We start from the raw sequence: 86,368 nt of genomic DNA, 5'->3' as shown, positions 1-86,368 counted from the left end.
GCCCTCCACGACGACCGGCCCATCCCCAAGACCGCCACCGACAACTCCGTCGCCGCACGCACCGACTCACCAGTCTCCGCCGACACATAGGCCGTTCGTCCGGATCAGGCCGGTCCAGGGAGCGGGTATCGGCACCCGCAAGCCCGGCCTGATCCGAACGAGAGGCCCCAGGGCCTCTCGACCCGTGCCGTCACGGCAGGTCGGTGCGGCCCAGCCAGGCCGGCTTCACCGGCACCCCGTCCGCGTACCGGTCCACGGTCGGACCCGCGGGTGCCGGAGCAGTGTCCTCGGACGGCGCGGCGGGCGCAGGCGCGGCGTCCTCAGGTGTGGGCAACGGCGTCGGCTGCGGCTCGGGCCGCGGCGCGGCGCTGTCCTTCACCAGCTCCGCGACCGTGAACCGGGAACTGAAGGACTGCCAGGCACCGTCGACGACGAGCAGGAACCCGTCGGCGGTTCGGAAGACCCGGCTGCGCTTCGGACTGCGGGGATGCTCCGGCGTGTAGCGCCCGATCCACTCCCCCAGCTCCGCCAGGGCCTCTTCACGTGAGCCCTCCACCTGCGCGAGCACGGACGCCTCCATGTGTTTGCGCTCTCCCGTCCCCACGGTCATCTCGACGATCAGCCCCCAAGTGGCCATGCGCCGCCCCCTTTCCGCTCGTTCGGCTCACCCTCAGCGTAGGCGGCTGCCCACCTGGGCGATCAGCAGTGGCGGGCCGGAACACCCGCTCGTAGCTTCGCCATATGACCAAGCGACAGATTGCGTACCTCGCATGCACCGCGGCCCTCGTCGCGTCGGGAGTGGGGGCCGCCGCCCCGTCGTCCGACTGCCGATCGGTGCACCGGGTGAAACCGGGCGAGTCGATCCAGAAAGCCGTGAACACGGCAAAGCCGGGAGACGTCATCGTCCTCTCCCCCGGCACCTACCGCGAGAGCGTCACCATCAGCGTGTCCGGAGTGACGCTGCGGGGCGCGGGCGCCCGGTCCACCGTCATCGTCCCTGACGCGGCGTCGGCCCGCGGCGCATGCGCCAAGGCCGGCAACGGCATCTGCGTGACCGGGACCAAGAACAAGCCCGTCGAACACGTCACCGTGCGCTCGCTGACCCTTCGTGGTTTCACCAAGAACGGTCTGTGGGCGACGGGTACCGACCGTCTCCGTATCGAGGGAGTGACCTCCGAGAAGAACGGCCAGTGGGGCATCGGCCAGGAACGGTCCGTGCGCGGGGTGATCCGCCACGACACCGTCGAGGGCAACGGCGACGCCGGCCTCTTCCTGGGCAACACGGTCTACGCCGAGGAAGGGGCTCTGGACACCGACAGGACGGTGGTCAGCCACAACCGGATGATCGGCAACCGGATCGGCGTCACCGTGCGGCGGCTGCGGAACCTGGCGGTCGCGCACAACGAGGCGGCCGGCAACTGCGCCGCGATGATGCTCGTGGGTGACGAGAACAAACCACGCCCCGGCGCACTGACGGTGGTGAACAACTACGTGCACGACAACAGCAAGTACTGCCCGAAGACCGCGCGCCTGCCCTACATCCAGGGGTCGGGCATCGTCCTCACCGGCGTCGAGGACTCGCTGCTGGCGAACAACAGCATCGTGAACAACGTGGGCAAGGCCCCGATGTCGGGCGGCATCGTGCTCGCCAAGAACTTCAAGGGTGCCCTCAACCAGCGCAACGAGATCCGCGACAACCTCGTGATGGGCAACACGACCGACCTGGTCACCCAGGACAAGGGCAAGGGCAACAAGTACCGCGACAACAGGTGCGCGGTGTCCGTGCCCGCCGGAAGGTGCTGAGGGCCCATGCCATGTCCGCACACATCACGCGAACAGAAGCGAGGCAGCAGATGACGACCGTCGATCAGGCTCCCCAGTCACCCATGCGCCTGCGGGAGCTGGTTTTCGGGGCCGCGTGCGCCGCCGCGGTACGCGCGGCGGCCCGCCTGGGCGTGGCCGACGCCCTGGGCGACACACCCATGAGCGTGGAGGACCTGGCGGCCGAGGTGAAGACCCAGCCGCAGACACTGCGCAGACTGCTGCGCGCGCTGTCCAGCCAGGGTGTCTTCACGGAGCGCCCGGACGGCACGTTCGCGCACACGGAGATGTCCCGGCTCCTGCGCGAGGACGACCCGCACAGTCTGCGCTACATCGCGCTGTGGTGCACCGAGCCGTGGACCTGGAACGTCTGGCCGAAGCTCGACGAGGCGGTGCGCCACGGCCGCAACGTCTTCGAGGACGTGTACGAGAGCGAGTTCTTCACCTATCTCAACGAGGAGGCTCCCGAGTCGGCGCACGTGTTCAACCGCGCCATGACGACGTCCAGCGAGCAGTCCGCGCGCGACGTCGCCGACCTCCTCGACCTGGAGGGTGTGGCCTCGGTCGCGGACATCGGCGGCGGTCACGGGCAGGTCATCGCCAGCCTGCTGGAGAAGCACCCCGGCATGCACGGCACGCTGCTCGACCTGCCGGGGGTCGTCGAGAACGCCGATGCTCGGCTGCGCGACGGCGGCGCGCTGTCCTCACGGGTGCGCATCGTCGCCGGTGACTGCCGCGAGGACATCCCGGTCCAGGCGGACGTCTACATCATCAAGAACATCCTGGAGTGGGACGACGACAGCACCCGCAGGGCGCTGGCCAACGTCCTCAAGGCGGCGCGGCCCGGTGCCCGCGTCATCGTCATCGAGAACCTCGTCGACGACACCCCGTCGATGAAGTTCACGACGTCCATGGATCTGCTGCTGCTCCTCAACGTCGGCGGCGCCAAGCACACCCGGCTGAGCATGGTCGAGCGGCTGACCGACGCGGGTCTCGTTCTCGGCGAGGTCCGTCCCGTCAACGCGTACCTGCACGCCTTCGAGTGCACTGTGCCCGCCTGACCCGCACACCGTCTTCGTCTTCGGACACAACCCGAGGCCGCCGGCTCCGCGTCTGACGCGGGACCGGCGGCCTCGGGTTGTGTCGTGCCCTCGCTCAGGAGGGGTTGTCCCGGTCCCAGTGGTAGAAGCGGTGCGCCATCGCGTCCTTCGGGCTGCGCCATGTCTGCGGGTCGTACGCGCTGACGTACGCCGACAGCTGGTCGCTGATGTTGCGGAACTCGGGGTGCCCGGCCACCTGTGCGATGGCGGGCGCCGGGTCCTCGTCGGACTCGATGAGATGCAGGTACACGTCGCCGAACTGGAACAGGCTTCGGCTCTTGACTCCGATCAGACGCGGGAGCTCACCTCGGTCGGAGGCGGCGAACACGTCGGAGATCGCCGGTGCCGAACCGGGCGCCATGCGGGCGACGATCAGGGCGTGATGCATCGGGTTTCCTTCCTGGACGGGCGGTCGGCTGTCAGCGGGCCACGCCGGCCTTCTGGCGGTCACGGGCGACGCGCTCGATCCGGTCGCGGATGAGGCCCATCTGCGTGACGGAGTTGCGGTTGATGTTGTCCGTCATCCAGGCGTCGTCGACCGGGGCCTCGGGCTTCATGGCGAAGTCCTGCACCCAGTCCATACGGGTGCCTTCCGGCGTCTCCGTGTAGTCCCACCGGATGTCCATGTGCGCGAAGGGACCGGTCTCGACGCGGCGGGCACGCACGGTCCGCTTGGCACGGTCCACGGTCCGCTCCGAGACCCAGCTCCAGACCTTCCCGTTGTCGTCCGGGTGCATGGTCAGGCGGAAGGTCGTCGTGTCGCCCTCACGGGAGAGCACTTCGAGCGACGCGTACTCGCTGAAGAGCTGCGGCCAGTTCTCGATGTCGTTGGTGATGTCCCAGACGAGGTCGAGGGGGGCGTCGATGGTGACACTGTTCTCTGTGTGTGCTGACATGTCAGGCTCCAGCCTTGAGGGCGCTGTTGACGAGGTCGAGGAACTCACGGGGCGTCTTGCAGCGCTCCGAGTCCTGGGGGAGCGACTGGCCGTAGCGGTTCTCGAGCTCGCCCACGATGCCGAGCAGGCCGAGGGAGTCGAGGCCGACGGCGTCGAACGGGAAGTCCGGCGACTGCTTGAGTTGCTGGGGGTCCACGGTGACTCCGGCCGCCTTCTTCATGAGACCGGCCAGATCGTCGAAGGTCAGTTCTGCGGTGATCATGCGAGTGTTCTCCTTCCCGCCCGGTCCTACCGGGCGGAGTCGCCGCCGCGGCGCACTACCAGCGCCGCGTTGGAGCCCATGAGTCCCCTGCTGAGGACCAGGGCCGTGCGTAGCTCGGCGGGGCGAGCGCGAGACATCACCAGGTCGAGGTCGTGGCAGATGTCGAACACGTTGGGGGTGGGGGGTACGAGGCCGCTCTCCATCGCGAACACGGCGGAGACGACGTCCAGGACGGGCGCCGCGCAGTAGGCCCGGCCCGTACCGGTCTTGGGTGCGGTGACGGGCACGCGGCTGCCGTGCGCGCCCAGGGCGTCGGCGATGGCCAGCGCCTCGGCGCGGTCCGCCTCCGGAACGCCCATGGCGTCGGCGAAGACGACGTCGATCTCCTCCGGGGCGCAGCCCGCCTCGTCGAGGGCACCCTTGATCGCGCGGGCGAGCCCCTCCCTGGACTCCTCCCAGCGGGAGGCACCGGTGAAGGTGGCCGAGTGGCCGGCCACCACGGCCCGGATGTCCGTGCCCCGTTCGCGAGCGCGATGCTCGTCCTCGACGACGAGCATCGCGCCGCCCTCGGCGGGCGCGAACCCGCGGGCTTTCCTGGTGAAGGGCAGGTAGGCCCGGTCGGGCTCCTCGGCGGTGCTGAGCTCGGGATAGCCGAGCTGGCACACCATCGAGTACGGGGCGAGGGGTGCCTCGGCGGATCCGACGACCATGGCGCCGGTTCCGCGCCGTACGGTGCGGGCCGCGTGCGCGATGGCGTCCAGACCGCCCGCCTCGTCGCTCGCGACCACTCCGCACGGCCCCTTGAAGCCGCTCCAGATGGAGATCTGTCCGGTGCTGGCCGCGTAGAACCAGGCGATGGACTGGTAGGGGCCCACGAATTTGGATCCCTGACCCCACAGCTTCTGGAGCTCTCGCTGTCCGAACTCACCGCCGCCGGAACCGGCCGCGGTGACCACGCCGATGGAGTACGGCTCGGCGGGGTCGCCGCGGCTGAGCCCGGCTTCGTCGAGAGCCAGCGCCGCGGCGGCCATACCGAGGTGGGTGAACCGGTCCGTCTGGACGAGGAACCGCTCCTCGATGAGGTCCGCGGGATCGAAGCCGCGGACCTCACCGCCGACGCGGAGCGGCATGTCCTCGCATCCTTCGCGCGTGATCCGGTCCAGGGCGCCGAGGCCCTCGCGGACGGACTTCCAGTACGCGTCGGCGTGCAGTCCGTTGGGCGCGATCACACCGATCCCGGTGATGGCCGCGCCGCGGGCGCGTTCACTGCTCATCGTGTCCTCCCACCTGGTTCGGTCAGGAGCACCGCGGACTGGAATCCGCCGAATCCACTGCCGACGGAGAGCACGTTCCGCAGCTTTCGCGGGCGTGCGGTACGCGGTACGTAGTCCAGGTCGCACTCGGGGTCGGGGGTCTCGTAGTTCGCCGTGGGCGGCACCACCTGGTGCTTCATGGCAAGGACACAGGCGACCACCTCGATCGCGCCGATCGCCCCCAGGGAGTGCCCCACCATGGATTTGATGGAGCTCATGGGTGTGTCGTAGGCGTGAGCTCCCAGGGACACCTTGACCGCGGCCGTCTCGTGACGGTCGTTCTGTCTGGTGCCCGAACCGTGGGCGTTGACGTAGTCGATCAGCGTGGGGTCGAGCCGGGCCTGGCCGAGCGCGTTGTCGATCGCCCGGGCCATCTCCAGGCCTTCGCTGGTCAGACCGGTCATGTGGTAGGCGTTGCCGTAGGTGGCGTAGCCGCTGAGCTCGCAGTAGATGTGCGCTCCGCGCGCTCGGGCGTGCTCGTAGTCCTCCAGGACGAGCACCGCGGCGCCCTCGCCCATCACGAAGCCGTTGCGGTCGGCGTCGAAGGGGCGGGAGGCGTGCTCGGGGTCGTCGTTGTTGGGCGACGTCGCCTTGATGGCGTCGAAGCACGCCATCGTGATCGGGGAGATCGGCGAGTCCGACGCCCCGGCGATGCAGATGTCGGCGCGGCCTTCCTCGATGGTGTGGAAGGCGTAGCCGACCGCGTCGAGTCCGGAGGTGCAGCCGGTGGACACCGTCTGCACCGGGCCCTGGGCACCGAACTGCTCGGCGACGACCGAGGCGAGTGTGCTCGGCGAGAACGCCATGTGCAGTTTCGGCTCGGCCGCGCGGTGGTCCACGTCCCACCGCTTGCCGCCCTCGCTGACCAGCACGTAGTCCCGCTCCAGGCGGGTGGTGCCGCCGATGGCGCTGCCGAGGGACACCCCGATGCGCCAGGGGTCCTCGACCCCGGTGTCGAGTCCGGAGTCCTTGACGGCTTCGTCGGCGGCTATGACCGCGAACTGGATGTACCGGTCGGCGTGTTCCACCAGTTCCGGGTCGAGGCCGTGCGCGACCGGGTCCAGGTCGCACTCGGCAGCGATGCGTGAGCGCAGGCCCACCGGGTCGAAGAGCGAGATGCCGCGGGTCGCGGTACGGCCGTTGGCGAGAAGGTCCCAGAACGCTCTCGCCCCGATACCACCCGGGGCGACTACACCGACTCCGGTGACAGCCACCCGCCGGGTCACGTTATGGCCCCACTACGCTCGGACGGCTGTCCGTGTCCTGACGCGGTCAGGTCCGGGCCACCGGTGATGAACCCCGGTCCGGCTTCGGCGCCCTCGGTCACCTCCGTGTCGACGTGGCCGAGGCTGGGGCGCGGGGCGAGCGGGCCGAGGTGGAAGACCATACGGGCCTCCACGTCGCCGACGTTGCGGAAGCGATGCCGCATGTTGATCGGGATCAACAGGCCCTGGTCCGGGCGGAGTTCATGCGTCTCGCCGTCCAGGTCCACCTCCAGGGCGCCGTTGACGACGTAGACGAACTCCTCCGAGTACGGGTGGTAGTGCTCGCCGATGCGCTCGCCGGGCTGGACGAGGGCCAGGCCCATGAAGCCGCTGGTGGAGCCGACCGTCGCCGGCGTGAGCATGGCCCGCAGGTCACCTCCTCGGCGACGGTTGGGTTCGGTCTCGCTCAAGTCCACGATGCGTGGATTCTTGGTCATGGTTGATACCTCCGGGTGCGGCGGTGGGGTCCGGGGCAGCGCCCACGGACACCCCCGCGGTTGTCCGTCAGGAACCCGCCGAGCTGCGGTCGGTGATGGGCATCATGTCGGCGTGCGACAGGAGCCGGTTGATGTTGCGCTCCGTCTCCAGGGAGCCCTCGACACCGATCGCCGCACCGTCGAGGAGCTGCTCGAGCTCCGCGCTCTTCTTCGCGCCCTTGAGGCCGAGGGAGGCGACGGGGTCGCTGTCGAGCTCACCCGTGATGTCGATGAGACGCACCACGGTGTCGTCGCGCTGGAAGACGGTACTGCCGTACACCGGGTTGGCCGGGTCGTCCGCCCCGGCCGCGTCCTGCTCGGCCAGGAACCGGGCCAGGTCCATCCCGCGGCCCTTCTTGGCCGGGTAGTACAGGGCGTGACGCCGCAGGTCACGCGGCACCGGGATGTCGGACACCACATGGTGGACGGCCGGCAGCGCGGCCCGGGTGAAGAACACGCGCGCCGAATCCTCGTCGGTCAGGTCCCGGTGCTGCTCGAGGTAGGGGTTGATGGCTTCCTCGACCGCCCGTACCTCGGGCTGACGCGCGACATGGCGCAGCGCGGCGAGGAGGTCGCCCTCCACCTCCACGGCCCGCACGACGCGGTTGCCGTGCATGAAGAGCGAGGTACGGCGCAGGCGGGTGGTGTCGTCGACCTGGGCCTGGGGTGACTGGTACCCGGCCAGGATCTCCGCGACCTTCGACTCGGAGCCCGGCTTGACGGTGAAGGTGAGGGCGTGGCGCGCCGCGCCGTCGCCCACCCGGGCCGCCACCGCGTTCGCCTCCGCCGGGGCCGGCGTGACCGGCTCGGCGGGGTTGGTCTCCCGGAGGATGCTGTAGCGCATCGACCGGGTGTCCTTGACGCAGTTGTGCATCGGCCTGACGGTTTCGACGTGCTCCTCGCTGTTCACCCACGCGAGGAAGGGCGGGGCGCTCTCCCACTCACTGGTGATGAGCCACTGCGAGGGGTTCTCGATCGACTGGCAGAGCTGGTCACTGAGGTGACCCGGCACGGACGCGACCTGATTGCGCATGTGCTCGTAAGCGTCCAGGAACTGCTGCTGGGCTCCCTCGTACAGATCGAGCAGGAGGATCACCCGCAACCTGGAGCCGTCGAAAGCCGACTGCGATATGCGTCCTGAGATGGGGGTCATACGGCGCACCTCTCCTCTTCCTCACAGATGATCAGGAAACGACCACCGCGTCCGAAATGCCGGGGTCGCCATGAGCCGATCGTCGATGCGGCCCTCGGGGGGCGCGATCCACACGCGCCGAAAGGGTGACCGAGGCACCCGTCCGGGCGCTCCAGGGGGCGAAGCGACGTGGGGAGGCATGGACTGAGTTCCCCACCCCCGACTCACCCGCGGCTGCGGCTGGAGGCAATCAATGACCCGATCGGAAGAGACCGCCGAGGGCGTTCAGCACGTGCCGGTCCTCGTAGTCGGCGGCTCCCTGGTGGGCCTGTCGACCTCGCTGTTCCTGGGCCGTCTCGGCGTCCCGCACATGCTCGTCGAGCGCCACTCGGGCACGTCGATCCATCCCCGCGGGCGCGGCAACAACGTGCGCACGATGGAGTTGTTCCGGGTGGCCGGAATCCAACAGCGCATCGAGGACGCCGCGTCGGTCCTGGCCGACAACCACGGCATCCTGCAGACGCCGACCCTGGTGGGAGACGCCGGCGAGTGGCTGTTCAAGGAGATCGACCCCGGTGGCGGACTCGCCCGCTTCAGCCCCGGCGCATGGTGCCTGTGCAGCCAGAACGACCTGGAACCCGTACTCCTGGAGAGCGCGCGGGAGCTGGGCGGGGACCTGCGCTTCCACACCGAACTGATGTCGTTCGAGCAGGACGCCGAGGGGGTGACCGCACACCTCAAGAGCCGCGACACGGGGGAGCACACCACCGTCCGGGCGGACTATCTCGTCGCGGCGGACGGCCCGCGCAGCCCCGTCCGCGAGCGGCTCACCATCGGGCAGAGCGGCCCGGGCGACCTGTTCCACAACGTGAGCATCACGTTCACCTCGCGTGGCCTCGCGAACGCCGTCGGCGACCGGCGCTTCATCGTCTGCTACCTCACGAACCCGGAGGCCGACGGTGCCCTGCTGCCGGTCGACAACCGTGAGCACTGGGTGTTCCACGCTCCCTGGCACCCCGAGAACGGCGAGACGCTCGAGGAGTTCACCGACGAGCGCTGCACGGAACACATCCGGCGGGCCACCGGAGTCCCTGACCTCGATGTGCAGATCACCGGCAGGGCCGCCTGGCATGCCGCCGAGCGGGTCGCCGAACGGTACTCGGACGGCCGGGTGTTCCTGGCCGGCGACTCGGCCCACGAGATGTCTCCCACCGGGGCGTTCGGCTCCAACACCGGTATCCAGGACGCGCACAACCTCGCCTGGAAGCTGGCCGCCGTCCTCGGCGGCTGGGCCGGTCCCGGTCTGCTGGAGTCCTACGACCTGGAGCGCCGGCCGGTCGCGGAGGCGACGAGCGCCCGCGCCTCGACGCGATCGGTCGAGCACAGCCACCCGGGATACACCCCCAACCCGGAAGCCGGCGGACCAGGCGGACCGGGCGGACCGGGAGCAGGCGGCCCCGGCGGCAAGAAGGGCGGAATCCTCAACGTGGCGCTGGGCTACCGCTATCCGCGCGGCGCGGTCCTCGGCGCCGACCCGGCGACGCCGGTCGTACCCCAGGGACTGCGGCTGACCGGCGAGCCCGGGAGCCGCGCGCCCCACATGTGGCTGAACCGCGCCGGCGCCCGGGTCTCCACCCTCGACCTGTACGAGCGGTCGCTGGTGCTCCTGAGTTCGGGCGACGGCGACGACTCCTGGCACACCGCGGGCACGGCCATCGCGCAACGGATGGCCGTGCCGCTCGACTCGTACCGCATCGGCAGCGGGCCCGACGCGGAGATGTCCCCCGTAGGCGACGTGGACTGGGCGGAGACCCACGGCGTCGCCCCGGGGGGTGCGGTCCTCGTCCGCCCCGACGGGTTCGTCGCGTGGCGGTCCGAAGAGCCGTCGGCGGATCCCGCGAAGGAACTGCGGGACACCCTGCGGGAAGTCCTGGACCGGGACTGACAACTCCCCTCGGCCTCAGACGAGATGGGCGAAGACCACCAGGTTGTCGGTGTAGTCCTTCTTGGCGCGGTCGTACACCCCGGTGCAGGTGATCAGCCGGACCTGCGCCTGGGGTGTGTCCCCGTACACACGCTCGTTGGGGAAGTCGTCCTTCGCGAACGTCTCGGCGCTGTCGACCACGAAGGAGGCCGTGCGCGAGTCGTCCCTCTGGACCGTGAAGGTGTCACCCTTCTTCAGGGCCCTGAGACCGACGAACACCGCCGCGGACGTCTTCGTGTCGACATGCCCGGCGATGATCGCGGTACCGGTCTCCCCCGGGGACGCGCCGGCCGCCATCCAGCCGACCAGGTTGGTGTCGCCGGCGGGCGGGGGCTGCAGCTGGCCCGTGGGGCCGATGGCGAGGTCGGTGAAGGGGGCGTTCACGCCGATCTTCGGGATGATCAGCCGCGTGGGCCTGGCCCGCGGCAGATGCTTTCCGATGGGCGACGGGGCCGCTGCGGGCGGCTCGAGCGGCGCCGTCGGCGCGGGCAGGTCCGGCGGCGCGGGCGGGTCCGTCGGCGCGGGGGGCACGGCGTCCGAGGACGGCGCGTACGCCACCGCGGGCTGCGGCGCGCCGGAGGAGTCGGAAGTGTCTGACGTCGTGTCGTTGCCACCGAACAGGCTCACCGCCAGGACGACGATTCCGACGGACCAAACGATCCAGGCGCCGATGCGGGATCGGCGCCCGGGCGACACGGACTCGGTCTGATTGGGGGAAGGCAACCGGGCTGCCATCTGGCACCACCTCACGGGAACGAGCAGATCGGGAACAGCACAAGAGGAAGATCGGGATCAGCAAAAGAGTCCGTTAACACCGCAAGCGCGGTCCGGGACCGCGCCGCGAGGTCGGGAGCTTCAAAGGGGACGTACGAAAAAAGCAAGGCAGCCGGGCCGCCGCGACGTGTGAACGCGGCGGCCCCGGCTGCTATGACGGGCACCGGTCAGGACGCGTCGGACGCGCGCTTACGGCGCATCGCGAACGCGCCGGCCGCGGCGACCGCGACGATCGCCACACCGCCTGCCGTGACTCCCGGCGTGTTGCCGGCGAGCCCGCCACCACCGGTGTGCATGCCGCCGCGCGGCTTGCCCTTGCCGGAGTCGGAGCCCCACGAGTCGCCCTTGCCGGAGCCGGAGCCCCACGAGTCGCCCTTGCCGGAGTCGGAGCCCCACGAGTCGCCCTTGCCGGAGCCCTCGTCGTCCTTCTTGTAGCTCTCCGGGTCGTACTTCTCCTTGTCCTTGGTCCAGTCGTCGTCGTTCACCAGGGAGAGGGCGCCACCACCGGTGTGGATGCCGCCACGCGGCTTGCCGTGGTCGTCGCCACGCCCCTTGCCGTAGCCGCCGTCTTCCTTGCCGTAGCCACCGTCTTCCTTGCCGTAGCCACCGTGGTCGCCCTTGCCCGAGCCGTGCTCGTCCTTGCCGTAGCCACCGTGGTCGTCCTTGCCGGAGCCGTGCTCGTCCTTGCCGGAACCGTGCTCGCCCGAGTCACCCTTCTTGTTCTCGTCCTTGCTCCAGTCGTCACCCTTCACCGCGGTGAGGGCGCCACCACCGGTGTGAATGCCACCACGCGGCTTGCCGTGGTCGTCGCCACGCCCCTTGCCGTAGCCGCCGTCTTCCTTGCCATAGCCACCGTGGTCGTCCTTGCGGGAGCCGTGGTCGTCCTTGCGGGAGCCGTGGTCTTCCTTGCCGGAGCCGCGCTCGTTCTTGCCGGAACCGTGCTCGTCACTGTGGTTGCTGTCTTTGTCGTGCTCCGCGCTGTAGGAAGAGCCGTCGTTGTCCCAGTCGCCTGCGGCGGCGGCGAACGCACCAGGAGCAGCGATGGCGAGTGCGGCCGTAGCCGTCGCGGTAGCGAGAAGCATGCGGGCAGTACGCATCGTCGAAGTCCTTCCGCCACGGCCGAGCCACTGACGATTTGTCAGCTCGAATTACTCGGCCCCGACCTGATCACCGTCAGCCAAACGCAGCCCGCACACCACTCGAACCGCCCGCCCGACTCATAGCCGCGCCGTCACCCGATCGGCGTCGAATGGATCGACCAGCGGGGCAAGCAACAGACCCTGACCAGGCATTTCGCCACAGTGGTTCGCCACCTTCGGGCCCGTGGACCGCTTCGGGTTCAACCCGATCGGCCCCGACACGATTGCGCGCACCCGACCCGTCCGAACCAGCGGTCCGGCGCACCCCGATGACTGACGCCCAGTCCGATCCGGCCGTCGCTCATAGCTGACGAGGCGTCCGATCCGCACCCGCTCCGATTGCTGACGAGGGGTCCGATGCACCGGTCGTCCCTGACGGCGGGTCCGGTCCGCACGCCCTCGCCACTGACGATCAGTCTGATCCGCCTGGCCCAATGACCGAGGAGGCTCGTGGGCTTCGCGCTGGCGCGACACGCCGAAGCGCTCGGAACTTGACGCTGCTCACCGCCTCCTCATGGTGGCTCCCCGCATAGCACCGCCCGAAACTATGGTGCCCCACCACATGTGCCGTTGACCTGCGTCTTTCTACCTTGTGCCGACACGTACCCGTCCCCGCCCAACGCCTGGAAGTGGTCCACATGGCCTCCGCAGCAACCGCTCCCCCACCGCCCGCGAGCCTCCGGCGGATCGTCGCCGCGAGCCTCATCGGCACCACGATCGAGTGGTACGACTTCTTCCTCTACGGCTCCGCCGCAGCACTGGTCTTCAACAAGCTCTTCTTCCCCAACACCGAGCCGCTCGTCGGGACGCTCCTCTCGTTCCTGACCTACGCTGTCGGGTTCGCCGCGCGGCCGATCGGCGCGCTCGTCTTCGGGCACTTCGGCGACAAGCTGGGCCGTAAGAAGCTGCTGGTCCTGAGCCTGCTCATGATGGGCGGGGCAACGTTCGCGATCGGCCTCCTGCCGACATACGGCACGGTCGGCTTGGCCGCTCCGGTGCTGCTCACCGTCCTGCGCCTCGTCCAGGGCTTCGCGCTGGGCGGCGAGTGGGGCGGCGCCGTGCTCCTCGTCTCCGAGCACGGGGACGCGGAGCGGCGCGGCTTCTGGGCCTCCTGGCCGCAGACCGGAGCTCCCGCGGGACAGCTGCTCGCCACCGGCGTGCTCTCCTTGCTGACCGCGCTCATCTCCGACTCCGCCTTCACCTCGTGGGGCTGGCGCATCCCGTTCCTGCTGTCCGGAGTCCTCGTCATGGTCGGACTGTGGATACGTCTCTCTGTCGACGAGTCACCTGTCTTCAAGGAAGCGCTGGCCCGCGCCGAGGCACGCAAGGCCGCACAGGGCGACGCGAGCGAGAAGACGCCGCTCGTCGCCGTGCTGCGCCACCACTGGCGCGACGTCCTCGTCGCCATCGGCGCCCGCATGGCCGAGAACATCAGCTACTACGTCATCACCGCCTTCATCCTCGTGTACGCCACCACGTCGGCCGGCGTCTCCAAGCAGACCGCGCTGAACGCCGTACTCATCGCCTCCGCCGTACACTTCGCGGTCATCCCGGCCTGGGGCGCGCTCTCCGACCGGGTCGGGCGCCGGCCCGTCTATCTGCTCGGGGCCGCGGGCGTGGGCCTGTGGATGTTCCCGTTCTTCTCGCTCATCGACACCGGGGGCTTCGGGAACCTGATCCTCGCCGTGACCGTGGGCCTCGTCCTGCACGGGGCGATGTACGCACCGCAGGCGGCCTTCTTCTCCGAGATGTTCGCGACACGGATGCGCTACTCCGGCGCCTCCATCGGCGCGCAGTTCGCCTCGGTCGCCGCCGGAGCGCCCGCACCGCTCATCGCCACGGCGCTCCTCGTGGACTACGACAGCTCCACCCCGATCGCCCTGTACGTGATCGCCGCCGCCGTCGTGACACTCATCGCCGTGGGCGTCGCCAAGGAGACCAGGCACCGCGACCTGTCCCACATCGCGGAGGACGGCGCGGCCGACGAGAAGTCGGCCGGGGCCCGAACGGCGGACGCCCGCACCGTCTGAGCCGGCCACCGCTCCCCCGGCCCCCGTACGCACCCCGCGTACGGGGGCCCTGCCGTCGCACGACACACTGAGCAGCGGCGCCCGCGACCTGTCCGTCAGCCCGATATCGCCCCGGCCAACCGATGCAGCCGCAGCGCGAGTTGGATCTCCAGGGCACGCGCGGGCGACTGCCAGTCCGGGCCGAGCAGGCGCCCTATGCGTTCCAGGCGTTGCGCCACCGTGTTCACGTGCACGTGCAGCGCGTCCTTGGTGCGGGCCGGACTCATGCCCGAGGCGAAGTACGCGTCGAGCGTGCGCACGAGGTCGGTCCCTCTGCGCCGGTCGTACGTCACGACCTCCCCCATGGTGCGTTCGACGAACCCGGAGATGTCGCGGCTCTCCGCGAGGAGCAGCCCGAGGAAGCCGAAGTCCTCCGCGGCCGCGCCCTCCCCCGCTCTGCCGAGCAGGCGCAGGGCGTCCAGGCAGCGCTGCCCCTCCGCGTAGGCCGCGGCGACGGTGTCGGTGCGATCGGCCAGGTCCTCCACAGGCGCCGACGCGCCGACCGTCACCTGCTCGTGCACCGCGGAGGACAGGTGCCTGGCCGTACGGCGGGCGAGGTCGGAGGCCCGGTCCGCGGCGCTCAGGGGAAGCAGCAGGACCGTTCCCCCGTCGCGCGCGGCGGCGAGCCCGTGCCGAGTGGCGGCGAGGTGGGACGCGGCGGACCACAGACGACGTCGTGCGGCGGCTTCATGTTCGGCGTCGGCGCCCGGGGTCTCCAGGCGCGCGGCCAGGACCACATGCGTGGCGTCCAGGTCGGCGTGCAGCCGCGCGGCGCGCTCCCGCAGCAGTCGCGGGTCCCGGTCCCGCGCGTCGAGCAGATCGTCCAACAGCTCGCCCCGTACGCGCTGTTCGGCCTCGGATGCGGAGCGCCGGGCGAGCAGCAGGAGCGAGGTGACCATGGCGGCGCGCTCCAGGGTGCGCTGGTCGACGGGGTCGAGCCCCGGGTGACCGCGCAGCACGAGCGCGCCGAGGAGTTCGCCGCCCGCCGCGACGGCGGCGACCCAGTCGTCCCCGTCGCGCACGGCGTGCCCGTCGGCGCGCGAGGCGTCGAGGGGTTTGTCGGGGGCGGTGACCGCGTCGGCGAACTCCACCGTCCCGTCGAGGACCTGGGACACGGCGGCCGCCACGTCGTGGACGCCGCCGCCTCGCAGGACGAGTTCCGCCAGGCGGTCGTGGACGTCGGACGCGCGCTCGATGACATCGCCACGGTCCCGGATGATCTCGTTGGCGCGCTCCAGCTCGCCGAGCGCCTCCCGGGTCTCGGAGAGCAGGTTCGCGGTGTCGATGGCGGCCGCGGCGAGCGCCGCGAACGAGCCGAGCAGCGCGATCTGCTCCCGCTCGAAGACCCGAGCGCGCCGGTCCGCGGCGAACAGCACGCCGATGACATGGGGGCCGAGCATCAGAGGCACACCCAGGATCGCGACGAGACCCTCGTCATGGACACCGGTGTCGATGGTGCGCGTGTGCTTGAAGCGGACGTCCTGGGCGTAGTCCGCGGTGACGTAGGGCCGGGCGGTCTGGGCGACGAGTCCACCGAGGCCCTCGCCCATGCCGAGCCTGAGCTGCTGGAAGCGCGCGGCGACGGAGCCCTCGGTGACGCGCATGTAGGTGTCGCCCCTGACCGGGTCGTTCAGCGTCAGATAGGCGACGTCCGTGCCGAGGAGGGATCGGGCGCGCTGCACGATGGCCTGGAGGACGGCGCTCAGGTCGCGCAGGCCCGCGAGATCGTGCGCGGTCTCGAAGAGCGCGGACAGCTCCGCCTCGCGGCGGCGCCTGCCTTCGAGGTCGGCGCGGACGCGCAGGGCGAGCCCCTTGGCGTGTTCGAGGGCGTCGATCCGCCCCGGTGGCTCGCCCTCGGCGCGGGCGACCAGCACGGGCTGTTCGTAGGCGTCTGCGGACGCGCCCCGTGCGAGGAGCTCGAGGAACGGCGCCTCGGCACTCGACGCGGGGCGTTCAGAGCCTGCGGGGCCTGATGGGGACTGTGCTGGATCGTGCGACATGCTCAACAGGATTACCCGTCGTACGGCCGGCCCCGCCAGCCCTGTGGACAACTCAATCGATCAGACAACCGCCGCCACCCGTGAGGATGATCAGTGTGCGGTCCAACCGCCGTCCAGGACGAGCGACGTACCGGTGATGAAGGAGGCCCCCGGGCTGCACAGATACGCGACCGCGTCGGCGACCTCGTCGGGTTCGATGAGTCGCTTGAGCGCGCTGTCCTGGAGCATGACCTCGGCAAGGACCCGCTCCTCGGGGATGCCGTGGGCGGCGGCCTGGTCGGCGATCTGCTTCTCGACCAGCGGTGTGCGGACGTAGGCGGGGTTCACACAGTTCGATGTGACGCCGTGCGGAGCGCCTTCGAGCGCGGCGGTCTTGGAGAGCCCTTCGAGGCCGTGCTTGGCGGCGACGTACGCGGACTTGAACGCGGACGCGCGCAGGCCGTGGACCGAGGAGAGGTTCACGATGCGCCCCCAGCCCTGCTCGTACATGTGCGGCAGGGCGCCGCGGATCAGGCGGAAGGGTGCCTCGAGCATCACCGTCAGGACGGTGTGGAAGACGTCGGGCGGGAACTCCTCGATGGGGCGCACCAGTTGGATGCCCGCGTTGTTGACGAGGATGTCGGCCCCGGCGGCGCACTCCTCGGCCGCGTCCAGGTCGGTGAGGTCGAGGACCCGCGGCTCGATGCCGCCGGGGGTGGCACCGGCCTGCTCGGCCAGCGCGTCGAGGCCCTCCCGGTCCCGGTCGACCGCTCTCACCTTGGCCCCGGCCGCGGCGAGCCGCAGCGCGCAGGCGCGGCCGATGCCGCCTGCGGCGCCGGTGACGAGTGCGATGCGGCCGCCGAGATCGAGCGGCGCGGTGAGGGGAGCGTGAGGCGCGGTCATGCTCCGCACCCTAGGCAGGGCTCGCGCCCCGCCCGATGTGGTCGACACCCATACTTCAGCGCTCGGACATGGTCTCGAACCATGTCGGCCCGTCTGCGGCCGCCTGCTTGATCCGGAGCAGGCAGAAGTCGCCCAGCGGCGGCAGCGAGTCCAGCTCGAACCAGCCCACCTCGAGGGACTCGTCGTCGTTGACCCGGGCCTCGCCGCCCGTGGCCCGGCAGCGGAAGGAGATGTCGGTGAACTGGCACCGGTCGCCGTTCGGATACGTCACCGGCTTGAGGGTCTTGACCAGGACGACCCGTTCGGGCGAGCACTCGACGCCCGTCTCCTCGTACACCTCGCGTACGGCGGCCTCGGCGGGCTGCTCGCCAGGCTCCGGGATTCCGGCGAGGACGGCCCACATTCCGGTGTCGGCGCGGCGCCCGAGAAGAACCCTGCCGTCGTCGTCGAAGACGACGGCGCTGACGCCGGGCAGCACGAGGAGCTGGTGGCCGACGTCGGCCCGGATCTTGCGGATGAACTCTGGGGTAGCCATGCTGCGACCCTATCCGGCGGCGGATCCGCTCCGGCGGGAGCGCACCACGGCCCAGCCGAGACCGCCCACGCCGATGGCCACGAGCAGCAGCTCCGGCCATCCGCCCAGGCGGGTGGCCAGGGTCAGCGAGGTCCGCTTGGGCACGTCGGCGACCAGGGTGTCGGCGACGAACATGCCGGTGCGCTGGGCGACGGATCCGTCGGGCCTGATGATCGCGCTGACGCCGCTGGTCACGGGCACCATGACGGCGCGGCCGTGCTCCACGGCGCGCACCCGGTCCATGGCGAGCTGCTGGTAGGTCATCTGGCTGCGGTCGAAGGTGGCGTTGTTGCTGGGCACGGAGAGGATCTGCGCGCCCGCCTCCACCTGGTCGCGCACGACGGAGTCGAAGGCGGCCTCGTAGCAGGTCACCGGGCCGATCCTGGTGCCCGCCATGTCGAAGACGACCGGCTTCTTGCCGGCCACGAAGTTGCCCGCGCGGTCGACGTCCTTGCTGAAGATGCGGAAGAAGCTCCGGTAGGGCATGAACTCGCCGAACGGCTGGAGCTGCCGCTTGTCGTAGACGGCGCCGGGGCCCGTCTTCGGGTCCCAGAGGATCTGCCGGTTGCGGGGCGTGCCGTCCTTGGCGGTGACGACGGCACCGACGGAGATGGGCGCGCCGACGGCTTTGGCCGCCTTGTCGATCTCGGCGTACGCGTCGGCGTTGACGTAGGGGTCGATGTCGGAGGAGTTCTCCGGCCACAGCACGAGGTCGGGTTTCTTGATCCGGCCCGCCTCGATCTTCGTGGCGAGCTTCATCGTCTCCCGTACGTGGTAGTCGAGCACGGCCCGGCGCTGGGAGTTGAAGTCGAGGCCCATGCGCGGCACGTTGCCCTGGATGACGGCCACGCGCGCGGTGCCGTCCTGTGCCGCGGTGGAGACGAGGGGCGCCGCGGCGGCTCCCGCGATGACGGGCGCGAGAGTGAACGCGGCGGCGACGGCCAGACCCCGGTCACGCACACCGCGTACGTCCTTGAGACGCAGCGCGAGAGCGGCGAGGCCGAACCCGCACAGGACGACCGCGAAGCCCAGGAGCGGGGTGCCGCCCAGTGAGGCGAGGGGCAGGAACAGGCCACTGGGCTGACCGAACGCGACCTTGCCCCAGGGGAAGCCTCCGAACGGGAAACGGGCCCGCAGCGCCTCGTCCGCGATCCACACGCCCGCGGCCCACAGGGGCCACAGCGGCAGCCGTGAGACATAGGCGATGCCGAGTCCGGTCAGGGCCATGACGAGTGATTCGGCGAGGGCGAGGGCCAGCCACGGAAGCGGCCCGACGTCGACGCCCGTCCATGACAGGAGCGGCAGGAGGAAGCCGAGGCTCATGAGGAAGCCGAGGCCGAAGCCCGCGCGCATCCGCCGTCCGTGGACGGACGCTCCGAAGAGCGCGAGGGCCAGGGGCGCGAGCCACCACAGCTCACGTGGAGGGAAGCCGGCGTACAGCAGTACTCCGGAGAGCACCGCGGCGGCGGCCGGAGCGATCCGGCGGGGCAGGCCGGCCCAGCGCCCGGCGGGCGCCGACTGCGGATCGAGCTGTTCCGGCTCGTCTACGGAGGTTGCGGTGGCGGTCACTCGGGGAGTGTACGGCGGGTCACCTGCCGGGGAACACGGCGGTCCGCGGGGGTCACGCGGGCCGCGCGGACCACCCGTGCAGCATCGTTCCTGCGCAACCCGTGCACAAACCGGCGCATCAGCCGTTACGGTGTGCCCCTGGCCCCCGGGGACGGCCGTATCCGGCCATGACGCTCGGGGCCCGTCACAGTCGGGGGGCGACGGGGTGGTGGGGACCACGGGGATGTCGTCGACGGCCGGTCCGTCGACGGAGTACGAGCGGCGCAATGTCGCCGACGCGGCAGGGGTCTTCGCGCTGGGGGCGTGCGCCGTCTGGGCGCTGATCACCGCGACCGCCCGCGCGGGCAGGCCCGAGGGCGTGCTCCTGGCGGTGCTCGCCGTGGCGGCGGGCTATGCGTGCGGCCGGATCTCCGGCGCGCTGCTGCCCATGGCGGCGCCCTGCGCGGCGGCCGTCGCGGGACTCGGGCTCGCGCTCGCGTCCCCGCACGCGGTGCCCGCGCCCGACACCGGCTCTCCGCTCGGCCGCACCGGTGCGACGGCCGCGCTCCTGGCGCTGTCCACCGGGGCGGCGTGCTGTGCGGCCTGGGCGGCGCGACGCCCGCCCGTGCGGGCGGCCCTGTTCCTGCTGGCGGGCGGCACGGTCGCGGCTGCTGCCGCCGGTGGGTCGATCGCGGGTGTCGCCGCGTGCACGGGGGTGCTGCTGTGCTCTCTCGCCTCGGTGACGATGCGGCACCACAGGGGTCTCGGCCTCGCCGGTCTCGGCGTGATGACGGGGCTGGTGACCGGACTCTCCCTGGCGCTGCTGAAGGGTGTGCTGCCCTCGGGGCTCTCCGCTTTCCTGGAGGGGCAGCTCTCGCAGCACCGGATTCTTCTGTGGCAGGACGCGTTGCGGCAGGCCGAGTCCGATCCGGGCCTCGGTGTGGGTCCCGGCCGCTTCGGGGAGCTCAGCCCCACGGTCGGCGAGACGCTGCTGCCCGACGGCAAGCCGCACTCGGCCCCGCTCCAGCAGGCCGCCGAGCAGGGACTCGTGGGCGTCTGCCTGCTGGCCGCGGTGTTCTGCTGGCTCCTGTACGTCCTGTGGAGGTCGGCGCGCTCCACGCAGGCGGTCCTGACGGCGGGCGCGGCGCTGGCCGCTCTCGCCGGCCTGGCGACGCTCGGCAACGCCCTGAGCTTCACCACCGTCACCGCGGGCGCGGGCCTGCTCGCGGGGGTGGCGACGGCGAGACCCTGGGGCGACGAGCCCTCGGACAGCACCACGGCCGCCCCGGTACGTGTCCGGGGCGGCCGTGTGTAGGTGCGCGGGTGCCGTCAGGCGGCGGGGCCGACAGACGTCGGTTTGAGCCGGGCGTGGATGGCGCGCACCGCGGACTCGGCGTTGTCCACGGTCACCGTGAACTTCCTGCCGTCGCCCAGGATCAGCACGACTCCCTCGCCGCGTCGGACGATGACGGCCGTGCCCTGCTCGGGACGCCACCGATACCCCCAGCCGCCCCACTGGCGGGGCGTGACGCGGGGTTCGAACTCGGCTCCCACGACATGGGCGAGCAGGATGCGGCGGCGTGGCACTCCCATGTGGCCACACCGCACTTCCAGGCAGTGTTCGTCGACCTTCACGGCCACATGGACGAAGGCAAGGGTCCCGAAGAGGATCAGTAGACCCGCGGCGATGCAGCCGACGACCGACATCACCAGCGCGGCGATACCGGAAGTCCACTGGGAAGCCACGGCGAGCTCGATGCCGAGCGCCACACACGCGGCGCCGCCCAGCGCTGCCAGCCACTGCACGCGATTGCGTGCACGGCCTGTCCAGACCTCGGGCGCGACGGACGCGCGCCGCTCACTGCCGGAGTGGTCCCTCATGAAACTGAGACTACTCATGTTCCGCAGTGAAGGCACTGTGCAGCGGAGAGTGATTGCCCCCGGCCCCGGGACGCCTGGGCCGTGCCCGGAACCCGGGCGCCGCCGTCACTGTGCGTGGCTGACGGCGGCCTGGAGCAGCCGGCCCTCCGCGTACGCGAGTGCGGCGGGCGGCAGCGCGGAGGTGCGGCCGCTGAGGATGACGGTGAGGGTGCCCTGCGCACCGCTCTCGGCGTCGGGACCGGCGACGATCCTGCGCAGCGCCTGCGCGGCGACGGCCCCGGCGCTGCCGTGCAGGACGAGCGGTGGCATGCCGGGCTGCTGGACGGCGGCGCGGATGCGTTCCGCCACGAGTTCGTAATGGGTGCAGCCCAGGACCACGGCCCTTACATCGGTCGGGGTGAGCGCGGCGGCGGCCGCGATCGTCCTGTCGATGGCGTCCTCGTCCGCGTGCTGCACGGCGTCGGCGAGGCCCGGGCAGGGCACCTCGGTGACCTCGACCCCGTCCGCGAAGTCCCGGATCAGTCCCCGCTGATAGGGGCTTCCGGTGGTGGCGGGAGTGGCCCAGATGGCGACAGGTCCGGCGCCGGCGGCGGCGGGCTTGATCGCGGGGACCGTGCCGATGACGGGGATGCCGGGTTCGAGGCGGGCCCGCAGGGCCGGGAGGGCGTGGACGGAGGCGGTGTTGCACGCCACGATCAGCGCCTCGGGACGGTGCTCCGCGGCGGCCTCGGCGACGGCCAGGGCCCTCTCGGTGACGTCTCGCACGCTGCGCGGCCCCCAGGGCATCCCGTCGGGGTCGGAGGACAGGACGAGGTCGGCGTCGGGCCGCAGGCGCCGTACCGCGGCAGCGGCCGCGATGAGTCCGATTCCCGAGTCCATCAGCGCGATCTTCACCCGGAAACCATAGACGATCGCCCTCACACCAAGGGTGTGGTGGGGCAGACTGCGGCGGATGGACGCCGTTGTGTGGGTCACCGCAGCATCACTGGCCGCGTGGGTGTGGCTGCTGGTCGGACAGGGCTTCTTCTGGCGCACGGATCTGCGGCTGCCCCCGCGCACGGCCCCTTCAGAGTGGCCTTCGGTGTGTGTGGTCGTCCCCGCGCGGGACGAGGCGGCCGTGCTTGCGGAGAGCCTGCCCTCGCTCCTCGCGCAGGACTATCCGGGGCGCGCCGAGATCTTCCTGATCGACGACGGCAGCACGGACGGCACGGGAGCTCTGGCCGGCGAGCTGGCCCTGCGCCACGGCGGGCTGCCCCTCACGGTCGACTCGCCGGGCGAGCCGCCGGCGGGCTGGACCGGCAAGCTGTGGGCGGTGCGGCACGGTATCGGCCTGGCACGCGCGCGTGACCCCGAGTTCCTGCTGCTCACCGACGCCGACATCGCGCATGCGCCCGACAGCCTCCGGGAGCTGGTGGCCGCGGCCCGCACCGGCGGGTTCGACCTCGTCTCGCTGATGGCGCGGTTGCGCGTGGAGAGCGTGTGGGAGCGGCTCGTCGTCCCGGCCTTCGTGTACTTCTTCGCCCAGCTGTACCCGTTCCGCCGGATCGCGCGGAAGGGCTCGCGCACGGCGGCCGCAGCCGGCGGCTGCGTGCTGCTGCGCGCCGAAGCTGCCGACCGCGCGGCGATCCCCGACGCGATCCGGCACGCCGTCATCGACGACGTCGCGCTCGCCCGGGCGGTGAAGGGCTCCGGGGGGCACATCTGGCTGGGCCTCGCCGACCGCGTCGACAGTGTGCGCCCCTACCCGCGGCTCGGCGACCTGTGGCGCATGGTGGCGCGCAGCGCCTACGCCCAGCTGCGGCACAACCCGCTGCTCCTCGCCGGGACCGTGGCCGGACTCGCCCTCGTCTACCTGGCGCCGCCGGTCGCGCTCGTCACCGGACTCGCCACGGGCCATGGGCTCACCGCGCTGCTCGGCGGGCTCGCCTGGCTGTCGATGACGGCGACGTACGTCCCGATGCTGCGGCACTACGCGCAACCACTGTGGCTCGCGCCGCTGTTGCCGGGTACCGCGTTCCTTTATCTCCTCATGACGGTCGACTCCGCCGTGCAGCACTACAGAGGGCGGGGTGCGGCCTGGAAGGGACGTACGTATTCCAGGCCGGACCCCGCACCAGAGCGGCAGTAGCCGACCGGGGCGGCTACTTTCTGCCGGGCGTCCAGTTCATGCCCCACGCGTAGGCGTGGTCGATGGTGCGCTGCGGGCTCACTCCGCGCTCGGGCACGAGGTAGCGGGCCTCGCGCTGCACGGTCAGGTCGCTGCCCGTGTTGGTGATCAGTGCGAGCGCGCACACCGTCGACGGAACGGTGCACTCGTCCAGGGAGAAGTCGACGGCCGCGCCGAACTGGGGCTGGAGCGTGACGGTCGCGTGCAGGTCGGCGAAACTGCGGGCGCCTTCGTAGATGGTGACGAAGATGAGGACGCGCCGCAGCTCGCTCTGGTGGTCGAGGTTGATCGTCAGGTTCTCGCCGCTGGAGACGGCACCGGTGCGGTCGTCGCCGTCGAGGTGGATGTACGGCGGGCGGTCGAGGGCCCCGAAGGCGTTGCCCAGCGCCTGGACGACACCTTTGCGGCCGTCGGCGAGTTCGTAGAGGGCGCACAGGTCCAGGTCGAGGTCCGCGTGCTGCGCGACGGCGCGGCCCAGCTTGCTGCCCCACCCCTTGAACTGCTTGCGCACCTCCCAGTTGAGGTTCACGCGCATCGAGCCCGACGTACCTCCCTGCTTGGCCAGGGAGACGGAAGGAGCCGCCTTGGTGAGCGTCACCTTGGTCAGGCGGACGGGCTGCTGCGGGGGTGCGGCCGGGGGCGGCGGCGCGGTGACGGGGGCCGCGACCGGCGGAGCGGGGGCGGGCGTGACCGCGGGCGTGGGTGCGGGTGTCGGCGCGGGTGTCTGGGGTTCGTCGACCGTGATCCCGTAGTCGCGGGCGAGGCCCGCCAGACCGGTGTCGTACCCCTGGCCGACCGCGCGGAACTTCCAGGCGCCCTGGCGCCGGTAGAGCTCGCCGAGGACGAAGGCGGTCTCCACGCTCGCGTCGGCGCTGTCGTAGCGCGCGATCTCGGCGCCGTCCGCCGCGTCGAGGACTCTGATGTACAGCCCGGGGACCTGCCCGAACGAGCCGCCGTCCGCCGACGCGGCGAGCACCACGTTCTCGATCGCGGGCTCCACGCGGGCGAGGTCGACCGAGATCGTGTCGGTCACCCGGCCGTCCGCGCTCCGCTTGCCCTCGTGGCGTGCGGCCCCCGAGGCGTGCGCCGGCTGGTTGTAAAAGACGAAGTCCGCGTCCGACCGGACCTTTCCGGCGACGAGCAACAGCGCGGAGGCGTCCGCGTCGGGCACCCCCACTCCTGAACGCCACCCCAATTCGATCCGCACGGCCGACGCCGGCACGACGACATTCGAACCTTTAGACATTGGCATGTCCGCCCCCAACAGAGATCTCCGGCTTCCTGGTCAACCTATTCCCCGCGGCGAAAGCGGCGCAGGCGCACACGTTCGATGATCACTGGCCAACCGCCGGTAACCCACCGAGAACTCGCCTTTACACGATCCGAACGCTGAAGGACGACCGATTTTGCCAAGTTCGCTCGCATTGGGGATCTCAAGTCACTGGCGGCACGCAAAACAACCCTCTTATCGGTCTCCCCAACCAGCACATCGTGGGCTTAACTTATGTGCCATGACCTCCCCCCGCTCCACCTATGGCGGCGGTTACTACTCCGCGCCGTCCTTCCCGGACACTCCGATCTACGACTCCCTCGTCGCAGAGCGGGGCACGCCCCAGATCGCCCCGATCCGGGTTCCTGCCATGTACGACACGGGCAGTCATCTGCCCGCGCTCCCGTCCGCGCTTCCCGCGCTGCCGGCCGCGCCCTCCGCACCCATGCCCCAGTACGGATATCCGCAGCAGGCGCCTCTCCAGCAGGCGCCGACGCCGTACATCCCGCAGCAGGCGTCCGGGCCCCGCGGCTACGCGGGCATGCAGCAGCCGCAACAGCAGCAGCGTCCGGCGCCCGGCACCGGCTACGAGGCCATGCGCCCCGCGGCGCCCCGCCCCGCAGCGCCCTACGAGGATCCGTACAACCGTCAGCAGTACCGCGGTTATTGATCTCCCGGACATGGGGCTGTCCGTACCTGCTGGCAGGATGGCCCCATGCCGAAAGCCTCGCTTCGTTCGATCCACATACACCCACTGAAGTCGGTTCGGGGGCACGCGCCGCGCGAGGCGGCCGTGGAGCCGTGGGGTCTCGCAGGAGACCGCCGGTGGGTGCTCATCGACGCCTCGGGCAAGGTCGTCACCCAGCGTCAGCACCCGCGGCTCGCGCTCACTTCGGCCGAGACCCCGGACGGCGGCGGCCTGCGCATGTCGGCCCCCGGCCGCGCGCCCTTGACCGTGCCGGTGCCCCGGCCCGCCGGGACGACCACGGTGAACATCTTCGGGGACAAGGTCGAAGCCGTGCTCGCCGACGACGCGGCGCACGTCTGGTGGAGCGCGCATCTGGAGGCCGACGTGCGGCTCCTCCACCTCGACGACCCGGCGACGCGACGCCCCATCGACCCCGAGTACGCGAAGCCCGGCGAGACGGTGAGCTTCGCCGACGGGTATCCGCTGCTGCTCACCACCCTCTCCTCCCTGGACGCCCTCAACTCCCTCATCGCGCAGGGTGATCACGCGGACGAGGGCCCGCTGCCCATGAACCGCTTCCGGCCGAACGTCGTCGTGGACGGCACCGCGCCCTGGGCGGAGGACGACTGGTCACGCATCGCGATCGGCTCCGTCACGTTCCGTATCACCAAGAAGAGCGGTCGCTGCGTGGTGACCACCACGAACCAGTCGACTTCGGAGCGTGGCAAGGAGCCGCTGCGGACGCTCGCCCGTCACCGCCGCTTCGGTGACCAGCTGTGTTTCGGGACGAACCTGGTCCCGGAGACGACCGGGACGGTCCGGGTCGGTGACGCGGTCACGATCCTCGCCTGACGCCCGGCCGCGCGGGGAACCCCGCGCCGGATCACGGTCGTTGGAGCACAATGGAAAGGCGGGGACAGGCGGAGAGCTTCGTCGAGTGGGGTGATTTCGCTCTCTCTTCGTCCTACCTGCGCGTGAGCCGTGCCGTTCACGGTTAAGACGGACGCGGAAGGGGGTGCTGGCTGTGCGGGCAATCGCCGGACTGTGGCGGTGGCGGCACAATCCGCTGCGCCGTGCGACCGACCTCGCCGAGGCCTGGGTCGCGCTGGTGGCGGTGCTGCTCATCGTCGTCGTCGCACCGATCATCGGCGTCGCGACGGGATCCCTGGCACAGGGCGCCTTGATGCAGTCGGTCCAGGAACAGCACAAGAACCGCCGGGAAGTTCCCGCCACGGTCATACGGAAGCTGGCCCAGCCGCCGCTGGACTCCGACCCCGAGACGTCCACGGCGAGAGACGCCCACAGCAGGGTCGTCGCCGACTGGAAGGCACCCGACGGCGCCCACCGCACGGGCCGCGTCCTGTCGAGCCTCAAGGCCCCGCATCCGGGCGACCGGTTCACCCTGTGGGTCGACGGCACGGGTCAGGTCGTGGGCCGCCCGCTGGACAACGCGACAGCGACAACTCACGCCGCGCTGGCCGGATTCGGGACCGCGGCTGCCGCGGCAGGGCTCGTCGAGGGCGCCCGACGCCTGATCGTGTGGCGCATGGTCCGCCGCCGGTACGACCGTTGGGACCGCGCCTGGGACAAGGCGGGCCCGGACTGGGGCAGGACGGGGACCGGCAGCTGAGCAGCCTTCGGCTCCGGTCAACTCAGCGGCTGCGCGCACGCTACGGTTGACCCACCTTCGCCGCGGGGATCGCAGCGAGGACCCGCGTACGACGAGGTGGGGGCACGACAAAGCCATGGCACAGGGCACGGTCCAGGTGACGCACACCGGCACGTCGCGGTGGCGGCGCCGCACTGGGGAGTACGCATCGCTCGCCGCGGCCCTGGAGGCCGCGGGTGACGGTGACGTGCTGACCGTGGCGTCGGGCACGTACAGGGAGAACCTCGTCGTGGAGCGGGCGGTGACGCTGCGTGGTCCGGAGGGCTCGCCCGGATCCGTGCGGATTGCGCCGGTCGACGGGGTGCCGCTCACGGTGCGCGCGTCCGCGACCGTCCACGATCTGCATGTCGAGGGGCAGGACTCGGCGGCCCCCGCTCTGCTGGTGGAGGAAGGCGCTCCCGAGCTCTGCGATCTGCGCATCGTCACGCGCTCCGCGGCCGGCATAGAGGTGCGGGGCGGTGCGCGGCCCACCGTGCGCCGCTGCACCGTCGACAACCCCGGAGGGATCGGCATCGCCGTGCTCGACGGCGGGGGCGGCGTCTTCGAGGAGTGCGAGGTCGTCTCGGCGGGCCAGGCCGGTGTGGCCGTACGCGGCGGCGCGCACCCTCGGCTGGAGCGCTGCCGGGTGCATCACGCGTCGGGTTCCGGACTGTCCGTCACCGGCGAGCACAGCGGCCTGGAGGCCGTCGGCTGCGAAGTGTACGAGGTCAAGGGCACCGGCGTGCAGATCACGGGGCGCGCCACGGCGCACCTCACGGACTGCGACGTGCACCGCACCACGGCGGACGGCGTCACCCTCGACACGGACGCGGTGCTCACCCTCGCCGACTGCCGTATCCACGACATCCCGGAGAACGCGATCGATCTGCGCTCCCGGTCGGTCCTGACCCTGACGCGCTCGACGGTGCGCCGGTTCGGGCGCAACGGCCTGTCCGTGTGGGACCCGGGCACGCGCGTGGACGCCAACCAGTGCGAGATCCACGACAGCACGGGCGACTACCCGGCGGTGTGGGTGAGCGACGGCGCGACCGCCGTGCTCGACGCGTGCCGGGTGCACGACGTGCCGGACGCGCTGTTCGTCCTGGACCGGGGCTCGCGCGTGGACGTCGTCGACAGCGATCTCTCCCAGGTCCGCAACACGGCCGTGTCGGTGAGCGACGGCGCCACGGCCCAGCTGGACGACTGCCGGATCCGGGAGGCCGCGACGGGTGCCTGGTTCCGTGATCACGGGAGCGGCGGCACCCTCGCCAACTGCACGGTGGACGCCGTCCAGACCGGCGTGATCGTCACCAAGGGCGCCGACCCGACGATCGAGCGCTGCACGGTCACCTCCCCCGCCGAGGCCGGTTTCTATGTGTCGGCCGAGGGCCGGGGCAGCCTCCACGGCTGCCGCGTCACGGGCAGCGAGGGCTACGGCTTCCACATCATCGACGGCTGCCGTACGACCCTCAAGAAGTGCCGTACGGAACGGTGTTCGCGCGGGGGATACGAATTCGCCGAGGACGGCCCCGTCGTCGAGGACTGCACCAGCGACGAGAGCGGCGGGGTGCGCTCCGCCGGGCAGGCCGCCGCCCCGGCACCGAGCGTCCAGAAGGCCACGCAGACCGTGGGACTGCTCAGTGCCCTGCCCGACCAGCGAGCCGCGGCACCCGACACGAAGACACCGGCCACGACCCGTACGTCGACGGACGTGCTCGGTGAACTCGACACCCTGGTGGGCCTGGAGAGCGTCAAGCGCGAGGTGCGGGCCCTGACCGACATGATCGAGGTCGGCCGGCGCCGGCAGCAGGCGGGCCTCAAGGCCGCCTCCGTCAGGCGGCACTTGGTGTTCACGGGCTCCCCCGGCACCGGCAAGACGACCGTGGCACGCCTGTACGGGGAGATCCTCGCCTCGCTGGGCGTCCTGGAGAAGGGCCATCTCGTCGAGGTGTCCCGGGTCGATCTGGTCGGCGAGCACATCGGCTCGACCGCCATCCGCACGCAGGAGGCCTTTCAACGGGCGACCGGGGGCGTGCTGTTCATCGACGAGGCGTACGCCCTTTCCCCCGAGGACTCCGGCCGCGACTTCGGGCGTGAGGCGATCGACACGCTGGTGAAGCTGATGGAGGACCAGCGCGACTCCGTGGTGGTGATCGTCGCGGGCTACACCGCCGAGATGGAGCGCTTCCTCTCGGTCAACCCCGGTGTGGCGTCCCGCTTCTCACGGACCATCACGTTCTCCGACTACCTGCCCGAAGAGCTGCTGCGGATCGTGGAGCAGCAGGCCGACGAGCACGAGTACCGCCTCGGCGAGGGCGCGTCCGAAGCACTTCTGAAGCACTTCACGGCGCTCCCGAAGGGGCCCGCCTTCGGCAACGGCCGCACGGCGCGGCAGACCTTCGAGTCGATGGTGGAGCGCCACGCGGGCCGGGTCGCCCAGCTCGCCGAACCGAGCACGGACGACCTGACCCTGCTCTACGAGGACGACTTGCCCGAGCTGCCCTGAGGCACGACGGGCTCGCCGTCCGGACGTGGCCCCGGGACCTCGGGGCGCAGCCGGGCGAGGAGGCGGGCCCGTTCCTCGGCGAAGACGGGGTCGGCCTGGTAGTCGGAGTGGCCCAGGATCGGTGCGGGCAGCGGGTGTTGCTCGGTACGGCCGTAGGCGAGCGGGTCCTTCAGCGCCGGGTGGTCGACCTGGGGGCCGTCCTCGCCGGGCAGCCGGACGGGTCCGCCGATCGGGTCGGTGGTGCGGTACAGGTTGCGCCAGCAGTCGACCTGGCGGTGCAGGGCGCCGAGCGCGGCGGGACCGAAGTGGGCGGGGAACCAGCGCCCGTAGAGCCGCTCCAGAGGCGAGCCGTAGGTGAGCAGGGCGACGCGTCGGCGGACGGTCGGATGCAGCTGCCAGGCGGCCGCGGCGGCGAGGACGCTGCCCTGGGAGTGCCCCGACAGGACGAGGCGGCCGCCCGTGGCGCGGGTCCACGTGGCCATGCGCCAGGTCAGGTCGGGCACGGCGCGCTCCGCGTAGCAGGGCGGCGCGAAGGGGTGCGCGGCGCGCGGCCAGAACGTGCCGACGTCCCACAGGATGCCGATCGTGCGGCGGGCCGACGCGTCGCGGTAGGCGCGCCTTCCCCAGGTGACGAAGAGTATGAAGCCGAGTCCGATGAGCCAGGAGCCCATCGCCTGCGCGGTCTGCGCGGCGCCTTCCACGATGTCGTACGTGCCCTGTGCGGCCTGGCCCGGGACCTGACGGGTCGCCCACGCGCCGAGGAGCGCTCCCGCGCCGAGGAGGAGCGTCACCGCCGAGACCGCACCGATGATCATGGGTGCCTGGTCGGTGAGGGCGGCACGCGCGCGCGTGCCCGCGATGCGGCTGGTGCGGGCGGCGTCCTCGGGCTCCCCCGGGTAGTCGGTCGCGACGGTGGCCGTCTCACGGCGCTTCAGACGGAGGGTGCGCCGGGCGAGTACGGCGCACACCACGGCGACGACGATCAGCAGGGGCGGGATCACGGAGGCCTGCCAGGACAGCAGGACGGGCGGTCCTTCGATCGTGCCGTCGGCTCCCGGTGTGCCGGGGCCGTCCAGCCAGTCGGCGACGCGCTGCGACACTCCCCCGGACATCACACCGCCCAGGGCGCAGGCGAGCATCGCGGTCGCGGGTCCGCCGAGGCCGCGCAGGGCCGCACGGGAGTCGCGGGCGCGGCGGTGGATGGCGCGGGCGACCACGGCGAGCGCCACGACCACCGCGCCCTGGACGAGGACGATCCCGCCGAACGTCGCGTCTCCGGGCAGGCGCCCGTGCGACCGCCACTCGGGGCGTGACCAGCCCGCGTACAGGAACGTGAGCAGCAGGAGGGCCAGGGCGGCCGCGGGCAGGAGGCGGACGACGGCCCGGTCGAGGGTGCGGTCGACGGTGTTCTCGCTGCGGCCCCTGCGGCACACCACCCAGACGACGACGCCGGTACCCACGAGGAGCGCGCCGTCGAGGACCCGGCCGAGCACGTCGAGGAGCACGGGGCCGCCGCTCCCGCGGTCGAAGCGGGCGGCCGAGGTGCCGACAGCGGCCGCCACCGTGAGCAGGCCCGCGGCGGTGTGCGCGGCGCGCAGGCGGGCGACGAGGCGGCGTCCGTACCAGAACCCCGGCCTGCCGAGCGCGTTGGTCGGGGCCTCGTCCTCGGGGTCGGGCTGGTGGGGCAGCGGTTGCTGGGACTCGTACGCGCCCCAGGTGCGGTGGGAGAGGTACCAGAGGAGGCCGATGAGGGCGGCCGGGACGATCGCGGCGAGAGCGAGGCGGCGGCCGGGCTGGCTCCACCAGCCGCCGTGTCCGTGCGCGTCGACCGACAGGAAGCCCAGCCAGGAGCGTTCCTCGGCGCACGCGTGCGTACCGGCGCACTGCCAGGCCACGAGATCGAGCGCCACCTCGCAGGCGGCGGCGACCAGGAGGACGGTGAGGCTGAGCCCCACCAGGCGCACCAGAAGGCCGTAGGCGCGCACGGTCCGTGTGCGGCGGTGGGCGTCGGGGCGCATCCAGTGGGCGAGATTGACGACCATGAACGGCAGGAGCAGCAGCCATAAGGCGCGCGAGCCGTTGCCCGACGTGAGGTTGCACCAGACGTAGGCCTCCGGGACGGGCCTGCCCCGGTAGTCGTCGGGGCGTTCCTCCGCGTCGACGTCGTCGGCACGGCGGTACACCGCGGCCGTGTCGTCTCCGGAGACCCGGACCGTGCGCGGGTCGCCGAGCATCGCCTCGGGGGTGGTGCCCCCTACGCCGTGGACCAGAAGTTCGAGGGCGGTCTCGTCCGCCGTGTCACGCTCCACCGTTCAGCATCCCCCGATTGACGTGCGCGTGTGGTGCCGGAATCAGAATCCCCGCTCACGACCGCGCTACGCATCCCTCCTCACCGAATCTCCTCCATCCGTGCGACCGCGCGCCATACGCCGGGCGCGAGCGGGCAGTCTCACGGCTGTCGGCGGCGCGTGCGAGGATGTGGCGACCATGGACGGCTGTGACGAGGCGAAGGGATCCGACAGGACGTGAGCGAGAATCAGAACCTTCTCGCGGAGCAGCGCCGGGCCCTGATCCTGGACGAGGTCAGGCGCCGCGGCGGCGTCAGGGTCAACGAGCTCACTCGCAAGCTGGGCGTCTCCGACATGACGGTCCGCCGTGATCTCGACGCGCTCGCCCGGCAGGGTGTCCTGGAGAAGGTGCACGGCGGCGCGGTCCCCGTGGTCGAGGCGAGCACGCACGAGCCGGGCTTCGAGGCGAAGTCGGGTCTGGAGCTCAGCGCCAAGGAGGACATCGCGCGGACCGCCGCGGCCCTGGCGGTGCCGGGCACTGCCATCGCGCTGTCCGGCGGCACCACGACGTACGCGCTGGCCCACCATCTCCTCGACGTGCCGGACCTGACCGTGGTGACCAACTCGGTACGGGTGGCGGACGTGTTCCACGGCGCGCAGCGCTCCTCGGGACAGCGGCAGGACGCGGCGACCGTCGTCCTCACGGGTGGCGTGCGGACACCTTCGGACTCTCTCGTGGGGCCCGTCGCGGACCAGGCCATCGCGGCGCTCCACTTCGACGTGTTGTTCCTCGGGGTGCACGGCATATCGCTGGAGGCCGGCCTGTCGACGCCGAACCTGGCGGAGGCGGAGACGAACCGGCGTCTCGTGCAGTCCGCTCGGCGGGTCGTCGTGGTGGCCGACCACACCAAGTGGGGGACGGTGGGCCTGAGTTCGTTCGCCTCGCTCGACCAGGTGGACACGCTCGTGACGGACGCGGGGCTGCCCGCGGACGCGCGCGCGGAGGTCTCCGAGGAGCTGCGGCTCGTCATCGCGGGCGAGCCCGGAACAGGTACAGACATCTGACGGTTCGCCAGCTATGGTGACCCGTGCCCGGCCAACCGCCCGATTCCGCCTGGGGGCTGAACGTCCATGGCACGCCGACTGAAGCCCGTGGGGCTGGAGTTCACCGAGTCCGCGCCGCTGCGCCTGGTCTTCGCCCGCGAGGTGTCCGCGCCTGCGCAGGCGGTGTTCCGGGCGCTCGCCGAGGACGTGGCGGGCTGGCCCGAGTGGTTCTCCGCCGTGACGCTCGCCCGCCCGACGGACGACGGCGGGGGGCGCGAGGTGCGGCTCAGGGGCGGTACGCGCATGCGGGAGACCGTCCTCGCGGCCGACCCCGACGAGGTGTACGCGTACCGGGTGGACGAGACCAACGCGCCGGGGATACGCGCCCTGGTCGAGGAGTGGCGGCTCACGCCGTCGGGCACCGGTGGGACGCGGGTGCAGTGGACGTTCGCCGCGGACGGGGCCGCCGCGTTCCGGGTGGGCCTGCGCCTCGGCCGGGCCGGACTCGGCCGCGCGTTCCGTGACGCGGTGGCCGCTCTCGACCGCAGGATCGCGGCGAACTCCCGGGACTCCAAGGCGAGTTAGAAGCGGCCCCGGTTCTCAGTCGGTGCTCGGCCAGACCCCCGTCGCGAGCAGCGTCTCGATGGCCCGCGTGTACGGCGCGATGTCCAGGCCCTGGCCGGCCAGCCACTGGTCGGAGTAGTACTTGTCGAGGTAACGGTCCCCCGGGTCGCACAGCAGCGTGACGACGCTGCCGGTCCTGCCCTCGGCCACCATCTCGGCGACGATCTTCAGCGCGCTCCACAGGCCCGTACCGGTGGAGCCGCCCGCCTTGCGGCCGATGGCTCCCTCCAGGGCGCGCACGGCGGCGACGCTCGCCGCGTCCGGCACTTTCATCATGCGGTCGATCGCGCCGGGTACGAAGCTCGGCTCCATTCGGGGCCTGCCGATGCCCTCGATGCGGGAGCCGCAGTCGCAGGTGACGTCCGGGTCCCCGGTCGTCCAGCCCTCGAAGAAACAGGAGTTCTCCGGGTCCGCGACGCAGATGCGGGTGTCGTGCTGCATGTAGTGGACGTACCGCGCGATGGTCGCGGAGGTGCCTCCGGTGCCGGCGGTGGCGACGATCCAGGTCGGCTCCGGGTAGCGCTCCCGCTCCAGCTGCCGGTAGATCGACTCCGCGATGTTGTTGTTGCCGCGCCAGTCCGTGGCCCGCTCCGCGTACGTGAACTGGTCCATGTAGTGCCCGCCCGTGTCGACCGCGAGCGCCGCCGACTGCTCGTACATCGTGCGCGAGTCGTCGACGTAGTGGCACCGGCCGCCGTGGAACTCGATCAGGCGGATCTTCTCGGGGCTGGTGGTCCGCGGCATCACGGCGATGAAGGGCACCCCGATGAGCTTCGCGAAGTAGGCCTCGGAGACGGCGGTCGAGCCGCTGGACGCCTCGATGACGGGGCGGCCGGGCCGGATCCATCCGTTGCACAGGCCGTAGAGGAACAGCGAGCGGGCGAGCCGGTGCTTGAGGCTTCCCGTGATGTGCGTCGACTCGTCCTTCAGATACAGGTCGATGCCCCACTCCTCGGGGAGCGGGAAACGCAGGAGGTGGGTGTCGGCGGACCGGTTGGCGTCGGCCTGCACCTTTCGTACGGCTTCTTTCAGCCAGCTTCGGTACGCGGCGTCCGTGTGGTCCACGTCCAGCGTGGGCATCGGGTTCGTCCCTTGGGGGGTCCCGGCTGACTGGTCCTGCTGAGGAGTGTTCACCGCATGGCTCCTTGGCGTCGTTGCGAGCGCCGGTCCGACGCCGTCCACACCCGGCCGTCGTCTTCACGACCGGTCGGACGCCCCGATCATAAACACCTTCCGCACGCTTCTCACCTGCATAAACACCCCTTTGAGCAACTCAAAGGAACACCTGCCCCAGGACAGGAACGGGCGTGCGGAGGAACAAAGGCGTGAGTCGGCCCTTCCCCTGCCGGGCGCACCGCATCACGCACTGGTGCGGACGCCTTCGTGCGGGCAGACTGCACCGCGGGGCCGGTGAGAGCTCACAGCAAGGGGGCGGACGACATGGCGGAGCCGGAGTTCACGGCGACGGGTGTGCGCATAGGGCGACTCCTTCGCTCGCTCACCCGGGCAGGCGAGGTCCGCATCAAGGGCGGCCGCCTCGAACTGCTCACCAGTTACGGCAGCGAGATCGACAGCGCGCCGCTTCAGGAAGTCCGCGCCGGCAAAGCCTGGTTCGCGCCCGGCGACCGGGCCATGGCCGATGTCGGCGGCCGGCGCTACCTGCTCAAACTCGGCGCCGATCACGAACCCGGCGACGGGGTGCCCCGTCTCGCCGGCGAGAACGGGCCGCCCACGACGCGTCGGTTCCTGGAGGCGGTGCGCAGGGCGCGCGGCCGGGTGACCTAGCCGGCCGCGCACTTGGGGGACGGCGTGCGCGAGTTGCAGCCTGGCACCCCCTGAGTCACTCTGGTCACACATCACTACTCAGGGTTTACCGGCGATAACGCTGCGAACCAGCCCGCCGGACACGCAGCAGGCGGGCCTCGGCTGTCCGAGCGACCCACTGCTGGATCGGTACTCCGCCTTCTTCCGGACCTTCAATTCGGGGAGTCGCAGCCGTGATCACCCACCCAAGCAGGCATTGCACGGTGGAGCTCCAGGCCCTGCCGTCGCGGATCCGCCAGGTCCGCAGAATCGTATCGGCGCAGTTGCGCTACTGGCATCTGGACCCGCTCATCGACGAGGCGATGCTCGGCGTGACCGAGTTGCTGACCAACGTCCACCGGCACGCGGGCCCCGACAAGATGTGCACGGTCGAGATCGAGCTGCTGCTCGACCGCCTCACGGTGTCGGTGCACGACCACGACCCGCACCTGCCGCAACCGTGCGAGGCCGACCCGCTCGCGACCTGCGGCCGGGGCCTCGCCCTGGTCGCCGCCGTCAGCGAGAGCTGGGGCGTGCGGCCGCAGGGCGAGCACGGCAAGGTCGTGTGGTTCACGCTCCCGGCGCCGTCGGCGGCGATGCCGCTGCCGCCGATCCCCGAGTACCGGGTGGAGAACGCCTTCCCCGAGCTGGACTCCCCGGTGGACCGCAGCGCGGCCCGACATGCTCCCGCCCGGTCGGCCGTTGTCGGCTGACCGGGCGGTGACCACCCCCTCTCACGGCACGGGCCACGTCACTCGGTGGCGATGGCCCGCAGCACGTCGAGGCGTGCTGCGCGGCGGGCCGGGCGCAGGCCCGCGAGCGCTCCGGCGGCGAGGCCCACCAGGGCGACGACGACGAGCTGGAGCGGGGGCAGGGCGAACGCGAACGCGCTGTCGCTCGCGCCGTCCGACGCCTCGACCAGGACCCAGCCGAGGAATCCGCCGAGCACCAGGCCACCCGCGGTGCCGAACGCGGCGACCAGGACGGACTCCCACCGGACCATGGCCCGCAGCTGGGCGCGGGTCTGGCCGACGGCCCTCAACAGCCCCAGCTCGCGGGTGCGTTCGTGGACGGCCAGGGTGAGGGTGTTGGCGATGCCGAGCAGAGCGATCAGCACCGCGAGGGCAAGCAGCGCGTAGACCAGGGTCAGCATCATGTCGATGCCGCCGGCGGACGACTGCGCGTACTCGTCGCGGGTCTGCACCTCCGGATTCCCGTACGCCGCCGCGACCTTGGAGACGGCGGCCTTGCCGTCGGCCGTGCTCACGCCGTCCTTGAAGGTGACGGCGATCAGGGTGTCGGAGTCCTGGGCGCGGTGCGGGGCCCAGGCCTGGCGCGTGATGACGTAGTCCCCGGCGAGCTCCGACCGGCCGTAGACCGCGCGGACGGTGAAGTTCTGCCGTTTGCCGTCGGTGAAGGCCAGGCGGGCGGTGCTGCCCGGTCGGAGGTGCTGCTTGCCGGCCTCCTCGCGGGTGATGGCGATGCCGTCCGTGCCGAGGTCGTCGAGCGAGCCGCGGACGGTGCCCAGGTCGAAGGACCGGGCGAGCGCTGCCGGGTCGGTGACGGTCAGGACACGGCCCTCGCCGTCGACGTCCGCGACGCCCTTGCCCAGGCCGACGGCGGTCGCGACCTGCGGCTGTCGGGCGATGGCCGGGGCGAGCTTCGGGCTGAGGCCGCTGCCGCCCGCGCCGAACGACGGGGCGGACACGGCGATGTCGCCGGCGAAGGAGCGGGACACCGTCTGGTCCATGGTCGCCTTCAGCGAGGCGCCGAAGACGGTGAACAGGGAGACGACGGCGACACCGATCATCAGGGCGCTCGCGGTGGCCGCGGTGCGCCTGGGGCTGCGCAGGGCGTTGCGCCGGGCGAGACCGCCGGTGACGCCGCGCAGCTTGTCGAGGGGGCTGCCGAGGACGCGTACGGCGCGTGCCGACGCGACCGGACCGAGGATCACGAACGCGATGAGGATCAGCACGCCACCGAGGCCCGCGAGCCGGATGGACGGCGAGGCGAGGACGGCGACCAGGGTGACGGCGACCGCCGCGACGCCGAGTGCCGTGCCGACGACGGCGCGGCGGCGCGAGGCACCGGACTGGTCGACGGCCGTCTCGCGCAGGGCCGCGAGGGGTGCGGTGCGTCCGGCCCGTACGGCGGGCAGGAGCGCCGAGCCGAGACAGACGAGGATGCCCACGGCGAGCGGGAGCAGCATGGACAGGCCGCTGATCACGAGAGCGCCGTCGGGGAACGGGAAACCGATGGCGGGGAACAGCGCCTGGAGCCCGGCGGCGATGCCGATGCCGCCGGCGAGACCGGCGACCGACGCGAGAACGGCTACGGCGCTCGCCTCGACGAGCGTCATGGTGGTGACCTGGCGGCGGGAGGCGCCGAGGGCGCGCAGGAGCGCGTTCTCACGGGTGCGCTGCGCGACGACGATCGCGAACGTGTTGTGGATCGAGAAGGTCGCCACGAGCAGGGCGATGCCGGAGAACACGAGGAGGAAGGTGGTGAAGAGGGTCAGGAACTGCCCGGAGACCATGTCGGTGTTCTCCTGCGCCGACGCCTCGCCGGTGATGGCCTCGACTCCCTTGGGCAGTACGGGAGTCAGCTCGTCGACGAGTTCCCGCTGACTGGTGCCGGGGCGGGCCCGCACCTGGATGGACGCGGCCTCGCCGAGCCTCGGCGTGAGGTACTTCTCCGCGTCTGCCTGCGTCATGCCGGTGTACGTCACCTGCGCCATGCCGTCCTCGCCGCCGAAGGTCGCGAGGCCGACGATCGTCACCTCGACGGGGTCGGGGGTGCGCAGGGTCGTGGTGTCGCCGATCTTGAGGTCGCCCTTCTCGGCGGCTCCCCGGTTGACGACCACCTCGCCGGTCCTCGAAGGGGTGCGCCCTTCGGCCAGGCGGTAGGGGTTGAGTTCGGGGTCGTCGATCCAGTTGCCCGCGAGGGTGGGCGGGCCCTGACCCCCGATCGCCTTGCCGTTGCTGCCGACGAGCTGGCCCGCGCCCTGGATGCCGGGCACGGCGGCGGCGACACCCGGGGTGTCCGCGAGCTTCTTCGCGAGCGACGCGGCGACGGGCTGCCGGGTGCCCTGGCTCTCGCCGGGGGTCGTGATCACGTTCGTGCTGCGGACGACGGCGTCCGTGCCGCTCGACGCGTTGCCGAACATGGTGTCGAAGCTGGCGCGCAGGGTGTCACCCATGACGAGCGTGCCGGCGAAGAACGCGACGCCGAGCAGGACGGCCAGGAAGGTGCCGGCGAAGCGCCGCTTGTGGGCGCGCAGCGACGACAGGCTCAGGCGCGCGGAGGTGCTCAGGGAACTCATGACGGCGCCTCCCCCGCATGCCGTGCGCCCCCGGCCGCGTCGAAGGCCTTCATGCGGTCCAGGACCTTGTCCGGGGTCGGTTGCGGCATCCGGTCGACGAGGCGGCCGTCGGCGAGGAAGACGACCTCGTCGGCGTGGGCGGCGGCCACCGGGTCATGGGTGACCATGACGACCGTGCGGTCCATCTGCCGTACGGCGCGGCCGAGGAGCCCGAGCACCTCCTCACCGGAGCGCGAGTCGAGGTTGCCGGTGGGCTCGTCGGCGAAGACGACGTCGGGACGGCCGGCGAAGGCCCGGGCCACGGCTACGCGCTGCTGCTGTCCGCCGGAGAGTTCGGACGGCCGGTGGTGCAGCCGGTCGCGCAGGCCGACGATGTCGACGAGCGCGTCGATCCACTCCCTGGAAGCGGCGTCGTCCTTCGCGCCCGCGAGGTCTCTCGGCAGGGTGATGTTCTCCGCGACCGTCAGGGTCGGCACCAGGTTGAAGGCCTGGAACACGAAGCCGATCCGGTCGCGGCGCAGCAGGGTCAGACGGCGGTCGTCGAGGTCGCTCAGGTCGGTGTCGCCGATGAAGGCGGAGCCGGCGCTGAGAGTGTCGAGGCCCGCCGCACAGTGCATCAGCGTGGACTTGCCGGAACCGGAAGGACCCATGATCGCGGTGAATCTCCCGGCCTCGAAGCCGACACTGACGCCGTCCAGGGCCCGGACGGCGGTGTCGCCACCTCCGTAGACCTTCACGGCGTCGACGACTCGGGCCGCGGTCCGGGTGAGCGTGGCGGTGGTCATGCCGCACCGCGCTTGGAACGGCCGAACTCCTCGTTCAGGACGGAGCTCCGGCGCCAGTACTCGTCCTCGTCGATCTCGCCCGCGGCGAAGCGCCGGCCGAGCACGGTGAGGGGCGCGTTGTCGTCGGCGGCGGGCCGCCAGGGGCCACCACGGCGGCTGCCGCGCCACACGGTGCGGCGCAGCAGCGTGACGGCGCCGATGACGACGGCCGCCCAGATCAGGGGGAAGAACAGGATCCACGGGCCGGGCCCGCCGTCCCAGTCAGCCAGGGTCTGCATGTGACTCATCTCCTCGGAACGTGTGCACGTTTTCTCGATGACTCGAGACTCGCTCCGAAGGGGGCCGAAGTCGTCGTACAGCCAGCGGCAGCGCGCGTACCCCCACGGGAGTACGGGGCCCGCGTCCGCCTACTCTCCCCACCGTGGACTTCTGTACCTACTAGTATGTACAGTGGTTTCATGAGCACTTCGGACCGGCTGATCGAGTCCACTCGTGAGCTCCTGTGGGAGCGGGGTTACGTCGGCACGAGCCCCAAGGCGATCCAGCAGCGCGCCGACGCGGGGCAGGGCAGCATGTACCACCACTTCGGCGGGAAGCAGGACCTCGCGCTCGCCGCGATCGAGCGCACGGCCCAGGAGATGCGGGCCACCGCCGCGGCTTCGTTCGGCGGCGGCGGTTCCGCGTACACCCGCATCGAGGCGTATCTGCGGCGCGAGCGTGACGTGCTGCGGGGCTGCCCGATCGGCCGGCTCACGATGGACCCGGACGTGATCGCGAGCGACGCGCTGCGCGCACCGGTCGACGAGACGATCGACTGGCTGCGGGAGCAGCTCGCGGGGATCGTGGAAGAGGGCAAGGAACAGGGCGAGTTCGCGCCCTCGCTGGACGCCGAGGAGATCGCGGCGGCGATCGTCGCGACGGTCCAGGGCGGCTACGTCCTCGCCCGCGCGTCGGACTCGCCCGCAGCCTTCGACGCGGGGGTGCGCGGGCTGCTCTCGCTGCTCGCACCCGCCGCGTGAGCCGACTGCTCGCACCCGCCGCCTGAGCCGAGGAGAGACACGACCGTGCACGCGATGCAGTACGAGATCACGCTGCCCGCCGACTACGACATGGGCATCATCCGCGAGCGGGTGGAGAACAGGGGGCATCTCCTCGATGCCTTCCCCGGGCTCGGCCTCAAGGCCTATCTGATGCGCGAACGCGGTGTCGCCGGGTCACCCGTGAACCAGTACGCGCCGTGCTACCTGTGGAACACCCCTCAGGGCATGAACTCGTTTTTGTGGGGGCCCGGATTCCAGGGGATCGTGGACGACTTCGGGCGGCCCGAGGTGCAGCACTGGGCCGGACTCGCGTACGAGGAGGGCCCGGCCCCGCAGGCCACCCCGAGGAGCGCGGTGCGCCGCCGGACGCCCCTCACCGGGCCGGCCCCGCTCTCCGAGGCGACGGACGCCGCCGTGCGCGACGCGGCCCGCATCGCCGGGCAGGACGGGGCGGTGTGCGCGGCTGTCGCCGTCGACCCGCGCCACTGGGAACTGCTCACCTTCTCGCTCTGGGACCACGCGACACCCGACACGCCGGGCGACGTCTACGAGGTGCTGCACCTGAGCGCCCCCGAGCGCGACCGGCTTCCTCGGGGGAGGCAGTGGTGACCGCGACCGTTCGGACCGTGCTCGGGGACGTGGCGCCGGAGGAACTCGGCGTGTGTGACGCGCACGACCACCTCTTCTTCCGCAGTCCTCTGCTCCCCGGCCAGGAACTCGACGACACGGCCGCCGCCGAGGCGGAACTGCGCGCCTACCGGGACGCGGGCGGCGGCGCGGTCGTCCAGTGGACACCGCACGGCCTCGGACGCCGGGCCGAGCTGCTGCCCGCACTGTCCACCGCGACGGGCGTACACGTCGTGGCCTCGACGGGACTCCACCAGGCCGCCCACTACGCACCGGAGTTGCTCGCCCGGCTGCGTCCCGCCCTGGCCGACGTGTTCGTGCGGGAACTCACCGAGGGGATCGGTGACAGCGGTGTGCGGGCCGGCCTCATCAAGGTCGCGGGCGGCTTCCACGCCCTCGACGACCACGCGGTGTGGACGATGCGGGCCGCCGCCGAGGCCCATCACGCGACGGGCGCACCGATCGCCGTCCACCACGAGCTGGGGACGGCCGTGCTCGACGTACTCGACCTGCTGTGCGGGGAGTTGGGGGTGGCGCCGGAGCGGGTCGTGCTCGGGCACCTCAACCGCTCGCCCGACTTCGCCGTGCATCGGCAGGCCGCCGAGTCCGGCGCCTACCTCGCCTTCGACGGGCCGTCGCGCGCCAACCACGCGACGGACTGGCGGATGCCGGACGCGATGGCGGCGCTCGTCGACGCGGGGTACGGCGACCGGCTCCTGCTCGGCGGCGACACGACGACCGCCGGAGCGCGCTCGGTGAGCGGCGGGCCCGGGATGCCGTATCTGCTGCGCCGCGTCCGTCCTCGCCTCGAACTGGCCCTGGACAGAGCGCTGGTGGACCGGATCCTCGTCGACAACCCGGGCAGCGCGTTCGCGGTGGAGCGGCTGCCCGGGAGGTGACGGACGGCCTCACTCGGCCGGTGCGGTTCCGGCCGACGGTGTGCGGCCGTCGTGGTGCACGGGGCCCGCGGACGCCACGACCGACGTCGGCACCGGCGAGAAGATCGGGTACATGAGCCGATTGGACAGATAGGCGAAGACCGGCCCGAGCGCGTTCATCGCGACCACACAGACCCACGCCGCCCAGATGTTGCCCGGCTTGTAGCCGAAGCCTCCGAAGAACGTGGCGAAGTAGCTGGCGAAGCCGAGGAACATGCCGGGAATCAGCGAGAAGGCCTTGATGCGGCCCGTGTACATCAGGGCGGTGTTGACGACCAGGATCACCAGGGCCAGCACCGCGTTCCGGGCGAACTGGCTGTCGCCGAACGCCGTGCCCACGTGCTGGTCGATCAGCACGATGATCAGGGCGAAGGCGGAGCCGGCGGGCATCGTGCACCACAGTCTGCGCGCGTTCGCCCAGCTGGGCCCGCCGAGCGCGAAGACGGCCGCCCACGCGATGAAGATCGCCCAGGGCGGGAGGTGGAGCGCGGTCCCTCCGATGAACGCCGTCAGACCGGCGAGTACGGAGGCAACGATTTCGTGAGAGAGGCGTTCGCGCATGGGGTTTCCTCTGCTGGAGTCGGATGGCAGAGCGCGGTGCCGTGCGGGGGCGTGTGGGGGGCCGGTGCGGGTGGCGGCGGGAAGGTTCAGTGGACGAGGAGTTCGCTGGTCCTGACCGTGCGGGCCACCACCTTCCCCGCCTTGATGACATGGGCGCGTTCGGGCCGGTCCAGGACGATGTCGTCGTAGGTCTGCGTGTCGAGCACCACCAGGTCGGCGCGGGCACCCGGCCGCACGCCGTAGCCGTCGGCGACGCCCACGACCCGGGCCGCGTCGTGCGTGACCATGCGCAGCACCCGATGGAGGTCGGTGGGCCCGGACAGATGGCCGGTCTGCGCCAGCAGGAGCGCCGTGTCCAGGGGGTCCGCGCGTCCGAACGGGGTGAAGGCGTTGCGGATGTTGTTGGAGGAGCAGGCGGCGAGCACACCGTGGTCCCACAGTTCACGGACCGGGGCAACCCCCCGCCGGACCGCCCGAGTGTCACGTCGCCCGCCCAGGTGCAGGTCGGTCGCCGGGAGCGGCACGACGGCGACGCCCGCGTCGGCGAGTGCGGCCATCGCCCGCGCCCGGTCCGCGGGCTCCCGGCCGCCGAGTGAGGTCATGTGACCGAGCGCCACCCGACCGCCCAGACCCCGGCGCGCGGTCTGGCCGGCGATGAACTCGGCGAGCGCGTACCGGGGGTCGGACGCGTCGTCGGCGAAGTCCGCGTGCAGATCGGCCGGCACTCCGTGCTGTGCGGCGAGGTCGAGCACGAGCTCGACGTGGCGGCGGCAGTCGTCCAGGGTGGCCTCGTTGTAGGTGCAGCCGCCCACCACGTCGGCGCCCGCCGCCAGCGCCGCGATCAGCAGCTTCTCGGTGCCGGGGGACCGCAGGACGCCCTCCTGCGGGAACGCCACGATCTGGAGGTCCACCACGTCCGCGTACTCCGCGCGGAGTTGGAGCAGGACCTCGACGCCGAGCAGCCCCGCGATCGGGTCGACGTCCGGATGGGCGCGGATCACTGTCGTGCCGTTGAGGACCGCCGCCTCGAGAACGCGCCGCGCACGAGCCCGTACGTCCTCGTGCGTGAACGCGCTCTTCAGTTCGCCGGTCACCGCGATCGCTCCGGCGAGGGTTCCGTCGGGGTTGCTTCGTACGCCGTCCAGGAGGGCCTTGTCGAGATGCAGATGCGGTTCGACGAAGCCGGGCAGGACGACCCGGCCCGCGCAGTCGATCACCTCGTCGGCGTCCTGGCCCGAGGCGTCCCCGACGGCTCGCACCCGGCCGCCGTCGATCACCACGTCGCAGGGCGACCGGGCGTCTTCGACGCGTGCTTGACGCAGTATCAGCTGAGGCATACGGGCTCCCGGTGGGTGGATGGACGGGGGCGGATGCGGGGGGTGTCCGGCGTACGCGGCAAGCGGGATCAGCCGCGATCGGACTGGATCGGACTGCTCCGGACCTGGTCTGGATCACTCGGGGAAGTCCGCCTTGCGGATGAGACAGTGCACTCCCTGGACCTGGTCGACGACCTGTGAGATCTCGAAGTCCGCCGCCGCGCTCAGGTAGGCGTACGCGGCCGGCCCGGCCATGCCGAAGCGGTCCGTGAGGAAGCGGACGGCGGCGCGGACCGCTTCCCGCATCGCCTCGTCGAGGTCCTCGTGCAGCCCCACGGGGATCCAGTGCCGGTCGGTCTCGCCGAAGGGATGCGTGAGGGCCGCCGCCGCGCGGGCCCGTGCGCCCTTGAGGAGGGTGAGCCGGAACGTGGCGCGCAGCGGCGCCTCCAGCGCGGTGAGGGCGACTTCGCCATTGCCCTGGGCGTAGTGCGGATCTCCGGTGTAGAAACCCGCTCCGGCCGTCTGCACGGGCAGATACAGCGCGGAGCGCGTCTCGAGTTCCTTGATGTCCAGGTTGCCGCCGTGCCGTCCCGGCGGCACCGAGTGCTGCGATCCGTCCGTGTCGGTGGCCACGCCCATGATGCCCATGAAGGGCCGCAGCGGGAACCGGGCCGCCCGGCCCTCGGCGTAGCGGATCACGCCGACGTCCCGGCCGTGCGCCTGCTCCACCTCACAGAACGTGAACTCCGGTGCCGTGCAGGCGAACTCGTCCGGCAGGGCACCACGGCCGTGCCTGCTGGAGACGACGCCGTAGTCGGCGCGCCGGTGCAGGGACAGCACTTCGGCCTTGAGGAGGTCTCCCGGCTCGGCACCCCTGATGTGGACGGGCGCACTGACGACATGGGGGCCGTCCCCGTCGGGGTCCCGCGGCGGCGGGGACTTCGCCAGCAGGCGGGCGTCGGACAGCACCTCGGTCGCGGCGATGCCGTACCGCCCGAAGAAGGCCGCCGGGTCGCGCCCCTGGTCCTCCAGGATGCCCTCGTGCGAGACGGTGTCGAAGGTGACGCTGTCGCCGGAGTCGATCGTGAGCGCCGGCGGCGTGCTGCGGCAGGGCAGCCGCCCCCAGCCGACGGTCTCCGGTGTGGCCCGCAGATAGTGCGTGCCGTCGATCGGGCCCTGTCCCGCTTCGAGAATCACTGCGGCCTCCCTGCCGTGACGGTGCCGTTGAGGGGTTCTTCGGTGGTCCGCGCCGGGTCGCTGTCGAGCCAGGTGCCGCCGTGTCCGTCGAGGGCGGCGCCCAGCTGCCGCGGTGAGGTGATGAGCACCTGGCGGCCGGGGGCGCCGCGCACGAAGTCGAGGGCGGCACTGATCTTGGGGCCCATGCTGCCCGGCGGGAACTGGCCCTCGGTCAGCAGCCGTTCGGCCTCGCCGCAGGTCATCCGGTCCAGGAAGCGCTGCGCGGGACGGCCGTAGTCGACGGCCACGCGCTCGACCCCGGTGGTGATGACCAGCAGGTCCGCGCCGAGTTGTGCCGCGAGATGCGCCGAGGTCAGATCCTTGTCGATGACGGCTTCGACGCCCTGGTAGCCACCGTCGTCGCCCTCCACGAGAGGGATGCCGCCGCCACCGGCCGCGATCACCGTGAATCCCGCCGAGGACAGCGCCCGTACGGACTCCGTCTCAAGGACCCGGCGGGGCCGGGGCGAGGGGACCACACGCCGCCAGCCCCGCTCGCCCTCCTCCACCACGGTCCAGTCGTGAAGGTCCGCCAACTCCCTTGCCCTGGCTGCCGGATAGAAGGCTCCGATGGGTTTGGTCGGGTGACTGAACGCCTCGTCGTGCGCGTCCACCACGGTGTGGGTGATCAGGGCGGCGACCCGGTCGTCCGCGCGCCCGAGCGACCTGAGGCGGCCCGCGATCGCGGTCGCCAGGATGTGTCCGAGGCCGCCCTGCGAGTCGGCCACACACATGTCGAGGCCGAGGGCGGGCAGTTCGGGGGCGAGGGCTGCCGCGAGGTCGGCGCGGCGCTTGATGAATCCGACCTGGGGGCCGTTGCCGTGGGTGACCACGACCCGCCATCCCGCGTCGGCCAGCGCCACCACGGGGGACGCGAGCCGGCGTGCGGCCTCGACCTGTTCGGCGACGGTGGCATGGGTGCCACCGCGCAGCAGCGCGTTGCCGCCGATGGCGACCACCGCTGTCCTCGGCACGGCTCGGGGAGTCATGCGGGTCACCGTAGGAGAGGCGGGCCGAGCCGGTCATGGGCATCGGACACCAGGATGAGCGGTCCGCCGTTGACATCCGCTGACAAGGGGAGTCCCCACCACGGCGGGAAACATGGAAGTTACGCGCGGGGTATTACAGGTTACTCGCGGCTGTCGCATAGTGACTGTGCATGACAGGCATCGGTATCGGTTCCGCCCCGACCGTCCCCTACGGCCTCTCTCCCGGACTGACCGTGAGCGAGGCGCTGGCCCTTCCCTGCCTCAGCGGCGCACGACTCGTCGCCGGGGCGAGCGGCCGCGGCCGCCGTATCCGCGTCGTCAACATCATGGAAGTCCCCGACATCGTGCGCTGGATGCGCGGCGGTGAGCTGCTGCTGACCACCGCGTACGCCGTCCGTGACGACGCGGAGGCGCTGAGCGGCCTGATCCCCGTACTCGCCGAGCGCGGCCTCGCCGCCCTGGCCGTGAAGGTGGGCCCCTATCTGCCCGCGTTGCCGCCGGTGATGCTGGCGATGGCCGACGAACTCGGCTTCCCTGTCGTCGAGTTGCCGGGCGCCGTCATGTTCAACGACATCCTGTCCGAGGTACTGGGCACGGTGTTGAACCGCCAGGCACTGGAGTTGGAGCGTTCGCGCGCCATCCATGAGCGGCTCACGGCGGTGGCGCTCGACGGAGGCTCCTACCAGGAGCTCATGAACGTCCTGCTCGAGCTGTCCGGCTGCGCGGCCGCCGTGCTCGACGAGCACGGGTGGATCCTGGCCTCCGCGGGCTCCCCGCCCCCCGACCGTCCGCCCGCCGCCGAGCGCGCCATCGAGACGGGCACGGGCGCGAGCGGCGCCGTGGCCCTGTGGCGGGACGACGCGGCGGCCTCGGACCACGAGGCCGGGGCGGCCGTGCTCTCCCCTCATGAGCTCGACACTCATCAGCGGATGGCGCTGGAGCACGCCACGACCGTCGCGGCGACCATCGCCGCCCAGGAACGCGCCCTGGCCAGCCGCCAGCAGCGCTACCGCACGCTGCTCCTGATGGAACTGGTCTCACGGCCTCCGCGCGACCGCGCCGAGACCGCGCGCCGCGCGGCGGCCATGGGCTGGAACCTGCGACTGCCCCGCGCGGTCGTCCTCGTCGAGGTCGCCTCCACCGGCACCGGCGGCCCCACCGACACCGAACTCGCCCTGGAGGAGAGGCTGTTGCCCCTCGTGCGGTCGGCGGCCGGGTCCGGTGCAATCATCTGGGGCAGCCAGAGCGGACTCGTCCTGCTGATGGAACCGGGGCCGTCGCTCACCAGCCGATGCCAGGCCCTGCACGCGGCTGTCACCACCGCGCACCCCGACTGGGACGTGGCGGTCGCCGCCGGAACCGTACGGGACGACTTCACCGACTATCACCACAGCTACGAGGAAGCGGCGCAGACCCTGACGCTCGGCCGCGAACTGCACGGCCCCGACTTCGTCCGCGGCCATGCGGACCTGGGGGTGTACCGGCTCCTCGGTCAACTGCCCGCGGCCGAGCTCACGGCCCTCGTCGACGACGCGCTCGGCCCGCTGCTCGCCCATGACGCCGAGCACGACGGGAGCCTCGTCGAAACCCTCAGCGTCTATCTCCTCCAGGACCGCAACGGCGTGGCCACCGCCGCGCGGCTGCACGTCCACTACAACACCCTGCGCTATCGGCTGCGCCAGATCGACCGTCTCACCGGCGGTCTCGAACGCCGGCCGACGGCCCGGCTCCAGACCGAACTGGCCGTCCACGCCCACCGGTTGCTCTCCGCGCGCGACCGGCGCTGAGCCGGCCCTCCCCACGGCTGACGCTGATCCTCGAAAGGCGGGTCACTGTCACCCGTTGCCGGTAATTCCCCGGCCGGTTCTGGCACTTCGAGCCATGCTGCAAGGGGCGGGCCGCTGCCTAGAGTCGGACCCATGGTGCTGCGAAACGCCGTGCACAAGGACCTCTACGCCGACTCCGTCGCCCTCATGAGGGTCGCCGCCCGCCTGGCGGAACCGCCGGGCGTCGAAACCATCAGCCTCGTGATGGGGACACCCGCCAACCGCGACGTCCTCGCGCGGTCGGGACTTCTGACCACCCCGGGCCACGACGCCGGACCCAACGACCTGCTCGTCGCCGTCCGCGGCGAACCCGACGCGGTGGACACCGCCCTCAGCCTGGTCGTCGACGCCCTGTCCGGTCCCGGCGAGGGCCCGGGCGAAGGACCAAAGGCCGGTGCGGACGCCGGGCCCCCGGTGCGCTCGCTCGTCGGCGCCCCCGCCGGCGCGAGCCTCGCGCTGATCTCCACCCCCGGACCGTACGCGGCCGCCGAGGCCCTCAAGGCGCTGCGCCTGGGCATGCACGCCTTCGTCTTCAGCGATCACGTGCCGATCGAGCAGGAGCTGCTCCTGAAGCGCGAGGCCGCCCGCCGCGGCCTGCTCGTCATGGGCCCGGACTGCGGTACCGCCGTCATCGGCGGCATCCCCCTCGGCTTCGCCAACGAGGTGCGGGCGGGCTGCGTCGGCCTGGTCGGGGCCTCCGGTACGGGACTGCAACAGGTGTCGAGTCTGCTGCACTCCATGGGCTCGGGGGTCAGCCACGTGATCGGCACGGGCAGCCGCGACGTGAGCGCGGAAGTGGGCGGGCTGACGATGCGGGCCGGGCTCGACGCCCTGGCCGCCGATCCCGCCACGGAGGTCGTCGTCCTCGTGTCCAAGCCGCCCGCACCACACGTGGCCGAGCACCTGCTGCGGCACGCGAGCGCGTCGGGGAAACCAGTGGTGGCCTGCTTCCTCGGCACGGACGGGACCGCCCCGGCCCCGGCCGGGGTGACGCTCGCGCCCACCCTCCTGGAGGCAGCGCGGTCCGCGGCCTCCCTTGCCGTCGGCGGAGCACCGCCGCCGTGCGAAGAGCTGCCCAAGCTGCCCGCCCCCGCTCCGCCGCGCCGCCTGCTGCGGGCCCTGTACGCGGGTGGCACCTTCGCCCATGAGGCGGCCCAGCTCCTCGGCCCGGCGCTCGGTGACCTCAGCCGCACCGCTCCCCCGCCGGTGCCGGGCGCCGCCCCGCGCCTGCCGGACCGGCATCTCGTACTCGACCTGGGCGACGACGAGTTCACCGCCGGACGTCCTCACCCGATGATCGACCCCACAGTCCGCACCGAGTACCTGCGGGCGGCCCTCGCGGACCCGCGGACCGCCGCGGTCGTCCTCGACGTAGTCATCGGACACGGCGCGGCGCCGAATCCGGCAGCGGCTCTCGCCGGGGCACTGGCCGAGGCTCCTGTCGACGGGCCTCCGGTGATCGCATTCGTCGTGGGCACCGACGACGACCCGCAGAGGCTCGGCGCACAGCGGCGGATCCTGTGCGACGCGGGTGCGCACGTCGTCGACAGCAGCACGACCGCCGCGCGGATGTGTGCGGAACTCCTCGCCCCCGGTGGTGACTTGATGTCCACCCCGGCCGCCCCTGAATCCGCTTCCGCCCCCGTCTCCGTCTCTGCTTCTGCCTCCCCCTCCCCCTCTGCCTCCCGGATCGGAGAGACCGCATGACCGCACAGGTCGCGCCCGCGCAGGGCCTCCTGACCGGCGTACCGCACGTCGTGAACGTCGGTGTCGACGCGTTCGCCGGGCCACCACGGGCCGCGGGCGCGACGGTGACGGCGATCGACTGGCGCCCTCCGGCCCACGGCGATCCGGAACTGGGCGCCGGGCTCGCCCGCCTGGTCGCGCACCCTGCCGTCGAGGCGGCCAACGCCGAGGCGCTGGAGCGGATACTCGGCGTCGTACCTCTGTGGACCGACGTCCGCCCGGCCGGGGAACTCATCCCCGAACTGGCCCAGGAGAGGCTCCTGTTGCACGCCGGACCGCCGATCGAGTGGCGGCGCATGTGCGGCCCGATGCGGGCCGCCGTCGTCGGCGCCGCGCTCCTGGAGGGCTGGGCGACGACGGCACCGGACGCGGAAGCACTCGCCGACGCGGGAGCCATCCGCTTCGCCCCCTGCCATCACCACGACGCGGTCGGCCCGATGGCGGGCGTCATCTCCGCGTCCATGCCCCTGCTCGTCGTGGAGGACGAGGCCACGGGCCTGCGGGCGTACTCCAACCTCAACGAAGGGCAGGGCCGCTGCCTGCGCTACGGCGCGCTCGGCGACGACGTGATGAAGCGGCTGCGCTGGATGGGAGAGCGCCTCGGCCCAGCGCTGCGGGCGGCGATCGGCTCGCTGGCCGAGCCGGTGAACCTGCGGTCGGTCACCGCGCAGGCCCTGCAGATGGGCGACGAGTGCCACAGCCGCAACACCGCCGCGAGCGCCCTGCTCACCCGCGAGCTCTCCGCCGCGCTCGCCCGGCACGCGGAACTCGGCGGGACCGAGGCGCTGGACTTCCTGCGCGACAACAACTACTGGTTCCTCAACTTCTCGATGGCCGCGAGCAAGTTGGCGCTGCTGGCCGGGCACGGCGTGCCGCACTCCACGGTCGTCACCGCCTTCGCGCGCAACGGTGTCGACGTCGGCATCCGCGTCAGCGGCCTCGGCGACGCCTGGTTCACGGCGCCCGCCGCTCCCGTGGACGGCCTCTACTTCGCCGGATACGGGCCCGCCGACGCCAACCCGGACATCGGCGACAGCGCCATCACCGAGATGCACGGCCTCGGCGGATTCGCACTGGCCGCCGCCCCGGCGATCGTCGGCTTCGTGGGGGGCACCCCCGAAGGGGCCCGCCGCGTCAGCCAGGAGATGGCGACGCTCACCGTCGGCCGGCACCGCGACTACCGCCTCCCCGGCCTCGACTTCGTGGGCAGCCCCGTCGGCCTCGACATCCGCAAGGTCGTCGACACGGGCCTCGAACCCGTCATCACCACGGGCATCGCCCACCGCGAACCGGGCATCGGCCAGATCGGCGCCGGCCTCACCCATGCCCCGATGCGCTGCTTCACGGACGCGCTGAGCGCCTTCCCCGTGCCCCCGGAGCCCGGGGAGTGACGGGCACGGCGGCCGACCGGGGTGCCGCACGGGCTGGGGTGACCCGCCCTGCGCACGTACACCCGGGCACCGTCGGTCACGTACACCACGGCCCCCTCAGTCACCCGCGCCTCGGCACCATCAGCACGGCCGTCGCCCCGCTGCTGCACGGTCCGCCCCGGCCGGCCCGCGTCGTCGCCGCCACCCGCCACGCGGTCCATCTCGCCACCGGCGACCGGGAGTTGCCCGCGCTCACCGTGGTGACCCGGGACGCGATCCTCCTGCCGAACGCGCTCGTCCTGCCCTTCTCGTCGGCGGACCGGCCGTTGGACCTGCGCCCACCGTGGGCCGGCTTCGGCGCGGGCTACGTAGTCATCGGGACCGTTCGCTTCGAGCCGGAGGCGTCCTGGACACCGCCCCGTGTCCAGGACGCCTTCTCCCCACCGGGCCCCGCGCGCCTCAGGCGGGTGACGGCGCTGCTCGACGCGTCGGCGCAACCCCTGCCGCCCCCGCTGGCGCCCCGCCTGACCGACCTGCGCCACGCCCTGCACACCGATGACGCGGGCGAAGTCCGGCGGGCCGCCCGCGCGCTGGTCGGCCTCGGCCCGGGGCTCACCCCGTCCGGTGACGACATCCTGTGCGGCGCGCTGCTGGCGAGCCGAGCGTGGGGAGGCCCTCTCGCGCACCTCTCGGAGGCGGTCGCGGACGCGACCCTGCGCACACCGCTGCTGTCGGCGGCACTCCTGCGGCACGCGGCGCGCGGCGAATGCGTGCCGCAGGCACACGCGTTCCTGCGGGCGCTGAGCGGGGACGGCGCCCTGGAACCCGCGCTACGCGAACTGCTCGCCGTCGGACACCACTCGGGAGGCGATCTGGCGCGGGGGGTGCTCTCGGTGGGCCTCTACGGAGCGGGCGCGACGCCCGGTGACCGTGACGGCTACCCGTTGAAGTAGCGGTTGCCCTTGTCGATGAGATGGGAGGCGTAGACGCGGCCGATGGCCGGCTTGCCGCGGTAGAAGCCGACGTAGCGCTGCGCGCTGTCCACGACGACGGGGCGCGCGAAGCAGGCGAACCGGTTGCGCTGCTGCTGTTCGGCCCAGGCCATGGCGGCCGGGTCGACGCGCTCGCTGACGAGGACGGGGAAGGCCGCGACGCCGGTCTGCAGGCCGACCGGGAGGCCGCCCTTGTTCTTCTTCGCGTACGTCAGGACCTGCGAGGTGAACACGTCGACGCTCTGCGCAGTGATCTCGGGCACGGCGGCGGCGACGGTGAACAGGTGCAGGTTGGTGCCCATCCAGCGCATCCGGAAGTCGGCCCGCCGCCCCACGAGGACGGGCACACCGGACCAGTCCTCCCAGCGCGTCGCGCAGCCGTCCGCCTGGAGGCGGCTCTCCACCGAGGCCAGGTAGTTCCGGGCCGATTCACCGATCATGGCGGTGATTGTGCATGGTCAAGCCCCCGTAGTGCCAGCCGGGGTGCGACGGATTCCGGCGCGTCAGGCGAGACCCAGCGCCGAGAGCGGGTCGTCGAGGACCGGCTGCCACGCCAACTCGGCTGCTCCGACGAGGCTGTTGTGGTCGAGGGTGCACGCCAGGATGGGGACGCCCCCGCTGCGGCCCCACAGGCTGCGGTCCGCGACGACGGCCCGCAGACGGTCCGGATCCGCGTCGAGGAGCGCCCGGTGCAGGCCGCCCAGGATGATGCGGTCGGGGTTGAGGATGTTCACCAGGCCCGCGAGGCCGAGTCCGAGACGGTCGATCAGTGCCTCGGTGGCCATCCGTACCTTCGGATCGTCGAGGCTGCCGGCGATCAGGTCGCGGGCCTGCTGGAGCAGGGAGCCGTCGGGGCCCGGTTCGCGGCCCGCCGCGTCGAGCAGGGCCAGCGGGTCGGTCTCCACGTCGAGGCAGCCGCGGCTGCCGCAGTAGCAGGGCCGGCCCTCGGGGTTCACGGTGAGGTGCCCGACCTCCAGGGCGAGGCCCGAACTGCCGGTGTGCAGACGCCCGTCGAGGACGAGCGCGCCGCCGACGCCGCGGTGGCCGGTGGCGACGCACAGCAGGTCGCGCGCGCCGCGGCCCGCGCCGTGCCGGTGCTCGGCGAGGGCGGCGAGGTTGACGTCGTTGGCGGCGAACGCCGGCCGCCCGATGCCCGCCTCGCGTACGCGCTCGGCGAAGATCTCGCGGACGGGCGAGCCCGCGGGCCAGGCGAGGTGGAGCGGGTTGAGGGCGGTGCCGTCGGGCTCGGCCACCGCCGACGGCACGGCGAGGCCCGCTCCCACGCAGTGGCGGCCCGTCTCGCGCAGGAGTTGGGCACCGGCCTCCACGACCGAGCCGAGTACCTGCGCCGGGTCCGGGTCGATGATCTCGCAGCCGGGAGTGGTCGCGACGATGCGGCCGCCGAGACCTACCAGGGCCGCGCGGTAGCCGTCCGCGTGCACCTGCGCGGCGAGCGCCACGGGGCCGTCCTCGGCGACGGACAACCGGTGCGAGGGACGCCCCTGCGAGCCCGCTGCGGCGCTCGGCTTCGCGTCGATCCGGATGAGCCCGAGCGCCTCCAGCTCGGCGGCGACCGCGCCCGCGGTGGCCCGGGTCACCCCCAGTTCGGCGGTGAGGACGGCGCGGGTCGGCGCGCGGCCGGTGTGCACGAGTTCGAGGGCCGGGCCGAGAGCACCACGGCCCCGCTCGAGACGGGGCGCACGCGCGGAACCCTCCGCCTCGCCCGCCGTCTGCCCGCCGGCCCCGGAGGCCGCCTTGCCACGCATCAGCAACTCCTCGCCCTGATCACCGTGTCGCATCGTATCCGGTGAACGCCGCAGCCCCTGCGGGTGAACTCACCCCTGTGGGGAGGGCGCGGAGGGTGGTCCGGTGAGTCCGGTGACGCGCATCGTGAGGTTCAGGCGGCCCCGGGAGAGCCCGGTGGCCGGGTCGCCGGTGCCGGGGTACACCTTCGGCACCCCGTGGAAGGCGAGCCGCGCCGGCCCGCCGAAGACCAGCAGGTCCCCGGAGACCAGCTCCACGTCCTCGTACGGTCTGCCGCGGTTCTCGGTGTTGCCCAGCCGGAAGACGCAGGTGTCGCCGACGCTGAGCGAGACGACGGGCTCCCGGGCGCGCTCGTCCTTGTCCTGGTGCATGCCCATGGTGGCGGCGCCGTCGTAGAAGTTGATCAGTGCCGTGTCGGGGTCGTAGCCGTCACCGGCCGCTTCGTCCTCGTACGCGTCGACGAGCGCGCGTCTGCCCAACTCCCTCAGCCAGTCGGGGAAGCGGGCCACCCGCGCGCCGTTCACATCGGAGGCCGTACGTGTGTAGCGGTAGGGCTGCCAGTGCCATCCGACGCACACGGTCCGGACGGACATCACGCCGCCGCCCGGCAGCCGTGTGTGGCGCATCGGCACGGGCCCGGCGGCCCAGCCGCGGCAGGCTTCGACGAGTGCGCGCTGGGCCTCGGCGTCGAGCCAGCCGGGCACGTGCACGGCGCCGGGGGTGATCTCCCTGCGCTCCCGGTGCACCGGGAAGAGCGGGGGCGCGTGCGGTTCGTGCCGGCCGGCCATGGCTCCATTGTCCCCGGTACGAGGTGTCTTCCGCGTACCGGGGCGGGAGCGGGGACGGGTCAGCGGCGCATCACCTCGACCAGCTGCGTCACCGTGCGGGCCATCGCCTCGCGGCCCACGCTCAGGTACTTGCGGGAGTCGACGGCGTCGGGATGTGCGGCAAGGAACTCCCGGATGGCCGCCGTCATCGCTATGTTCAGGGCGGTGCCGACGTTCACCTTGGCGATGCCGCCCCGGACGGCTTGCGAGAGTTCGTCGTCACCGACACCGGAGGAACCGTGCAGGACCAGCGGTACGTCGAGGCCCTCCGAGAGCTGCTTGAGGAGGTCGTGGTCGAGCGTCGCGGTGCGGGTGGTCATGGCGTGCGAGGAGCCGATCGCGACGGCGAGGGCGTCGACGCCCGAGTCCGCCACGTAGGCGCGGGCCTCACCGGGGTCCGTGCGGGCGCCCGGCGCATGGGCGTCGAGCGGCGCGGAACCGTCCTTGCCGCCGACCTCCCCCAGCTCGGCCTCGACCCAGAGGCCGTTGGCGTGGCCCCAGTCGGCGGCCGCGCGGGTGGCCGCGAGGTTCTCGTCGTAGGGGAGCCGGGCCGCGTCGTACATCACCGAGCTGAACCCGGCGTCCGCGGCCTGGCGCAGCAGCTCGTCGCTCTGGACGTGGTCCAGGTGGAGCGCCACGGGCACCGAGGACGCCTCCGCGGTGGCGGCCGCGGCCCTGGCGAGGGGCAGCAGACGCCCGTAGCGGTACCGTACGGCGTTCTCGCTGATCTGGAGGATCACCGGCGCGTTCGCCGCTTCGGCGCCCGCCACGACGGCCTCGATGTGCTCCAGGGTGATGACGTTGAACGCGGCCACCGCGGTACGCGCCGCGGTGGCCTCGGCGACGAGCGCGCCGGTTGCTGCGAGGGGCACAGCCCCTCCTTTCGGAAGGCTCGGAAGCTCGGTCGACGGTCAGCCGGCGGTGAGGATCACCGAGCGGGTGAGGTGGCGCGGCTGGTCGGGGTCGAGTCCGCGGGCGGCCGCGACGGCCACGGCGAGGCGCTGCGCGCGCACGAGTTCGGCGAGCGGGTCGAGGCCGCCCTCGACCCAGAGCGCGCCGGTGCCGGCCACCTGCTCGGCGAGCCCCTCGGGCGCCGTGCCGATCATCCAGGTGGCGGTGCCCGCGGTGGTGACGCTGATGGGGCCGTGGCGGTACTCCATCGCGGGGTACGCCTCGGTCCACGACAGGGACGCCTCGCGCATCTTCAGGGCGGCCTCGTTCGCGAGGCCGACGGTCCAGCCGCGTCCCAGGAAGCTGAACTGGCCGCACTCCACGAGGCCTTCGGGCAGCGGCGTCTCCAGCGCGGTGCGCGCGTCGGCGACGGCCTGCTCGGTGTGCAGGCCGAGGTGGGCGCGCAGGAGCGTGAGCGCCGTCGTCGCGAAGCGGGTCTGGACGACGGACCGCTCGTCGGCGAAGTCCAGGACGATCACGTCGTCGGCGGCGGAGACGATCGGTGTGTTCGGGTCGCCGATGACGGCGGTGGTCCGGATGCGGCCCTTGACCGCGGCCAGCAGCTCGACGACCTCGGTCGTCGTGCCGGAGCGGGACAGCGCGATGAGACGGTCGTACGGGCGTCCGGCCGGGAACTCCGAGGCCGCGAACGCGTCGGTCTCGCCCTGCCCGGACTGCTCGCGCAGCGCGGCGAAGGCCTGCGCCATGAACCACGAGGTGCCGCAGCCCACGATCGCGACGCGCTCCCCCGGCGCGGGCAGCTTGGCGGCCTCGCCCGCGGCCAGGCCCGCCGCGCGCGTCCAGCACTCCGGCTGGCTGTTCAGCTCGTTCTCGACATGGCTCATGCCGTGCCCACTCCCTGATGTGTCGTGTCCGTGGGCCGGTCGAACACGTCGCATGCGTCGCGCTCGACCGGCCCCGCCGAGCGTATGCTCGTTCCTGCAAGAATTCGATACCTTTCGAGCATAACCAAGCATCAGGTAGTGCGCTAGGGTCACCGGAGAACGACGATTGGAGGCCGCGGATGTCCCGCGACGCCCGCTGGAAGTCCCTGCTGGAACTGCTCGTGGAGCGGGGGCGTCTGGATGTCGAGGAGGCGGCGGCCGACCTGGGAGTGTCCGCGGCCACGATCCGGCGCGACTTCGACCAGCTCGCCGAGCAGCAGATGCTCGTACGCACCCGGGGCGGCGCCGTCGTCCACGGCGTCTCCTACGAGCTGCCCCTGCGCTACAAGACCGCGCGCAACGCCTCCGAGAAGGAACGGATCGCCAAGGCAGTCGCCGAGTTGATCGCGCCGGGCGAGGCGGTCGGGCTGACCGGCGGCACGACGACGACCGAGGTGGCGCGCGCACTCGCGGTCCGCCCCGACCTCGCCTCCGGCTCCCCGGCCCTCACGATCGTCACCAACGCGCTGAACATCGCCAACGAGCTCGCCGTGCGGCCCCAGTTCAAGATCGTGGTGACGGGCGGAGTCGCACGGCCGCAGTCGTACGAGCTCATCGGCCCGCTCGCGGACGGCGTGCTGAGCCAGATCACGATCGACACGGCCGTGCTCGGCGTCGTCGGCATCGACGTCGCGCACGGCGCGGCGGCGCACGACGAGGCGGAGGCGGCCATCAACCGGCTGCTGTGCGAGCGGGCGGAGCGCGTCGTCGTCGCTGCGGACTCCAGCAAGCTGGGGCAGCGCGCCTTCGCCCGCATCTGCTCGACGGAGCGGATCGGCACCCTGGTCACCGACAGCGCCGTGGACGCGGCGACGGTGGAGCGCTTCGAGGAGGCGGGGGTCAAGGTCCTCGCGGTGTGACACCCCGAGCCACACCTACGGCTTGCATGGCGGCGGCCCCTCCCGGACGGGTGGGGCCGCCGCCGTTTCCGTGCACCCGTCGGGCACTTCCCTGCGCCTGCCCGGCATTTCCCCGCGTCCGCCCGTCGGATGTCGCGGCCGTCACGCCTCGAACCGTCTTGTCCCCGGCCGGGGTGGCGCCCTACCCTGACTTTGTGCCGACACTAAACAAACTCCGGACCGTCAAGGACGACAGCCCGCGGACCCCCTCCCTCACCCGCCTGCGGATCGCGCTCACGATCTTCTTCGCGCTCGACGGCTTCATCTTCGCGGGATGGGTCGTGCGCATCCCCGCCGTGAAGGAGCAGACCGGCGCTTCGGCGAGCACGCTCGGGCTCGCCCTCCTCGGCGTCTCCGCGGGGGCCGTCATCACGATGATGCTCACGGGGCGCCTGTGCAGGCGCTTCGGCAGCCATCCGGTGACCGTGGTCAGCGGTGTGCTCCTGGCGCTGAGCGTCGCGCTGCCCCCGCTCACCCACTCGGCGCTCACCCTCGGCCTGGTCCTGCTCGTGTTCGGCGCCGCCTACGGCGGGATCAACGTGGCGATGAACAGCGCCGCGGTCGACCTCGTCGCCGCCCTGCGCCGCCCCGTCATGCCGAGCTTCCACGCGGCGTTCAGCCTCGGCGGCATGCTCGGCGCCGGGCTCGGCGGCCTGGTCGCGGGCCACGTCTCCCCCACCCGGCACCTGCTCGCCCTCACCGTCGTCGGCCTGCTCGTCACGGCCGCCGTCGGCCCCACACTCCTGCGCCACGACGCCCCCGCCACCCCGGACGACCGAGGCCGTACACGGAACGAGCCCGCGTCGGTGTCCGGGCGGCCCGCAGGGCGCGTGCGCGGGCTCGTCCTCGTCTTCGGCCTCATCGCCCTGTGCACCGCGTACGGGGAGGGCGCGCTCGCGGACTGGGGCGCCCTGCACCTGGAGGAGGACCTGCACGCCCACCCCGGGGTGGCCGCGGCAGGCTACTCCTGCTTCGCCCTGGCCATGACCATCGGCCGGATCAGCGGGACGGCGCTGCTCGAACGCCTCGGCAGGACACGCACGCTGGTGTTCGGCGGCGCCACCGGCGCGGCCGGCATGCTGCTCGGCTCACTCGCCCCCACCGTGTGGCTGGCACTCCTCGGCTTCGCCGTCACAGGTCTCGGCCTCGCCAACATCTTCCCCGTGGCGGTCGAACGTGCGGGCTCCCTGGCAGGGCCGACCGGCGTCGCCGCCGCGTCCACGCTCGGCTACGGCGGCATGCTCCTCGGACCGCCGATGATCGGCTTCATGGCGGACTGGTTCTCGCTCCCCGCCGCACTCACCAGCGTGGCCGCCCTCGCCGGCGTCGCCGCCCTGATCGGCTTCGCGACCCGGCGTGCGGCCGTCTCCTGACCCGCACACGACGAGCATCCCGCAAGGACGCATCCGAGCCAGGTCCCATCGGGCAGACTCCCGCCATGGAGACTGCGGAACACATAGAGACGCTCGACGAGGAGGGCCGCCTCCTCGCCCGCGCCGCCGAGACGGCGGGCACCGACGCCAAGGTGCCGACCTGTCCGGGCTGGGCCGTCCGGGACCTGCTGCGCCACGTGGGCATGGTGCATCGCTGGGCCACGGCGTTCGTCGCCGAGGAGCGTACGTCGTACCACCCCGACGGCGGCCTGCCGGATCTGGACGGCGCCGAGCTCGTCGCCTGGTTCCGTGAGGGCCACGGCCGGCTCGTCGAGACACTGGCCGGCGCCCGGCCCGACGTGGAGTGCTGGACGTTCCTGCCCGCGCCGTCGCCGCTGGCGTTCTGGGCGCGGCGGCAGGCGCACGAGACGACCGTCCACCGGGTGGACGCGGAGTCCGCGCTGACCGGGTCGCCCGGTGTCATCCCGGCACAGTTCGCGGTCGACGGCATCGAGGAACTGCTCCTCGGCTTCCACGCACGCGGCCGGAGCAAGGTGCGGTCGGACATCCCGCGCCTGCTGCGCGTACGGGCCACCGACGCCGATCGGTCGTGGACCGTACGGATCTCGCAGGAGCCGCCGGTCACCGAGCGGGACGGGGCGGGCGAGGCCGACTGCGAGCTGTCGGGTCCCGCGGCGCGGCTCTATCTGTCGCTGTGGAACCGACTGCCGTTCCCGAGCCTCACCGGCGACGTCTCGCTGGCCGCGCTGTGGCGGGAACGGTCGGGGGTCACCTGGAGCTGACGCCGGGGACGGACCGGGCCACCTGGGGCGATCAGCCCTGCGCTCGATCGGCGAGCATCCGCCCCAGTACCGCGCGCTGCAAGGGCCGGACCTCCGCGTGCAGGTCACGGCCCTTCCGCGTGAGGCAGACCCGTACGCCGCGGCGGTCCTCGGGACACATGCCGCGTTCCAGCAGGCCGTCCTTCTCCAGGCGGCCGATCAGGCGCGACAGGGCGCTCTGGCTGAGATGGACCTGAGCGGCGATCTCCTGTACGCGGAAGGAGGAACTGCCGTCCTCCGCCGCGCCGTCGGCCAGGACGTCGAGCACCTCGAAGTCGCTGGCCCCCAGGCCGTGCTGATGCAGCTCACGATCGAGCTCGCACATGGTGCGCGCATGCACCGCGAGGATGTCCCGCCACTGATCCACGAGGCCGGGCTCGGCCCTTTTCGCCGCCATGACCGCACCGTAGCAGAAAAGACGGGCATTGTTGCATCGGAATTAAATGCACTTGCAGTCAATGCATGCGCATGTAGTGTGCTCCGCATGACCTCTCCGCTCGCCAACACTTCTGCGTCTCAGGAGCGTTGGTCCCCCCGTCTGTGGGGCACCCTGCTCGTCCTCTGCGCCGCGATGTTCCTCGACGCACTCGATGTGTCGATGGTCGGAGTCGCCCTGCCGTCCATCGGCTCGGAGCTCGACCTGTCGACGTCGACGCTGCAATGGATCGTCAGCGGCTACATCCTCGGCTACGGCGGCCTGCTGCTGCTCGGCGGTCGCGCGGCCGACCTGCTCGGCCGGCGCCGGGTGTTCCTGATCGCCCTCGGCGTCTTCGCCCTCGCGTCCCTGCTCGGCGGACTCGTCGACTCCGGGCCGCTCCTGATCGCCAGCCGCTTCATCAAGGGCCTCAGCGCCGCGTTCACCGCACCGGCCGGCCTGTCCATCATCACCACGACGTTCGCCGAGGGCCCGCTGCGCAACCGCGCGCTCTCCATCTACACGACCTGCGCCGCCACCGGCTTCTCCATGGGCCTCGTCCTGTCCGGCCTGCTCACGGAGGCCAGCTGGCGCCTGACCATGCTGCTGCCCGCGCCGATCGCCGTGATCGCGCTGCTCATCGGCATCAAGCTCATCCCGCACAGCGAACGCGAGAAGAACCACCGCGGCTACGACATCCCCGGCGCCATCACCGGCACCGCGTCGATGCTCCTCCTCGTGTTCACCGTCGTCCAGGCGCCGGAGGCGGGCTGGGCCTCGGCCCGCACCCTGCTGTCCTTCCTGGCCGTCGCCGTGCTGCTCGCGGTCTTCGTCTCCATCGAGCGCCGCTCGCCCGGCCCCCTGATCCGCCTCGGAGTGCTGCGCTCCGGCTCACAGATCAGGGCGCAGCTCGGCGCGATGGCGTTCTTCGGCTCGTACGTCGGCTTCCAGTTCCTGGTCACCCTGTACATGCAGTCGCTGCTCGGCTGGTCCGCGCTGCACACCGCGCTGGCGTTCCTGCCGGCCGGCGCCCTCGTGGCGCTCTCCTCGACCAAGGTCGGCGCGATCGTCGACCGGTTCGGCACCCCGCGCCTCATCGCGCTCGGCTTCACCTTCATGGTGATCGGCTACGCGCTGTTCCTGCGCATCAACCTCGACCCGGTCTACGCCTCCGTCATCCTGCCGACGATGCTCCTGATCGGCGCGGCCTGCGCCCTGGTGTTCCCCTCGCTCAACATCCAGGCCACGAACGGCGTCCACGACGACGAGCAGGGCATGGTCTCGGGCCTGCTCAACACCTCCGTGCAGGTCGGCGGAGCCATCTTCCTCGCCGTCGTGACGGCCGTCGTCACCGCGAACTCCGGCGAGGGCTCGTCCCCGCAGGCCGTCCTCGACAGCTTCCGGCCCGGTCTCGTCGTCGTCACCGCGATCGCGCTGGCCGGCCTGCTGATCACCCTCACCGGGCTGCGGGCACGGCGCGCGCAGAGCACGGTCCTGATCGCGAAGTCGGTACCCGAGGAGGAGCCGGCGCGGGAGGAGGCCACGCCGGAGGAGGCGGACGCCGCGCGCGCGGAGCGCGTCGCGGTCCACGACTGACCCGCGGGTCCTCGACCCGTCCTCACACGCTCGACCCGACCGAGGACGGGTGCGCCCGGCCGGCAGTCCCCTGCCCGCCGGGCGCACCCGTGTGTCAGCGGCGCGTGTCCGCTCAGCCGAGCCAGCCGGGCCGCACGAGCCCCGACTCGTAGGCGAGAACGACCAGTTGGGCGCGGTCACGCGCGCCGAGCTTCACCATCGTGCGGCTCACGTGCGTCTTCGCGGTGAGCGGACTGACGACGAGACGGCGGGCGATCTCCTCGTTCGACAGGCCGATGCCGACCAGTGCCATCACCTCACGCTCGCGCTCGGTGAGCTGCCCGAGCGACTCGGCGGCCGCGGGCTCCTTGGAGCGCGCCGCGAACTCGGCGATCAGTCGGCGGGTCACCCCCGGCGAGAGCAGCGCGTCCCCGTGCACCACCGCTCGCACGGCGCGCAGCAGTTCCTCGGGCTCCGTGTCCTTGACGAGGAACCCGCAGGCTCCGGCGCGGATCGCCTCGAAGACGTACTCGTCCAGTTCGAAGGTGGTCAGCATGACCACCTTCACGGCCTCCAGCGCGGCGTCGTCGCTGATGCGGCGGGTCGCGGCGAGCCCGTCGAGGACCGGCATCCGGATGTCCATCAGGACGACGTCGGGCCGCAGTTCGCGCACGAGGCGCAGCGCCTCGTCGCCGTCGGAGGCCTCCCCCGCGATCTCGATGTCGCTCTGCGCGTCGAGCAGCGCCCGGAAGCCGGCGCGGACGAGCGACTGGTCGTCGGCGAGCAGTACGCGGATCAACGGTTCTCCTCCGTCGGCGTGAACGGCAGTTCGGCGAGCACGCGGAAGCCGCCGTCGGGCCGCGGCCCCGCTTCGATGGTGCCACCGAGCGCGGCGGCCCGCTCACGCATTCCCGCAAGGCCGTTCCCACTGCCGCCGGCCGCCTCATGGCTGGCCGGCCCGTCGTCGTCGATGCGCAGGGACAGCGCGGTCCCCGTGTACCGCACCTCTACGCGCGCGTTGCGCGACTCCGAATGCCGTACGACGTTGGTGAGCGCCTCCTGCACGATGCGGAACGCGGCGAGGTCGGCCCCGGGCGGCAGCCCGGAGCGGGATCCTTCCGTGGCGATGTCGACGGTGAGGCCCGCGCTCGCGGCCTGCTCCACGAGTTCCGGGAGCCGGTCGAGGCCCGGGGCGGGGGCGCGCGGAGCGTCGCCCGGGGTCCGCAGGGTGTCGAGGACCTGACGGACCTCACCCAATGCCTCCTTGCTCGCGGACTTGATGGTGGTGAGGGCGGCGCGGGCCTGCTCGGGGTCGGAGTCGAGCAGCGCCAGACCCACGCCCGCCTGGACGTTGATGACCGAGATGGAGTGCGCGAGCACGTCGTGCAGCTCCCGCGCGATCCGCAGGCGCTCCTCGTCCGCGCGCCGCCCGGCGGCCTTCTCCCGCTCGGCGCGCTCCTTCGCCCACTGCTCGCGGCGCGTTCTGACCAGCTCGGAGAAGGCGACGATCGCCAGGACCCACGCGGCGATGAAAGCCTCCTGGCCCCACGACGCGGCGTCGTCCCCCGACGGCGGCAGATACGCGTACAGCCAGTGCGCCACGAGGACATGCCCCACCCAGAACATGCCGACCGCCGCCCACGCGGCTCTGCGGTGCCCCGCGACGATCGCGGCGTAACAGCCGACGGCCACGGTGATGAAGACCGGCCCGTACGCGTACCCCGCGCCGAGGTAGAGCGTCGCGCAGGCCGCCGTGCCGAAGGCCACGAGGACCGGGTACCGCTGACGCCACAGCAGGAGGACGCCGGCCGCGAGCAGCAGCACGCGGCCGAACACGTCGAGGTCGGCCCGGTCGGTCTGGGCGTGCGCCGCGAAGGTCGAGCCGACGAGGACGAACGCGGTGATCAGGACGGTGGACCGCCAGGGCCGGCCCGGCCCCGGTCCCGAGGCTCCCCACCAGGGCGGCCCGTGGCGACCGCGCCGGGCAGCTCCGGCCGCCGTCCAGGGCGGCCCGTAGCGCCTGAGGTGCGGCGGGCCCGCCCAGTCCCGGGGCGGGCCGTCGGCCTCGCGTACGTGCTGCTCGTCCATGACCGCAACGCTAGACGCCGCACGTCGTCACGGGCGTCAGCCGGGCGTGGTGACCACATCTACTCCCCGGGGAGTACGCGACGGAGTCGGGGCGGCTCGTGCCACGTCCGGGGCAGCGACTGTCGCTCCCGGGCTCAGGCATGTCATGCGCGGGGCAGCACCAGGCCGACGCCGTGGGCGAGCTGGGTCGCGGCGTGCGTGAAGAAGGTGGATCGGTCCTCCACGACCCGGTTGAACTGGCCGAACAGCTCGAAGCCGATCAGCCCGAACAGCTGCGCCCACGCGGCGACGAGGGCGGCCACCACCGCGGGCGGCAGGTCGGGGGCGAGGTCCGCGCCGAGCCGCTCGGCCTCGGGCCGCAGCTCCTCGGAGAGCGGCGGCTCCGCGATCCCGCGGCCTTGATAGGCGTCGCGGACGATGCCGACGAACAGCAGCCCGACCCGCGACGCGGCCGGGACGGTCGTCATCGGCGCGGTGTATCCGGGGACGGGCGAGCCGAAGATGAGCGCGTACTCGTGCGGGTGGGCGAGTGCCCAGGCGCGGACGGCCTCGCCGACGGTGACCCAGCGGCGCACCGGCGCGATCGCCCCCGCGCCGCTCTTCGCCGCCTCCTCGAGCAGGGCGGCATCCGCCCGCTCGGCCGCCTCGCCGACGGAGTCGTACGCGTCGATGATGAGCGCCGTCAGGAGGTCGTCGCGGCTGGGGAAGTAGCGGTAGAGCGCCGAGGAGACCATGCCCAGCTCGCGGGCGACGGCGCGCAGGGACAGCTTGGCGGCGCCCTCGGCCGCGAGCTGTCTGCGGGCCTCGTCCTTGATGGCGGCGGTGACTTCTTCCCGTGCCCTGGCCCTGGCTCCTCGTGCGGTGCTCATACGGGCAGTGTCCCACGCATGAGGAGCAGTGCACACGTTCCGGATCGATGCACGCGTTATGGATCGGTGCACTCATCTGGAAGCAGTGCACTCAACGGTGAGCGGCGCACCGGGCCGCGGCGAGCAGAAAAGAGAGCACTGCTCTTGCTTTGGATCACCGATCTCGTGCACACTGATCTCAAGCGAGAGCAGTGCTCTCCCTCGCTGAGACCGAGACCGGCTCCGGCGCCGAACGCAGCGCGCCACCCACTCCCAGGAGATCCCCATGACCGCGAACGCCCAGTCCGGCCCGTCCTCCTCCCCCAGCCCGTACTACCTGAAGGGCAGTCGCCTCAACGTCCGGTTGAACGGCGTGATCGGCTGGCTCGCGCGGCACGGCGTCAGCCTGATGGGATCCGCCGAACTCTCCGTGCGCGGCCGCAAGAGCGGCCAGATGCAGCGCATCCCGGTCAACCCGCACACACACGGGGACGCGCAGTACATCGTCTCGGCCCGCGGTCACTCCCAGTGGGTGCGCAACATGCGCGTCGCCGGGACCGGCGAGCTGCGCGTCGGGCGCAAGGTCCGCACGTTCACCGCGACCGAGGTGCCCGACAGCGACAAGCTGCCGATCCTGCGCAGCTACCTGGAGAAGTGGGGCTGGGAGGTCAACCAGTACTTCCAGGGCATCACCGCCAAGTCGACCGACGAGGAGCTGACCGCGGCCGCTCCGGACCACCCGGTCTTCCTCATCACGATCGAGAAGTAGCCTCCGGATCGTCGACCGATGGCGCGGCCGAGGACGCGGCCGCTGCGGCCGGCCGGTCCATACGGCTCAGCACGCGACCCGCGATCGGATACGTCCTGACGATCTCGCCAAGCGTCGTCGATCCGCGGGTGATGCGGGCGAACGCCTTCCACGCGGGCCGGAACCCGGTGATCGCCGCATGCAGCACCCCGGGCCTGCGCTCGAAGACCGTCAGCATCCGCTTGCCGACGCTCATCTCGACACCGAGGCCCGCCTTGACCGCGAACGCGTAGTTCAGAGCCTGCCGGCGCGCGTCCACCGCGTCGTGCGCCTCGGAGACGCGGACAGCCCACTCCCCCGCGAGACGACCGGAGCGCAGCGCGAACGAGATGCCCTCGCGGGTCCACGGTTCGAGAAGTCCGGCCGCGTCACCGCAGACGAGGACGCGACCGCGCGAGAGCGGCGAGTCGTCGGCGCGGCAGCGCGTCAGATGGCCGGAGGAGACCGACGGTTCGAAGCCGGCGAGGCCGAGCCGGGCGATGAAGTCCTCCAAGTACCGCTTCGTGGCGGCGCCCTCGCCTCGCGCCGAGATCACTCCGACGGTCAGGGTGTCCCCCTTGGGGAAGACCCAGCCGTAACTCCCGGGCATCGGGCCCCAGTCGATGAGGACGCGGCCCTTCCAGTCCTCGGCGACCGTCTCGGGCACGGGGATCTCGGCCTCGAGGCCGAGGTCGACCTGGTCGAGCTTCACCCCGACATGAGCCCCTATGCGGCTGGCGCTGCCGTCCGCCCCGACGACGGCGCGGGCCAGGATCGTTTCGCCGCCCTGGAGGATCACGGCGACCGTGCGGCGGTCGGGCACGGCCGAGCCGTGCTGCTCGACCCGCGAGACCGTCGCCCCCGTGCGCAGTTCGGCGCCCGCCTTCTGGGCGTGCTCGACGAGCTGGTGGTCGAAGTCGGCGCGGTTCACGAGCCCGAAGAGCATGTGCCGGGAGCGCCGGGTGCGGGAGAACTTCCCGTCGAGCGAGAACGTCACCGCATCGATCCGGTCCCGGAACGGCAGCTCGAACCCCGGGGGCAGCGCATCCCTGGAGGGGCCGATGATGCCTCCGCCGCATGTCTTGTACCGGGGCAGTTCCGCCTTCTCCAGAAGGAGGACGCTGCGCCCGGCGACCGCTGCCGCGTAGGCGGCGGAGGCGCCCGCGGGACCGGCGCCCACGACGACGACGTCCCACACCTGCCCGCCGCCACCGGCGTCCGCCGCGTGCTCGCCCGTTCCGTTGCCGCCCGCCGAGTTCTCGCTGCTCACGATGGTCTACTGCTCCCGATCCAGCCGCCTGCCGCACCTTTCCCAGGCATCCTACGGCGGTGGCCTGCCGACCCCTTGTGGGAGGATCGGCGCTGCATGCCCTGTGCACGAAACGCTCACGCACACCAGCCGACGGCGGACCCGCACGGACGCGTGCGAAAGCCGCATACGTATACACACGTGCAACGTCGCACCTACGAGGAGCGTTCCCATGTCACCGAATCCGATCGCCGAGACCGTCGCCTCGCTCATGCCCGGGGCCCGGATCGAGCTCGCCGAACTGGTGGCGTTCAAGTCGGTGGCGGACTTCGACCAGTTCCCCAAGAGCGAGAGCGAGGGCGCCGCGAACTGGGTGGCGGACGCGCTGCGCGCCGAGGGCTTCCAGGACGTCGCGCTGCTCGACACCCCGGACGGGACCCAGTCGGTCTACGGCTTCCTGCCGGGCCCCGAGGGCGCGCCGACCGTTCTCCTGTACGCGCACTACGACGTGCAGCCGCCGCTCGACGAGTCGGCGTGGGTCACACCGCCGTTCGAGCTGACGGAGCGCGAGGACGGCCGCTGGTACGGGCGCGGCGCCGCGGACTGCAAGGGCGGGGTCCTGATGCACCTGCTCGCGGTACGGGCGCTCAAGGCCAACGGCGGCGTCCCGGTGAACGTCAAGGTGATCGCCGAGGGTTCCGAGGAGCAGGGCACAGGCGGTCTCGAGCGGTACGCCGAGCAGCACCCGGAGCTGCTGAAGGCGGACACGATCGTCATCGGCGACGCGGGCAACTTCCGGGTCGGCCTGCCGACGGCCACGTCGACGCTGCGCGGCATGACGCTCGTCCGGGTCCGCGTCGACACGCTCGGCGGCAACCTGCACTCGGGGCAGTTCGGCGGCGCGGCCCCGGACGCGCTCGCGGCCCTGGTGCGGATCCTCGACTCGCTGCGCGCGGAGGACGGCTCGACGACGGTCGACGGTCTCGCGGCCGACGCCGCGTGGGACGGCCTCCAGTACGACGAGGGCCAGTTCCGCAAGGACGCCAAGGTCATCGACGGGGTCGAGCTGATCGGTTCGGGCACGGTCGCCGACCGCATCTGGGCCCGCCCCGCCGTCACCGTCCTCGGCATCGACTGCCCGCCGGTGGTCGGCGCGACGCCGTCCGTACAGGCCGGGGCGCGCGCCCTGATCAGCCTGCGGGTGCCGCCGGGCACGGACGCCGCGGAGGCGACGAAGCTCCTCGTCGCGCACATCGAGTCGCACACCCCGTGGGGCGCCCGCGTCCAGATCGAACAGATCGGGCAGGGCCAGGCGTTCCGCGCGAACACCGGCAGCCCGGCGTACGCGGCGATGGCGGAGGCGATGAGCGCCGCGTACGACGGCCAGGAGATGCAGTACGCGGGCCAGGGCGGCTCGATCCCGCTGTGCAACACGCTGGCGTCGCTGTACCCGGAGGCGGAGATCCTGCTGATCGGCCTGAGCGAGCCCGAGGCGCAGATCCACGCGGTGAACGAGAGCGTGTCGCCGCAGGAGCTGGAGCGCCTCTCGGTCGCCGAGGCGCTGTTCCTCCAGAACTACGCCGCGATCTGAGCCGCGCAGTCCTCGCCTTCGCCCCGGGCGGAACTCTTCTGCCCGGGGCGTAGCCATGTCCCCCGGACGGCCGCCGGTCCCTACGGTCGGCGCATGAGTGTCTACGCCATCACCGATGTGATCGAGGTCGTTCCCCGCCTGCACCTGTTGCGCTTCCCGGTGGGGCAGGCCTATCTGTGGGACGACGGGGACGAGTTGACGCTGGTCGACGCGGGGGCCGCCGGCGCCGGGGCGGCGATCGCCGACGCCGTACGGGCGCTGGGCAGGCATCCGCGCGAGGTGCGCCGGATCGTCCTGACACACTTCCACGAGGACCACGCGGGCGGCGCGGGCGAGTTCGCGGCGCTCAGTGGGGCCCAGGTGTGGGCGCACCGGCTCGACGCGCCGTTCGTACGCGGCGAACGTCCGGGCCCCGAGCCGGAGTTCGAGGGCTGGGAGCGCCCGCTGCACGCCGAGGCGCTGAAGCTGCTCCCGACTCCTCCGGCGGACCCTGTACTGCCGCGTGAGATAAGGGAGTTGGCGGGCGGTGAAGTGCTCGACTTCGGCGGTGGCGCCCACGTCGTCGCGGTACCCGGTCACACGGACGGCAGCATCGCGCTCCATCTGCCCGACCACGGTGTGCTGTTCACGGGCGACGCCGTGGCCGCGTCCCCGCTGGACGGGCAGGTCATGCTGGGCGTGTTCAATCTCGACCGCCGCCGGTCCGTCGAGTCCTTCCGTACCCTGGCCTCGCTCGACTCCGACGTGGCGTGCTTCGGGCACGGCGACCCCGTGACGAGCGGGTCGGCGGCGGTCCTGCGCGCGGTGGCCGGGCGCCTGGACGCCGCATAGTCACCCGGTACGGCGTCGTCCCACCGGCACCCCGGCCTCCAGGTAGAGGGCGGCGCCGCGCTCGCGCGCTCGCAGCGCCCAGCGCAGGCGCTCGTACCGTACGGGCGGCAGGAGTCCGGCGGCCTCCTGCTCGGTGACGAACCGCCAGCCGCGCAGCTCCTGGCTCGGAAGGATCATGCGGCGGGCCGCCGCGCCGCCGAGGCGCCCGCCGTCGAAGAGCAGCCGCAGGCCGCCGTGCGCGGGTGGTGCGGGCGCCTCCCAGTCGATCACGAGCAGGCCGGGCAGCTCGGGGAGCTGGATCCCGGTCTCCTCGGCGACCTCCCGTACGCCGGCCCTCGCGGGGGCTTCCCCGGGTTCCACGACACCGCCGGGGAACTCCCAGCCGGCCTTGTACGTGGGGTCGACGAGCAGGACGCGGTCGTCCTCGTCGAAGAGCAGTACGCCCGCGGCGACGGTCTCCCCGGTGGGCGCGGGTGTCTGCACGATGTCGCAGGGCTCGACGGCACCGGTGCGCACGGCCTCGGCGATGCGGACGGCCGCTTCGTACACATTCAGTGCGCTGGTGTCGACGGGGTGCGCGTCGGCGGTGAGCCAGGTGGCCAGCGCCGCCCGGTAGGCCTCGATGTGGTCATAGGGCCACTGCCGGCCGCTGATCTCGCCGTCGGGTGTCTCGGGCGGTGTCTCGCGGCGGGCTGTTCGCTCGCGCAGGATCGTTTCGGCCGGAGCGAGGAGCACATGGCGTACGGGGATCCTGCGGGCGGCGAGACCGCCGAAGATCTCGTCGCGGTACTCCTGCCTGAGCAGGGTCGCCGGGACGACGAGAACGCCGCCCACCTCGGCGAGCAGCGCGGCCGCCGTGTCGACGACGAGCCGCCGCCAGATCCGCAGGTCCTGGATGTCGGACACCTCGGCCAGCTGCTTGGCGGGCAGCAGCCGCGCCAGTTCCCCGCCGATCACGTCGGGGTCGAAGAGCGTGCTGTTCGGGATCAGCTCGATCAGTTCCCGTGCGGTGGTGGACTTCCCCGCACCGAAAGCACCGTTGATCCAGACGATCACGGTTCCCCCTCCTCCGTCGGCCCCCTGAGGCTTGCCCGCAACAGCGTGCGGCGGAAACCAGCACCTGATGGGGGCGCGCCTCGCGTACGCCTCGCGCACGTCACCGAGGTCCGCGAACGAGCCGCGAGGGCCGCTTAGGATCCGCTCCGTGGACCTTCCCGAAGAGTTGATTCGCATGCAGCACGACGCCGACGACAAGGGCCGCACCCTGGAGCACCTCGATGACGGGGAGCGTCAGGCGCAGCGGGATGCCTGGTTCGAGGCGGCGGCCAAGGTCGAGGCCGCGGTCACGGCGTACGCGCAGGATCAGGGCCTGAACCGGCACGACGTGGAGAAGACCCTGCGCCAGGCCGCCCGCCGGCCGCACTCCCAGAGCTGACTCCGGACGGTGTACGGGAGCGCTCCCCCCATGAGATGTGCCCGCGGGGCCGAGGGGATCCATGCGACAGGGTGAACAACGCCACGGCGGCACGGACGCGGCCCCGCCTCCAGTGGTATACGAGACCGGCGACTGCGTCGTCGTCGAACTGCGCGGAGACGTCGACATCGTGACGCTCCAGAGCTCCGTGGCCCTGCTCGAGACGGTGGCGGCGGGCCCGGCGGCCACCGTGGTGATCGATCTGACCCGCACCACGTTCTTCGACTGCTCGGGCCTGACCCTCCTCCTGCGCACCCGCCGCCGCGTCGAGGCCCGCGGCGGCCGCCTCAGACTGGTCTGCGACCAGCCCCTGACGCTGCGCCTGCTGGAGGTGACGGGCCTGCTGCCGCTCTTCGCCCCGGCCCCGACCGTCGAGGCGGCGACACGGCAGAACTAGAGCGGCCGGTCCGGCTGTCCCGTGCCCGACCCCAGCGTGAGTCCCGCGCTGAAGTGTCTCCACGAGGACCGAACCGGCAGCACTGCCCGGTCGCCCCGGTCGCTGCTCGTCCTTCGCTGCTTGTCCGCCGATCGCGTCGTCGCCGCCCGGTGGGGCTTCGGGGCAACACGGCGCCACCGGCAGCCGCGACGCCCCTACAAGCCGGCGATCCTGCTACCCGAAGTCGGCGCGACGATGCTGGAGTTCGACTGTCAGCCCGTCGTGCACCACATCCGGGGTCGGCAGGCCGGGTGGGGACGCGTCGCCTGGCTCGCCAGCTCGCACCGCGCCCGACGCACCGGCCGGCCCCACCCCCAACTCACGGTCGGCCTGGGCCATTCCGGCGCGGGCGGCCCGGCGCAGCTCGCGTGTCCGGGGCATCGCCCGCAGCGCCACGTAGAGCACCGGAACAGCAAGCACGATGAGGAGGGTTCCCGCGAACGGATGCGCACCGGCCCAGTGGGCGAAGCGCACGAAGAGCAGCAGGCCGGCGCAGAACACAGACCCGATCAGTGCGAGGCCGACCACCAGCACACTCAGGCGATCGCCCCCGTCACGGGCGGGGGCGCGCAACTGGCCTTGGGGCGCACACCCGTTCACGCTGCCGGGCTCGCGTGTCACCACTGAATCTCCTCGTCCGTCAGTGAACGTCGTGGGGAGACGGGTGCCCCGGGAAACCTCAATCATGATCGACTGCTTGCGAGTGCACTGCGCCGCGCAGGACCGCGGCGTGAGCACGCGTTCAGCGTCGACGCAGCGTTCTGGTACGCGCCCAGCCACCGGCTCCCGCCAGATGGAGGGCCAGAGCGGTGAGTCCGAGGAGCATGACGTTCACGGACGAGAAGATGTCGTTCGTCGCGATGTCGGCGGCATTGATCAGGAACGCCAGGAAGAACAGCACGGCAGAGGCGATGGCAAACATGGGAACTCCTGTTCCTTGTCGATGTCGCCCGTGTGCCCGCTTTCGTGTTCTGTACTGCTTCCGGGGTAGCCGCAACGTGAGCGGCGCCGCGATGTGGCGGCTCTTGGCGAACGACACCTTGGAGGCGTCATGCCCGGCATTCTCGACCGGATCAAGCAGTACGGCCGCAGTCCGCAAGGCCGACGGGCCATCGCGACGGCGCGCCGGACGGCCGCGGACCCCCGCCAGCAGGCCCAGGCCCGCGCGTGGCTCGACCGACTGCGGCGTCGTTGAGCGACGACGATGTCGCGCTTCAGGAACGGTAGCCGCCCATGGCGAAACAGCGCAGATGACTCCCAGTGCCCGACCCGCCTGCGCTGCGCGCGCCACCGCGAGCGGTCCGGGTGGAGCCGGTCGGGTGTGGACGTGCAGCATCGGTCTGTACTCGGCCTCGTAATAACGCAGGGGAGCGGGAACCCGGACCTGCGCATCGCGCAGAGGAGGTCCGGGGCGTCCAGGACGTTTGTTTCGGATCACCGATCGCTGGTCCGGGACGAGTCCTCGGCGGGCTTCACGGGCGCCGGCGAGAAGAGCAGCCTGCTCCTTCTTGAGTCGTGAAGCGCGTGGTGGTGTACTCCTCGACTCGGAGAAGCAGTTCATGCCGCGGAGTGGGCGCCGGGTCTGTCGTCTTCCGCGTCGGTGGCGCTGAGCTGGGCCGTGAGCCCGGCGAGTCCTTTGGCCAATGCACGGCGTTCGGTGGAGGGCATGTTGTCGATGGCCTGATGCAGCATGCTGTCGCGCTGCTCCCGGATGCGCTGCAGATGCCGTTTCCCTGCGGCGGTCAGTCGCAGGGCGATCTCGCGGCCGCTGTCGGGGGATGGCATCCGTTCGAGGAATCCGATGGCTTGCAGGCGGTCGCACATGCGCGTGACGGTCGGCGGTGCGGAGGCGAGCCGGTGGCACAACGTGCGCATCCTGATGCTGTCCTCACGGTCGACGACGTACATCAGGCGCAGTTGGGACGCCGAGCCGGGCGCGGTGGCATCGGCGGTGGAGTTTCTGGCGTGCTCCCACATCACGTCGAGGAGTTCGGTGATCGAACTGGCTGACTGGGTCGCCTCGTGAACGATCCCGCTGGGGGCGGCGTCTGGTGCGGTCATCATGGCCCCGTCAGTGTGTGGTTCTGCCCGGTGAACGGCCGGGCAGTGGCTCAGGTGCCGGCGCCCGGCCGGGTGGGGCGGAGCGCCGTGGCCTCTTCTTCGTGCGTCGAGCCCCTTGCGGCGCCGGCTGTGGGAGGTGCCGTGAGGTGGTCGAGAGTACCGGTGAGATGCAGGAGCCGGTCCAGGTTCGCGGGCCGGTCCTCCAGGTGCAAACGTACCCCGGCGGCAGCGGTACGGCGCTTGATCATCAGCAGCGCGGACAGGCCCGTGGAGTCGATCACTCCGAGCCCTCCACAGTGCAGGTGCAGGTTTCTCAGTCCGGGCCGGGTGGAGAGCTGCGCGGTTGCCTCGTTCACGAGGAGGCCTGCGGTGTAGTGGTCGAGATCGCCGTCGAGTTCTATGCCGACTCGGTCCTCGGTGTCGATCCTGGTCAGGCGCAGGTCGCCGGAGGGCGGTGTGGTCATGCGGTGTTCCCGGCTTCGGAGGTGTGGTGGGTGGTGACAGCGTGCGTCGCGACCTGGAGGATCCGGGTGGCCCTCGGGAAGTCCTTGAGCTCCCGGGCAAGCAGGTGCAGGGCCGGCGGCAGACTCCGCGCGGGTACGCCTCTCGACGTGAGGACCTGCGCGGTCCAGGTGATGAACCCGGTGAAGAGTTCCTCGGCATCGAGGTAGAGCGCGGTGGCGAGGAACTCGACGATGGACGCGAGGTCTTCCGCTGTCCGCTCGCGCTGCAGATCGCTGTAGGTGCGCATGGTGGGCAGCGCGTCTTGCATTGCGGTGAAGACGGTGCGCACCAGGGAGTCGCTGTTGCGGGTGACCATGGTGTATTCCTGGTCGGCCAGGTGCGGCAGGTCGTCCATCTGCTGGTGGTCGAGCTGGGGGCGGGGCAAGGGCCCGCGGGCGAGACGGTCGGCGGCGGCCCGGGCGTCGGGGGCCCAGGCGTCGGCCCCCAGAAGTTTCGCGTACCGGCCCGCGGGCCCGAAGGCGGCGCCGCCGACAACAACGGGGACACCGATGGCCTGGCATGCGGTGATGGCCGCGTGCGCGGTGGGCAGCCTCGTGGCGATCGAGCTGGAGAGGGCGACCGCGTCGGCGCCGGTGGTGTGGAGGTGGGTGATGAGGTGCGGGGTGGGGAGCTGGGCGCCGAGGTAGTCGATCTGCCAGCCGCGCAGTTTCAGGACCTCGGCCAGCAGACGGGGTGGCAGCGCGTGCCATTCGCCGTCGACGCAGGCCACTGTGATGCGGCCGCGGGTGATCGTCGTGCGGGCGGAAGGGTGGGCGCTGAGGGCGGTGACGGCCCTTTCGTTGATGGCGGTCGCGGCGTGCTCCTGGGCGACGCTGAGCCGGTTCGCCACCCATTCCTCGCCGACCTTGCCCTGCACCACTGCGATCACATCGAGCAGGACGCTCTCCGGGTCCACCCCTTCGTCGAGGGCCCGCACCACCAGCTCGGTGGCGGAGTACTCGTCTCCTGCCAGGACGGTGTTCCACAGCTGATCGACCAGCTGCTCCAGGTGGCCGCTACGCGGGAGGCGGGGCGGCGTGCTCGTGCTCATCCCGTGAACCTGCCCCGGGTGTGTCCGTTCACCGCGCTCAGATGATGAGTACGGGGCGCCGCGATCACGACGATGGCCATGTCGTCGTGATGCCGGTTGCCGAGCCACTGGGCGGCCAGCATCTGCACATGCTCGACGATGCCTTCGGCGGGCATGCCCGCACACGCGGAAAGGGCGCGCTTGAGGCGCTCGTCGCCGAACAGGACGTTGCCCATCGGCCCGCCCTTTGCTTCGGTTATTCCGTCGGTGTACAAGACGCAGCACTCCCCTGGCTCGAGGGTGACGGCGGTGGTGCGGGCGGAGACATCGGGGATGGCTCCGACCAGGGTGCCGCGAGTGTCGGCTTCTTCGACGGTGCCGTCCGCTCGGATGATCAGCGGCGTCGGGTGGCCGGCGCTGGTCAGTTTGAGGTCCACCTCGCTGCCCCGGCGCACGGCGGAGGCGAGGACCAGGGTCGCGAACCGTGTGTGATGGGAGTTGAGCAGGGCGGTGTTCAGCAGCGAGAGCATGCGCTGGTGGTCGTCCGCCAGGGGCAGCAGGGCGTGCAGCGTACTGCGGATCTTGCCCGTGAGGACCGCGGCTTCCAGACCCTTTCCGCAGACATCCCCGAGAGAGACCAGGAAGGCTTCGCCCTCGGTGGCGGGGTGCACGTCGTAGAAATCCCCGCCGATGCGCTCGTGGTCCGCGGAGGGCCGGTAGCGTCCGGCGAAGTCCACCCCGGAGATCTGGTGCAGGGTCGGGGGCATCAGCTCCCGCATCAGCACCTCGGTGATGGCGGTCTGCTCCGCGTAGAGGCGGGCGGCCGACAGCGCAGCACCTGCCCGGGCGGCGAACAGCCGGGCGAAGACCTCCTCCTCGTCGCTGAAGGAGTCACTCTTCTCCCTGCGCAGCAGGACCAGAGCCCCGGCAGGGACACCCAGCCCCGGCAACGGGGTGATCACTATCGAGCCGACCGGGCCGAAGCCCTCGGGCACCAGCCACGGCGGCGCCGCCGACGGATCGATCCACCGGGAGGGCACCGGTGGAAACCCGCGCAGCGCCTCACCGAGACCTGGCACCTCGTCCGGGTCCACCGACTGGTGCGAAATCTCGGGCACGCCACCCCGCACGCAGGTCACCACGGGCAGCCGGTGCCCACGGGACGGCGCGATCGCGAGCGCCGCATCCGCGAGGCTCTCCGCAGCCATCTGCGCGGTCACGTCCATGCAGCGCCCCAGATTGAGGGTGGAGAGCAGGGCGCTGGACGCCTTGGCAAGGAAGGCCGTCCGCTCCCGCTCCAGGTGCAGGGCGTCCCGGACGAGCTGGTGATCGGTGTCATCGACCAGCCACCAGGCCACCGTGCCGTCGTCCCGCACGCTGGGGTGCGCCTCGAAACGGCGCCCGCCGATCACACCGGAGAGCGGTGTGTCCGTCTCCGTCGCGGAGTTGTGGCCCGTGAGCTGCACAGTGCGATGCTGTGCGGCGAGCCACGCCGGGGCCACCTCGGCAAGAGGTGTCCCGGGTGTCGCTTCCGGCAGGAGCACGGCGGCCGCGCCGTTGCGCTGCAGGAGGATGCCGTCGACGTCAGCGACCAGCACCGGGTAGGGGGCCGTGCCCCACGGGAAGTCAGATCCCGGCTCCGCGGCGGTTTGCGCTCGGGTGTGATCCAAATATGTAGGATCCGCGGTGCGGATCCCTCACCTCATCGACTCGACGGAAACGTTGCCCGAAGGCAACGATCCCTCACGGCGTCACTCTCTGGCAACCAGCTACCTCCTCGTGCCCGGCTCGGCACGGAATGCGAACGAGAGGCCCACTCGCAAAGCAGACAGATGCGGGCAAGCACTCAGGAAGCCGTGACGGTTCGCGCCGGCATCGACCCGCCGCCACCCGATCCCGGGCTTGGCGCCTACCGGACTTCGTCCGGCCGTCAGACGTGCGGGCAGGATTCGGTCGGCTTCCACCGGCGTCAGAGCGCACTCCCATCGGCGTACGTCGCTGTCGCTGAGCAGTCGCTGCACGCCAAGGCGCGAGATCGAGGCGTTGCTTGCGTCCGCCGACACGCGTCTCCAGCACCAGAGTTCTCAGCCGGCCCCGCCGTGCTGATGGCCGCCGCAGCGGCCTGCACGGCAGGGCACCACCAAGCCCGCGGCGCCCGTCGCGGTCCCGTCGGGCGACGAGCCGCCGGTGTGGAAGCCGAACTCACCCGTCGCCCCGTGGGCCAGGCTCCGCGATCCGCCACATTGCCAGTCCCGGCAGATGAGCGATCAGGCAGCCCGTGTCCCGCGCAACCGCCGGCGGGAGCGCCCTGATCGCTGTCGGCCGGTCGGCCACCACGAGCACGGTTCCCGTGACGGCTATCCCTTGCTCGACCCCAGCGTGAGTCCCGCGATGAAGTGTCTCTGCAGGAGCAGGAACACCAGGATCGTGGGGAGCGCCACGAGGACCGAACCGGCGGCCAGCAAGTTGTAGTCGGTGAAGAACTGGCCCCTGAGGTTGTTGAGGGACGAGGTGATCGGGAGTTTGTCGGGGTTCGATATGAAGATCAGGGCCCAGAGGAAGTCGTTGTAGATCCAGGTGAATTCGAGCGTGCCGAGCGCGGCGAGTGCCGGGCGGCACAGGGGCAGCGTGATGCGCCAGAACTGCGTCCACAGCCCCGCGCCGTCGACGATCGCCGCCTCGAGGATCTCCTGGGGAAGCGTCCGCATGAAGTTGGCCAGGACGAAGACGCAGAATCCCAGCTGGAATCCGATGTTGACGATGATCACGGCCCAGTACGAGTCGTACATCGTCAGCGAGTCCGACATCCACCAGGGCAGCGGAATCTTCAGGAAGAGGACGTACAGCGGGGTGACGAGCACCTGGGGTGGCAGCAGGTTTCCCGCCGTGAAGAACATCAGGAGCACGATGCCGCCGCGCACCTTGATGCGCGACACCGCGAAGGCGACGAACGAGGCGAGAAAGAGCGTGATCAGGACGGCCGGGACCGCGATGATCAGGGTGTTCTTGAAGTACTCGCCCATCCCCGAGTCGCTCAGGGCCTCGCGGTAGTAGTCGAACGACAGGTGGTCGGGCAGCGAGAAGTAGCCCTGCCGCGCCGTCTCCTCGTAGGGGCGCAAGGAGGCGTAGACCGCGAGCAGCAGCGGCGCGAGGAACGCCAGTGAGACGGCCATGAGGAAGATGTGCACCCCGAACCGGCCGCGCCGGCGCGGGTGTTCACCGCGTCGGTCGCCGTCGGCCAGGGCACGGCCCCGGGCGGCGGGGGATGTCGTACGGATGTCGGCGGTCATCGGTCGCGCGCACCTCGCAGCTCTTGGACCAGGAACGTCACGATGAATCCCAGGGAGACCGTGAGGAGGACGACCGCGATGGCCGAGCCGAAGCCGATGCGGCTGGCTTCGCCGATGACGTTGTCCGTGATGAGGACGGACAGCAGCTCCAGGCCGTTGCGGCCCTTGTTCACGGCGTAGACGATGTCGAAGGCGCGCAGCGACTCGATGACGGTGATGACGCCGACGATGACGTTGACGGGGCGAAGCGTCGGGAAGACGACGCGGAAAAAGGTCTGGCGGACGTTCGCGCCGTCGATCGCCGCGGCTTCTTTCAGTGTCGGGTCGACGGATTTGAGGCCGGCGAGATAGAGGATCATCACGTATCCGGTGTGGCGCCAGCTCGCGGCCAGCATCATCATCCAGATGTTGATGTCGGAGTCGCCCAGCCAGTCGATCGGGTTCTCGTGGTTGTCGAGAAGGGTGTTGACGACTCCCTGGTCCGTGCCGAGGATCAGCTGCGCCATGAATCCGACGACGGCCAGTGACAGCACGACCGGCATGTAGAGCGTCGACTGGTAGAAGCGGCTGAAGCGCACACCCCGATCGATGAGTACGGCGAGCAGGAGGCCGAAGGGCGTGGCGATCAGGCCGAGAAAGGCGAGCCACAGGAGGTTGTGGCGCACGGCCGGCCAGAACGGCGGATAGTTGTCGACGAGGTTGCGGTAGTTCTCTCCACCGACCCAGTGGATGTCGCCGATGCCGTCCCACGACGTGAAGGACAGTCCGATGGAGGCGAGCGTGGGCCCCCAGATGATGACGACGTCGAGCAGTACGGGTATTCCCAGGAGCACGACGAGGACGGCGAGGTCGCGGCGTGTGAAGCGCCGTGACCTCCGCCGCCCTGCGCGCCGCGCGGTCTTCAGCGCCACGGAACGCATTCCCCCACTACTCAGCTGACGGCGGACGAGAAGATTTCCTTCTTCTGCCGCTCGATCCGGTTGACGAGGCCGTCGACGTCGTTCGGATTTCCGATGAAGTCCTGGAGCGCCTTGATCATCACGGTCTGCGCGAAGTCGGGCCGGGTGTCGCGGTCCATGAACTGCGATATCTGCTGGGCACCGGAGACGAGTTCGGCCGACTTCTTCTGCAGCGGGGTGTACTTGGACGTGTCGGCGCCGTCGTTCACGGCGACGTTGTTCGGGTCGCCGGCGAGGTAGATGTCCTCGGCCCCGGGCGTACCGAGGTATTTGAGGAGCGCCTTGCCCGCTTCGACGTTCTTGGCCTTCTTCGCGATCAGGAAGCCGTCGATGGGAGCCTCCACCGCGTCCTGCCCGTACTGGGGGTCGATCTCCGGGAACGCGAAGAAGTCGATGTCCTCGCGTTCGTTCTCGGGGAACTGCTGGCCCGGGTGGGGCATTCCGAAGACGGCCATGCCGGTCTGGCGCTTCTGCAGGCCCTGGGCGGCCTCTTCCCAGGTCCGGCCGAGCGCGCCCTTCTGGTAGTACGGCATGAGCTCGCGCCAGAGGTCGAACACCTTCTTGACCTTGGTGTCGGTCCAGGCTTCCGTACCCGCCATGAGGCCCTTGTGGAAGTCGTATCCGTTCAGGCGCATGTTGATGTAGTCGAAGGTGCCCATCGCGGGCCAGCCGTCCTTGTCGCAGAACGCGACCGGGGTGCCGTCCTTGTGCATCTGCTTCGCCAGGGCGATGAAGTCGTCCCAGTTCTTGGGCTGTTCGTAGCCCTGCTTCTCGAAGAGGCTCTTCCGGTGGAAGACGGCCCACGGGTAGTAGTAGTACGGCACGAAGTACTGCTTGCCGTCGTGCGTGGACTGGTCCTTGAGCGCCTGCGAGAAGCCCTTGAATCCCTTCCAGACGTCGTCGATGTCCGTCAGGAGGCCCTTCTCGGCGAAGTACTGCATGCGGTAGCCGGCGAACCACATGAAGACGTCGTCCGGGGTGCCCTGGAGATAGCGCGTGATGTTCGTCTGGAACTCGTTGTGATCCGTGGTGTTGACGTCGACTTTCTTGCCGGACTTCTTCTCGTACGCCGTGAAGGCCGCCGCGAACGCCTTCTTCGGCACCGCGTCCGAGGAGTTGGACCCCACGGTGACGGTCTTCTTGTCGCCGCCCGGGCCGTCCCCGCACGCCGTGAGCAGCGCCGGAAGCGTGAGCGCACCGGCGCCCACCGCCGCGCCCCGCAGGAGACCCCGACGGGACATCCGATGTCCTGTCGCGCTCCCGGGCGCGCCAGAACCGTAGAACGATGACTGTGCCATGTTCCCCTCCTGGGGCCGCAACCCAACACAACCGAACGCGAGGGTTGGATCCCACTCCCAACTACCCAGATCGTCAAGGGTTCTGACGGGACATCGGGCAACCGTTACCGCATCTCTTCCAACAGAGTCCAACACGGCCTACCGTAAACGCGCTCCACTGACGCGAACATGACGTCACCCCACCTCTCGCGAGTACGGAGGAACGTAACGATGCGTCACCTTCCCACCCGCACCTCTCGCACCACCCGCCGAAGAATCGTCGGAGCGTTGGCCACCGGGCTGCTGTGTGCCGCGGGCGTCACGGCACCGGCCGCGGTCGCCGGACCGTCGGAATCCGGCGCGTCCGGCTCGCAGGTCGCAAGCGCCCGGGAAGCTTCACCCACGCTCGACGACGGGCTCGCGCTGACGCCTCCCATGGGTTTCAACAACTGGAACTCCACGCACTGCCGCGCCGAGTTCAACGAGGCGATGGTCGAGGGCATCGCCGACATCTTCGTGGACAAGGGCCTCAAGGCCGCGGGTTATCAGTACGTCAACCTCGACGACTGCTGGGCCCTGCCGCAGCGCGACGCGAACGGCAAGCTCGTGCCGGACCCCGTGCGCTTCCCCCACGGCATCAAGGCCGTTGCCGACTACGTCCACTCCAAGGGCCTCAAACTCGGCATCTACACGAGCGCGGGCACCAAGACGTGCAGCGACATCGGCTTCCCCGGCGGTCTCGGTCACGAGTACAGCGACGCCCAGCAGTTCGCCGACTGGGGCGTCGACTACCTCAAGTACGACAACTGCAACAACCAGGGCGTCGACGCCAAGCAGCGCTACCGCACCATGCGTGACGCCCTGAAGGCCACGGGCCGGCCCATCGTCTACAGCATCTGCGAATGGGGTTCCAACAAACCGTGGGAGTGGGCGGCGGACGTCGGACATCTGTGGCGCACCACCGGTGACATCAGTGACAGCTGGGGCTCGATGCTCTCCCTGATGAAGCAGAACCTGCCGCTGGCGCAGTACGCGGGACCCGGACACTGGAACGACCCCGACATGCTCGAGGTCGGCAACGGCGGCATGACCGCGACCGAGTACCGCACGCACTTCTCGATGTGGTCGATCATGGCCTCACCGCTGCTCATCGGCACCGATCTGCGCAAGGCCTCCGCCGAGACCCTCGACATCCTCAGCAACCGCGAAGTCATCGCGGTCGACCAGGACCCGCTGGGCAAGCAGGGCACGGTGCTCTCCTCCGAGGGCGGGCGCTGGGTCGTCGCCAAGGAGATGAAGGACGGCAGCCGCGTCGTCGCCCTCTTCAACGAGTCGGGCAACGCGCAGCGGATCGCCACGTCGGCCGCCGCGGTCGGGCTGCCGCACGCGAGCGCCTACACGCTGCGCGATCTGTGGCAGCACAAGAGCTACAACACGGCCGGGGCGATCTCGGCGACCGTGCCCGCGCACGGGACCGTACTGGTCCGGGTGGCCGCCGACGACAAGTGGGCCGCGAACCCGCCCGCCGTCGAACTCGGCCTGGGCGGCGCGCCGTTCGTCGAGGCCGGCAAGGCAGCCCGGCTCACGACGTCCGTCACCGATCTGGGCCGCACGCCCGCACGCCAGGTGTCCGTCGCGCTGAACGGGCCCTCCGGGTGGAGCGTCAGGCCGGCCTCGCCGACCGGCGCCGGATCCGTACCGACGGGCAAGGCGCTCACCACGTCATGGACCGTGACCGCGCCGGCGGGGACCGCGACGGGAGCGTACGACCTGTCCCTCGAGGCGACCTACCGCTCGCCGGGCGGTGTACGTGCCCAGAGCGTGCTGCCGCTGACCGCGCACGTGGTGGTCGCACCACCGGCCGGGGCGTCGTCGCTCGGCGATCTGCCGTGGCTGTCCACGACGAACGGCTACGGGCCCGTCGAGCGCAACACCAGCAACGGGGAGAGCGACGCGGGTGACGGGCATCCGATCACCATCGGCGGCGTCGTCCACCAGAAGGGGCTCGGTGTGCACGCGGACAGTTCCGTCGAGTACTACACGGGCGGCTCGTGCGAACGCGTCAGCGCGAGCGTGGGCGTCGACGACGAGAAGGGCACGAAGGGCACCGTGACGTTCGAGATCTGGGCCGACGGCGACAAGGTGGCATCCACCGGCACCCTCACCAACGCGGACGCGGCCGAGCAGCTCTCCGCCGACGTGAGCGGGGCACAGGTGGTGCGCCTCGTCGTGACCGACGCGGGCGACGGTGTGGACTCCGACCATGCGGACTGGGGGGACGCGACACTGTCCTGCTAGTGCGTCACCCGTGAGCCGGGGCGGGCCACATGCCCGCCCCGGCTCCGGCCCGTCCTGGCACGACGTGAAGTTGCACGGACGGCGTGACGTGAGGGCGCACGGACGACGTGAAGACATACAGACGCGAGGACCCGCGTCTCAGAGCGCCGACACGTCCCGGTCGCGCGTGAGCGCCGCCGCTGCCGCGCCGACGAGGCCCGCGTCCGTGCCCGTGCGGGCCGGGGCCACCGTGAGGCGCTGCACGAACGACAGCGTCGCGTAGTCGCGCAGCGAGCGGCGCAGGGGCGCGAAGAGGACCTCTCCCGCCTTCGCCACTCCCCCACCGATCACCGCGATGTCGATCTCCACGAGCGTGGCCGTTGCGGCGATGCCGGCCGCGAGCGCCTGGGCGGCACGTTCGAAGGAGGCGATGGCCACCTTGTCGCCCTCGCGCGCGGCCGCGGCCACCGCCGCGGCCGACACGTCGCCGTCCACGCCGGGGCGCCAGCCGCTGTCCAGTGCGCGGCGCGCGATGTTCGGCCCGCTCGCGATGCGCTCGACGCAGCCGCGCGCACCGCAGGGGCACGGGTCCCCGTCCAGATCCACGCTGATGTGGCCGATGTGGCCCGCGTTGCCCGTGGGCCCCGGGTGCAGCTTGCCGCCGAGGATCAGGCCGCCGCCGACACCGGTGGAGACGACCATGCACAGCGCGTTGTCGTGCCCTTGCGCCGCGCCCTGCCAGTGCTCGGCCGCCGTCATCGCCACGCCGTCACCGACCAGTTCGACCGGCAGGCCCCCGGTGACCGCGCGGACCCGGTCCACGAGCGGGAAGTCGCGCCAGCCGGGCACGTTGACCGGGCTCACCGTGCCGGTGGAGGCGTCCACCGGACCCGCGCTCCCGATGCCCACGGCCCCCGCCCGCACCCACAGCGGCGCGGCGGTCAGCTCGCGCAGCACGTCCTCGACGGCCCGCATCACCGTGTCCCCGTCCTCCTTGGCCGGAGTCGGCCGCTGCGCGCGCAGCAGGATGCGGCCGTGGTCGTCCACCAGGGCCCCGGCGATCTTGGTGCCGCCGATGTCGAGCGCGGCGACGAGGTCGGTCTGCATCAGTGTGAGGTCCCCTGGTGAAATGGCAGGTCGAAGAATGCGATGGATAGTCTCTCCCGCATCTGACAACGTTGTCCAGGGCCTATGCTCGACGCCACATCCCCATACAGCATCATGAACCCCCTGGAACCGCAGCGACGACAGGACAGGACAGCCCACCGTGGACCGCACCGCCCGCCGCCCCGACAGCCGTTACGGCAACCGCCCGACCATGAAGGACGTCGCGGCGCGCGCCGGAGTGGGCCTCAAGACGGTGTCCCGCGTCGTCAACGGCGAACCGGGAGTCACCCCCGACACCGAACGCCGCGTCCAGGAGGCCATCGAGGCCCTGGGCTTCCGCCGCAACGACAGCGCGCGCGTCCTGCGCAAGGGCAGGACCGCGAGCATCGGCCTGGTGCTCGAGGATCTGGCCGACCCCTTCTACGGGCCGCTGAGCCGCGCCGTCGAGGAGGTCGCCCGCGCCCATGGCGCGCTGCTCATCAACGGGTCGAGCGCCGAGGACCCCGAGCGCGAGCAGGAGCTGGTCCTCGCGCTCTGCGCCCGCCGCGTGGACGGGCTCGTGGTGATCCCGGCCGGTGACGACCACCGTTATCTGGAGCCCGAGATCGCCGCCGGTGTCGCGACCGTGTTCGTCGACCGTCCCGCCGGGAAGATCGACGCGGACGTGGTCCTGTCCGACAGCTTCGGGGGCGCGCGTGACGGCGTCGCGCATCTGATCGCGCACGGCCACCGCCGTATCGGCTTCATCGGTGACCAGCCGCGCATCCACACCGCCGCCGAGCGTCTGCGCGGCTACCGGACCGCGATGGAGGACGCCGGGACAGCCGTCGCGGACTCCTGGATGTCGCTCGGCGTGACCGACCCGGAGCGGGTGCGGCGCGCCGCGGAGGAGATGCTGGCGGGCCCCGATCCGGTCACGGCGATCTTCGCGGGCAACAACCGCGTGACGGTGACCGTCGTACGGGTCCTGTCCGAGGTGGACCGCCCCGTGGCGCTCGTCGGCTTCGACGACATCGAGCTGGGCGATCTGCTGCGCCCCGGCGTGACGGTCGTCGCGCAGGACGCCGCGCAGCTGGGCCGCACGGCCGCCGAGCGGCTGTTCCGGCAGCTCGACGGGGTGTCGCGGGTGCCGGAGCGGATCGAGCTGCCGACCCGGCTGATCACCCGCGGCTCGGGCGAACTCCCCCCGGCCGACTGACAGTTGGGAGACGGATGACTCGGCGGACCGTCAGCAGACGCCAGGCCCGGGGAGCGGCGCGTCATGGTCGCCGCCCCCTTGAGGCGGACGTCGCTGACGAAGACGTTCGTGTCGCCGTTGCCGTCCTCCGTCCTCGCCCGCCAGACGTTCGTCCACTTCCCGTACGTCTCACGGCGGCCCGGGTTCCGCCGACGCGGATCCCCCGAAGACACCGCTGCCCCCGTTGCCGTGACGCCAGGTTCGGTGGCGCACAGCCCAGGGGCAGCGGTGACAGGACCGGATGCGTGTGACGGTCAGCGCTCCTGCGCGGTCAGGTCGCCACGTCGCGGGCCCGCGAAGCCCTGGAGGCGAGCCAGGGTGAGGCCGGTGATCCGGGTGACCTCGCCCGTGTCGAGGGCGCCGCAGTCCAGGCCGCGCAGCAGATACCCGGCGAGCGCCTTGGCGGTGGCGGGCTCGTCCGCCACGTCGCCGCCCTCGTGGTGACCGGCGTAGGCGGCCAGGCGCGCGGCGGCCGACTCGAAGCCCTCGCGGTAGAAGGCGAAGACGGCTGCGTAGCGGGTCGGGATGTGGCCCGGGTGCATGTCCCAGCCCTGGTAGTAGGCGCGGGCCAGGGCGCGGCGGGTGAGGCCGTAGTGCAGGCGCCAGGCGTCGTGGACCTTCGCCGTCGAACCTACGGGCAGGACGTTGGTGGAACCGTCCGAGACCCGGACGCCGGTGCCGGCGGCGGCCACCTGCATGACGGCCTTCGCGTAGTCGGCGGCGGGGTGGTCGCTGGCCTGGTAGGCGGCGCTGACCCCGAGGCAGGCGCTGTAGTCGAAGGTGCCGTAGTGCAGTCCGGTCGCGCGGCCTTCGGCTGCGTCGATCATGCGGGCGACGGCGGCGGTGCCGTCGGCGGCGAGGATGGACTGGCTGGTCTCGATCTGGATCTCGAATCCGAGGCGCCCCGCCTCGAGGCCGTGGGCCTTCTCGAACGCCTCCAGGAGCCGGACCATGGCGGTGACCTGCTCCGGGTACGTCACCTTGGGGAGCGTGAGGACGAGACCGTCGGGGAGGCCGCCCGCCTCCATGAGGCCGGTCAGGAAGATGTCGAGGGTGCGGATGCCCCGGTCGCGTACCGGCTCCTCCATGCACTTCATGCGGATGCCCATGTACGGGGCGGCGGTGCCGTTCTGGTACGCCTCGGCGACGAGGCGGGCGGCACGGGCGGCGTCCTGATCCTCGTCGGCGCCCTTGTAGCCGTCCTCGAAGTCGATGCGCAGGTCCTCGACCGGCTCACGCTCCAGCTTGGCGCGTACGCGCGAGTGGACGGCCTCGGCGAGGTCGTCGCTCAGTCCGAGGACGGCGGCGAAGGAGGCGGCGTCCGGGGCGTGTTCGTCGAGCATCGCCAGGGCCTTGTCGCCCCACGAACGGATGCTGTCGGCGTCGAACTGCTCACCCGGGATGTACACGGTGTGGACGGGCTGCCGGGTGCCGGGGTCTCCGGGGTAGCGGCGCTCCAGCTCCGCGTCCACCGGGGCGAGGGAAGCACTGATGCCCTCGCTGACTGCTCCGGCGAGGCTCGTTGCCACCTTCTCTTGCTGACCCATTCCTGCACCCTCCACACTCTCGACGTTCCAGAGTTTCCGCTTCACGGAATCAACAATCCGTATAGCGAAGTTATCCGTGCTCGTCATCTGCGTCAATGGTCCCCCGTACGCGAACGGGGCCGCGCGGTGAAGATCACCACGCGGCCCCGTTACCGGCCCGGAGAAGCTCAGCCCTTGCGGGTGTTGACTTCCTCGGTGAGCTGGGGGACGACGTCGAAGAGGTCGCCGACGACGCCGTAGTCGACGAGGTCGAAGATCGGGGCCTCGGCGTCCTTGTTGACCG

Annotated in this window: 81 protein-coding genes and 1 pseudogene; 33 read left to right on the top strand and 49 right to left on the bottom strand. The window is 71.5% G+C overall.

The window, feature by feature from the left end; all coding sequences use genetic code 11:
- Positions 1 to 190 precede the first annotated feature (190 nt).
- Positions 191 to 637, bottom strand: a complete 447-nt coding sequence (locus ACFC96_RS42100; protein WP_376617730.1) for a hypothetical protein — start codon at positions 635 to 637, stop codon at positions 191 to 193.
- Between the two features lie 104 nt (positions 638 to 741).
- Between ACFC96_RS42100 and ACFC96_RS42095 the strand changes: the two genes are divergently transcribed.
- Together ACFC96_RS42095 and ACFC96_RS42090 are read left to right on the top strand one after the other, a co-directional pair.
- Positions 742 to 1,803 carry a nitrous oxide reductase family maturation protein NosD gene (locus tag ACFC96_RS42095; RefSeq protein ID WP_376252542.1) on the top strand — a complete coding sequence of 354 codons (1,062 nt, stop codon included), beginning with the start codon at positions 742 to 744 and terminating at the stop codon, positions 1,801 to 1,803.
- A gap of 50 nt (positions 1,804 to 1,853) precedes the next feature.
- Positions 1,854 to 2,882, top strand: coding sequence for a methyltransferase (locus ACFC96_RS42090; RefSeq protein ID WP_376252539.1), 1,029 nt, complete (start codon positions 1,854 to 1,856; stop codon positions 2,880 to 2,882).
- Positions 2,883 to 2,976: 94 nt separating this feature from the next.
- On the opposite strand, the gene ACFC96_RS42085 is transcribed toward ACFC96_RS42090, so the two are convergent.
- From ACFC96_RS42085 to ACFC96_RS42055, 7 genes are all read right to left on the bottom strand, one after another.
- Positions 2,977 to 3,309, bottom strand: a complete 333-nt coding sequence (locus tag ACFC96_RS42085; protein WP_340460016.1) for a TcmI family type II polyketide cyclase — start codon at positions 3,307 to 3,309, stop codon at positions 2,977 to 2,979.
- Positions 3,310 to 3,340: 31 nt separating this feature from the next.
- Positions 3,341 to 3,817, bottom strand: coding sequence for an SRPBCC family protein (locus ACFC96_RS42080; RefSeq protein WP_340460015.1), 477 nt, complete (start codon positions 3,815 to 3,817; stop codon positions 3,341 to 3,343).
- Between the two features lies 1 nt (position 3,818).
- A complete protein-coding gene (locus ACFC96_RS42075) occupies positions 3,819 to 4,079 on the bottom strand; it encodes an acyl carrier protein (protein ID WP_340460014.1) in 261 nt (86 codons plus the stop codon).
- A 26-nt stretch (positions 4,080 to 4,105) separates the two neighbouring features.
- A complete protein-coding gene (locus ACFC96_RS42070) occupies positions 4,106 to 5,353 on the bottom strand; it encodes a ketosynthase chain-length factor (protein ID WP_376617728.1) in 1,248 nt (415 codons plus the stop codon).
- Positions 5,350 to 6,618, bottom strand: a complete 1,269-nt coding sequence (locus ACFC96_RS42065; protein WP_376252533.1) for a beta-ketoacyl-[acyl-carrier-protein] synthase family protein — start codon at positions 6,616 to 6,618, stop codon at positions 5,350 to 5,352. The genes ACFC96_RS42070 and ACFC96_RS42065 overlap by 4 nt, the downstream gene beginning before the upstream one ends.
- Positions 6,615 to 7,094 (bottom strand): cupin domain-containing protein, encoded by a 480-nt coding sequence (locus ACFC96_RS42060; RefSeq protein WP_376252530.1) that lies wholly within the window; start codon positions 7,092 to 7,094, stop codon positions 6,615 to 6,617. The genes ACFC96_RS42065 and ACFC96_RS42060 overlap by 4 nt, the downstream gene beginning before the upstream one ends.
- Before the next feature lie 67 nt (positions 7,095 to 7,161).
- On the bottom strand, positions 7,162 to 8,286 hold the full coding sequence (locus ACFC96_RS42055; protein ID WP_376617726.1) for a SchA/CurD-like domain-containing protein: 1,125 nt from the start codon (positions 8,284 to 8,286) through the stop codon (positions 7,162 to 7,164).
- Positions 8,287 to 8,518: 232 nt separating this feature from the next.
- Between ACFC96_RS42055 and ACFC96_RS42050 the strand changes: the two genes are divergently transcribed.
- Positions 8,519 to 10,210 (top strand): FAD-dependent oxidoreductase, encoded by a 1,692-nt coding sequence (locus ACFC96_RS42050; RefSeq protein ID WP_376617724.1) that lies wholly within the window; start codon positions 8,519 to 8,521, stop codon positions 10,208 to 10,210.
- A gap of 15 nt (positions 10,211 to 10,225) precedes the next feature.
- Here ACFC96_RS42050 and ACFC96_RS42045 read toward each other — a convergent pair whose 3' ends face one another.
- Together ACFC96_RS42045 and ACFC96_RS42040 are read right to left on the bottom strand one after the other, a co-directional pair.
- Positions 10,226 to 10,984, bottom strand: a complete 759-nt coding sequence (locus tag ACFC96_RS42045; RefSeq protein WP_340459871.1) for a class F sortase — start codon at positions 10,982 to 10,984, stop codon at positions 10,226 to 10,228.
- A 206-nt stretch (positions 10,985 to 11,190) separates the two neighbouring features.
- Positions 11,191 to 12,120: a hypothetical protein gene (locus tag ACFC96_RS42040; protein WP_376252519.1), complete on the bottom strand. Its 930-nt coding sequence runs from the start codon at positions 12,118 to 12,120 to the stop codon at positions 11,191 to 11,193.
- 680 nt (positions 12,121 to 12,800) lie between these two features.
- Here ACFC96_RS42040 and ACFC96_RS42035 point away from each other — a divergent pair.
- The gene (locus ACFC96_RS42035; RefSeq protein WP_376252516.1) at positions 12,801 to 14,192 is read left to right on the top strand and encodes an MFS transporter; all 1,392 of its coding nucleotides are present in this window, start codon (positions 12,801 to 12,803) and stop codon (positions 14,190 to 14,192) included.
- Between the two features lie 95 nt (positions 14,193 to 14,287).
- On the opposite strand, the gene ACFC96_RS42030 is transcribed toward ACFC96_RS42035, so the two are convergent.
- The 4 genes from ACFC96_RS42030 to lnt all read right to left on the bottom strand — a co-directional run bounded on the left by ACFC96_RS42030 (position 14,288) and on the right by lnt (position 19,256).
- Positions 14,288 to 16,231 (bottom strand): helix-turn-helix domain-containing protein, encoded by a 1,944-nt coding sequence (locus tag ACFC96_RS42030; RefSeq protein ID WP_376252515.1) that lies wholly within the window; start codon positions 16,229 to 16,231, stop codon positions 14,288 to 14,290.
- A gap of 90 nt (positions 16,232 to 16,321) precedes the next feature.
- Positions 16,322 to 17,113, bottom strand: a complete 792-nt coding sequence (locus tag ACFC96_RS42025) for a 3-hydroxybutyrate dehydrogenase (RefSeq protein WP_376252513.1) — start codon at positions 17,111 to 17,113, stop codon at positions 16,322 to 16,324.
- 55 nt (positions 17,114 to 17,168) lie between these two features.
- Entirely contained in the window at positions 17,169 to 17,648 is a 480-nt protein-coding gene (locus tag ACFC96_RS42020; RefSeq protein WP_376252511.1) for an NUDIX domain-containing protein, read from the bottom strand.
- Positions 17,649 to 17,657: 9 nt separating this feature from the next.
- Positions 17,658 to 19,256, bottom strand: a complete 1,599-nt coding sequence (gene lnt, locus ACFC96_RS42015) for an apolipoprotein N-acyltransferase (protein ID WP_376617722.1) — start codon at positions 19,254 to 19,256, stop codon at positions 17,658 to 17,660.
- 223 nt (positions 19,257 to 19,479) lie between these two features.
- On the opposite strand from lnt, the gene ACFC96_RS42010 reads away from it, so the two are divergent.
- Entirely contained in the window at positions 19,480 to 20,550 is a 1,071-nt protein-coding gene (locus ACFC96_RS42010; RefSeq protein ID WP_376617720.1) for an O-antigen ligase family protein, read from the top strand.
- A gap of 14 nt (positions 20,551 to 20,564) precedes the next feature.
- On the opposite strand, the gene ACFC96_RS42005 is transcribed toward ACFC96_RS42010, so the two are convergent.
- Both ACFC96_RS42005 and ACFC96_RS42000 read right to left on the bottom strand, forming a co-directional pair.
- Entirely contained in the window at positions 20,565 to 21,116 is a 552-nt protein-coding gene (locus ACFC96_RS42005) for a hypothetical protein (protein ID WP_376252502.1), read from the bottom strand.
- Between the two features lie 105 nt (positions 21,117 to 21,221).
- Positions 21,222 to 22,010 carry a glutamate racemase gene (locus tag ACFC96_RS42000; protein ID WP_376617718.1) on the bottom strand — a complete coding sequence of 263 codons (789 nt, stop codon included), beginning with the start codon at positions 22,008 to 22,010 and terminating at the stop codon, positions 21,222 to 21,224.
- 58 nt (positions 22,011 to 22,068) lie between these two features.
- On the opposite strand from ACFC96_RS42000, the gene ACFC96_RS41995 reads away from it, so the two are divergent.
- Positions 22,069 to 23,244, top strand: a complete 1,176-nt coding sequence (locus ACFC96_RS41995) for a glycosyltransferase (RefSeq protein WP_376617717.1) — start codon at positions 22,069 to 22,071, stop codon at positions 23,242 to 23,244.
- Between the two features lie 13 nt (positions 23,245 to 23,257).
- Here ACFC96_RS41995 and ACFC96_RS41990 read toward each other — a convergent pair whose 3' ends face one another.
- Complete coding sequence (locus tag ACFC96_RS41990; protein WP_376617715.1) at positions 23,258 to 24,535, bottom strand: TerD family protein; 1,278 nt, start codon at positions 24,533 to 24,535, stop codon at positions 23,258 to 23,260.
- Positions 24,536 to 24,794: 259 nt separating this feature from the next.
- Between ACFC96_RS41990 and ACFC96_RS41985 the strand changes: the two genes are divergently transcribed.
- The 4 genes from ACFC96_RS41985 (at position 24,795) to ACFC96_RS41970 (ending at position 29,395) form a co-directional block, all read left to right on the top strand.
- Positions 24,795 to 25,223 (top strand): DUF6643 family protein, encoded by a 429-nt coding sequence (locus ACFC96_RS41985; protein ID WP_376252491.1) that lies wholly within the window; start codon positions 24,795 to 24,797, stop codon positions 25,221 to 25,223.
- A gap of 45 nt (positions 25,224 to 25,268) precedes the next feature.
- Positions 25,269 to 26,093 (top strand): MOSC domain-containing protein, encoded by an 825-nt coding sequence (locus ACFC96_RS41980; protein WP_376617714.1) that lies wholly within the window; start codon positions 25,269 to 25,271, stop codon positions 26,091 to 26,093.
- Between the two features lie 163 nt (positions 26,094 to 26,256).
- Positions 26,257 to 26,871 carry a hypothetical protein gene (locus tag ACFC96_RS41975; protein WP_376252485.1) on the top strand — a complete coding sequence of 205 codons (615 nt, stop codon included), beginning with the start codon at positions 26,257 to 26,259 and terminating at the stop codon, positions 26,869 to 26,871.
- A gap of 115 nt (positions 26,872 to 26,986) precedes the next feature.
- Positions 26,987 to 29,395, top strand: a complete 2,409-nt coding sequence (locus ACFC96_RS41970) for a right-handed parallel beta-helix repeat-containing protein (RefSeq protein ID WP_376617712.1) — start codon at positions 26,987 to 26,989, stop codon at positions 29,393 to 29,395.
- Here the strand turns inward: ACFC96_RS41970 and ACFC96_RS41965 are convergent.
- Positions 29,365 to 31,704, bottom strand: coding sequence for a hypothetical protein (locus tag ACFC96_RS41965; RefSeq protein WP_376617710.1), 2,340 nt, complete (start codon positions 31,702 to 31,704; stop codon positions 29,365 to 29,367). The two genes, ACFC96_RS41970 and ACFC96_RS41965, sit on opposite strands and share 31 nt — an antisense overlap.
- 216 nt (positions 31,705 to 31,920) lie before the next feature.
- Between ACFC96_RS41965 and ACFC96_RS41960 the strand changes: the two genes are divergently transcribed.
- Both ACFC96_RS41960 and ACFC96_RS41955 read left to right on the top strand, forming a co-directional pair.
- On the top strand, positions 31,921 to 32,748 hold the full coding sequence (locus ACFC96_RS41960; RefSeq protein ID WP_376252477.1) for a DeoR/GlpR family DNA-binding transcription regulator: 828 nt from the start codon (positions 31,921 to 31,923) through the stop codon (positions 32,746 to 32,748).
- A 66-nt stretch (positions 32,749 to 32,814) separates the two neighbouring features.
- Positions 32,815 to 33,312 carry an SRPBCC family protein gene (locus ACFC96_RS41955; RefSeq protein ID WP_376617708.1) on the top strand — a complete coding sequence of 166 codons (498 nt, stop codon included), beginning with the start codon at positions 32,815 to 32,817 and terminating at the stop codon, positions 33,310 to 33,312.
- Positions 33,313 to 33,327: 15 nt separating this feature from the next.
- Here ACFC96_RS41955 and ACFC96_RS41950 read toward each other — a convergent pair whose 3' ends face one another.
- On the bottom strand, positions 33,328 to 34,431 hold the full coding sequence (locus tag ACFC96_RS41950; RefSeq protein ID WP_376253744.1) for a PLP-dependent cysteine synthase family protein: 1,104 nt from the start codon (positions 34,429 to 34,431) through the stop codon (positions 33,328 to 33,330).
- A gap of 360 nt (positions 34,432 to 34,791) precedes the next feature.
- Between ACFC96_RS41950 and ACFC96_RS41945 the strand changes: the two genes are divergently transcribed.
- Together ACFC96_RS41945 and ACFC96_RS41940 are read left to right on the top strand one after the other, a co-directional pair.
- Positions 34,792 to 35,136: a hypothetical protein gene (locus ACFC96_RS41945; protein ID WP_376252472.1), complete on the top strand. Its 345-nt coding sequence runs from the start codon at positions 34,792 to 34,794 to the stop codon at positions 35,134 to 35,136.
- Between the two features lie 212 nt (positions 35,137 to 35,348).
- Positions 35,349 to 35,867, top strand: coding sequence for an ATP-binding protein (locus ACFC96_RS41940; RefSeq protein WP_376252469.1), 519 nt, complete (start codon positions 35,349 to 35,351; stop codon positions 35,865 to 35,867).
- Between the two features lie 38 nt (positions 35,868 to 35,905).
- On the opposite strand, the gene ACFC96_RS41935 is transcribed toward ACFC96_RS41940, so the two are convergent.
- Genes ACFC96_RS41935 through ACFC96_RS41925 form a run of 3 tightly spaced genes read right to left on the bottom strand, consistent with a single transcriptional unit; the run spans position 35,906 to position 39,539 of the window.
- A complete protein-coding gene (locus tag ACFC96_RS41935) occupies positions 35,906 to 38,467 on the bottom strand; it encodes an ABC transporter permease (RefSeq protein WP_376617736.1) in 2,562 nt (853 codons plus the stop codon).
- A gap of 5 nt (positions 38,468 to 38,472) precedes the next feature.
- Positions 38,473 to 39,261 (bottom strand): ABC transporter ATP-binding protein, encoded by a 789-nt coding sequence (locus ACFC96_RS41930; RefSeq protein ID WP_376617706.1) that lies wholly within the window; start codon positions 39,259 to 39,261, stop codon positions 38,473 to 38,475.
- Positions 39,258 to 39,539 carry an SHOCT domain-containing protein gene (locus ACFC96_RS41925; RefSeq protein ID WP_376252464.1) on the bottom strand — a complete coding sequence of 94 codons (282 nt, stop codon included), beginning with the start codon at positions 39,537 to 39,539 and terminating at the stop codon, positions 39,258 to 39,260. The genes ACFC96_RS41930 and ACFC96_RS41925 overlap by 4 nt, the downstream gene beginning before the upstream one ends.
- 180 nt (positions 39,540 to 39,719) lie before the next feature.
- Between ACFC96_RS41925 and ACFC96_RS41920 the strand changes: the two genes are divergently transcribed.
- From ACFC96_RS41920 to ACFC96_RS41910, 3 genes are read left to right on the top strand one after another with little or no spacing between them, the layout of a single operon-like run.
- Positions 39,720 to 40,280 (top strand): TetR/AcrR family transcriptional regulator, encoded by a 561-nt coding sequence (locus ACFC96_RS41920; RefSeq protein ID WP_376252461.1) that lies wholly within the window; start codon positions 39,720 to 39,722, stop codon positions 40,278 to 40,280.
- Positions 40,281 to 40,325: 45 nt separating this feature from the next.
- Positions 40,326 to 40,910 (top strand): DUF4865 family protein, encoded by a 585-nt coding sequence (locus tag ACFC96_RS41915; protein ID WP_376252459.1) that lies wholly within the window; start codon positions 40,326 to 40,328, stop codon positions 40,908 to 40,910.
- On the top strand, positions 40,907 to 41,827 hold the full coding sequence (locus tag ACFC96_RS41910; RefSeq protein WP_376252457.1) for a phosphotriesterase: 921 nt from the start codon (positions 40,907 to 40,909) through the stop codon (positions 41,825 to 41,827). Before ACFC96_RS41915 ends, ACFC96_RS41910 begins: the two co-directional genes overlap by 4 nt.
- 9 nt (positions 41,828 to 41,836) lie before the next feature.
- Here the strand turns inward: ACFC96_RS41910 and ACFC96_RS41905 are convergent, their stop codons facing one another.
- The 4 genes from ACFC96_RS41905 to ACFC96_RS41890 form a co-directional block, all read right to left on the bottom strand.
- The gene (locus ACFC96_RS41905; protein WP_376252454.1) at positions 41,837 to 42,427 is read right to left on the bottom strand and encodes a DUF1097 domain-containing protein; all 591 of its coding nucleotides are present in this window, start codon (positions 42,425 to 42,427) and stop codon (positions 41,837 to 41,839) included.
- A gap of 86 nt (positions 42,428 to 42,513) precedes the next feature.
- Positions 42,514 to 43,764, bottom strand: a complete 1,251-nt coding sequence (locus ACFC96_RS41900; RefSeq protein WP_376252451.1) for an amidohydrolase family protein — start codon at positions 43,762 to 43,764, stop codon at positions 42,514 to 42,516.
- Between the two features lie 114 nt (positions 43,765 to 43,878).
- The gene (locus ACFC96_RS41895) at positions 43,879 to 44,940 is read right to left on the bottom strand and encodes an acetamidase/formamidase family protein (RefSeq protein ID WP_376617705.1); all 1,062 of its coding nucleotides are present in this window, start codon (positions 44,938 to 44,940) and stop codon (positions 43,879 to 43,881) included.
- Entirely contained in the window at positions 44,937 to 45,968 is a 1,032-nt protein-coding gene (locus tag ACFC96_RS41890; RefSeq protein ID WP_376617703.1) for a carbamate kinase, read from the bottom strand. Before ACFC96_RS41890 ends, ACFC96_RS41895 begins: the two co-directional genes overlap by 4 nt.
- Before the next feature lie 170 nt (positions 45,969 to 46,138).
- Here ACFC96_RS41890 and ACFC96_RS41885 point away from each other — a divergent pair, with 170 nt between their 5' ends.
- The 4 genes from ACFC96_RS41885 (at position 46,139) to ACFC96_RS41870 (ending at position 51,863) form a co-directional block, all read left to right on the top strand.
- Complete coding sequence (locus ACFC96_RS41885; RefSeq protein ID WP_376617701.1) at positions 46,139 to 47,755, top strand: PucR family transcriptional regulator; 1,617 nt, start codon at positions 46,139 to 46,141, stop codon at positions 47,753 to 47,755.
- 132 nt (positions 47,756 to 47,887) lie between these two features.
- Positions 47,888 to 49,501: an acyl-CoA synthetase FdrA gene (gene fdrA / locus ACFC96_RS41880; RefSeq protein WP_376617699.1), complete on the top strand. Its 1,614-nt coding sequence runs from the start codon at positions 47,888 to 47,890 to the stop codon at positions 49,499 to 49,501.
- Positions 49,498 to 50,931: a DUF1116 domain-containing protein gene (locus tag ACFC96_RS41875; protein WP_376617697.1), complete on the top strand. Its 1,434-nt coding sequence runs from the start codon at positions 49,498 to 49,500 to the stop codon at positions 50,929 to 50,931. Before fdrA ends, ACFC96_RS41875 begins: the two co-directional genes overlap by 4 nt.
- A 38-nt stretch (positions 50,932 to 50,969) precedes the next feature.
- Positions 50,970 to 51,863, top strand: a complete 894-nt coding sequence (locus ACFC96_RS41870) for a DUF2877 domain-containing protein (RefSeq protein WP_376617695.1) — start codon at positions 50,970 to 50,972, stop codon at positions 51,861 to 51,863.
- Here ACFC96_RS41870 and ACFC96_RS41865 read toward each other — a convergent pair.
- The 5 genes from ACFC96_RS41865 to ACFC96_RS41845 form a co-directional block, all read right to left on the bottom strand.
- The gene (locus ACFC96_RS41865; protein ID WP_376617693.1) at positions 51,848 to 52,342 is read right to left on the bottom strand and encodes a levansucrase; all 495 of its coding nucleotides are present in this window, start codon (positions 52,340 to 52,342) and stop codon (positions 51,848 to 51,850) included. The two genes, ACFC96_RS41870 and ACFC96_RS41865, sit on opposite strands and share 16 nt — an antisense overlap.
- A 63-nt stretch (positions 52,343 to 52,405) precedes the next feature.
- Positions 52,406 to 53,668 carry an ROK family protein gene (locus tag ACFC96_RS41860; RefSeq protein WP_376252430.1) on the bottom strand — a complete coding sequence of 421 codons (1,263 nt, stop codon included), beginning with the start codon at positions 53,666 to 53,668 and terminating at the stop codon, positions 52,406 to 52,408.
- 69 nt (positions 53,669 to 53,737) lie between these two features.
- Complete coding sequence (locus ACFC96_RS41855) at positions 53,738 to 54,454, bottom strand: alpha-ketoglutarate-dependent dioxygenase AlkB (RefSeq protein ID WP_376252427.1); 717 nt, start codon at positions 54,452 to 54,454, stop codon at positions 53,738 to 53,740.
- Between the two features lie 59 nt (positions 54,455 to 54,513).
- Positions 54,514 to 55,365, bottom strand: a complete 852-nt coding sequence (locus tag ACFC96_RS41850) for a ketose-bisphosphate aldolase (RefSeq protein WP_376252425.1) — start codon at positions 55,363 to 55,365, stop codon at positions 54,514 to 54,516.
- 39 nt (positions 55,366 to 55,404) lie between these two features.
- Positions 55,405 to 56,289: an SIS domain-containing protein gene (locus tag ACFC96_RS41845; protein ID WP_266567510.1), complete on the bottom strand. Its 885-nt coding sequence runs from the start codon at positions 56,287 to 56,289 to the stop codon at positions 55,405 to 55,407.
- 179 nt (positions 56,290 to 56,468) lie between these two features.
- Here ACFC96_RS41845 and ACFC96_RS41840 point away from each other — a divergent pair, with 179 nt between their 5' ends.
- From ACFC96_RS41840 to ACFC96_RS41830, 3 genes are all read left to right on the top strand, one after another.
- On the top strand, positions 56,469 to 57,248 hold the full coding sequence (locus ACFC96_RS41840; RefSeq protein WP_116500410.1) for a DeoR/GlpR family DNA-binding transcription regulator: 780 nt from the start codon (positions 56,469 to 56,471) through the stop codon (positions 57,246 to 57,248).
- Positions 57,249 to 57,442: 194 nt separating this feature from the next.
- Positions 57,443 to 58,660, top strand: a complete 1,218-nt coding sequence (locus ACFC96_RS41835) for an MFS transporter (protein WP_376617691.1) — start codon at positions 57,443 to 57,445, stop codon at positions 58,658 to 58,660.
- Positions 58,661 to 58,725: 65 nt separating this feature from the next.
- Positions 58,726 to 59,463 carry a maleylpyruvate isomerase family mycothiol-dependent enzyme gene (locus tag ACFC96_RS41830; protein WP_376617690.1) on the top strand — a complete coding sequence of 246 codons (738 nt, stop codon included), beginning with the start codon at positions 58,726 to 58,728 and terminating at the stop codon, positions 59,461 to 59,463.
- A 31-nt stretch (positions 59,464 to 59,494) separates the two neighbouring features.
- Here ACFC96_RS41830 and ACFC96_RS41825 read toward each other — a convergent pair whose 3' ends face one another.
- Positions 59,495 to 59,899 carry a MarR family winged helix-turn-helix transcriptional regulator gene (locus tag ACFC96_RS41825; protein WP_376252417.1) on the bottom strand — a complete coding sequence of 135 codons (405 nt, stop codon included), beginning with the start codon at positions 59,897 to 59,899 and terminating at the stop codon, positions 59,495 to 59,497.
- 87 nt (positions 59,900 to 59,986) lie between these two features.
- Between ACFC96_RS41825 and ACFC96_RS41820 the strand changes: the two genes are divergently transcribed.
- Positions 59,987 to 61,513, top strand: coding sequence for an MFS transporter (locus tag ACFC96_RS41820; RefSeq protein WP_376617688.1), 1,527 nt, complete (start codon positions 59,987 to 59,989; stop codon positions 61,511 to 61,513).
- A 112-nt stretch (positions 61,514 to 61,625) separates the two neighbouring features.
- Here ACFC96_RS41820 and ACFC96_RS41815 read toward each other — a convergent pair whose 3' ends face one another.
- From ACFC96_RS41815 to ACFC96_RS41805, 3 genes are all read right to left on the bottom strand, one after another.
- Positions 61,626 to 62,291, bottom strand: a complete 666-nt coding sequence (locus ACFC96_RS41815) for a response regulator (RefSeq protein WP_376617687.1) — start codon at positions 62,289 to 62,291, stop codon at positions 61,626 to 61,628.
- Positions 62,288 to 63,580, bottom strand: a complete 1,293-nt coding sequence (locus ACFC96_RS41810) for a sensor histidine kinase (RefSeq protein WP_376617685.1) — start codon at positions 63,578 to 63,580, stop codon at positions 62,288 to 62,290. The genes ACFC96_RS41815 and ACFC96_RS41810 overlap by 4 nt, the downstream gene beginning before the upstream one ends.
- A 143-nt stretch (positions 63,581 to 63,723) precedes the next feature.
- Positions 63,724 to 64,449 carry a TetR/AcrR family transcriptional regulator gene (locus ACFC96_RS41805; protein WP_376617683.1) on the bottom strand — a complete coding sequence of 242 codons (726 nt, stop codon included), beginning with the start codon at positions 64,447 to 64,449 and terminating at the stop codon, positions 63,724 to 63,726.
- Positions 64,450 to 64,714: 265 nt separating this feature from the next.
- On the opposite strand from ACFC96_RS41805, the gene ACFC96_RS41800 reads away from it, so the two are divergent.
- A complete protein-coding gene (locus tag ACFC96_RS41800) occupies positions 64,715 to 65,197 on the top strand; it encodes a nitroreductase family deazaflavin-dependent oxidoreductase (RefSeq protein WP_376252404.1) in 483 nt (160 codons plus the stop codon).
- Here the strand turns inward: ACFC96_RS41800 and ACFC96_RS41795 are convergent.
- On the bottom strand, positions 65,181 to 66,485 hold the full coding sequence (locus tag ACFC96_RS41795) for a geranylgeranyl reductase family protein (protein ID WP_376252401.1): 1,305 nt from the start codon (positions 66,483 to 66,485) through the stop codon (positions 65,181 to 65,183). The two genes, ACFC96_RS41800 and ACFC96_RS41795, sit on opposite strands and share 17 nt — an antisense overlap.
- 211 nt (positions 66,486 to 66,696) lie before the next feature.
- Between ACFC96_RS41795 and ACFC96_RS41790 the strand changes: the two genes are divergently transcribed.
- Positions 66,697 to 68,055 (top strand): dipeptidase, encoded by a 1,359-nt coding sequence (locus ACFC96_RS41790; protein WP_376617681.1) that lies wholly within the window; start codon positions 66,697 to 66,699, stop codon positions 68,053 to 68,055.
- Positions 68,056 to 68,148: 93 nt separating this feature from the next.
- Positions 68,149 to 68,886: an MBL fold metallo-hydrolase gene (locus tag ACFC96_RS41785; protein ID WP_376617679.1), complete on the top strand. Its 738-nt coding sequence runs from the start codon at positions 68,149 to 68,151 to the stop codon at positions 68,884 to 68,886.
- On the opposite strand, the gene ACFC96_RS41780 is transcribed toward ACFC96_RS41785, so the two are convergent.
- Entirely contained in the window at positions 68,887 to 69,942 is a 1,056-nt protein-coding gene (locus tag ACFC96_RS41780) for an NUDIX domain-containing protein (RefSeq protein ID WP_376252393.1), read from the bottom strand.
- Between the two features lie 148 nt (positions 69,943 to 70,090).
- Here ACFC96_RS41780 and ACFC96_RS41775 point away from each other — a divergent pair, with 148 nt between their 5' ends.
- Entirely contained in the window at positions 70,091 to 70,321 is a 231-nt protein-coding gene (locus ACFC96_RS41775) for a hypothetical protein (protein WP_376252390.1), read from the top strand.
- Between the two features lie 61 nt (positions 70,322 to 70,382).
- A complete protein-coding gene (locus ACFC96_RS41770; protein ID WP_376252388.1) occupies positions 70,383 to 70,757 on the top strand; it encodes an anti-sigma factor antagonist in 375 nt (124 codons plus the stop codon).
- A gap of 213 nt (positions 70,758 to 70,970) precedes the next feature.
- On the opposite strand, the gene ACFC96_RS41765 is transcribed toward ACFC96_RS41770, so the two are convergent.
- A complete protein-coding gene (locus ACFC96_RS41765) occupies positions 70,971 to 71,417 on the bottom strand; it encodes a hypothetical protein (RefSeq protein WP_376617677.1) in 447 nt (148 codons plus the stop codon).
- Positions 71,418 to 71,538: 121 nt separating this feature from the next.
- Complete coding sequence (locus ACFC96_RS41760) at positions 71,539 to 71,718, bottom strand: hypothetical protein (protein ID WP_376617675.1); 180 nt, start codon at positions 71,716 to 71,718, stop codon at positions 71,539 to 71,541.
- A gap of 129 nt (positions 71,719 to 71,847) precedes the next feature.
- Between ACFC96_RS41760 and ACFC96_RS41755 the strand changes: the two genes are divergently transcribed.
- The gene (locus ACFC96_RS41755; RefSeq protein ID WP_376617673.1) at positions 71,848 to 71,991 is read left to right on the top strand and encodes a hypothetical protein; all 144 of its coding nucleotides are present in this window, start codon (positions 71,848 to 71,850) and stop codon (positions 71,989 to 71,991) included.
- A gap of 362 nt (positions 71,992 to 72,353) precedes the next feature.
- Here the strand turns inward: ACFC96_RS41755 and ACFC96_RS41750 are convergent, their stop codons facing one another.
- The 7 genes from ACFC96_RS41750 to ACFC96_RS41720 form a co-directional block, all read right to left on the bottom strand.
- Complete coding sequence (locus ACFC96_RS41750; protein ID WP_376617734.1) at positions 72,354 to 72,857, bottom strand: MarR family winged helix-turn-helix transcriptional regulator; 504 nt, start codon at positions 72,855 to 72,857, stop codon at positions 72,354 to 72,356.
- Between the two features lie 50 nt (positions 72,858 to 72,907).
- Positions 72,908 to 73,321, bottom strand: a complete 414-nt coding sequence (locus ACFC96_RS41745) for an STAS domain-containing protein (RefSeq protein ID WP_376225861.1) — start codon at positions 73,319 to 73,321, stop codon at positions 72,908 to 72,910.
- Complete coding sequence (locus ACFC96_RS41740; protein WP_376617671.1) at positions 73,318 to 74,412, bottom strand: B12-binding domain-containing protein; 1,095 nt, start codon at positions 74,410 to 74,412, stop codon at positions 73,318 to 73,320. The genes ACFC96_RS41745 and ACFC96_RS41740 overlap by 4 nt, the downstream gene beginning before the upstream one ends.
- Positions 74,409 to 75,989 carry a PP2C family protein-serine/threonine phosphatase gene (locus ACFC96_RS41735; protein ID WP_376617732.1) on the bottom strand — a complete coding sequence of 527 codons (1,581 nt, stop codon included), beginning with the start codon at positions 75,987 to 75,989 and terminating at the stop codon, positions 74,409 to 74,411. The genes ACFC96_RS41740 and ACFC96_RS41735 overlap by 4 nt, the downstream gene beginning before the upstream one ends.
- A 759-nt stretch (positions 75,990 to 76,748) precedes the next feature.
- Positions 76,749 to 77,681: a carbohydrate ABC transporter permease gene (locus ACFC96_RS41730; protein ID WP_376252379.1), complete on the bottom strand. Its 933-nt coding sequence runs from the start codon at positions 77,679 to 77,681 to the stop codon at positions 76,749 to 76,751.
- Positions 77,678 to 78,601: a carbohydrate ABC transporter permease gene (locus tag ACFC96_RS41725; RefSeq protein ID WP_376252376.1), complete on the bottom strand. Its 924-nt coding sequence runs from the start codon at positions 78,599 to 78,601 to the stop codon at positions 77,678 to 77,680. The genes ACFC96_RS41730 and ACFC96_RS41725 overlap by 4 nt, the downstream gene beginning before the upstream one ends.
- A gap of 11 nt (positions 78,602 to 78,612) precedes the next feature.
- Positions 78,613 to 79,881, bottom strand: a complete 1,269-nt coding sequence (locus tag ACFC96_RS41720; RefSeq protein ID WP_340460659.1) for an ABC transporter substrate-binding protein — start codon at positions 79,879 to 79,881, stop codon at positions 78,613 to 78,615.
- Positions 79,882 to 80,148: 267 nt separating this feature from the next.
- On the opposite strand from ACFC96_RS41720, the gene ACFC96_RS41715 reads away from it, so the two are divergent.
- Positions 80,149 to 82,215: an NPCBM/NEW2 domain-containing protein gene (locus ACFC96_RS41715; protein ID WP_376617669.1), complete on the top strand. Its 2,067-nt coding sequence runs from the start codon at positions 80,149 to 80,151 to the stop codon at positions 82,213 to 82,215.
- Positions 82,216 to 82,353: 138 nt separating this feature from the next.
- On the opposite strand, the gene ACFC96_RS41710 is transcribed toward ACFC96_RS41715, so the two are convergent.
- Entirely contained in the window at positions 82,354 to 83,301 is a 948-nt protein-coding gene (locus tag ACFC96_RS41710) for an ROK family protein (protein WP_376252371.1), read from the bottom strand.
- A gap of 160 nt (positions 83,302 to 83,461) precedes the next feature.
- Between ACFC96_RS41710 and ACFC96_RS41705 the strand changes: the two genes are divergently transcribed.
- Complete coding sequence (locus tag ACFC96_RS41705; RefSeq protein WP_376252370.1) at positions 83,462 to 84,499, top strand: LacI family DNA-binding transcriptional regulator; 1,038 nt, start codon at positions 83,462 to 83,464, stop codon at positions 84,497 to 84,499.
- A gap of 293 nt (positions 84,500 to 84,792) precedes the next feature.
- On the opposite strand, the gene ACFC96_RS41700 is transcribed toward ACFC96_RS41705, so the two are convergent.
- Together ACFC96_RS41700 and ACFC96_RS41695 are read right to left on the bottom strand one after the other, a co-directional pair.
- On the bottom strand, positions 84,793 to 86,085 hold the full coding sequence (locus tag ACFC96_RS41700; protein ID WP_376252367.1) for a DUF6986 family protein: 1,293 nt from the start codon (positions 86,083 to 86,085) through the stop codon (positions 84,793 to 84,795).
- Between the two features lie 167 nt (positions 86,086 to 86,252).
- Positions 86,253 to 86,368 (bottom strand): annotated as a pseudogene (locus ACFC96_RS41695) (electron transfer flavoprotein subunit alpha/FixB family protein); the annotation flags it as partial.

It is taken from the genome of Streptomyces sp. NPDC055955 (assembly GCF_042270245.1).
Lineage (GTDB): Bacteria > Actinomycetota > Actinomycetes > Streptomycetales > Streptomycetaceae > Streptomyces.
This window is presented reverse-complemented; position numbering and strand designations above follow the sequence as displayed.

Coding starts and splice junctions, on each gene's coding strand:
- ACFC96_RS41800 (WP_376252404.1), top strand. CDS start 64,715: ATGACCGCGAACGCCCAGTCCGGCCCGTCCTCCTCCCCCAGCCCGTAC.
- ACFC96_RS42085 (WP_340460016.1), bottom strand. CDS start 3,309: ATGCATCACGCCCTGATCGTCGCCCGCATGGCGCCCGGTTCGGCACCG.
- ACFC96_RS42075 (WP_340460014.1), bottom strand. CDS start 4,079: ATGATCACCGCAGAACTGACCTTCGACGATCTGGCCGGTCTCATGAAG.
- fdrA (WP_376617699.1), top strand. CDS start 47,888: ATGGTGCTGCGAAACGCCGTGCACAAGGACCTCTACGCCGACTCCGTC.
- ACFC96_RS42030 (WP_376252515.1), bottom strand. CDS start 16,231: ATGTCGCACGATCCAGCACAGTCCCCATCAGGCCCCGCAGGCTCTGAA.
- ACFC96_RS41990 (WP_376617715.1), bottom strand. CDS start 24,535: ATGCCAATGTCTAAAGGTTCGAATGTCGTCGTGCCGGCGTCGGCCGTG.
- ACFC96_RS41860 (WP_376252430.1), bottom strand. CDS start 53,668: ATGCGTGGCAAGGCGGCCTCCGGGGCCGGCGGGCAGACGGCGGGCGAG.
- ACFC96_RS41955 (WP_376617708.1), top strand. CDS start 32,815: ATGGCACGCCGACTGAAGCCCGTGGGGCTGGAGTTCACCGAGTCCGCG.
- ACFC96_RS41945 (WP_376252472.1), top strand. CDS start 34,792: ATGGCGGAGCCGGAGTTCACGGCGACGGGTGTGCGCATAGGGCGACTC.
- ACFC96_RS41755 (WP_376617673.1), top strand. CDS start 71,848: ATGCCCGGCATTCTCGACCGGATCAAGCAGTACGGCCGCAGTCCGCAA.
- ACFC96_RS41825 (WP_376252417.1), bottom strand. CDS start 59,899: ATGGCGGCGAAAAGGGCCGAGCCCGGCCTCGTGGATCAGTGGCGGGAC.
- ACFC96_RS41950 (WP_376253744.1), bottom strand. CDS start 34,431: ATGCCCACGCTGGACGTGGACCACACGGACGCCGCGTACCGAAGCTGG.
- ACFC96_RS41920 (WP_376252461.1), top strand. CDS start 39,720: ATGAGCACTTCGGACCGGCTGATCGAGTCCACTCGTGAGCTCCTGTGG.
- ACFC96_RS41745 (WP_376225861.1), bottom strand. CDS start 73,321: ATGACCACACCGCCCTCCGGCGACCTGCGCCTGACCAGGATCGACACC.
- ACFC96_RS42040 (WP_376252519.1), bottom strand. CDS start 12,120: ATGCGTACTGCCCGCATGCTTCTCGCTACCGCGACGGCTACGGCCGCA.
- ACFC96_RS41855 (WP_376252427.1), bottom strand. CDS start 54,454: ATGGCCGGCCGGCACGAACCGCACGCGCCCCCGCTCTTCCCGGTGCAC.
- ACFC96_RS41730 (WP_376252379.1), bottom strand. CDS start 77,681: ATGACCGCCGACATCCGTACGACATCCCCCGCCGCCCGGGGCCGTGCC.
- ACFC96_RS41980 (WP_376617714.1), top strand. CDS start 25,269: ATGCCGAAAGCCTCGCTTCGTTCGATCCACATACACCCACTGAAGTCG.
- ACFC96_RS41865 (WP_376617693.1), bottom strand. CDS start 52,342: ATGATCGGTGAATCGGCCCGGAACTACCTGGCCTCGGTGGAGAGCCGC.
- ACFC96_RS41890 (WP_376617703.1), bottom strand. CDS start 45,968: ATGACTCCCCGAGCCGTGCCGAGGACAGCGGTGGTCGCCATCGGCGGC.
- ACFC96_RS41740 (WP_376617671.1), bottom strand. CDS start 74,412: ATGAGCACGAGCACGCCGCCCCGCCTCCCGCGTAGCGGCCACCTGGAG.
- ACFC96_RS41750 (WP_376617734.1), bottom strand. CDS start 72,857: ATGACCGCACCAGACGCCGCCCCCAGCGGGATCGTTCACGAGGCGACC.
- ACFC96_RS42010 (WP_376617720.1), top strand. CDS start 19,480: ATGTCGTCGACGGCCGGTCCGTCGACGGAGTACGAGCGGCGCAATGTC.
- ACFC96_RS41785 (WP_376617679.1), top strand. CDS start 68,149: ATGAGTGTCTACGCCATCACCGATGTGATCGAGGTCGTTCCCCGCCTG.
- ACFC96_RS41810 (WP_376617685.1), bottom strand. CDS start 63,580: ATGGACGAGCAGCACGTACGCGAGGCCGACGGCCCGCCCCGGGACTGG.
- ACFC96_RS42035 (WP_376252516.1), top strand. CDS start 12,801: ATGGCCTCCGCAGCAACCGCTCCCCCACCGCCCGCGAGCCTCCGGCGG.
- ACFC96_RS42090 (WP_376252539.1), top strand. CDS start 1,854: ATGACGACCGTCGATCAGGCTCCCCAGTCACCCATGCGCCTGCGGGAG.
- ACFC96_RS41710 (WP_376252371.1), bottom strand. CDS start 83,301: ATGCAGACCGACCTCGTCGCCGCGCTCGACATCGGCGGCACCAAGATC.
- ACFC96_RS42045 (WP_340459871.1), bottom strand. CDS start 10,984: ATGGCAGCCCGGTTGCCTTCCCCCAATCAGACCGAGTCCGTGTCGCCC.
- ACFC96_RS41930 (WP_376617706.1), bottom strand. CDS start 39,261: ATGACCACCGCCACGCTCACCCGGACCGCGGCCCGAGTCGTCGACGCC.
- ACFC96_RS42025 (WP_376252513.1), bottom strand. CDS start 17,113: ATGACCGCGCCTCACGCTCCCCTCACCGCGCCGCTCGATCTCGGCGGC.
- ACFC96_RS42020 (WP_376252511.1), bottom strand. CDS start 17,648: ATGGCTACCCCAGAGTTCATCCGCAAGATCCGGGCCGACGTCGGCCAC.
- ACFC96_RS41760 (WP_376617675.1), bottom strand. CDS start 71,718: ATGTTTGCCATCGCCTCTGCCGTGCTGTTCTTCCTGGCGTTCCTGATC.
- ACFC96_RS41830 (WP_376617690.1), top strand. CDS start 58,726: ATGGAGACTGCGGAACACATAGAGACGCTCGACGAGGAGGGCCGCCTC.
- ACFC96_RS41905 (WP_376252454.1), bottom strand. CDS start 42,427: ATGCGCGAACGCCTCTCTCACGAAATCGTTGCCTCCGTACTCGCCGGT.
- ACFC96_RS42095 (WP_376252542.1), top strand. CDS start 742: ATGACCAAGCGACAGATTGCGTACCTCGCATGCACCGCGGCCCTCGTC.
- ACFC96_RS41770 (WP_376252388.1), top strand. CDS start 70,383: ATGCGACAGGGTGAACAACGCCACGGCGGCACGGACGCGGCCCCGCCT.
- ACFC96_RS42100 (WP_376617730.1), bottom strand. CDS start 637: ATGGCCACTTGGGGGCTGATCGTCGAGATGACCGTGGGGACGGGAGAG.
- ACFC96_RS41805 (WP_376617683.1), bottom strand. CDS start 64,449: ATGAGCACCGCACGAGGAGCCAGGGCCAGGGCACGGGAAGAAGTCACC.
- ACFC96_RS41875 (WP_376617697.1), top strand. CDS start 49,498: ATGACCGCACAGGTCGCGCCCGCGCAGGGCCTCCTGACCGGCGTACCG.
- ACFC96_RS42055 (WP_376617726.1), bottom strand. CDS start 8,286: ATGACCCCCATCTCAGGACGCATATCGCAGTCGGCTTTCGACGGCTCC.
- ACFC96_RS42060 (WP_376252530.1), bottom strand. CDS start 7,094: ATGACCAAGAATCCACGCATCGTGGACTTGAGCGAGACCGAACCCAAC.
- ACFC96_RS42070 (WP_376617728.1), bottom strand. CDS start 5,353: ATGAGCAGTGAACGCGCCCGCGGCGCGGCCATCACCGGGATCGGTGTG.
- ACFC96_RS42050 (WP_376617724.1), top strand. CDS start 8,519: ATGACCCGATCGGAAGAGACCGCCGAGGGCGTTCAGCACGTGCCGGTC.
- ACFC96_RS41700 (WP_376252367.1), bottom strand. CDS start 86,085: ATGGGTCAGCAAGAGAAGGTGGCAACGAGCCTCGCCGGAGCAGTCAGC.
- ACFC96_RS41970 (WP_376617712.1), top strand. CDS start 26,987: ATGGCACAGGGCACGGTCCAGGTGACGCACACCGGCACGTCGCGGTGG.
- ACFC96_RS41995 (WP_376617717.1), top strand. CDS start 22,069: ATGGACGCCGTTGTGTGGGTCACCGCAGCATCACTGGCCGCGTGGGTG.
- ACFC96_RS41720 (WP_340460659.1), bottom strand. CDS start 79,881: ATGTCCCGTCGGGGTCTCCTGCGGGGCGCGGCGGTGGGCGCCGGTGCG.
- ACFC96_RS41925 (WP_376252464.1), bottom strand. CDS start 39,539: ATGCAGACCCTGGCTGACTGGGACGGCGGGCCCGGCCCGTGGATCCTG.
- ACFC96_RS41885 (WP_376617701.1), top strand. CDS start 46,139: ATGACAGGCATCGGTATCGGTTCCGCCCCGACCGTCCCCTACGGCCTC.
- ACFC96_RS42080 (WP_340460015.1), bottom strand. CDS start 3,817: ATGTCAGCACACACAGAGAACAGTGTCACCATCGACGCCCCCCTCGAC.
- ACFC96_RS42005 (WP_376252502.1), bottom strand. CDS start 21,116: ATGAGGGACCACTCCGGCAGTGAGCGGCGCGCGTCCGTCGCGCCCGAG.
- ACFC96_RS41725 (WP_376252376.1), bottom strand. CDS start 78,601: ATGCGTTCCGTGGCGCTGAAGACCGCGCGGCGCGCAGGGCGGCGGAGG.
- ACFC96_RS41715 (WP_376617669.1), top strand. CDS start 80,149: ATGCGTCACCTTCCCACCCGCACCTCTCGCACCACCCGCCGAAGAATC.
- ACFC96_RS41900 (WP_376252451.1), bottom strand. CDS start 43,764: ATGCCTCAGCTGATACTGCGTCAAGCACGCGTCGAAGACGCCCGGTCG.
- ACFC96_RS41790 (WP_376617681.1), top strand. CDS start 66,697: ATGTCACCGAATCCGATCGCCGAGACCGTCGCCTCGCTCATGCCCGGG.
- ACFC96_RS41845 (WP_266567510.1), bottom strand. CDS start 56,289: ATGAGCCATGTCGAGAACGAGCTGAACAGCCAGCCGGAGTGCTGGACG.
- ACFC96_RS41820 (WP_376617688.1), top strand. CDS start 59,987: ATGACCTCTCCGCTCGCCAACACTTCTGCGTCTCAGGAGCGTTGGTCC.
- ACFC96_RS41985 (WP_376252491.1), top strand. CDS start 24,795: ATGACCTCCCCCCGCTCCACCTATGGCGGCGGTTACTACTCCGCGCCG.
- ACFC96_RS41840 (WP_116500410.1), top strand. CDS start 56,469: ATGTCCCGCGACGCCCGCTGGAAGTCCCTGCTGGAACTGCTCGTGGAG.